Annotated in this window: 116 protein-coding genes, 1 pseudogene and 1 riboswitch (1 of these 118 running past the window's edge); of the genes and pseudogenes, 15 read left to right on the forward strand and 102 right to left on the reverse strand. The window is 51.8% G+C overall.

Going from position 1 to position 115,343, the window contains the following annotated elements; genetic code table 11:
* Positions 1-196 precede the first annotated feature (196 nt).
* The 32 genes and pseudogenes from SBI19_RS04670 to SBI19_RS04825 form a co-directional block, all read right to left on the reverse strand.
* Positions 197-1,666 carry an ATP-binding protein gene (locus tag SBI19_RS04670; RefSeq protein ID WP_317965852.1) on the reverse strand — a complete coding sequence of 490 codons (1,470 nt, stop codon included), beginning with the start codon at positions 1,664-1,666 and terminating at the stop codon, positions 197-199.
* Positions 1,667-1,669: 3 nt separating this feature from the next.
* Positions 1,670-2,386 (reverse strand): response regulator transcription factor, encoded by a 717-nt coding sequence (locus SBI19_RS04675; RefSeq protein WP_191203060.1) that lies wholly within the window; start codon positions 2,384-2,386, stop codon positions 1,670-1,672.
* A gap of 34 nt (positions 2,387-2,420) precedes the next feature.
* On the reverse strand, positions 2,421-3,680 hold the full coding sequence (gene ccsA, locus SBI19_RS04680; protein ID WP_317965448.1) for a cytochrome c biogenesis protein CcsA: 1,260 nt from the start codon (positions 3,678-3,680) through the stop codon (positions 2,421-2,423).
* Positions 3,677-5,305 carry a cytochrome c biogenesis protein ResB gene (resB, locus tag SBI19_RS04685; protein ID WP_317965450.1) on the reverse strand — a complete coding sequence of 543 codons (1,629 nt, stop codon included), beginning with the start codon at positions 5,303-5,305 and terminating at the stop codon, positions 3,677-3,679. The genes ccsA and resB overlap by 4 nt, the downstream gene beginning before the upstream one ends.
* Positions 5,306-5,355: 50 nt before the next feature.
* The gene (locus tag SBI19_RS04690; RefSeq protein ID WP_317965452.1) at positions 5,356-5,883 is read right to left on the reverse strand and encodes a redoxin family protein; all 528 of its coding nucleotides are present in this window, start codon (positions 5,881-5,883) and stop codon (positions 5,356-5,358) included.
* Positions 5,884-6,528: 645 nt separating this feature from the next.
* Positions 6,529-7,230 (reverse strand): annotated as a pseudogene (locus tag SBI19_RS04695) (pseudouridine synthase); the annotation flags it as partial.
* Between the two features lie 158 nt (positions 7,231-7,388).
* Positions 7,389-7,889 (reverse strand): spore maturation protein, encoded by a 501-nt coding sequence (locus tag SBI19_RS04700; RefSeq protein ID WP_483312247.1) that lies wholly within the window; start codon positions 7,887-7,889, stop codon positions 7,389-7,391.
* Between the two features lie 25 nt (positions 7,890-7,914).
* On the reverse strand, positions 7,915-8,571 hold the full coding sequence (locus SBI19_RS04705; protein WP_317965456.1) for a nucleoside recognition domain-containing protein: 657 nt from the start codon (positions 8,569-8,571) through the stop codon (positions 7,915-7,917).
* A gap of 7 nt (positions 8,572-8,578) precedes the next feature.
* Entirely contained in the window at positions 8,579-9,799 is a 1,221-nt protein-coding gene (locus SBI19_RS04710) for a D-alanyl-D-alanine carboxypeptidase family protein (RefSeq protein WP_317965458.1), read from the reverse strand.
* Between the two features lie 186 nt (positions 9,800-9,985).
* Complete coding sequence (locus SBI19_RS04715) at positions 9,986-10,588, reverse strand: response regulator transcription factor (RefSeq protein ID WP_317965460.1); 603 nt, start codon at positions 10,586-10,588, stop codon at positions 9,986-9,988.
* Between the two features lie 12 nt (positions 10,589-10,600).
* Positions 10,601-11,755: a sensor histidine kinase gene (locus SBI19_RS04720; RefSeq protein ID WP_317965462.1), complete on the reverse strand. Its 1,155-nt coding sequence runs from the start codon at positions 11,753-11,755 to the stop codon at positions 10,601-10,603.
* The gene (locus SBI19_RS04725; RefSeq protein WP_317965464.1) at positions 11,756-12,511 is read right to left on the reverse strand and encodes an ABC transporter permease; all 756 of its coding nucleotides are present in this window, start codon (positions 12,509-12,511) and stop codon (positions 11,756-11,758) included. It lies immediately after the preceding gene.
* Between the two features lie 32 nt (positions 12,512-12,543).
* Positions 12,544-13,443, reverse strand: a complete 900-nt coding sequence (locus tag SBI19_RS04730) for an ABC transporter ATP-binding protein (RefSeq protein WP_317965466.1) — start codon at positions 13,441-13,443, stop codon at positions 12,544-12,546.
* A 211-nt stretch (positions 13,444-13,654) separates the two neighbouring features.
* Complete coding sequence (ytfJ, locus tag SBI19_RS04735) at positions 13,655-14,113, reverse strand: GerW family sporulation protein (RefSeq protein WP_317965468.1); 459 nt, start codon at positions 14,111-14,113, stop codon at positions 13,655-13,657.
* Positions 14,114-14,245: 132 nt separating this feature from the next.
* Positions 14,246-16,036 (reverse strand): ABC transporter ATP-binding protein, encoded by a 1,791-nt coding sequence (locus SBI19_RS04740; RefSeq protein ID WP_317965470.1) that lies wholly within the window; start codon positions 16,034-16,036, stop codon positions 14,246-14,248.
* The gene (locus SBI19_RS04745) at positions 16,026-17,174 is read right to left on the reverse strand and encodes a winged helix-turn-helix domain-containing protein (protein ID WP_317965472.1); all 1,149 of its coding nucleotides are present in this window, start codon (positions 17,172-17,174) and stop codon (positions 16,026-16,028) included. The genes SBI19_RS04740 and SBI19_RS04745 overlap by 11 nt, the downstream gene beginning before the upstream one ends.
* Positions 17,175-17,343: 169 nt before the next feature.
* Entirely contained in the window at positions 17,344-18,024 is a 681-nt protein-coding gene (locus SBI19_RS04750) for a DUF2953 domain-containing protein (protein ID WP_317965474.1), read from the reverse strand.
* A gap of 102 nt (positions 18,025-18,126) precedes the next feature.
* Complete coding sequence (gene scpB, locus SBI19_RS04755; protein ID WP_317965476.1) at positions 18,127-18,777, reverse strand: SMC-Scp complex subunit ScpB; 651 nt, start codon at positions 18,775-18,777, stop codon at positions 18,127-18,129.
* Positions 18,746-19,528, reverse strand: coding sequence for a segregation and condensation protein A (locus tag SBI19_RS04760; protein WP_317965478.1), 783 nt, complete (start codon positions 19,526-19,528; stop codon positions 18,746-18,748). The genes scpB and SBI19_RS04760 overlap by 32 nt, the downstream gene beginning before the upstream one ends.
* A gap of 94 nt (positions 19,529-19,622) precedes the next feature.
* Positions 19,623-20,090, reverse strand: a complete 468-nt coding sequence (ribH, locus tag SBI19_RS04765) for a 6,7-dimethyl-8-ribityllumazine synthase (RefSeq protein ID WP_317965480.1) — start codon at positions 20,088-20,090, stop codon at positions 19,623-19,625.
* Between the two features lie 38 nt (positions 20,091-20,128).
* Positions 20,129-21,325, reverse strand: a complete 1,197-nt coding sequence (locus tag SBI19_RS04770; protein ID WP_317965482.1) for a bifunctional 3,4-dihydroxy-2-butanone-4-phosphate synthase/GTP cyclohydrolase II — start codon at positions 21,323-21,325, stop codon at positions 20,129-20,131.
* A 14-nt stretch (positions 21,326-21,339) separates the two neighbouring features.
* A complete protein-coding gene (gene ribE, locus SBI19_RS04775) occupies positions 21,340-22,011 on the reverse strand; it encodes a riboflavin synthase (protein WP_317965484.1) in 672 nt (223 codons plus the stop codon).
* 5 nt (positions 22,012-22,016) lie between these two features.
* On the reverse strand, positions 22,017-23,147 hold the full coding sequence (gene ribD, locus SBI19_RS04780) for a bifunctional diaminohydroxyphosphoribosylaminopyrimidine deaminase/5-amino-6-(5-phosphoribosylamino)uracil reductase RibD (RefSeq protein ID WP_317965486.1): 1,131 nt from the start codon (positions 23,145-23,147) through the stop codon (positions 22,017-22,019).
* A gap of 286 nt (positions 23,148-23,433) precedes the next feature.
* Positions 23,434-23,638: riboswitch (FMN riboswitch) on the reverse strand.
* Positions 23,639-23,853: 215 nt separating this feature from the next.
* Entirely contained in the window at positions 23,854-24,285 is a 432-nt protein-coding gene (locus SBI19_RS04785; protein ID WP_317965488.1) for a peptidylprolyl isomerase, read from the reverse strand.
* 65 nt (positions 24,286-24,350) lie between these two features.
* Positions 24,351-25,676: a diaminopimelate decarboxylase gene (lysA, locus tag SBI19_RS04790; protein WP_317965490.1), complete on the reverse strand. Its 1,326-nt coding sequence runs from the start codon at positions 25,674-25,676 to the stop codon at positions 24,351-24,353.
* Between the two features lie 137 nt (positions 25,677-25,813).
* Positions 25,814-27,844 (reverse strand): spore germination protein, encoded by a 2,031-nt coding sequence (locus SBI19_RS04795; RefSeq protein WP_317965492.1) that lies wholly within the window; start codon positions 27,842-27,844, stop codon positions 25,814-25,816.
* A gap of 24 nt (positions 27,845-27,868) precedes the next feature.
* Positions 27,869-28,297, reverse strand: coding sequence for a stage V sporulation protein AB (locus SBI19_RS04800; RefSeq protein WP_317965854.1), 429 nt, complete (start codon positions 28,295-28,297; stop codon positions 27,869-27,871).
* Entirely contained in the window at positions 28,290-28,952 is a 663-nt protein-coding gene (locus SBI19_RS04805; protein WP_483312243.1) for a stage V sporulation protein AA, read from the reverse strand. The genes SBI19_RS04800 and SBI19_RS04805 overlap by 8 nt, the downstream gene beginning before the upstream one ends.
* A 101-nt stretch (positions 28,953-29,053) precedes the next feature.
* Positions 29,054-29,809, reverse strand: a complete 756-nt coding sequence (sigF, locus tag SBI19_RS04810; RefSeq protein ID WP_110043451.1) for an RNA polymerase sporulation sigma factor SigF — start codon at positions 29,807-29,809, stop codon at positions 29,054-29,056.
* A 20-nt stretch (positions 29,810-29,829) separates the two neighbouring features.
* The gene (gene spoIIAB / locus SBI19_RS04815) at positions 29,830-30,285 is read right to left on the reverse strand and encodes an anti-sigma F factor (protein ID WP_317965498.1); all 456 of its coding nucleotides are present in this window, start codon (positions 30,283-30,285) and stop codon (positions 29,830-29,832) included.
* Positions 30,282-30,635, reverse strand: coding sequence for an anti-sigma F factor antagonist (gene spoIIAA, locus SBI19_RS04820; protein WP_317965500.1), 354 nt, complete (start codon positions 30,633-30,635; stop codon positions 30,282-30,284). Before spoIIAA ends, spoIIAB begins: the two co-directional genes overlap by 4 nt.
* A gap of 116 nt (positions 30,636-30,751) precedes the next feature.
* Positions 30,752-31,900, reverse strand: a complete 1,149-nt coding sequence (locus SBI19_RS04825) for a D-alanyl-D-alanine carboxypeptidase family protein (RefSeq protein WP_317965858.1) — start codon at positions 31,898-31,900, stop codon at positions 30,752-30,754.
* A 278-nt stretch (positions 31,901-32,178) separates the two neighbouring features.
* Between SBI19_RS04825 and SBI19_RS04830 the strand changes: the two genes are divergently transcribed.
* Positions 32,179-34,467, forward strand: a complete 2,289-nt coding sequence (locus SBI19_RS04830; protein ID WP_317965502.1) for a hypothetical protein — start codon at positions 32,179-32,181, stop codon at positions 34,465-34,467.
* A gap of 79 nt (positions 34,468-34,546) precedes the next feature.
* Here SBI19_RS04830 and SBI19_RS04835 read toward each other — a convergent pair whose 3' ends face one another.
* From SBI19_RS04835 to ald, 7 genes are all read right to left on the reverse strand, one after another.
* Entirely contained in the window at positions 34,547-35,848 is a 1,302-nt protein-coding gene (locus tag SBI19_RS04835) for a thymidine phosphorylase (protein ID WP_317965504.1), read from the reverse strand.
* A 167-nt stretch (positions 35,849-36,015) separates the two neighbouring features.
* Positions 36,016-36,207 (reverse strand): aspartyl-phosphate phosphatase Spo0E family protein, encoded by a 192-nt coding sequence (locus SBI19_RS04840; RefSeq protein WP_317965506.1) that lies wholly within the window; start codon positions 36,205-36,207, stop codon positions 36,016-36,018.
* 109 nt (positions 36,208-36,316) lie between these two features.
* Positions 36,317-37,159 carry a purine-nucleoside phosphorylase gene (locus SBI19_RS04845; RefSeq protein WP_317965508.1) on the reverse strand — a complete coding sequence of 281 codons (843 nt, stop codon included), beginning with the start codon at positions 37,157-37,159 and terminating at the stop codon, positions 36,317-36,319.
* Positions 37,160-37,214: 55 nt separating this feature from the next.
* Complete coding sequence (deoB, locus tag SBI19_RS04850; protein ID WP_317965510.1) at positions 37,215-38,393, reverse strand: phosphopentomutase; 1,179 nt, start codon at positions 38,391-38,393, stop codon at positions 37,215-37,217.
* Positions 38,394-38,550: 157 nt separating this feature from the next.
* Positions 38,551-39,441: a tyrosine recombinase gene (locus tag SBI19_RS04855; RefSeq protein WP_317965512.1), complete on the reverse strand. Its 891-nt coding sequence runs from the start codon at positions 39,439-39,441 to the stop codon at positions 38,551-38,553.
* 208 nt (positions 39,442-39,649) lie between these two features.
* Positions 39,650-39,880: a YqzK family protein gene (locus tag SBI19_RS04860; RefSeq protein ID WP_317965514.1), complete on the reverse strand. Its 231-nt coding sequence runs from the start codon at positions 39,878-39,880 to the stop codon at positions 39,650-39,652.
* A 99-nt stretch (positions 39,881-39,979) separates the two neighbouring features.
* Positions 39,980-41,080, reverse strand: a complete 1,101-nt coding sequence (ald, locus tag SBI19_RS04865) for an alanine dehydrogenase (protein ID WP_317965516.1) — start codon at positions 41,078-41,080, stop codon at positions 39,980-39,982.
* Positions 41,081-41,323: 243 nt separating this feature from the next.
* On the opposite strand from ald, the gene SBI19_RS04870 reads away from it, so the two are divergent.
* The gene (locus SBI19_RS04870) at positions 41,324-42,697 is read left to right on the forward strand and encodes a S8 family peptidase (RefSeq protein WP_317965518.1); all 1,374 of its coding nucleotides are present in this window, start codon (positions 41,324-41,326) and stop codon (positions 42,695-42,697) included.
* Between the two features lie 78 nt (positions 42,698-42,775).
* On the opposite strand, the gene fur is transcribed toward SBI19_RS04870, so the two are convergent.
* From fur to SBI19_RS04885, 3 genes are all read right to left on the reverse strand, one after another.
* Positions 42,776-43,261, reverse strand: coding sequence for a ferric iron uptake transcriptional regulator (fur, locus tag SBI19_RS04875; protein ID WP_317965520.1), 486 nt, complete (start codon positions 43,259-43,261; stop codon positions 42,776-42,778).
* 107 nt (positions 43,262-43,368) lie between these two features.
* On the reverse strand, positions 43,369-43,995 hold the full coding sequence (gene spoIIM / locus SBI19_RS04880; protein ID WP_317965522.1) for a stage II sporulation protein M: 627 nt from the start codon (positions 43,993-43,995) through the stop codon (positions 43,369-43,371).
* A 122-nt stretch (positions 43,996-44,117) separates the two neighbouring features.
* Complete coding sequence (locus SBI19_RS04885; protein ID WP_317965524.1) at positions 44,118-44,678, reverse strand: NUDIX domain-containing protein; 561 nt, start codon at positions 44,676-44,678, stop codon at positions 44,118-44,120.
* A gap of 160 nt (positions 44,679-44,838) precedes the next feature.
* Between SBI19_RS04885 and mciZ the strand changes: the two genes are divergently transcribed.
* The gene (mciZ, locus tag SBI19_RS04890; RefSeq protein WP_317965526.1) at positions 44,839-44,994 is read left to right on the forward strand and encodes a Z-ring formation inhibitor MciZ; all 156 of its coding nucleotides are present in this window, start codon (positions 44,839-44,841) and stop codon (positions 44,992-44,994) included.
* Positions 44,995-45,075: 81 nt separating this feature from the next.
* Here the strand turns inward: mciZ and SBI19_RS04895 are convergent, their stop codons facing one another.
* On the reverse strand, positions 45,076-46,206 hold the full coding sequence (locus SBI19_RS04895; protein WP_317965528.1) for a M20/M25/M40 family metallo-hydrolase: 1,131 nt from the start codon (positions 46,204-46,206) through the stop codon (positions 45,076-45,078).
* A 148-nt stretch (positions 46,207-46,354) separates the two neighbouring features.
* Here SBI19_RS04895 and prli42 point away from each other — a divergent pair, with 148 nt between their 5' ends.
* A complete protein-coding gene (gene prli42, locus SBI19_RS04900; RefSeq protein ID WP_317965530.1) occupies positions 46,355-46,453 on the forward strand; it encodes a stressosome-associated protein Prli42 in 99 nt (32 codons plus the stop codon).
* Positions 46,454-46,460: 7 nt separating this feature from the next.
* Here the strand turns inward: prli42 and lipB are convergent, their stop codons facing one another.
* The 5 genes from lipB to lpdA form a co-directional block, all read right to left on the reverse strand.
* Positions 46,461-47,162 (reverse strand): lipoyl(octanoyl) transferase LipB, encoded by a 702-nt coding sequence (gene lipB, locus SBI19_RS04905; protein ID WP_483312244.1) that lies wholly within the window; start codon positions 47,160-47,162, stop codon positions 46,461-46,463.
* A gap of 47 nt (positions 47,163-47,209) precedes the next feature.
* A complete protein-coding gene (locus tag SBI19_RS04910; protein ID WP_317965532.1) occupies positions 47,210-48,526 on the reverse strand; it encodes a dihydrolipoamide acetyltransferase family protein in 1,317 nt (438 codons plus the stop codon).
* A gap of 54 nt (positions 48,527-48,580) precedes the next feature.
* Entirely contained in the window at positions 48,581-49,567 is a 987-nt protein-coding gene (locus SBI19_RS04915; RefSeq protein ID WP_317965534.1) for an alpha-ketoacid dehydrogenase subunit beta, read from the reverse strand.
* Positions 49,568-50,599 carry a thiamine pyrophosphate-dependent dehydrogenase E1 component subunit alpha gene (locus tag SBI19_RS04920; protein ID WP_317965536.1) on the reverse strand — a complete coding sequence of 344 codons (1,032 nt, stop codon included), beginning with the start codon at positions 50,597-50,599 and terminating at the stop codon, positions 49,568-49,570.
* A 194-nt stretch (positions 50,600-50,793) separates the two neighbouring features.
* Positions 50,794-52,224 (reverse strand): dihydrolipoyl dehydrogenase, encoded by a 1,431-nt coding sequence (gene lpdA / locus SBI19_RS04925; protein ID WP_317965538.1) that lies wholly within the window; start codon positions 52,222-52,224, stop codon positions 50,794-50,796.
* A 170-nt stretch (positions 52,225-52,394) separates the two neighbouring features.
* Here lpdA and SBI19_RS04930 point away from each other — a divergent pair, with 170 nt between their 5' ends.
* Positions 52,395-52,712, forward strand: a complete 318-nt coding sequence (locus SBI19_RS04930) for a DUF2627 domain-containing protein (RefSeq protein ID WP_317965540.1) — start codon at positions 52,395-52,397, stop codon at positions 52,710-52,712.
* 45 nt (positions 52,713-52,757) lie between these two features.
* Here SBI19_RS04930 and SBI19_RS04935 read toward each other — a convergent pair whose 3' ends face one another.
* From SBI19_RS04935 to SBI19_RS05065, 27 genes are all read right to left on the reverse strand, one after another.
* Positions 52,758-53,165 (reverse strand): Imm7 family immunity protein, encoded by a 408-nt coding sequence (locus SBI19_RS04935; protein WP_317965542.1) that lies wholly within the window; start codon positions 53,163-53,165, stop codon positions 52,758-52,760.
* Positions 53,166-53,268: 103 nt separating this feature from the next.
* Positions 53,269-54,087 carry a sporulation transcription factor Spo0A gene (gene spo0A, locus SBI19_RS04940; RefSeq protein WP_317965544.1) on the reverse strand — a complete coding sequence of 273 codons (819 nt, stop codon included), beginning with the start codon at positions 54,085-54,087 and terminating at the stop codon, positions 53,269-53,271.
* A gap of 279 nt (positions 54,088-54,366) precedes the next feature.
* Positions 54,367-55,692, reverse strand: coding sequence for a SpoIVB peptidase (gene spoIVB / locus SBI19_RS04945; RefSeq protein WP_317965546.1), 1,326 nt, complete (start codon positions 55,690-55,692; stop codon positions 54,367-54,369).
* A gap of 124 nt (positions 55,693-55,816) precedes the next feature.
* Positions 55,817-57,535 (reverse strand): DNA repair protein RecN, encoded by a 1,719-nt coding sequence (gene recN / locus SBI19_RS04950; protein WP_317965548.1) that lies wholly within the window; start codon positions 57,533-57,535, stop codon positions 55,817-55,819.
* A gap of 42 nt (positions 57,536-57,577) precedes the next feature.
* Entirely contained in the window at positions 57,578-58,042 is a 465-nt protein-coding gene (ahrC, locus tag SBI19_RS04955) for a transcriptional regulator AhrC/ArgR (protein ID WP_317965550.1), read from the reverse strand.
* Between the two features lie 17 nt (positions 58,043-58,059).
* Entirely contained in the window at positions 58,060-58,533 is a 474-nt protein-coding gene (locus SBI19_RS04960; RefSeq protein ID WP_317965552.1) for a hypothetical protein, read from the reverse strand.
* A 247-nt stretch (positions 58,534-58,780) separates the two neighbouring features.
* Positions 58,781-59,626 carry a TlyA family RNA methyltransferase gene (locus SBI19_RS04965; RefSeq protein ID WP_317965554.1) on the reverse strand — a complete coding sequence of 282 codons (846 nt, stop codon included), beginning with the start codon at positions 59,624-59,626 and terminating at the stop codon, positions 58,781-58,783.
* Positions 59,627-59,657: 31 nt separating this feature from the next.
* Positions 59,658-61,553, reverse strand: a complete 1,896-nt coding sequence (gene dxs / locus SBI19_RS04970) for a 1-deoxy-D-xylulose-5-phosphate synthase (RefSeq protein ID WP_317965556.1) — start codon at positions 61,551-61,553, stop codon at positions 59,658-59,660.
* A 78-nt stretch (positions 61,554-61,631) separates the two neighbouring features.
* Positions 61,632-62,546, reverse strand: a complete 915-nt coding sequence (locus SBI19_RS04975) for a polyprenyl synthetase family protein (RefSeq protein WP_317965558.1) — start codon at positions 62,544-62,546, stop codon at positions 61,632-61,634.
* A 3-nt stretch (positions 62,547-62,549) separates the two neighbouring features.
* Positions 62,550-62,798: an exodeoxyribonuclease VII small subunit gene (xseB, locus tag SBI19_RS04980; protein WP_317965560.1), complete on the reverse strand. Its 249-nt coding sequence runs from the start codon at positions 62,796-62,798 to the stop codon at positions 62,550-62,552.
* Positions 62,785-64,152 (reverse strand): exodeoxyribonuclease VII large subunit, encoded by a 1,368-nt coding sequence (xseA, locus tag SBI19_RS04985; protein WP_317965562.1) that lies wholly within the window; start codon positions 64,150-64,152, stop codon positions 62,785-62,787. The genes xseB and xseA overlap by 14 nt, the downstream gene beginning before the upstream one ends.
* A gap of 5 nt (positions 64,153-64,157) precedes the next feature.
* Complete coding sequence (folD, locus tag SBI19_RS04990; RefSeq protein ID WP_317965564.1) at positions 64,158-65,018, reverse strand: bifunctional methylenetetrahydrofolate dehydrogenase/methenyltetrahydrofolate cyclohydrolase FolD; 861 nt, start codon at positions 65,016-65,018, stop codon at positions 64,158-64,160.
* A 31-nt stretch (positions 65,019-65,049) separates the two neighbouring features.
* Positions 65,050-65,511 (reverse strand): transcription antitermination factor NusB, encoded by a 462-nt coding sequence (nusB, locus tag SBI19_RS04995; RefSeq protein ID WP_317965566.1) that lies wholly within the window; start codon positions 65,509-65,511, stop codon positions 65,050-65,052.
* A 401-nt stretch (positions 65,512-65,912) separates the two neighbouring features.
* A complete protein-coding gene (locus SBI19_RS05000) occupies positions 65,913-66,152 on the reverse strand; it encodes a DUF2273 domain-containing protein (RefSeq protein WP_317965568.1) in 240 nt (79 codons plus the stop codon).
* A gap of 16 nt (positions 66,153-66,168) precedes the next feature.
* A complete protein-coding gene (gene amaP, locus SBI19_RS05005) occupies positions 66,169-66,729 on the reverse strand; it encodes an alkaline shock response membrane anchor protein AmaP (protein ID WP_317965570.1) in 561 nt (186 codons plus the stop codon).
* A 210-nt stretch (positions 66,730-66,939) separates the two neighbouring features.
* A complete protein-coding gene (locus SBI19_RS05010; RefSeq protein WP_191203006.1) occupies positions 66,940-67,347 on the reverse strand; it encodes an Asp23/Gls24 family envelope stress response protein in 408 nt (135 codons plus the stop codon).
* A gap of 132 nt (positions 67,348-67,479) precedes the next feature.
* Complete coding sequence (gene accC, locus SBI19_RS05015) at positions 67,480-68,853, reverse strand: acetyl-CoA carboxylase biotin carboxylase subunit (protein WP_317965573.1); 1,374 nt, start codon at positions 68,851-68,853, stop codon at positions 67,480-67,482.
* A 60-nt stretch (positions 68,854-68,913) separates the two neighbouring features.
* The gene (gene accB / locus SBI19_RS05020) at positions 68,914-69,399 is read right to left on the reverse strand and encodes an acetyl-CoA carboxylase biotin carboxyl carrier protein (protein ID WP_317965575.1); all 486 of its coding nucleotides are present in this window, start codon (positions 69,397-69,399) and stop codon (positions 68,914-68,916) included.
* Between the two features lie 398 nt (positions 69,400-69,797).
* Complete coding sequence (locus tag SBI19_RS05025) at positions 69,798-70,472, reverse strand: SpoIIIAH-like family protein (RefSeq protein WP_317965577.1); 675 nt, start codon at positions 70,470-70,472, stop codon at positions 69,798-69,800.
* Positions 70,473-70,510: 38 nt separating this feature from the next.
* Positions 70,511-71,140: a stage III sporulation protein AG gene (gene spoIIIAG / locus SBI19_RS05030; protein ID WP_317965579.1), complete on the reverse strand. Its 630-nt coding sequence runs from the start codon at positions 71,138-71,140 to the stop codon at positions 70,511-70,513.
* A gap of 149 nt (positions 71,141-71,289) precedes the next feature.
* On the reverse strand, positions 71,290-71,988 hold the full coding sequence (gene spoIIIAF, locus SBI19_RS05035; protein ID WP_317965581.1) for a stage III sporulation protein AF: 699 nt from the start codon (positions 71,986-71,988) through the stop codon (positions 71,290-71,292).
* Between the two features lie 77 nt (positions 71,989-72,065).
* Complete coding sequence (gene spoIIIAE, locus SBI19_RS05040) at positions 72,066-73,346, reverse strand: stage III sporulation protein AE (RefSeq protein ID WP_317965583.1); 1,281 nt, start codon at positions 73,344-73,346, stop codon at positions 72,066-72,068.
* Between the two features lie 3 nt (positions 73,347-73,349).
* On the reverse strand, positions 73,350-73,745 hold the full coding sequence (spoIIIAD, locus tag SBI19_RS05045) for a stage III sporulation protein AD (protein ID WP_317965585.1): 396 nt from the start codon (positions 73,743-73,745) through the stop codon (positions 73,350-73,352).
* 60 nt (positions 73,746-73,805) lie between these two features.
* Positions 73,806-74,009: a stage III sporulation protein AC gene (gene spoIIIAC / locus SBI19_RS05050; RefSeq protein ID WP_317965587.1), complete on the reverse strand. Its 204-nt coding sequence runs from the start codon at positions 74,007-74,009 to the stop codon at positions 73,806-73,808.
* A 15-nt stretch (positions 74,010-74,024) separates the two neighbouring features.
* The gene (spoIIIAB, locus tag SBI19_RS05055) at positions 74,025-74,546 is read right to left on the reverse strand and encodes a stage III sporulation protein SpoIIIAB (RefSeq protein ID WP_317965589.1); all 522 of its coding nucleotides are present in this window, start codon (positions 74,544-74,546) and stop codon (positions 74,025-74,027) included.
* Positions 74,536-75,600 (reverse strand): stage III sporulation protein AA, encoded by a 1,065-nt coding sequence (gene spoIIIAA, locus SBI19_RS05060; RefSeq protein ID WP_317965591.1) that lies wholly within the window; start codon positions 75,598-75,600, stop codon positions 74,536-74,538. The genes spoIIIAB and spoIIIAA overlap by 11 nt, the downstream gene beginning before the upstream one ends.
* Before the next feature lie 163 nt (positions 75,601-75,763).
* Positions 75,764-76,030: a YqhV family protein gene (locus SBI19_RS05065; RefSeq protein WP_317965593.1), complete on the reverse strand. Its 267-nt coding sequence runs from the start codon at positions 76,028-76,030 to the stop codon at positions 75,764-75,766.
* Positions 76,031-76,176: 146 nt separating this feature from the next.
* Between SBI19_RS05065 and SBI19_RS05070 the strand changes: the two genes are divergently transcribed.
* A complete protein-coding gene (locus SBI19_RS05070) occupies positions 76,177-76,887 on the forward strand; it encodes a 2-phosphosulfolactate phosphatase (protein WP_317965596.1) in 711 nt (236 codons plus the stop codon).
* Between the two features lie 96 nt (positions 76,888-76,983).
* Here SBI19_RS05070 and SBI19_RS05075 read toward each other — a convergent pair whose 3' ends face one another.
* The gene (locus SBI19_RS05075) at positions 76,984-78,816 is read right to left on the reverse strand and encodes a glycoside hydrolase family 13 protein (RefSeq protein ID WP_317965598.1); all 1,833 of its coding nucleotides are present in this window, start codon (positions 78,814-78,816) and stop codon (positions 76,984-76,986) included.
* 150 nt (positions 78,817-78,966) lie between these two features.
* Between SBI19_RS05075 and SBI19_RS05080 the strand changes: the two genes are divergently transcribed.
* Positions 78,967-80,004 carry a LacI family DNA-binding transcriptional regulator gene (locus SBI19_RS05080; RefSeq protein WP_317965600.1) on the forward strand — a complete coding sequence of 346 codons (1,038 nt, stop codon included), beginning with the start codon at positions 78,967-78,969 and terminating at the stop codon, positions 80,002-80,004.
* An 89-nt stretch (positions 80,005-80,093) separates the two neighbouring features.
* On the opposite strand, the gene SBI19_RS05085 is transcribed toward SBI19_RS05080, so the two are convergent.
* The 7 genes from SBI19_RS05085 to SBI19_RS05115 all read right to left on the reverse strand — a co-directional run bounded on the left by SBI19_RS05085 (position 80,094) and on the right by SBI19_RS05115 (position 91,764).
* On the reverse strand, positions 80,094-83,270 hold the full coding sequence (locus SBI19_RS05085; protein WP_317965602.1) for an alpha-amylase family glycosyl hydrolase: 3,177 nt from the start codon (positions 83,268-83,270) through the stop codon (positions 80,094-80,096).
* Positions 83,271-83,333: 63 nt separating this feature from the next.
* Positions 83,334-87,218 (reverse strand): carbohydrate binding domain-containing protein, encoded by a 3,885-nt coding sequence (locus SBI19_RS05090; RefSeq protein ID WP_483312245.1) that lies wholly within the window; start codon positions 87,216-87,218, stop codon positions 83,334-83,336.
* Between the two features lie 275 nt (positions 87,219-87,493).
* Positions 87,494-88,747: an aspartate kinase gene (locus tag SBI19_RS05095; protein WP_317965606.1), complete on the reverse strand. Its 1,254-nt coding sequence runs from the start codon at positions 88,745-88,747 to the stop codon at positions 87,494-87,496.
* A gap of 130 nt (positions 88,748-88,877) precedes the next feature.
* Positions 88,878-89,435 carry an elongation factor P gene (gene efp / locus SBI19_RS05100; protein WP_317965608.1) on the reverse strand — a complete coding sequence of 186 codons (558 nt, stop codon included), beginning with the start codon at positions 89,433-89,435 and terminating at the stop codon, positions 88,878-88,880.
* 102 nt (positions 89,436-89,537) lie between these two features.
* Positions 89,538-90,614 carry a M24 family metallopeptidase gene (locus tag SBI19_RS05105; RefSeq protein WP_317965610.1) on the reverse strand — a complete coding sequence of 359 codons (1,077 nt, stop codon included), beginning with the start codon at positions 90,612-90,614 and terminating at the stop codon, positions 89,538-89,540.
* A 38-nt stretch (positions 90,615-90,652) separates the two neighbouring features.
* Entirely contained in the window at positions 90,653-91,093 is a 441-nt protein-coding gene (gene aroQ, locus SBI19_RS05110) for a type II 3-dehydroquinate dehydratase (protein WP_317965612.1), read from the reverse strand.
* A gap of 107 nt (positions 91,094-91,200) precedes the next feature.
* Positions 91,201-91,764: a YqhR family membrane protein gene (locus tag SBI19_RS05115; protein ID WP_317965614.1), complete on the reverse strand. Its 564-nt coding sequence runs from the start codon at positions 91,762-91,764 to the stop codon at positions 91,201-91,203.
* A gap of 223 nt (positions 91,765-91,987) precedes the next feature.
* On the opposite strand from SBI19_RS05115, the gene SBI19_RS05120 reads away from it, so the two are divergent.
* Together SBI19_RS05120 and SBI19_RS05125 are read left to right on the forward strand one after the other, a co-directional pair.
* Positions 91,988-92,977 (forward strand): DUF1385 domain-containing protein, encoded by a 990-nt coding sequence (locus SBI19_RS05120; protein ID WP_317965616.1) that lies wholly within the window; start codon positions 91,988-91,990, stop codon positions 92,975-92,977.
* 89 nt (positions 92,978-93,066) lie between these two features.
* Positions 93,067-93,378: a hypothetical protein gene (locus SBI19_RS05125; protein ID WP_317965618.1), complete on the forward strand. Its 312-nt coding sequence runs from the start codon at positions 93,067-93,069 to the stop codon at positions 93,376-93,378.
* 281 nt (positions 93,379-93,659) lie between these two features.
* Here the strand turns inward: SBI19_RS05125 and mntR are convergent, their stop codons facing one another.
* The 11 genes from mntR to SBI19_RS05180 form a co-directional block, all read right to left on the reverse strand.
* Positions 93,660-94,082, reverse strand: coding sequence for a transcriptional regulator MntR (gene mntR / locus SBI19_RS05130; protein ID WP_317965620.1), 423 nt, complete (start codon positions 94,080-94,082; stop codon positions 93,660-93,662).
* 104 nt (positions 94,083-94,186) lie between these two features.
* Complete coding sequence (locus tag SBI19_RS05135; RefSeq protein ID WP_317965622.1) at positions 94,187-94,900, reverse strand: cytochrome c biogenesis CcdA family protein; 714 nt, start codon at positions 94,898-94,900, stop codon at positions 94,187-94,189.
* A 41-nt stretch (positions 94,901-94,941) separates the two neighbouring features.
* Positions 94,942-95,751, reverse strand: coding sequence for a metal ABC transporter permease (locus SBI19_RS05140; RefSeq protein WP_317965624.1), 810 nt, complete (start codon positions 95,749-95,751; stop codon positions 94,942-94,944).
* The gene (locus SBI19_RS05145) at positions 95,739-96,575 is read right to left on the reverse strand and encodes a metal ABC transporter ATP-binding protein (RefSeq protein WP_317965626.1); all 837 of its coding nucleotides are present in this window, start codon (positions 96,573-96,575) and stop codon (positions 95,739-95,741) included. Before SBI19_RS05145 ends, SBI19_RS05140 begins: the two co-directional genes overlap by 13 nt.
* Before the next feature lie 28 nt (positions 96,576-96,603).
* Complete coding sequence (locus SBI19_RS05150) at positions 96,604-97,569, reverse strand: metal ABC transporter solute-binding protein, Zn/Mn family (RefSeq protein WP_317965627.1); 966 nt, start codon at positions 97,567-97,569, stop codon at positions 96,604-96,606.
* A 316-nt stretch (positions 97,570-97,885) separates the two neighbouring features.
* On the reverse strand, positions 97,886-99,865 hold the full coding sequence (gene metG / locus SBI19_RS05155) for a methionine--tRNA ligase (protein ID WP_317965629.1): 1,980 nt from the start codon (positions 99,863-99,865) through the stop codon (positions 97,886-97,888).
* A gap of 435 nt (positions 99,866-100,300) precedes the next feature.
* Entirely contained in the window at positions 100,301-100,555 is a 255-nt protein-coding gene (gene yidD / locus SBI19_RS05160) for a membrane protein insertion efficiency factor YidD (RefSeq protein WP_317965862.1), read from the reverse strand.
* Between the two features lie 55 nt (positions 100,556-100,610).
* Positions 100,611-101,045 carry a Fur family transcriptional regulator gene (locus SBI19_RS05165; protein WP_317965864.1) on the reverse strand — a complete coding sequence of 145 codons (435 nt, stop codon included), beginning with the start codon at positions 101,043-101,045 and terminating at the stop codon, positions 100,611-100,613.
* Positions 101,046-101,234: 189 nt separating this feature from the next.
* Entirely contained in the window at positions 101,235-103,205 is a 1,971-nt protein-coding gene (locus SBI19_RS05170) for a stalk domain-containing protein (RefSeq protein ID WP_317965631.1), read from the reverse strand.
* A 635-nt stretch (positions 103,206-103,840) separates the two neighbouring features.
* Entirely contained in the window at positions 103,841-104,041 is a 201-nt protein-coding gene (locus tag SBI19_RS05175) for a hypothetical protein (RefSeq protein WP_317965633.1), read from the reverse strand.
* A gap of 86 nt (positions 104,042-104,127) precedes the next feature.
* On the reverse strand, positions 104,128-104,547 hold the full coding sequence (locus tag SBI19_RS05180; protein WP_317965635.1) for an Hsp20/alpha crystallin family protein: 420 nt from the start codon (positions 104,545-104,547) through the stop codon (positions 104,128-104,130).
* Between the two features lie 210 nt (positions 104,548-104,757).
* Between SBI19_RS05180 and SBI19_RS05185 the strand changes: the two genes are divergently transcribed.
* From SBI19_RS05185 to SBI19_RS29555, 5 genes are all read left to right on the forward strand, one after another.
* A complete protein-coding gene (locus SBI19_RS05185; RefSeq protein WP_317965637.1) occupies positions 104,758-104,997 on the forward strand; it encodes a spore germination protein in 240 nt (79 codons plus the stop codon).
* Positions 104,994-105,206 carry a spore germination protein GerPB gene (locus SBI19_RS05190; RefSeq protein ID WP_317965639.1) on the forward strand — a complete coding sequence of 71 codons (213 nt, stop codon included), beginning with the start codon at positions 104,994-104,996 and terminating at the stop codon, positions 105,204-105,206. Before SBI19_RS05185 ends, SBI19_RS05190 begins: the two co-directional genes overlap by 4 nt.
* Positions 105,207-105,227: 21 nt before the next feature.
* Positions 105,228-106,040, forward strand: coding sequence for a spore germination protein GerPC (gerPC, locus tag SBI19_RS05195; protein WP_317965641.1), 813 nt, complete (start codon positions 105,228-105,230; stop codon positions 106,038-106,040).
* The gene (locus SBI19_RS05200) at positions 106,037-106,288 is read left to right on the forward strand and encodes a hypothetical protein (RefSeq protein ID WP_317965880.1); all 252 of its coding nucleotides are present in this window, start codon (positions 106,037-106,039) and stop codon (positions 106,286-106,288) included. The genes gerPC and SBI19_RS05200 overlap by 4 nt, the downstream gene beginning before the upstream one ends.
* 134 nt (positions 106,289-106,422) lie before the next feature.
* A complete protein-coding gene (locus tag SBI19_RS29555) occupies positions 106,423-106,764 on the forward strand; it encodes a spore germination protein GerPE (protein ID WP_350340446.1) in 342 nt (113 codons plus the stop codon).
* Here the strand turns inward: SBI19_RS29555 and SBI19_RS05205 are convergent.
* Positions 106,702-106,896: a hypothetical protein gene (locus tag SBI19_RS05205; protein WP_317965643.1), complete on the reverse strand. Its 195-nt coding sequence runs from the start codon at positions 106,894-106,896 to the stop codon at positions 106,702-106,704. The two genes, SBI19_RS29555 and SBI19_RS05205, sit on opposite strands and share 63 nt — an antisense overlap.
* Positions 106,897-107,142: 246 nt before the next feature.
* On the opposite strand from SBI19_RS05205, the gene SBI19_RS05210 reads away from it, so the two are divergent.
* Complete coding sequence (locus SBI19_RS05210; protein WP_317965645.1) at positions 107,143-107,283, forward strand: sporulation protein YjcZ; 141 nt, start codon at positions 107,143-107,145, stop codon at positions 107,281-107,283.
* 129 nt (positions 107,284-107,412) lie between these two features.
* On the opposite strand, the gene SBI19_RS05215 is transcribed toward SBI19_RS05210, so the two are convergent.
* The 7 genes from SBI19_RS05215 to glgB form a co-directional block, all read right to left on the reverse strand.
* Positions 107,413-107,841: an RbsD/FucU family protein gene (locus SBI19_RS05215; protein ID WP_317965647.1), complete on the reverse strand. Its 429-nt coding sequence runs from the start codon at positions 107,839-107,841 to the stop codon at positions 107,413-107,415.
* Between the two features lie 47 nt (positions 107,842-107,888).
* Positions 107,889-108,389 (reverse strand): GNAT family N-acetyltransferase, encoded by a 501-nt coding sequence (locus tag SBI19_RS05220; protein ID WP_317965649.1) that lies wholly within the window; start codon positions 108,387-108,389, stop codon positions 107,889-107,891.
* A gap of 208 nt (positions 108,390-108,597) precedes the next feature.
* The gene (locus SBI19_RS05225; protein ID WP_317965651.1) at positions 108,598-110,565 is read right to left on the reverse strand and encodes a glycoside hydrolase family 15 protein; all 1,968 of its coding nucleotides are present in this window, start codon (positions 110,563-110,565) and stop codon (positions 108,598-108,600) included.
* On the reverse strand, positions 110,547-112,010 hold the full coding sequence (gene glgA, locus SBI19_RS05230) for a glycogen synthase GlgA (protein ID WP_317965653.1): 1,464 nt from the start codon (positions 112,008-112,010) through the stop codon (positions 110,547-110,549). Before glgA ends, SBI19_RS05225 begins: the two co-directional genes overlap by 19 nt.
* A 190-nt stretch (positions 112,011-112,200) precedes the next feature.
* The gene (gene glgD, locus SBI19_RS05235) at positions 112,201-113,316 is read right to left on the reverse strand and encodes a glucose-1-phosphate adenylyltransferase subunit GlgD (RefSeq protein WP_317965866.1); all 1,116 of its coding nucleotides are present in this window, start codon (positions 113,314-113,316) and stop codon (positions 112,201-112,203) included.
* Positions 113,316-114,482 carry a glucose-1-phosphate adenylyltransferase gene (locus tag SBI19_RS05240; RefSeq protein WP_317965655.1) on the reverse strand — a complete coding sequence of 389 codons (1,167 nt, stop codon included), beginning with the start codon at positions 114,480-114,482 and terminating at the stop codon, positions 113,316-113,318. The genes glgD and SBI19_RS05240 overlap by 1 nt, the downstream gene beginning before the upstream one ends.
* A gap of 11 nt (positions 114,483-114,493) precedes the next feature.
* A protein-coding gene (glgB, locus tag SBI19_RS05245; protein ID WP_317965657.1) for a 1,4-alpha-glucan branching protein GlgB crosses the window boundary here: on the reverse strand, positions 114,494-115,343 show its final stretch. Its footprint extends 1,064 nt past the window's final position; only the last 850 of its 1,914 coding nucleotides appear in the window; the start codon falls outside the window, past its right edge; it ends in the stop codon at positions 114,494-114,496.

Genomic DNA, 115,343 nt, shown 5'->3' on the forward strand with positions numbered 1-115,343 from the left:
GAGTCCAGAGGTCACACGACCTTTGGGGCCCTCCCTTGCAGGGAGGGTTTGGGTGGGTAGAAATATCGGTTTAAAAGTTATTATAAAAGTAATTTTGTTTTTTTATTTTAAAAACAATGGGGTATTTAGGGGCTTGCCCCTAAAATGTTTCACGTTGAACAAGATTAACCTCCTTAATCCAACAAAAAAGCGCTCATTATGATGAGCGCTTTGACAACTGATGATTTAAATCGACAGGTAAAAGTATTGTAAATGTCGTACCTTTACCGATTGTACTATCGACTTGTATGCGGCCATGATGGCCGTCTATGATGTTCTTCACGATGGCAAGACCAAGTCCTGTACCGCCGGATGAACCGCGTTTGCGAGACTTATCTGCCTTATAGAAACGTTCGAAGATATACGGCAGGTCATCGGAAGGGATGCCCTCGCCTTCATCGGCGATTCGGAGCACCACGTAGGCAGGTTCCGTCTGCCCTGGCTCCGGTTGTCCCCATTCGCCTGACAAGGTTATGGTCGCGCCGCTAGGCGTATGTCTTAGAGCATTGTCCAACAAATTCGTCAGCACTTGCTCCAGACGATCTTCGTCTGCAGCTTGTACATGCAGCGGAGGCGACTCCGAAAGCTCGCACGAAAGTCGAATATCCCGTTCCTTCGCATACGCCGTAAACTTGCGATGTACACGCCTTGCAAGCGCATCGATGTTGCAAGGCATAAGCTTAAGCTCCGTATGCCCTGCCTCCATCCTTGCTAGATCAAGCAAATCTTTCACAAGTCGGCCCATCCGAACGGATTCGTCGTGAATCACTTGAACGAGCTCATCTCGCTCTTCTGGCGAATCCGCGAAGCCGTCCAGCAATGCCTCGCTGTAACCTTGCATCATCGATAGCGGCGTTCGAATTTCATGCGATACGTTCGCAACGAAATCTCTGCGCAGCTTCTCCAGCTTAAATTCCTCGGTAACATCCCGCACGACCGCAACAGCTCCGCGAACCGAATCATTTGATTTCAACGGCGCCATTACAACCGACCATACGCCATTAAGAAAATGAATCTTGTCGCTGCTGTCCACGCCTTCCGCGATTACATGACCGAACAGGTCGAGTAGCGGCTTCGGTACGCCTGGACATGAATTGTTGTCCTCATCCTCGACCCAATCGAGCGAATTCCAATGCGCCATCAGCTTATCGCCCGGCGGGTTTGACATTGTTACGTTACCTTCTGCATCGAACGTGATAACTGCATCCGACATGCTGCGAAGGATGCTGGCGAGATGGTTCTTCTCGAGGCTCAAATCCTTAATGAGCGAATCGAGGTCATGCGCCATGCGGTTGAACGCATGCGCGAGATCACCAATCTCGTCCGTCGAACGAATCGGAACGCGCGTCTCATAATCGCCCCCGGAAATCGACGCAGCCGCTTTCTTCATCTCGATGAGCGGCTGCGTAATTTTGGACGATAGGAAGAAAGCGAAAAACGTAGATAACAGAAACCCGATAATCCCGGTTACAATGAACAACACTTTAACCTGATGTGAATTTTGAAAGTTGATATCGATATATTGAAGCAGGAACATACCCAGAATGAGCAGTACGACTGCCACAAGCACGATAATCGTCATCCACAGCTTGCCGACTACGCTACGCCACAGCCATCCGAGCTTCATCAATTACTTCGATACCTCGAGCTTGTAGCCGACGCCCCATACTGTTGTAATCATCGAAGCGGCTTCAACGGACACTTTGTTCAGCTTCTCGCGCAGACGCTTCACATGCGTATCAACCGTTCGCAGGTCGCCGAAGAATTCATAGTTCCATACATCCTTCAGCAATTCTTCACGGGAGAACACTTTGTCCGGCGATACGGCCAAATAGTGAAGAAGCTCGTATTCCTTCGGCGTCAGGCTGACCTCTTGCCCGCCTGCCATGACGCGGTGTGCATCATGCTCGATAATGAGATGAGGAAGCACGATATTGTTGCTGGAGTTCGATTCCTTCGTCAAGAAGGCTGTAGCCGAAGAGCGGCGCAAAATCGCTTTCACACGATAAATCACTTCGCGCGGGCTGAACGGCTTCACGACATAATCGTCAGCGCCTGCTTCGAAACCTTGCACGCGGTTCATCTCTTCTCCTTTAGCCGTCAGCATAATGACCGGCGTAGCTTTCACCTGGCGAAGTCTGGAGCATACTTCAACGCCATCAATACCTGGAAGCATGACATCGAGCATGATCAGATCGTAGTCCTTGCCCGCCGCCATTCGAAGCGCAGTTTCTCCGTCCTCTGCTTCTTCGATTTCGTAGCCTTCCTTCTCCAAGTACATTTTGAGCAAGCGGCGAATGCGCTCTTCGTCGTCTACAACTAATATGCGATGCGCGAAATCGGTCATGAAGACACGGCCCCTTTATCGTTTATTAAGTGGTTTATACACCGGCATACGAGTGCAAGCCTGCAATAATGAGGTTAACGCCAATAAGCGTGAACCAGACGATGACGAAGCCGATAACGGCCAGCCATGCGGAACGAAGTCCTTGCCAGCCGCGCGATAAGCGGAAATGCAAGTATACGCTGTAGAACAGCCACGTAATAAGCGCCCATACTTCCTTCGGATCCCATCCCCAGAAGCGGCCCCATGCTTCGTTCGCCCAGATCATCGCGAAGATGAGCGCGCCAAGCGTGAACACCGGGAAGCCGATGGCGATTGCGCGGTAGCTGATCTCATCCAGGTCGCTAGGCTTAACGCCATCCATGAGTGGATGAATAACGGCGCCGAGCGGCTTGCGGAACAAAAGTCGAAGCAGGCCATACAGCAGCGAACCCGCAATGATCGACCAGATCACCGTATTCAACTTGCGGCCGGCATTAATGCCATTCATCCAAGACGGTGTCTCGAACCAAGGCTTGTTCATGCCAAGGAACGAATCAACCGATACGACTTGGCTGTTGTAAGGCTTGAAGATTGGCGGCAGATCGTACTGAACCTGCTCCACCGTCGTTAAGGTCTGCCCTTGTTCATCAACGGTCACATTCTCTTGCGTGAAATGCGCTTCGTAACCCGCGCCGCGGAATGCGAAGACGATGCTGATGAAGCCGATAACGACCACGATAACATACAGCGTGAATTCTACCCAACGCTGCTCCTTGCGAGCCGCAGCGTCCTTACGAGTATAATCGACCACACGAAGCAAATACATAAGTCCAGCTGCAAAACCAACTGCGAAGAATGCCTCGCCCAGCGCTGCTGTCGTCACGTGGATTTTCAGCCAATACGAGTTCAGCGACGGAATGAGCGGCTGCACATCCTTCGGGAATACAGATGCATAGGCAACGATGATGACAGCAAGCGGAGTCGCGAACATCCCGAGAATCGGCTTGCGATAAATCAAGTAAATGATCGTGAACGCAATCATAATCGCCATCGCGAGGAACGACATGAATTCGTACATATTACTCGTCGGAATCTGACCACTGCCATACCAGCGGGTGAAGAAGAAGGTCAAGTGACCCAGAAGGCCCACTGAAGAAGTGATGAATGCAATGCGGCCCCAACGCTCTGTGTGACGCTTGGAATCTCGATTGCTCCAACGTTGACCTGCAATAGCAATGACATAGAACATAAACGCGAAACAGTATAAGGCGAATGCTACTAGATACGCATCTCCGCTAAAATCAACCCAACTCACGAATTATAACCCCCGTTATCGAGCTTATCTCTCTCGACCGTAATGCCCATTTGCTCAAGCGCCCATGCCGTCTCCGAACGCATGCCAAAATGGTTTTTGTTCGTATGCGCGCCAAGCGACAGCGTACCGTCATCAATCCGCAGCCAAATCCGGCGGTGATGCCAGTAAGCGCCCATGAGCAAACCGAGCATACAAATGCCAAGACCAACCCATACGTAAGGCAGCGCACGATCGACTCGGATTAGCAAGTAGCTCGTGTAAGAGCTAAATTTGACGTTCTCCATACCGTCGACTCTGATTTGAACCTTAGATGCGATTGCTTGGTTAATCTGATCCTGACTGAAACGTTCTTTATCTTTCTCCAGCGGGAAATACATGTACGGCTCGCCATTCTCGTCAAGTCCGGGACCTTTCACAATAAAGATGAAAGCAGGCGCCTTCGGATCCCGTGATTTCGTAATGGGGCTTCCTTCCTCATTCAAGGCAAATTCCATGTAATTAGCCTTCAAATCAAGTGTATATGGACCAACCTCGAAGCTTGTCTTCGGATTCTTCATCGGCAGTTCGAATGGCCCGTATACTTTTCCAGTCTTCACATCTTCGATAACCGGGCTGACGGACTGAAGCAGCGGCTCGTCATCGTAACCGATTTGATAGAGCTTCACGCCTTTATAGTTCATCGGATGGTTGACCGTGATGTCGTGCTGCTTCACTTCCTTAAGCTCCGGCTCAACGCCTGGTTCTTCACACGACTTCACGCATTCGTACAGAACAGCGTGCGTCTCATACAGCTTCGGTCGCTGCTGCTGCTTCAGCTTGTCCGGCAGTTCGCTTTCCTTGTAGTACTCGACAATGAATTTCTCGTTCTTCACATAGTAGTCGGTACCTGCAACTTGAACCGTCTCTCCATCGCGTACAGCAATTGTGTTCTCTTCTGTCCAATGCGGGATCGTACGAGCCAGCAGCGCGAGCAGAAGAATGATGAGACCGATATGGTTAATGTAAGGACCCCAGCGGCTAAACCGATTTTTCTCCGCGAGCAAGGCTGTACCATCAATATGTACTTTATACCGCCGGCGCTTCAGGTGGCTGCCGAGCGTCTGCACCCATTGCTCCGCATCCCCTTCGATCGGACCGACATAGGATGTCTTCTGACGTGTAATGAACTGCAGATGTTTGCGAATCTGCTGCTTCTTCAATGCACGATAGAGCGGCAGCACCCGGTCCAAACTGCAAATGACCAGCGAAGTGCCGATCATAACAAGCAGCCCGACGAACCACCAGGAATCGTACATGGAGGAAAGTCCGAGCGAATGATAAAGTTTACCGCTCCAGCCGTATGCTTCCTTATAATATTGCGCATCATTACCTTGCGGATAAATCGTACCGAGCGATGCGCCGACCAGCGTAATGATGATAATAATAACGGCGATGCGAACCGATGAGAAAAAGTTCCATACCCGATCGAGCGGGTTCGGATTACGCTTCTGCGACCGTCTGGCTACGCCGTCATACCGCATCTCTAGCGGCTCATCTGATTCCACGAGCGGCTTGCCGCATGACTCGCAGAGCAGCGTGTCCGGCGGATTCTGGTGACCGCATTCGCACTTCGTATTCTGAAACAAAACGTAAAGCCTCCTTCTGAACTTCACTCATATCGCGGGGCGGCTGAAACTTAAGACTGCAGCAGCTGTTCGACCCGCGAATCGATGTCTTGTTCACTCATTCCGCCGACGAATATATCCATTATCGTGCCGTCCGGCTTGACGAAGAACGTGGTCGGATACTGCGATAATCCATACTTGCGCTCAATTACGCGATTGGCATCCCTTAGAATCGGGTAATTAAGCCCAAGCTGTCCGACGAAGTTGCTGACCGTTAGATCATCCTCGCTTAAATTGATTGCCAACACATCAAACGACTTGTCCTTATACTTGTCATACATACGCTGAAACTCCGGCATCTCCTTGACGCAAGGCGGACAGAACGTTCCCCAGAAATTGACGACGACTGCCTTCCCCTTGTAATCCTCCAATTGATGCGACTGACCGTTCAGATCAAGCAGCGTAAAATTCGGCGCTGCCTCACCGACTGCCGGTCGGCCATCGTCAGATGCAAACAGCGTCTTGCCGATCGCATATCCGCCGAGCAGCAAGACGCCGAGCAAGATGACGATCTGAATCGGCTTCCGATTTTTGCCCAAGCCTTATCACCTCTAGTAGATTGCAACAACCTTATTCATTCAACCTTCAGATTCGAACAAAAATCGACGGCATTCGCGACAATGCCGTCATGGTAACAAACAATCTTCAATCACCCTAAAGCACGCTTACTACCCTTTGCGCGTGCGCGGCGGTCTTGGTCCACCCTTCGAACCAGGACGATTGCTTGGACGTGGTGCTTGTCCCCGGCTATCTTGCGGTCGTCCGCCGCTCCGGCCAGCTTCGGACCGCTGCGATCTACGGCCGCCGCCATCGGAAATTTGCGGGCTTCTTGCAGCATCGCGCGAAGCGCCGGCAGCAGCCGTACGTCCACGTGCCGGTCTAGCTTGACCGCCCGATTGCTGCTGTTGAGCGCCTTGTTTACGGCTGCCTGCACCGCCTGCATTCTTCTCGTAGCTGCCGATAACCTTCTCGATGACAGCTTCAGCATAAGATTTGCGGGAGCGTCCGTTCGCCGGACGCGAGCTTGCCTTCGCCCGTTCAGGCTTGCGGCCTTCTGCCGCCTCTGATACAGAAGCCTCCTTCAGACCTTTCGGCTTCGGCTTCGGTTTCCATTCTGGCTTCTTACCGTTACGATTCGAAGCAATTGGATTCTCTTTGCCTTCTGCCTTCGCAGCCTCCGCACGGAGCTCTGCTACTTCCTTCGGCGTGAGCGGACGCCAGCCGCCGCGCTTCAAATTCTGCAAACCGAGCTCTCCGAATTTGACCCGCTTCAGACGAGTAACGGGGTGACCTACTGCATCGAACATCCGGCGAACCTGGCGATTACGGCCTTCGTAGATCGTAATACGGATCGTAGATTCCTTGTTTTCAGGATGAATGTCCTGGTATTCAACCTCGGCGGGAGCCGTCATTCCATCCTCAAGCTCAACGCCCTTACGAAGCTGATCCAGCTTCTCGCCATGCGGAACGCCATCCACCGACGCCAAGTACGTCTTCGGCACATGGTGCTTCGGATGCGTCAGCAAGTTGGCGAATTCGCCATCATTCGTCAGAAGCAGCAAACCTTCGGTATCATAATCGAGACGTCCGATCGGGTAGACACGCTGTTTAATGCCTGACAAAAAATCCGACACGACCTTGCGGCCTTGCGGATCCGATGCGCTCGTAATAACGCCCTTCGGCTTGTTCAGCATAATATACAGCTTCGCTTCCGTTTCAATCGGCTTCCCGTTTACGGTAATGACATCTTCATTCGGATCGGCCTTAGCGCCGAGCGTCGTAACTTGGACCCCGTTCACTTCCACCTGTCCAGTCAAGATAAGCTCTTCGCATTTGCGCCGAGAGGCAATGCCTGCTTGCGCCAATATTTTCTGTAAACGTTCCAACTTTTTCACCTCACCCTCCATATTAACTTTTAGCACGAAAAAGCACAAGGTCGGTACCGACGGCCATTACGCCATCTCGCCCGGACTTGTGCTTCCGCCTTGCTGTTAGAGGAACTTTCAAATTTGACAATTTGTTGACGCGGCCTTGGAATGGCCATTTAGCTGAACAAAAGCAGGCAAACTGCGATAGAAGCAGCGAATCCAACCAGGTCGGAGAACAATCCGACCTTAAGCGCATACCTTGATTTACGAATGCCTACTGCTCCGAAATACACCGTTATAACGTACAGCGTTGTGTCCGTGCTGCCCTGTATGGTTGAAGCGATTCGACCGATCATGGAGTCAGGTCCAAACGACTTGATTAGGTCCGTTGTATAAGCAAGCGACCCTGCTCCTGTCAGCGGACGAAGCAATCCGAGCGGCAGCACCTCAGCAGGAACCCCAAGCGGAGCGAGGAGCGGCTTGAATGCCGATAACAGCAAATCCATCGCGCCCGATGCACGAAACATGCTGATCGCCACCATCATGCCGACGATATGCGGAATAATGCTGATAGCGGTGCCGAACCCGTCTTTGGCTCCTTCGACAAACGTCTCATAGACCGGAACTTTCTTAAAAGCAGCATATAAAGGAATGAAAACGATAAGTGCGGGGATCATCCAAACAGACAGTGTGGACAGCCATTCAACCAACGGCTTCACCACCCTTTCCCGATTGCGAAGGCGGTGCTGTATAGGTCGGCGTTATCGGCGGACGCTTCGAACGTGATGCGCGGCTGCGATACCAGCGATCCGCCAGTATGGCAGCTGCTGTAGCGACAGCTGTCGCCGCAATCGTAGAGCCTACAATCTCTGCGGCATTCGCGGATTCATATTGAAGCCGAATTGCAATCAATGTGGTGGGTACAAGGGTAATGCTCGACGTATTAAGCGCAAGCAGCGTACACATCGCGGGAGTAGCCGTTTCTTGATCCGGATTCAGCTTCTGCAGCTCCTGCATCGCTTTGATGCCCATTGGAGTTGCCGCGTTCCCTAGACCAAGCAGGTTAGCCGCCATATTACTCATAATGTACCCGAGAGCAGGGTGATTGCGCGGAACATCGGGGAATAAGAAGCGGACAGCAGGTCCGAGCATTCTTGACAGCACACGCAGCAGACCTGCATCCTCCCCAATTCGCATTAAGCCGAGCCAGAAGACGAGAATGCTGATCAGTCCGAAACTGACCGTAACCCCCGTCTTCGCTCCATCGAAAGCCGCTTCTGTAACCGCCTCGAGTTTACCCGTCACCGCAGCGGAGACTACGCTGACGACAATCATGAACAACCAGATCCAGTTGACCATCGGCCGCTCACGCTCCTCCCCCAAATAATGCTCGTACTACGGCATGCAAAGTATCTGAGAACGAGTAGCTGCCGGCTGCTCCTGTACTTGCTGCATGATCCAAAGCTGGAAGCGGCCTTTTCTCTTTCCACTGCAATCGACTGCTGGCTGTATCATAGACCGGAACGGCGCCAATCGTCCTGCCTCCAAGCTCCCATTCGAGTACGCCGCGCTCGCCAAGCGCATATGGCGTGCTAGTCGTACTAATAAGGGAGAGCTTCGAATGCAGCTGCTCGGACTCCCCGTTTGCGAGCGGGTAACGGAATGTACGTCCTGCCGCAAGCGGATATCCGCTGATCGGCTGTCCTTGCTTCGCTACGACCGTAAGCTTGTAGTGGTTAAAACCCCAATCGAGCATATTGCGATGATCTGCCCAATCGTCGCCATCGTTGATTGTCACTGCGGCTAACTGCTGTCCATTGCGAGTTGCAGAGCTTACGAGGCAGCGCAGCGCCAGCTTCGTATAACCGGTTTTGACACCATCCGCCCCTTCGTACATGCCCAGCATCTTGTTCTTGTTCGACCATTGATAATCCCATGATTCATTCGGATTCGGCGCTTTCTTCATCCGCGTCTTGACGATTGCGGCGAAAGTAGGATTATGAAGCGCATATGCCGTCAGCTTCGCGAGATCGTTCGCTGAGGAATAGTGGCCTTCTTCATCAAGCCCGGACGGGTTCATGAAATGGGTGTTATCAAGTCCTATCCATTCCGCCTTGTCGTTCATCATGCGGACAAAACCTTCGACAGACCCGCCGGCATGTTCAGCAATTGCCGTTGCGGCGTCATTGCCTGAGCGAAGCATGAGACCGTACAGCATGTCCTCCAGCTTCATCTCTTCCCCCGCACGCAAATAGATGGAGGACCCTTCCTTGCCTGCAGCGCGGACGCTGACTTTCACTTTATCGGATAGATCGGCATTCTCGATCGCGACGATGGCCGTCATGATTTTGGTCAAACTGGCGATTCGGAGACGCTGCTCTCCATTCTTATTGTACAAAATCCGGCCTGACTCTACGTCGATCAGCGTTGCTGCCTTCGCATGCGTTCCGAGCGGCGGAATGCTCGCAGCCGCATCAGCGGGAGCAGCAGATCCGAACCCGAGCGCAGCAGTCAGCAGCGCGAACGCCAAGGCAGCATACCGCAGCCGCCTAATCGACTGATGACGGTGCAGCAACTTCATGGACATGCGATTGAAACCTCCTGTCAACAACCTTAGGCACAATTGGTATGGCAAATTAGCCGCGCAAAAAGTGCCTGCTTGTACAGCATATGTCCAAGCCGCCTTCTTTATGCTCCTACCTGCCGTTAATGACAACAACGGCATCACCGTATCGGGTGTGCCGTTGTCTTCTTCAAACTCTTGTGCGGTCGACTAATCGAGCCACCCTTTTTTGTTCGCGATCGCGATCGCTTCAATTCTATTCTTCGCATCAAGCTTGCGTATAGCTTCGGACAAATAATTGCGAACCGTCCCTGCAGTCAAGTGCAGCGTGCGGGATATTTCTTGGGCGGACAATCCCTCGCCTGCCAGCTTCAGAACCTCGCGTTCCCGATCGCTGAGCGGATTCCCTGCTTCCCACAGCGAGATCGCAAGCTCTGGACTCACCGCACGCCCGCCTTGATTAACGAGCCTCAGCGCTGCGCTTAATTCGTCGATCGGGGCATCCTTGAGCAGGAAGCCGTGAACGCCAGCGCGCATCGCTCGTTGGAAATAACCCGATCGCGAGAACGTCGTCAATATGACGACCTTACATGAGTGGTGCCCCGCAGCCAGCTGTTCTGCTACATCCAGACCCGTTAAGATCGGCATCTCGATATCCAGGAGACAAATATCCGGCTGCAGATTTTCAATAAGCTCCAGTGCTTTCTCGCCGTTCTCGGCCTGTCCGACTACGTCGATGTCGTCCTCCATATCCAGCAGCGCGCTGAGCGCCCCTCTCAACATCCCTTGATCTTCTGCGATAATGACCCTCATTGCCCTATTCTCCTATCTGCCCATTGAAGAACGATTTACATAAGGAACCGTAATCGTCACCCGCGTACCCTTAGAGCCATGCTTCTCTATTGTCATCTTGCCTTCCACCAGCTTCAACCGCTCACGGATCCCTTTGAGCCCATTGCCTTCGCGTCTGTCCTTATCGGTCGAATGATCATCTATTCCTCGCCCATTATCAGTAACAAGAAGCAGCATACTGTCATGCATGCTGATCCTCTCGATCGTGCAGCATGAGGCACCGCTATGGCGAACGACATTCGTCACCGTCTCGCGTAAGCACATGCCTAATATATTGTTAATTAGCGGCGTGACCGAGCCTTCCCGATATTCCCCTTCCAGGCGAGACTCTATATTGGCTGCTGCAAGAAGCTGCAGTGCATTATGGATTTCCGTCTCCACTGTTGCAGTATTGAGTCCCGACACCAGCTCCCTCACTTGCTGAAGTGCAGCACGCGAAGTAGCCTGTATGTCTCTGACCTCCTGAATGGCACGCTCTGAATTCTTGAGGATCAGCCGCTCCGTCAGCTCGCTCTTGAGCGTAATGAGCGACAAGGAGTGACCGAGCGTATCGTGCAAGTCTCGCGAGATACGCGCACGCTCCTCGTTGGCTGACAGAATCGCGATTTGCTCGTTCGCAAGGTCGAGTTTCTCTCTTAATTCTTTGGAACGGCGTCCGAATCGAATCGCCATCGGCATTACCAGCATAATGAGCATAGCGGGAATAACGCTGATCAAGTCATCGCTAGTAAGCTCGTTACGGTACACGACAAGCACAGATAACACGAATACAAACAAAGATAGCCAGGTGATGATAAACTTGCGCCTTGTCGGCATAATGCCGGTGAGCGGAGTTAAATAAAAGCCCATGAACATAAATCCGGGATCGACCTTCAGCGTAAATACAACAATGATAGCCATCTGGACGTAAAGCAGGACAAACCTGCCCCGCTCATGCAGAATGCTGTAGATATACATGACAGCAAATAATGCGATAACCAGGAGGCCAACTACCATCTCGACTAATGGAAGCATGAAAACGGCATGCAGCGGAAATGCAAGATAAACCAGCCAAATAAACGAAATGAACAAAGGCGGCCTCGAAGGAGACCGCTCGCCGAACAGTGTGTGCAGCAATGATTTGAACAATTAGACCGCTTCCTGTTTTCTCATAATATAGGATGATAGTACCACGAAACCGACTACATATGCACCAAGAACGAGCACGCCGTTCCAGTCAAACGATCCGCCGCCGATCAAATTCCAAGCGCCATGGCCCAGCCAGTACGTTGGCATCGCATGTGCGATTGCACGCATTGTATCCGACATCGTTTCCACGGGGAACCAGAGACCGCCCAACATCGACATGCCCAGATAAACGATCATACCAACCACCTGCACGACGTCGGAGTTCCGAATCGTCCCTACCAATGTGCCAAGCGCCATGAAGGAGAAGCTGCCAAACCAGATCCATAGACCGCTTTCGATCCACTGTGCCGCCGACAGCTCGACACCTTTAACGACAGAAGCAATAATGAACAAAATGATGATCATACACAGATTGATTAACCCTTGCGCGATGACTTTCGAAAGGACGAAAGCCCAAGAAGGAAGAGGCGTTATGCGAAGAAGTCTAGACCAGCCCTGCGACCGTTCTCTGGAAAACTTCTGGCTGAGCGTTGTAATCCCTGAGCCAACAACCCCGTAAGCCGACATCGACATCAAATAGTAAGCCGCCCAGTCAATTCCGTCTACCGTAAGGTTACCATCCATGGAGCTTGTGAAAATAAAGTAAAATGCAATCGGCATAATAATCGTGAAGAAAACAAACCGTTTGTTACGCATCGTGCGAAGCAGCTCAGACTTCAACTGCGCGAGCGCCGCTCTTCTTATACTTGTATCCATGCTCAATCCAACTCCCTTTTCGTCCACATTAATTATTCTTCTTTGGCGCTGCTTACAAGCGATCGGAACGCTTCCTCTAAGCCGCCGCTTTGGATCTCGATATCCTTCATCTCCACGCCGCTGTTAATCAGTTCGACGATGAGCCTGTCGGTGTCGCTGCTATATAATCGGACCCGCCGTCCGTTCCACTCTGCATCCGTTACGCCAGGAATCGCATATAAACGATCATTGGTTACGGAAGACCCCGCCGTGAAGGTGATCGTACGGCCGATCGTCGTCGCTTTAATCTGGCTTGGCGTACCGTCCGCCACCAGCTTCCCGTCGTTAATGACGACGATTCGATCCGCTACCTGGTCAGCTTCCTCTAGGTAGTGCGTCGTAAGCACAATCGTGCGTCCTCGTCCTGCCATCACTTTGACCGTGTCCCAGAACAATTGACGGCTTGTCACATCCATCCCAACGGTCGGCTCATCGAGGAAGAGCACCTCAGGATCGCCGGCAGCGGCCATAGCGAAGCCTAATCGACGCTGCTGCCCTCCGGACAACGCGGAAGCCATTTTGCCGCGTTCGTTCGTAAGACCACTTATCTGAAGAAGCTGCTCGAGCGGGAGCGGCGTCTTATAATAATGGCGGAAGAGATCGATCGTCTCCGCTACCGTTAAATTGTCGATGACGCTGACATCCTGCAGCATGGCGCCGATCCGATCGCGAACGCTGCGATCCTTCGGGTCTCCGCCAAGCAGCTTCACGCTGCCGCTCGTAGGTTGAATCAGACCAAGAATCATCGATACCGTTGTCGTCTTGCCCGCTCCATTCGGACCAAGCAGCGCTACAACGGTGCCCTTCTCTACACTTAACGTTAAGTCGTTGACTGCTTTCTTCCCTTTGTACACCTTTGTAACGCCGCTTAATTGAATTGCCCATTCCTTCATCGTTACCATCCCCTGCCTATCTTCAATGTTCGTTCATCCGGTTCGGTTATCTGACTTCCTTATCTTACCTGATCAGATTTAGAGCTGGTAGATTATTTTAACATCTGTTTCGTATGACAAATGTCATATGTACAACCTATGCTGTCAGCTCTGGAACATGAAAAAGCCCGTATCGGCTTCTATGGCCGATACGGGCTCTTCCATGATTTCATTAAAGAAGCGGAGATTCCGTCATGGTGTCGTGGTTATGGTGGTGCTCATTTTGCTTCAGCATGCCTTGAATGCGATCAAATACATGCGGCGCGGAATCGATCACGCGTTCGATCAGATGCGTGTTATTGTCAAGCGGAACAACCTTCACGCCATGCGTACCAACCACGAGGAAGGCGATTGGCGTAATCGATACACCGCCGCCGCTGCCGCCGCCGAAAGGACCTTGCACATTAGCAGTCTGGCCTTCATGCGGAGTGGTGGACGATTGACCGCCTGAATGGCTCATTCGAATATCGCTGCCGCCGGCAACGAAGCCGAAGCCGACTTTCGAGATCGGCATAATGACGCTGCCGTCAGGCGTTTGAACCGGATCGCCGACGATTGTATTAACGTCGACCATTTCCTTGATATTTTCCATCGCGGTCTGCATGAGACCTTCAATCGGATGATTGGACATTGCTGCTCCTCCTCAGTGCGATATGGATAAGGACTTTCCGTACGCTTTCTGTATTGTGCACGTACAGGCCTTAGATTATGTGCATGAGAAATTTTCAAGGCAATCCCGTCTCGATCGAAGAACTGATATGAATTAGGCTACTTGAATCTCGACATCGCCCGATTGTGCCTCATACATGCGACGGTACAACTCGCATTGCTGAAGCAGCTCATCATGTTTGCCAATTGCTTGGATTCGCCCTTGATTCATGACGATAATCGCATCCGCATCACGAACGGTATACAGCCGATGCGCAATCGTAATTGTTGTCTTCCCTTCCGATAATCGGCGAACGGCTTGCACGATTTCCCGTTCCGATTCAGAGTCGAGCGCCGAAGTTGCTTCATCCATCAGAAGAATAGGCGCATGACGAAGCATGGCCCTAGCAATTGCCAGCCGCTGCCGCTGTCCACCGGACAAACCGCCCCCATGCTCTCCTAACTCCGTATCCAAGCCCTGCGGGAGCTGCATGACGAAGTCACAAGCGTTTGCCGATCGAAGAGCGTCAATCAATTCAGCTTCGCTTGCATCGGCGTTGCCATACAACAGATTATCGCGAATCGTTCCCGTATATAGTCTCGTCTCCTGAGGCACCACAGTGTAATAATGACGAAGAATCGATGGTTCTATGTCTTCTTGATTAATCCCATTCAGCCTTATCGATCCGCTCTGAATTCGGTACAAACCAAGCAGCAGCTTAAACAAGCTTGACTTACCTGATCCGCTCGGTCCGACAATCCCGATTCGTTGACCGTTTCTTATCGTAAGTGTGAGGTCATTCACTGCAGGATCATCCCATACGTTAAGTCCACTATCAAGCACCGATGCATACCCAAATGTTACATGTTCGAGCTCCAGCATTTCAAACTTCATACTACTCGAGGCGCCTTCAACAGCTGCCTTATGAACAATGGTCGAGTGCTCTACATTGCGATCCATCAATTCAAAGATTCGTGCAGCCGCGCCAAGCGACTGCTGCGCAGCCCCCCAGGTTCCTGCAAGATTCGTGAATGGCCAAGTCAAATGATTCAGCAGCTGGATGAATGCGATCAAACCGCCAATCCCCATTTTTCCTTCCGTTACAAAATAAGCCCCGCAGACGAATGCGATGACGAACGAAGATAAGCCGATTCCGCTGCCTGCCCCTGCGATAGAAGCTTGCAGATGCGTTCCCTTCATCTCGGATTCGGTCACATGGCTGCTTAAGCTGCGAAATTTGCGCAACAGCCGGGATTCCAGCCCGAAGGTTTTGAAGACGAGACTTGTGCTTAGCACATCCTGCAGAAAGGTCAGCTGCTTCTCCTGCCGTTGCTGCTGTTTAATTGCATTTCTCATAATTGGCTTGCCGAATACAACACCGATCAGCAGCGTCGTCGGTCCGATGAAGAAACAAATAAGCGCCAGCGGCCAATAGATGTTAAGCAAGAAAGCAAACGCAGCGAGAGCAAGCAGCGGGTTGCGAATGAGCTGCAGCATTGTATTGCCGAATAAGTCGCCAATAGCCCCGTTATCACTCGTCATTCGAGCAGTCAATTCCCCTGAATGAGACCGATCGAATTCCGATTGCGTGAGCCGAAGAACAACATCCATCGTATCATTACGAAGGTCTCTGCGAATTCGTGAGGAGACTGCCCCCTTCAAGAATGCGTCTCCATATTGAAATAGGACGGTTAGCAGCAAAATCGTAAAGCCAGTGATAATCAAATTTACCCAGTGTGATTGATCGCCGGACGCTGCCGCGTTCGTCATGCGGTTTAAGTATTGCGCAACACTTAGCTCAAGCCCAATTCCCACCAGCATGCTGAAGAGTAATCCAATGTATAACAGCCGATATCGCTTCGTATAGCCGATTAAACGTCTAATGAGCAGGCGATTATTTGTCATACGAATGCCCCTCCCGGCTTCTTCCTGCAAGCAATCGAATCGCTTCATTCAACTGTGCAATGACCTGATCGGTATGAATACGATAATAATGCCGATTCTCTGACTTATAGATCTCAATCAAATTAGCTGCAAGCAGAAAACCGGCATGATATGTAACTGCTCCAGGGGTGATCCCGAGTTCTTCTGCAAGCTCCTTACCGAACCGCTGCCGCTGCTTCAAAAGCAGCATGAATTCCAGTCTTTTCTTATCGCTCAGCGCCTTGAACAACTTCTCAAGTTTCTCCGTAACGGCAGCAGCGCCGAAATAAGTATCATTATATATTCCGATAACAGCCCAATCCTCCGGCATGCTCCCTGCGTAGAAAGCACTGCCTACCTGTGAACTGACGCTTACATGGATCTTCACTGGCTTATCGATGCACGACGGATCTAATCGGAGACATTGCGTAATAAAGGCTGACGGATTCTCCTCAAACGCTATTTCATACCGTTCAATAGCTGCATCGGCGATTGACTTCAATAGCAGCTCAATAGGTTGAAAAGCGCGCATATAAAACTGGCGAAATAATGCGAGATATCGCTCCTTCGCTTCCTCAGGATTATCTATACATTCCAACAGGGAGCAGCGAACCTGATCTTGTTCTTCGCTGAATTTCAACGACTCCAAACGACTTCTAAGCTTCTCCTTGTCTGTAAACAAATTCGACCATGAATCACCTTGAAATAATTCTTCTAACTGATTACTGCAAGCACCAAAAACCATCTGTTCTACGATCTCTTGTCCCGGTACCGCTTCGATCCTGCTTACCCAACTGTTAATATCCGTCTGCTCTGTATCTTGTAACACCGTGTGAATAAAACCGTATTCCATTCCGGAATGTACGACAGGACCTTCAAAGAAAAATGCAAGTTCTCGCCGTTGATGCGGCGTAAGCGCTTGGCTTGCTTGTTCCATTAAATGAGTTTCATTCGTATTCATATCAAACGACAGCTGCTCCGCTAGCTCGCAAAGCCGCGGAAGATTTGCAAGTTTGTACATCATATATACGAGCTCCATATTCTCGGCATATGTAATCGTAACGAGTTCTCGAAGCCGATCATCTTGCTCTGATTCTGTTTTATGCTCCATACTGCTCATACCATCACCCCTGAGTTTAATAAATATTAAAACTATAAGCCATGCAATTCAATATCCATTGAACATGATCAATTCTATAGCGATTGTTTAAATATGTCAATATCTTCTAACGGAACAAAAAAAAAGAGCAGCAGCTGCTGCCCTCCCTCTAACTTTACTGCTTCATGGCCTAGGTCTTCGGCAAAACACGCTGCAGACCAGCCGTACCTGCCTTCAACTTACGCATCCCGCTAATTAATCGAATTCCAGCAATACCTGCCTGACCAAGCCGCATCCGTGCGGCTAACTTCCACTCGGATACGAGACATGTGCGGTTATATGCCGGCTGGACATCAATAACCGGCGATGCTACTAGCTGCACGAGCTGTGAGGCAACGCCTATTGCAGTCGTTTTGACTGACCACAACATGCCCGTGCACATGGCTGTCCACATGGCATCGCCGGTCCCTACCTCCGTTATCCACCGCCATTCCTCCACCTTTACCTTTTGCAGTACCTTCGTAATGAGGCTTGCAGCGCCTTCAACCTGCGCAACGATCATTTTGAGCCGATTCGTCATACTCAGCACGCGCGCTGCATCCATCTTCTCTTCCTGTTCGCCGTGGCCCTCCATGTTGTCCTTCTCGGTACGCACCTTAATGCCGCGATTCGTCCATTCTAAGACAGGCATGTGCCACTTCAAACGAACGATACCGTACAACGCCTTAATGTGCACTTCCAAGTCGTCATCCAAGTTGATCTTCTTCATTTGGGTTGTCAATACAATCGGCGAGAACCATATGAGCAATCCGAGCAAAAAAAAGAGACCTGCAGCCGCCCACCATATCCAACCATGTGAAAAAGCCGCCATTTGCGGTTCCTCCATCCTCCAAGCATTTGGCTTGTGTTCCGCTTATCGCTATGACAAGCAGCAGTTGGTTATAGTATGGCCTTGCTGACAGATCTCATGTGCTTAATCTTCTTCGTCTTCCTGCGCAGCTGCGATTTCCTGCGGTGCAGGCGGAATCGGCGGCAGCTCATCGAATGTCATCTGACGTCCGTCGAACCGTTCGAATAACATATTCGAACCATCGTCGAGATCTTCCACCGTTACATTCGCAGGTTCCGGCAGGGCGCTAAGCGCGGAGAGACCGAAATAATCCAAGAACGCCTTCGTTGTCCCGTATAGAATGGGCCGGCCTATCGCTTCCGCACGACCGACCTCTTCAATCAAGTCCTTCGAGACGAGCGAGTGAATGGCGCGGTCGCTCTTGACGCCGCGAATTTCCTCAATGTCGACACGCGTAATCGGCTGTCTGTATGCCACGATCGACAACGTCTCAAGTGCTGCCTGCGAAAGGCTCGCGCGAGCCGGCGAATACGCCATACGCTCGAAATAAACGGCGTGCTCCGGATTTGTCGTCATTCGATAGGCGCCTGCGACCTCCGTGATTTGCACGCCTCTTCCTTCGCGTTTCAAATCGCATTTCAAATCGTAGACAAGCTCCGCCGACGTCTGAACATCGATCTGCAAAATCTCGGCAACCTGCCTGGCATTGAGGCCGTCCTCTCCTGCCATGTACAGCAAGCCTTCAATAATCGATTTGTAGCTCTGAAAGTCCATCCTCCGGCGTTTCCCCTCTCCAATGAATGACGATATCATCGAACGACTGATGTTGATGACAGCGAATATGCTTCATCTTCATCAGCTCCAATATCGCCAGAAACGTCACAACGATCTCGTGACGGTCCATATTTTGCTTGATCAGCTTCGAGAATCGGACAGTCTCGTACTGCTTCAGCACTTCTACGATATCGCGAATACGGTCCTTCACGGAAATTTCGTCACGTTTGACAGTAGCGACGAAATTACGGCGAACGGCTCTTCGCAGAGCCTTCTGGAATGCCCGCACGAGATCATCGATGTGCAGCCCTTCTACCGGATTGGACGGCAGCTCATGCATGAACGGCGTCAAATCTTCAGGTTCCTTCGCAAAAACAAGACTGCGCTCAAACTCCTTATCCCGGAGCTCGGCAGCAATGAGCTTGTACTTGCGGTATTCCAGCAGGCGCTGAATCAGCTCTTCCTGCGGGTCGGGCCCGTCATCCTGCCAATCTTCGAACTCATCGAGCTCGATGATAGGCGGCTTCGGCAGAAGCTGCTTGCTCTTGATTGACAGCAGCGTAGCAGCCATGACAAGGAACTCGCTCGTTACTTCGAGTTCGAGCTCCTGCATAGCTTGCAAATAACTCATATATTGATCGGTAATCTCGCTGATGGATACCTCGTGGATGTCGATCTCGGCTTTGTCAATCAAGTGAAGCAGCAGATCGAGCGGTCCTTCGAACGTTTCCAGCTTATACGTCACCGTCACGGCGTCGTCCTCCCGGGTGATGATCGGCTATCGTTATCCGCAGCAGAGTAGATCCCCCTACGGACATTTTGGCAGCACTGCTGCTGCCAGACGATTAGCCTTGAAGCTGGCGTGTCAGGTTCGCCATTTCGATTGCCGACGTTGCAGATTCCCAGCCTTTGTTGCCCGCTTTCGTACCAGCGCGTTCAACCGCTTGCTCGATCGAGTCCGTCGTCAATACGCCGAAGATCGCAGGAACGCCAGTTTTCAGCGCGATAGCAGCAACGCCTTTAGCCGCTTCGTTGCATACGAAATCGAAGTGTGGCGTTGATCCGCGGATTACCGCACCAAGCGTAATGACAGCGTCATACTTGCCGCTCTCTGCCATTTTCTGCGCTGCGAACGGAATTTCGAATGCGCCTGGCACCCAAGCGATTTCGATCTCGGAATCTTCTGCGCCGTGACGCTTCAACGCGTCAAGTGCACCGGACAGCAGCTTCGTCGTAATAAATTCATTGAAACGTCCAACTACGATACCATATTTCAAGCCTTGCGAGATTAAATGTCCTTCATAATGTTTCATTGTTCATCTTCCTTCCGATTAGATACGATTAAATTAAATTAGATGCAGTAATCGTCATATATTTTGTTCAACGTAACCCGATCAACGACCTCCAGGCCATAGCCTTCCAGTCCTTTAATCTTGCGCGGGTTATTCGTGAGCAGACGCATTTTGCTTACGCCAAGATCCTTCAAAATCTGAGCTCCGATGCCATATTCCCGCAAATCCGGATGAAATCCAACTTTCTTATTCGCCTCGCCTTTGTCGAATCCCTGCTCCTGAAGCTGATAAGATTTTAATTTGCTCAGCAGACCTTCGCTTTTGGTATCCTGCCGCATATAGAGCAGAATGCCATTGCCCGCTTCATTAATCTGACGCATTGCCGCATCAAGATGTTTGCCGCAGCTGCATTTCTTCGAATGGAACACATCGCCTGTTAAGCATTCCGAGTGAACGCGAACGAGCGTCGGACGATCCGGCGAGATCTCGCCTTTGACGAACGCCAGATGGACTTTGTCGTCAAGTTGATTCGAATATCCGATGACCGTAAAGTCGCCATATTCGGTCGCAAGCGGTGTCTCGACTGCGCGTTCCACCAGCCGTTCTTTCCCGTTACGATATTTAATCATCTCTTCAATCGAGATCAGCTTCAGGCCATGCTTCTCTTTAAACTCAATCAGATCGGGCAGCCGCGCCATCGTTCCGTCTTCTTTAATAATTTCGCAAATGACCGAGGATGGCTTCGCTCCGCACATATTCGCAAGATCGATCGCTGCTTCCGTATGGCCAGCGCGACGAAGCACGCCGCCTTCCTTCGCGATAAGCGGGAAGATGTGGCCCGGTCTGCGAAAATGCTCCGGCTTCGCCGTTTCGTCGATAAGCGCCATAACCGTCATCGAACGTTCATGTGCAGATATGCCTGTTGAAGTGGATACATGGTCTACAGAAACCGTAAACGCCGTTCCGTGGTAATCGGTGTTATGATTCACCATCGGAGGCAGATTGAGCGCTTCTGCACGCTCGCTTGTAATCGGTACACAGACAAGACCGCGCGCTTCAGTAATCATGAAGTTGATCGCTTCCGGCGTTGCTTTCTCCGTCAGCACGATGAGGTCGCCTTCGTTCTCCCGATCCTCATCGTCGACGACGATAATCGGCTTGCCCTGTTTCAGATCCTCAATGGCTTCCTCGATCGAATCAAAATATGCAGACGTATCGCCCAGCAGCCGCTCGGCGCTTTGTGTATGCTCTGACATGGTCAATCCCTCCCTTACATAAATCCATTATCCACCAAGAAAGAGGCGGTCAAACCGCTGCGTCCTGTTGGACGCGCACTTCCTTCGCTTCCTCGGTAATGAAGCAGATGATCAATATATTTGCCGAGAATATCCGCTTCGAGATTGACCGTATCGCCCGGCTGCTTATCAAAGAGCGCTGTCTGAGCAAGCGTATGTGGGATGACCGATACGGCGAACGAACCTCCCTCTGCACGAATAACCGTAAGCGAAATGCCATCGATCGTAATCGAGCCTTTAGGAATCACATACTTAGCGAATGGTTCTTTATCATCCGCACGAATGGCGAACACGATCGCATTCGCATCAACTGTGCGCGAGACGATTACGCCTGTGCCATCGATGTGACCCTGTACGATATGGCCGCCGAAGCGTCCACCCGCTGCCATCGCCCGCTCTAGGTTAACCTTCGAGCCAGGCTTCAAGTCTTTCAAGTTCGAATGACGATACGTCTGCGGCATTACATCTGCTTGGAACGTCGAGCGTGTATACGAGGTTACCGTCAGGCAAACGCCATTAACCGAGATGCTATCGCCAATCGCAACTCCTTCAAGAACATGAGAAGCTTCGATCGTCAGCACCATCGCTTCGCCAGAACGAGATGCGCTGCGAAGCTTTCCTACTTCCTCAATCAATCCTGTGAACACGCCGATCAGCTCCTCTCTGCAGCCCTATGCCGATTGGACGGATAACCGACGATTGCCATGTCATCGCCATGCTGCTCATATGTGACGGCTTCCAGCGTGATAGCGTCCGCCATCTTGTCGAAGCCGCTGAACTCGAATGCCGCTGGCGCCGCTGCGCCGCCGCCGATCAACTTCGGTGCGATGAACAAGGCAATCTTGTCTACAAGCCCCGCCTCCAGCATCGAACCATTCAATCGACCGCCGCCTTCCAACAAAATCGAACTAATCTCTCGCTCGCCGAGCGACCGCATCGCTTCGGCAAGATCGACCCCAGGCCCGTCGCCGCAATCAATGACTTCCACGCCTGCCGCTTGCAGCACGTTGCGTTTGTCAGCATCAGCGCTAGCGGTTGTAAGCACGATTGTAGGTGCTTCTCCATCGGTTACGACTCGGGCATCCAGCGGAATCCGAAGCTTCGAATCGACAATGATGCGCGTCGGATGCAGCGCAGGCACTTCAAGCCGCGTCGTTAGCTGCGGATCGTCCGCCAGCAACGTGCCGATTCCAATCATAATGCCTGCATTGCGATGACGCATTGTATGTACAGCTTGTCGTGACACAGCACCCGAGATCCAGCGGCTGTCACCTGTACGAGCAGCGACCTTGCCATCCAACGTCGAGGCAGATTTGAGTGTAACGTACGGCAATCGCGTCAGAATGAACTTATTGTACGCTTCATTCATCGCTAGAGACTGATGCTCAAGCAGACCATGCGACACTTCGATTCCCGCTTCCCGCAGCCTTGTGACGCCGCTGCCTGCCACTTGCGGATTCGGGTCTAACGCTGCAATGATGACGCGTGCCACCTTCGCTTCTATCAATCGATCGCAGCAAGGCGGTGTCATCTTCCGATAATGACTGCATGGCTCGAGCGTCACATAAGCAGTTGCACCCTCTGCTTCCGCTCCGGCCATCCGGAGCGCATTCACCTCGGCATGACCTTCGCCCCGCTTCAGATGCGCGCCAAGTCCAACGACACGCCCTTCCTTCACAATGACACAGCCAACGACGGGATTGATACTCGTCTGACCGCTTGCGCTTTCTGCCATCTGCAGAGCAAGTTTCATATAAAATTCGTCATTCATGATTGCAGACATTAACAAAAACCCCCCGACCGGCAGACTGCCGACGGGGGGATGGGTAACGCATGCGCTTGTGCGCTGGCGTTATGCATGTTGTGAAAAACATTCAAAAAGCCGCATACGCAAGGTGAAACAACTGTCACCGAAATTTAAACGGCACAGTGTGTTTCAGTCCGAAGAAATATAAGCTTACGTATAAGAAAAAAACTTATAAAAGTCTTATATTTCAAGCGAGGGTCACGATACTAACCTTGTGAAAAGGATAGCAAAGAAACCCGTACGAATGGCGTACTTGTTGAATGCTTCCCTTCTCCCATCCAGACTATACTGTCGGTCCCGGAATTGCACCAGGTCCACCGAAGCCTCTTCCACATGAAGACACGTAAGAAATTACGAGACTTCGGGTCACGGACTGACGCCGGAAGCTCGCACCATACGAATGGTAGCATATACAGCTTCCAGCGATCACCGCCGGTTCGGAATTTCACCGTACCCCGAAGGAAAGTCGCCTATTGTATTACATATTCGCCGCATTAGCGCGGCAACGATATAGTTTCGTAAACTATACCATTCAGTTTGTCATTTTGCAAGGTGAAACGACTGCTGCAGTGCTTAGGCAAGCCTCGTTCCCGATATCCGCCTTGGATTTCAAAAAGCCGCGGGACCGTCGACATTCGAATGTCGTGTCCCCGCGGCTTCTAGAGGAAGGGTGTAATCGCGATTATACTTCGACGATTTCAACCTTTTCCATTTTGTCGCGGCCTTTGAAAGCGTCAACTTGATCCATGCCTTCAGCAACTTTGCCGAATACAGTGTGAACGCCATCGAGGTGCGGTTGTGGCTTGTAGCAGATGTAGAACTGGCTACCGCCCGTATTACGGCCAGCATGTGCCATTGCAAGCGTACCACGCTCATGTTTGTTCGGGTTGATTTCACAGTCGATCGTGTAGCCAGGGCCGCCAGTGCCTGTGCCGCTTGGGCAGCCGCCTTGCGCGACGAAACCTGGAATAACGCGGTGGAATACAAGGCCGTTGTAGAAGCCTTCGTTAGCCAGCTTCTCGAAGTTCGCTACCGTATTCGGTGCATCTTTCTCGAACAGATCAATCTTAACGACAGCGCCGTTCGAAAGCGTAATGTGTGCTTGTTTAGCCATTATCGTTCAACTCCTGATTCCTCAAATGATCGCGCGATGCTTCGCTCTGCGATACACGATTTTGCTTATACAGTCGTCTTACGAAGACGCTGTGGAATAACGTCGTTAGCTACGATGTCATTCAGCGATTCGCGTTTAACCGCCAGCGATGCTTCGCCGTCCTTGACGAATACGACAGCCGGACGACGAATCCGGTTGTAGTTGCTCGCCATTGCGTAATTATACGCTCCTGTGCAGAATACGGCAAGCAGGTCGCCAGACTCGGATTTCGGCAGCTCAAGATCCCAAATGAGCATGTCGCCGCTCTCGCAGCATTTGCCGGCTACGGAAACCGTCTCTTCGTTTGCTTCGTTCGCACGGTTCGCCAGAAGCGCGTCGTACTTCGAGCCGTACAGAGCAGGACGCGGGTTATCTGTCATGCCGCCGTCTACTGCGATATATTTGCGCACGCCTGGAATTTCTTTGTTCGTGCCGATCGTGTACAGCGTCGTACCCGCGTCGCCGACCATGCTGCGGCCTGGCTCGATCCAGATCTCTGGCGTTGGGTAGTCGGCAGACGTGAAGTTCGAGATGATCGCATCAGCAATTGCGTTTACATACGTTGCAAGCGGAAGTGGCGTGTCGCCTTCAACATAACGGATGCCGAAGCCGCCGCCTACGTTGATAACAGAGAATGTTTTGCCGAGTTCGTTGCGAACTTGAACAGCGAATTTCGCTACTTTATCAACCGCCATGCCGAAGCCTTCAACTTCGAAAATTTGCGAGCCGATATGCGAGTGAACGCCGAGCAGGTTCAGGTTCGACAGCTTCAGCGTCTCTTCGATCGCGCGGAATGCCGTGCCGTTGCCAAGGTCGAAGCCGAACTTCGAATCTTGTTGGCCTGTCGAAATGTAGTCATGCGTATGAGCTTCTACGCCTGGCGTAATGCGAAGCAGTACGTTAGCCGTCTTGCCTTTGTCTGCTGCAAGAGCGTTGAGCAGGCTCATCTCGATGAAGTTGTCGACAACGAAGCAGCCGATGCCTGCGTCAAGCGCCATGTTGATCTCGTCAGGCGTCTTGTTGTTGCCGTGGAAGTGAATACGTTCAACCGGGAAGCCGGCTTGAAGTGCCGTATACAACTCACCATCGGAAACGACGTCAAGCGACAAGCCTTCTTGCTCTGCGATTGCGCACATAGCCATAACGCTGAATGCTTTGCTTGCGTATGCCACTTGGAATTTCAGTCCCGTAGCTTTGAAAGCTTCGACAAATTCACGTGCACGCTGGCGAACGAGTCCTTCGTCTACGATATAGAGCGGCGTACCGAACTCTTGTGCAAGCACTGTCGTGTCGCATCCGCCGATTTGTAGATGACCTTTATCATTAATTTCACTAGTCCCGTGCAAAAACATGGACAAAATCCCTCCGATAGTAAATGTTGTATAGGAATACCAATTTCATTTGTACCCAATGTCATCAGTATACTCTAAACCATCTATCGGAGAAATGTATTTTTCATCATTTCATTTGCACTAATTTTGGCACGGCCCTACGTACGCGGCATTTTATCCCGTTGTTTCGGGCGCAGCAGATTCGGACGAGTCCGATTATACAACACCGGCGGCCGCACGATAATGTTGATCATCGCCTTCAGATCGAACGGAATGAACGGCCACATGTACGGACGGTTGAAGGAACGTTCCATCGAGAGTACCAGCATGACGATCGTCGTTGCGATAACAAAGCCAGGAACTTTGAATGCCGCAACACACACAATGAGCAAGAGCCGAACGATGCGGTTCGCAAGGCCAAGCTCATAGCTCGGCGTTGCGAACATGCCGACTGCAGCGATTGCCATATACAAGATAACCTCATTAATGAACAACCCTGTCGATACTGCGATATCGCCGATCATCAGGGCTGCGATCAAGGACATTGCAGTAGCAAGCGGCGTTGGTGTATGGACGGCGGCCATGCGCAGCAGATCGACACCAAGTTCTGCCAACAGAAACTGAATGACTATCGGAATCTCGCCCATTTTCGATGGGCCGATGAAATCGAGCGATGCTGGCTTCAAGCTCGGATCAAGCACAAACAAAAACCAAATCGGCAGCAGGAACAGCGACGCCCATATTCCGATGAAGCGCACCCAGCGAAAATAGGTGCCCATGAAAGGCGTCTGGCGGTTTTCCTCGGCATGCTGAATCAGATCGAAGAACGTCGTCGGCAATAACATGACGCTGGGTGATGTATCGACGAATACGGCTACGTTGCCTTCGAGCAAATGGGCGGCTACAACGTCTGGGCGCTCGGAATATCGAACGAGCGGATACGGATTCCATCCCCGCTTCACCGTCGCTTCCTCGAGCTGCTTGTCCGCCAGCGGCAGACCGTCGATCTTCACCTGTTGAATTTTGTCACGAATCGATTCGATCAATTCCGGATCCGTAATATCCTCTACGTAAGCAATACATACGTCAGTCTGCGTCCGCTGACCGACTCGAACGATTTCATATCGAAGCATCGGATCGCGCAGACGACGCCGAACAAGCGACACGTTGACCATGAGCGTCTCGACGAAACCATCCCTTGAACCGCGGACAACACGCTCTAACGAAGGCTCTTCAGGACCGCGCGAAGGGAATGCTTTAGCGTCGATAATGAGTGCTGAGCTTTCTCCATCGATGTAGAAGGCAGAAGCGCCGGACATCACTTCGAGCAGCATATCATCCCACTCGTCAACCGCTTTCACTTGAACGGCAGGCACATAGTAGTGCAGGAAATCATGCAGCGCATTCGTCGAGAGCGTTTCAGTCTGCAAGTAGGTCAGTCGAGTGAGGACGTCTGTCAGCAGCGTATCCTTCACAAGGCCATTGTAGAAAAACAGCGCAGTCCGCTTTTCGCCAAACGTCATCTCACGCACCACAATATCGAAGCTTGTGTGGAAACCCGCATCCTCCAGCTTCTTCAGATACTGTTCAATGCTCGTGGGAATGGGTTCAACCAGAGGTTGTTCCTCACCATGTGCACCGCCATCCTGCGATTTCCCTTGTTTCTTGAACTTGGAATCAGAGTGATCCTGCTGTTCCGAATGAGCTTGCACCTGTTGTTTCTTTCCCTTGTCCTTGCTCGAATCATCGGTATGGTGCTGCTCCGCCGCCTTATCTTTCTTATCGGCTTCACCATGCTGCGCGGACTTACTTCCGCTGTGAGAAGCAGGTTCCTTGGATACGAGCTGCGCAGACAGCAGTTGATGCAGCCGTTCCTTGTCCTTGATGAGCGACAGGAGCTCGATATCTAGATCCTCTTGCGTAAAATGGTCCTTCTCACGCTCCGCATGATCTTTTTCTTCCGCTTCTAGGTTTTCACTTGACCTTGGTTTCGCCTTCTGTGCCTTTGGTTCGCTGATCTCTTCGATAACCGCTGATAGCTCGTCAGACTCGTTATCACTGCTGTGCACAGCCTTCGAAGCGGAAGGGTGGTCCAATGCATCTTCGTCTTCCAGTTCCTCCATCATCGAGATGATTTCCGGTATGATGAACGACTGATCGTCTGGTGTCTGTCTGTCCCGATTTCGCATAATGTCCTCCGTCCTCCTTGTTGCTTACCACTGATAATAGAGCCAATCAAACAGCGAGCCTGCCGTCTTGCCCAGCACCATCGCCCAGACAAGCGCTGCTATATGTCTTGACAGCGACATTCGCTTCGCCAAGATGGGAAGCACGTTCATTACTTCCGTTAGCGCTGCAGCAAGCAAGCCGACGAACAGCCCGTCCAGCACACCTGCAATCGGCATAACAAGCTGGTTAGGCAAATACAGCTTCCAATTCATAAAGTCAGCTACCGTCCAGAATAGCGCTCCCGCCGTAACTGCAGTTTCGAACCATACCGACTTCCGATACGCATTGCCCAGCTGCGCCAGCCGCGGGATCAAGTCCAAAATGATCAGCAGCGAGACCAATCCGGAACCTACGGCAAGACCGCCTCCAAGACCAAGCATCGCGACGAATAAATTACGGCCTAGATCAAGCATGCGGTTCACCCGCCGGACCGCCCGGCCCATTGCCGTTCTGCTTCTTGCGCATCTCTTCCGCTACGACATAGGCATTCACGTTCTCCTGGTACAAATACAGCTCTACCTCAAGCGGATTCGGTTCCTCATTAAACCGCTTCTTGAACAGATGGTTGAAGAACAGCAGCATACCAAGGCCAATGCCCGCCGAATATGGGATTTGGAACCAGAGCGGATGCTCCTCCCGCTTCCCTGTGACGAGCTCTGCGATTCGCATATGAACTTCCTTCATGCTTACGTCTGTATGAAAGTTCATTATGGCTAGCCCCGCGCCGAAAAATAACAGCAGCCATGAAACAAGCAGCACAGGCATTCTTGCACGCTCGGCTTTCTCGCCCACCATAAGGAGTACATGCGGTTCGCCATACGTCTCGATCGTCAGGTTCGGGAACTGCAATCGAATGACGCGTATCATCTGCAGCAGATCGATAACGACGCGGTTGCCGTCAGACGTCCGGTGATGATACAGCACAAGTGTTTCCAACACGTCCGCTATGCTGTCATCCGTTAGCAGCCTCGCGACCATGCCCAATGTCACTGTGTCGCCTTCATGGATATGGACCCGCTTCTTCAGCCGCATATAAAGCACCGTAGGTGCCGATACATTCCCTTCCAAGCGCGTATCACCTCCTGTCCGCAAGCGACAAGCAGCCAATTCATACGTAACGGTTCCTGGATAGTATGGCTGCAATGGCAATAAAAAAACCAAATCGCCGCTTATTGGGCGATTTGGTTTTTGATGAGCTGCAATATTTTTTTCTCTAGCCTGGATACTTGCACTTGAGAGATGCCAAGTCGGCTCGCGACTTCCGACTGCGTCTGGTCGCGGAAGTATCGCAGATAAACGATAAGCCGCTCGCGCTCTGCGAGCCCTTCGATCGCCTCTGCCAATGCCAGCTTGTCGAACCATCTCTCCTGCGTATCGTCTGCAATTTGGTCCATTAGCGTGATCGGATCACCGTCGTTCTCGAATACCGTTTCGTGTATCGAGGTAGGCGGCTTATTCGCCTCTTGTGCGAATACAACGTCCTCGGGCGATATGCCGAGTCCTTCCGCAACCTCGTTAATCGTCGGCAGGCGGCCAAGCGTCTTGGACAATTCATCCTTCATCTTGCGCACCTTGTTCGCTGTTTCCTTGAGCGATCGGCTTACCTTGAGCGTTCCATCGTCACGGAGGAAGCGCTGGATTTCGCCGATAATCATCGGCACCGCATAGGTCGAAAATTTGACGTCGTAAGACAAATCGAATTTGTCGACCGACTTCAGCAGTCCGATACAACCGATCTGGAACAGGTCGTCAGGCTCGTAGCCGCGGTTCATAAACCGCTGCACGACCGACCATACGAGCCGAATGTTGCAGTGGACGAGCGTGTCACGGGACACGCTGTCTCCTGACTGGCTCAGGGCGATTAGACGCTTCACTTCTGCGTCATCCAAATACGGCTGCGCCGTTTGCTTCAAATCGACTTCCATGAGGTCCAACCCCTATGCGCCTAATTGAACAGCGCTTTTTTCGATTCGATTCGCTTCGACATCTCGATCCGCGTACCGCGGCCAGGCTCGCTCGTCACTTCGAACCGATCCATGAAATTTTCCATTATCGTAAAACCCATGCCCGAGCGCTCCAGCTCCGGCTTAGACGTGTAGAGCGGCGAACGTGCCAGCTCCAGATCTTCAATCCCATTGCCTTCGTCACTGACGATCAGATGCAGCGTTTCATCTTCGATCGAGGCTTCGATCGTAATGAATCGAGCCGGATCATTGTCATAGCCGTGAATGATCGAATTCGTTACCGCTTCGGACACGACCGTCTTCAGGTCGTTCAGCTCATCGAGTGTCGGATCTAGATGCGTAATGAAGGCGGCGACAGTAATGCGGGCGAACGCTTCATTCTCACTGCGGGCGGAGAACGTTACGCGCATCGTATTGACAGCTCTCGTCTCGTTCATGATACGACCTCCAGACTGGTGAGCGCGGCGCGCTCATTATCGTGAACAGCCAAAATTTTGAACAAGCCTGACAGCTCGAGCAACCGGTATACACTTTTATTCACGTCACAGACAGCCATTACGCCGCCCTTCGCCTTCAGTTGCTTGTATCGGCCCAGGATGACACCGAGACCGGAGCTGTCCATGAAGATCAAATCCTTCAGGCTGAGAACAACATGCTCAACCGTGCTCTTCAGGATTGCTTCTTCCATCCGGATTCGAACAATGTCCGCCGTATGATGGTCAAGCTCTCCTCTCAGGCGGACGATCAACACATTGCGTTGATGCTCCAACTCTACTTGAAGACTCATATCCTGTTCACTCCTCCCCGTGATGAACAAGCATTTCTCCGCAGGGCAGCCCCATTCCTGCCTAGCGACAAAACTAGAACCGCGACGCTATTAGCCGACAAATTGTGCTTCTAACTTTAGCTGAACAGACCCGAGCATGTCCGTTTCATGAGCGTCCACCAGCTTGCTTTCTCGACCGTAACCGGCGATTGCACCTCGAACTCCGAGAGCTGTTGATTGCCTTGATACACAACGATCCGGCCGATGCGATCCCCGATCTTGATCGGTGCTTTGATCGTCTTATCGAGCTGAAGCTCATGACGAATATCGCCGGTCGATGCGCCTTTACGCATCAGTACGCTGTAAGGATGGGTCGCCGTCAGCTCCAGCTGTGCGACTTGCCCCTTCTCTACCGGCACCTTGCCAATCGGATCCCCTTGCTTGAAGATCGAGTAATTCGTATATTGCGCGAACGAATAATCGAGCATCGACGCAACTTCCGCGTTGCGCGTCTTCGTATTCGGTTCACCCATTACAACCGCAATAACACGAAGACCGTCGCGGCGCGCCGTTGCCGACAGGCAGAACTTCGCTTCATTCGTGAAGCCGGTTTTCAAACCGTCAGCTCCCGTATAGAAGCGCACGAGCTTATTCGTATTGACGAGCCAGAATGGCTTCTCCGACGATTTGCGCAGATAGTCTTGATACATGCCCGTATACTTCGTGATCTCGGTATGCTTCAGCAGCTCGCGCGACATGACCGCAATATCATGGGCTGACGTGTAATGATCGGCAACCGGCAGACCGTTACAGTTGGCAAAATGCGTATCGTTCATGCCAAGCTGCTTCGCCTTCTCGTTCATCATGTTGACGAACTGTGCCTCCGAACCTGCAAGCTTCTCCGCCATCGCGACAGATGCATCATTGCCTGATGCAAGCGCAATGCCTCTAATCATCTCGTCAACCGTCATTTCTTCGCCTGGTTCAAGGAAAATCTGCGAACCGCCCATCGATGCGGCATATTCGCTCGTCGACACTTTGTCGGTCAACTTCAGTCGGCCATCATCAAGAGCTTCCATGATGAGCAGCATGGTCATAATCTTCGTAATGCTGGCTGGCGGCAGCTTGTCATGGCTGTTCTTATCGAAAATAACCGTTCCGCTGTCAGCATCCATCAGTACGGCAGAACGTGCAGACGGTGCCAGATTAGCCGCTGGAGAAGCAGCTTGCGCTTGAGGTGCGACAGGCTCTTCAGCATAGGCAGACAACGCCGGCAGCAGCAGCATGAGCGCTAAGACGCTAACGAATAGTTTGGTACAGACAGACTTGAACAAGAACGATCCCTCCTGAGCATGTTGCGGCCTTAGCTCCATCCGCGCTGAACAGACAGCGAATAGGTCTGGAACGCACTGCGGCCATCTTTTTCCTTTCCATTATGGACAGCATAAGAGCAATTTATTCCAGTTTATTGCATATTAAAAAGCCGCGACTCATCACCAATTGCCGGTCGCGTCATAGATTAATAGAAGATGGAAATTCGTTTCGATAGGAGGTGGGATGATAGATGGCGAGCTCAGAGCAAGAACAAATACTAGTGATGCAGCGCAGAATGTTCGGGCTGCGAAATATAGACGGTCAAATTTATGATAGTTTCGATAAACCGGATACCGTGTTGAACGGAACGAAGACGCTGAGCGGTCACAATTGGGCAGTATCGGGCAACGGGATTATGACAGCCAAAATAAAGAACGGCGAGCTGATTGCGGACGGTTTGAACTTTTACGCCAGCGTCGATTATGGAAAGCCCATTCCATATATGCAAGCTGCATTTAGTTTTACCAAAGTTGATGGACAAACTTCCGGGATAAGCGACAATATTGTGATGATTTTGCAGGGCGGCGCTCTGAATCTCGGTACGATGATTCATATGTTGATCGGGAAGACCAGTTTTACACTCATGAAGAGGGTGAATGACGGAAACTTTATTGTCGTGCCTGTGACGAAAATGTCTGAAGGCATAAACAACTTCCGCAAGGATGGTTTCCCCTACAGCATGGAACTGCAATTAGAGGGCAATGTACTGACGATTACGAATGGCACGGATATCTATAAGGCGACAGACGACAGCTTTGTCACCATTAACCCTTCAAGAGCAACCATTCAAATTGCACCGCAACCGAACGCACAGTTCATAGGCAAGTTTCACAGCATTGCTGTCGGCGAGAAAGCATCCGACAATGATCTCGTAAGCAAAAATGGTCTCATAAAGTCCGAGCTAATTCCGATTGTCGACGATGTCCTCGAGAATGCGCCTCAGATAATCGCATTTAACGATTACGCTGCCAATATTCCAAACTGGATCAACATTACTCATCCTCCTTACAACGCGGCCCCTAACTCAGACATTGCAACCGTACTTCAGAGTGTCATCAACAGTTTATCGCGCGGCACGATCTTCATACCCGACGGCGATTACCTCATCAGTCAGACGATCAAATTAAAGCCTAAAGTAAGTTTCATTTGCGGCAGCAACACTGTGTTCAAACCTTCGACAGCAGCTGACAATTTCAATATGTTCGAGTTTCCCAAATATCAAGTGCGCAATGATAAAACGACATTCACGGGCTTGCGCATCAATGGGCTGAACAAAAATGTAACCGGACTCAAAGTGTTCAACGCCATTAACCTATACTTCTACGACTGCACGATTGAGAATTGTCAGGATACAGGGCTTGAGCTCAATCAATCGCAATTCAACCAATTTTATAATCTGGTTCTATTCAACAATAAGATCGGACTCCATATAAACGCAGGTACAGGCAGTCAGACCTACACCGGCGGCAACTCGAATACGTTCTACAGTCTAACGTTAGCCAGCAATATCGTCGGCGCTCTGGTGCATCATGTGTCGGGCAACTACTTCTACTCCACGATTCCGCTGGCGAATCGGGTCAGCTGTTTCGCCTTTTTCGACTGCCTGACCAACTACATCCATGGCGGGTGTCCCGAAACAACCGGCGTCGATGCGCCGAATACCGTTTCCATCGATTTGAAAGGCAAAACCGTCAAAAAGTCCACCATCTACTGCAGCAATTCCATCCTCAGTGTCGACAGCCTGCAGAACAATGATGCGTCCGTCCGGCCTTCGATTCTTCTCGAGAATGAAAGCCTGCTGGATTACATCAACCCAAGAGGATATGGCCAGCCTTACTACTCCCATGTTGCCTGCGATAGCACAAGCAGCGTGTCTCTTGTCGGCAAGTTTGATGCGGTAGGCAATTTTGAGAACGTTACCGCGATTCCATCGGGTCTCATCATTCGTACTCGGAACGGTTTCTTGATGAAGGATAACACCAAATACGATAAATATATGACAAACTCATCCGTCAGCCCATTGGCACCGCCAATCGTGAAGCTCGGAACCGGCGGGGTCGTATCGGTATCATCCAAGAATGACGTTGAGCTCGGCTCCGTCAAAGCTGTGAAATTCAGTAATTCCGTCACTGTCGGAACGGATAAGGCGGTTATCTACGCAGCTAATATTTTTCCGAACGGAATCGGCAAGAAATATTCAGGCATGGCGGTCAATCTGAAGGCGGATGCGGACACTTCGATTAAAGTGGAGCTTGGAGAACCGAACGGAGCGGCGATGGATGTGCGATTGAAGGCAGGAGAATGGAGACGCGTTTGTTTACTATGTACTGCGCTGCCTAACTATAACGTGTTCTTCTGTCCGCTGGACAATGCCGGGGCTGAATTGCTCGTGACGAGGCTCTGCTCCATAAATACAAACAATGAGCAAACGGTACGCAAGCTGCTCGACGGTTACTTTAACGACAACAGCAGTTCCTAATCATGCATACTAAAAAAGACCGAATCGAGATTCACTCGATATCGGTCTTTTGCTATTTCACTAGATTGACGCTTCTTCATTACTCCATGTAAGCATAGATATGGCTGTGCTGTGCAGGGGCATTCGTCTCAATATGGACAGCGCGCTGCAGCTCGTTCAATATTGCCGGCGCAATTGCCTTGTTCGTATATACATAAGCTACTACTTCGCCTTCTTGCACCTCATCACCGTGTTGCTTGATCAATTGAATGCCGGCATGATGATCGATCGAATCCTCTTTCTTCTCTCGTCCCGCTCCAGCGATCATGGCTGCTCGGCCTACCGTCTCAGCGTCAACATGGTGAATGAAGCCGCTGCTCAGCGCTTTAATCTCGTGTTTATCCGAAGCGCTGAATACCCAACTCTCGTCTTCGAATACGTCCAAGCTTCCGCCGAATGCGTGCACGTAATCCGCAAACTTGTTGTATGCAGATCCATCGTCTATTACTTGATTGATCTTCTCCATTGCCTCATCCAGATCGGCGTATTGTTCGGATAGACGCAGCAAGTATGCGACGGTTTCCACGCAAATTCGACGCAGCTGCGGATTGCCTCTGCCCTTCAATATTTCCACACTCTCGTATACTTCGAACGCATTGCCCACCATCGAGCCTAATGGCTGGTTCATATCCGTAATGAGCGCCGCGAACCTTTTGTTGAAGCGCCCGCCGATGCCGATCATACTGGCTGCGAGCTCTTTGGCCGATTCAGCATCTTTCATAAAAGCGCCTTGACCGAATTTCACATCGAGCAAAATAATGTCGTTTCCTGCCGCAATTTTCTTGCTCACGATCGAGCTTGCAATAAGCGGAATCGAATCCACGGTCCCGGTAACGTCCCGGAGGGCATACAACTTCTTATCCGCCGGAACCAAATTTCCCGTCTGACCAATTAAAGCAAATCCGACAGACTTCACCGTGTCGATGAAGGTGTCGACGGGCTGTTCGACGTTAATGTTCGGAATCGATTCCAGCTTGTCGATCGTACCGCCGGTCAAACCGAGACCCCGGCCCGACATTTTGGCCATCGCAAGATCAAAGCATGCAATAATCGGTGCGATGATAAGCGAGACTTTATCGCCAACGCCGCCGGTTGAATGCTTGTCCACTTTCGACTTCGATATCGCCGTCAAATCCAGTTGATCGCCGGATTCGATCATCGCCTTCGTCAGATAATAAGCTTCCTCTTCGCTCATGCCGTTGAAGAAGACGGCCATCAACCACGCGGACACTTGATAATCGGGAATCGTCCCCTCCACGTAGCCATTAATTATGTATTGAATCTCATCGTATGAAAGTTCGGAATCATATTTCTTCTTATCGATCAAATCAGACATTCTCATTGTGCCATTCTCCTATTGAAGAGATAAAATATAGCTGCTGCCTAGGCCGACATCTGATGAACAGGTATAGTGCCTTGGCAACAGCCATAAATTAAGAAATCGATTTCGTAATCAGCCGGCAGACACTGCCGACTTATGTTCCATAATTCTGCAGCCCGCATAAGACATTAGTCCTCCTCGGGTACAGGTTTATTGTGGCACCGCGAACGATGCTGCTCCGTCTGGGCTTGTACGATCAACGTATCAAGCTGTTGACTTAAGTGCAGCACGTCGCGGTCCTGCAAGGTGTTCCTTAACAGGGCGGTATCAACCATTCGGCCACGTAGTTCTTCTAAGGTTACATATAGGGAATTGTTCATCTCTCGCTCCACTCCACATCTATAATCACGAACATTGTACTGTAATTCGCGTACAATGTATGTCATATTGAGTCGGCGAAGCAAATTTTTTAACCGACAAATAACGACGCTACAGCTTCGGTACGACGTCGGAAACAAGCTGAAGGAAGCGGTTTTTCACCCGTTCCGTCGTTTCCATAACCTCTTCATGCGACAACGGCTGGTCCAATATACCCGAGGCCATATTGCTAATGCATGAGATGCCAAGCACCTCGACAAGGCAATGCCGCGCTGCGACGACTTCCGCGATCGTCGACATGCCGACAGCATCGGCGCCAAGCGTGCGCATCATTCGGATTTCGGCAGGCGTTTCATAGGATGGACCAAGCACGCCGATATAAACACCCTCCCGAAGCGTGAAGCCAGCAGCCTGCGCTGTCTCTTGAGCCAGAGCACGAAGCCGGCGGCTGTATGCCTCGGACATATCCGGGAAGCGCACGCCGAACCGATCCTCATTGGGACCAATCAGCGGGTTGCGGCCCGTTAAGTTGATGTGGTCTGTAATAAGCATCAGATCGCCTGGCTCATAATCCGTATTGATGCCGCCGGCTGCATTCGTCACGACGAGTTTCGTAATACCGAGCTCCCTCATCACACGCACCGGGAAGCTTGTCAGCTCCGATCCGTAACCTTCGTACATATGGAAGCGGCCTTTCATCAGAATAACCGGTCTGCCGTTCAACCGGCCGATCAGCAGCTCCCCTGCGTGACCTTCAACCGTCGATACTGGAAAATGCGGGATATCGCTGTAAGCAATCGTCGTCGCATCCGTTATGTAATCGGCAAGCACTCCTAATCCTGAGCCTAGAATTAGTCCAACCTCTGGCTGTAGGCTTGTTTGTTGACGTATATAGTCTGCTGCCTCGACATAGGCTTGGCCTGTCAATCTGCTGGCACTGTTCTCGTTAGCCATCGCATTCCTCTCCTTCTCCCAATCGAAATCATCTATTCCAGAGCTTGCTCATGGATTAACTGAGCCGGTCTAATAAGCTTTCGCCATTCGGCGGCATCGCTACGCAGAAGTTCTCCGCCACTGTAGCCGCGATATCCGCGAAAGTTGGGCGTACCCCAATGGAGCCTGGGGTAACGAAAGCCGGGCTGTAAAGCAGCAGCGGTACAAATTCCCGCGTATGATCGGTGCCTGCATGCGTTGGATCGTTGCCGTGATCCGCTGTTACAATGAGCAGATCGCGTGGTCCAAGCCTTTTCTCCAGTTCAGGTACCGCTCGATCGAACACTTCAAGCGCCTTCGCATAACCAGCCGGATCTCGACGATGACCGTACAAGGAGTCGAAATCAACAAGGTTCGTAAACAACAGCCCTTCGAAGCTTGTCTCCAGCCTTTCGAGCGTCTTCTTGATCCCGTCCTCGTTGCTCTTCGTCGGCATCGACTCGGTAATGCCTTCTCCGTCGAATATGTCGTTAATCTTGCCGACTGCAATGACGTCATAACCGCTGTCCTTCAACGAATTAAGCACCGTAGGGCCAGGCGGTTTTAAAGCGTAGTCATGTCGATTCGGCGTGCGAACGAAAGCACCTGGCGAACCGATGTATGGTCTTGCGATGACACGGCCAACCGCGTACCGTGGATCAAGCGTCAACTCGCGGGCGATCTCGCACGCGCGATACAGCTCTTCCAGCGGAATGACCTCTTCATGCGCAGCAATCTGGAACACACTGTCCGCAGACGTGTATACGATCCACGCGCCCGTTCGCATTTGCTCCTCGCCAAGCTCAACGAGAATATCGGTGCCGCTTGCAGGCTTGTTGCCGATGACGCGGCGGCCTGTCCGTTCCTCGAAGGTATGAATCAGTTCTTCAGGAAACCCTTCCGGAAACGTCTGGAACGGAATGGTCACCTTTAATCCTGCAATTTCCCAATGACCTGTCATTGTGTCTTTACCGACGGAAGCCTCTGACATTTTGCCGTAATAGGCAGCAGGCTGCTCCTTGCACGGCGTCCAGCCCGGCAGCTCAGCGATCCGGTCAAGCCCCCAGCGGCGCAGCCTCGACATCTGCAAATCCGGAACCTCGCGAATAATGTGTCCTAACGTGTGTGCTCCGGTATCTCCGAACCGCGCAGCATCCGGCATTTCTCCGATACCTACGCTGTCTAGCACAATCAACGCAATGCGTTGAAACCGCATACGGCAGTCCCTCCTGACATCAGGATCTTTGAGCGGAGCTCAAAGTCACTCCGCTTTACATCAGGATCTTTGAGCGGAGCAAAGTCACTCCGCTTTACATCAGGATCTTTGAGCGGAGCTCAAAGTCACTCAGCTTTGATCCATCAGGCACGAACGTTTATTTCGCTCTCGGATGCGAGCGTTCATATACTTCTTTCATTCGCGACTTTGTTAATTGAACATATTTTTGCGTTGCAGCAAGGCCGGCGTGACCGAGCATTTCTTGGACGGCTCTCACATCCGCTCCGTTCTCAAGCAAATGCGCAGCGAATGAATGCCGCAGAGAGTGCGGCGTAAGTTCACCTTCGATGCCTGCTGCGAGCGCATATTTTTTTACAATTTTCCACAGACCCTGCCGCGTCATCCGCTCGCCTCTGCGATTAAGGAATAACGCCTGTTCTAGTGTCTCGCCGCGTGACAATACCGTTCGTACGGAATGAAGATACGTTTCAATGGCAGCACCTGCGGATCGACCGATAGGCACGATGCGTTCCTTGCTACCGGCTGCACAACGAATGAAGCCGAGGCTGATGTGGACATCTGTCACCTCGAGAGCGATCAATTCGGATACACGAATACCCGTCGCATATAACGTTTCGAGGATGGCCGTATCCCGAATCCCGATCGGCTCCGTACGTTCCGGCGCAGCAAGCAGCCGCTCCACCTGCTCTGCCGAGATAATGAGCGGCGGCGGGCTGTCCGGCTTAGGAGCATCCATTTCCGATGTTGGATCGGCATCAACGAGATGCTTATCCATCAAATAGCGAAAGAACGCGCGAAGAGATACCCGATAACGGGACAATGACGCATTCTTGCGTCCTTCCTGCCTCAGTACAAGCCAATAACGCGCCATATGATGCTTCTTTACATCACGAGCCGTAAAGATGCCCGACTCCGCTGCATAGCGGATAAAATGCCTCACGTCTCGTTCATAAGATGCAAGCGTATTGTCAGACAGCGACCGTTCGTAAGACGCATCCTGAATAAACGATTGCAGCTCCGTCTCCATGATTCAGCTATCCTTTCTGCAGTCGAATGACGTGCATCTAACCATTTCCACAACATGCCTCCAAATTCCTGCATGCATTGGCGATTGTCGTCAGAAGGTCACTCAATTGCACGAATAGACAACCCGAAACAGGCTGCAGCCAATTACAGCTTGATTGCCGCGTTAAGCCTGTTAAGCGCAGCAGAAAGGGCTATTCGCGGTTATTCGGTTATTCGCCATACCAATAAAACCAACGAAGCCGCTCACTCATCGATCCATCGTCAGGAGATTCGAGCGTACCGGACACCTTTAAGGCCCGACCTTGGGGCTCACGGTACGGGTCAACAGGCGCCACAACGTCAATGAGCCATCTATAACCGCCGAAAGCGACAATCGTCAGCAGCGTAAACAACGACACAAACAACAATCTCCCGAGCCATTGGCGAATGGATACGACCAATTGCAACCGCCTCCCGCGTATCGTATTGGTTCACCATATGCAGGTTGCAGCTTGTTCATTCAGCCAAGCTTACTTTAATGGCATGATTCTAGAGGTTGTTCAAAAAGGCGTATAAGGCAATCCAACCGCTTGCGCTACCGCCTCATTCGTTACCGCGCCATTGTGGGTATTGACCCCTTTGCGAAGCGCAGGGTCCTTCATCGCTGCAGCCATCCCTTTGTCAGCCAGCGCACGTGCATATGGCAGTGTCACATTCGTCAGCGCAAGCGTAGAAGTGCGCGGTACGGCACCTGGGATATTGGCGACCGCATAGTGAATCACATCGTGTTTGATATAGATCGGACGCTCATGCGTCGTCGGACGGTCTACGGTTGCAATCGAGCCGCCTTGATCAACAGCAACATCGACGATGACCGAGCCTTTCTTCATCGTCTTCACCATCTCTTCTGTGACGAGATGAGGAGCCCTTGCGCCTGGAATGAGCACAGCGCCAATTAGCAGATCCGCCTTACGGACAGCAGAGGCGATGTTCGGCGGATTCGATGCCAATGTGCGAAGACGGCCGCCGAATGTATCATCCAGATAGCGCATCCGTTCCGCGCTTTTCTCCAGTACAACAACGCTCGCCCCCATGCCGAGCGCAATCTTAGCAGCGTTCGTCCCTACGATGCCGCCGCCGATAATGACGACATCCGCAGGAGGCACACCCGGCACACCTCCTAGAAGGACGCCTCGGCCGCCGTAGAACGATTCCAAATACTGCGCCCCTAGCTGAACGGCCATCCGCCCTGCGACCTCGCTCATCGGCGTTAGAAGCGGCAATCCGCCGTTCGCAAGCTGTATCGTCTCATAAGCGATTGCGCTGACCCCTTTGTCTGCAAGTGCCTTCGCCAGTTCTTTAGCCGCCGCAAGATGCAGGTAGGTGAACAGCATAAGCCCTTTGCGGAAGAAGACATACTCCTCCGGAAGCGGTTCCTTCACTTTCATTATCATATCGGAATTGCTCCACACATCCCCTGCTTGATTCGCTAGCTCGGCTCCAGCTTCTGCATATTCATTATCGGTGAACCCGCTGCCAATGCCCGCTCCTCGCTCGATAAGCACCCGATGGCCGCCAGCCTTGAGCTGCATCGCTCCCGCAGGCGTTAAGGCGACACGGTATTCGTTGTTCTTAATTTCTTTCGGCACGCCGATTCGCATGCTCTCGTCCCCCTCTGTCGTGCTTCAGACCAGCCGAGCTATACCAATTTTGAACGACCTCTTAAATTGTATTATGACAGCTGCGCCTCTGACAGTCCTACAACATACGATTCTCCCGTCACAGCAAAAATATGTGCGACAGCGGCCATACGCCGTGTCTGTGCACGTAGGTCTCCATACTATGACTGTAGCCGCAAACGAATGGAGTCCTATCCTGCACGGATCGAAGGAGAGACGATAACTTTGGCCCAACTGCATCTAGAAAAGCTATTCGGGCAATGTGTCCGAACATCCGCAGCAAAACATACGTCAAGGCATCTCATCGGCTTCCGAGGCAAAAGCTCCTATAACCAACTGATTCAATATCTGGAGCGCAAAGGGATCAAACCGATCAAAACGATCAAGTCGAGCCGTGTGATTTGCTGTTATATGAATACGCGAAGTTTATCGAACAAAGCTCGCATAAACGCATTACCTCCCAGCATTAAGTTTATCGAGAAAGATGCACGCGTCCGAACGCATGCGCTTCACGGAAGCCAGCGCAGCATTGTCCGCAAACGCGACTCTGCCTCCGGCGGCATCTGCCCGGACAACGCGACATGGAATATTTGCCGCGTGCAAGCGCCAGACGCATGGACGAAGACAGAGGGAGACGATGTCCGTGTAGCCGTCATTGACACCGGCATCGCCAAACATTCGAACTTAGTTATCGCCGGCGGCGTCAACACGACGAATATCAAATCGGCCTCGTCCTATTACGACGATAATGGACATGGGACACACGTCGCAGGGATCATCGCTGCTACTGGCAAAGACGGCATGCAGCCGGGCGTCGCCCCGAAAGTCAGTTTATACGCCATCAAGGCACTGGACCATGAGGGCCTTGGTTACATTTCCGACATCATTCAAGGGATCAACTGGTGCATCAACAACAAGATCCAAGTCATCAATATGAGCTTTGGCCTGCTCCCAGGCGAGCAAAGCGCTGCTCTGCAAGAAGCGATTCAGAAAGCGTACAACAACGGCATTGTGCTCGTTGCCTCCGCCGGCAATAGCGGAACGAGCAACGGCCGAATCGATGAACCAGCCAGTTTCTCGGAAACGATCGCGGTAGCCGCATCGAACCGGAACGACGAGATCGCTTCGTACAGCAGCAGAGGGCAAGGCATCGACATTACGGCTCCCGGCACCAATATACGCTCTCTGCAGCCTAACAGCGGCTACGTCGAGATGAGCGGCACCTCCATGTCCTGCCCTCACGTCGCCGGCGGCGCTGCGCTCGTTCTCGCTGCCGACAGTTCTCTCACGCCCGATCAAGTATCCGAGAAGCTCAAATCATGGGCGAAAAGTCTGAACGGCTACAACCAACAAGCGCAGGGCAATGGCATCATGCAGCTCGCAGCTGTTGCTGCTGAATCGGCAGCACAGCCATCCGAGCCGCTCGTCAATCGGCGCAAGAAACGGATCTATCGTCCGTCTTCTCCGTCTCGGAAGCAACGCAATAAGACTGCACCTCTAATGAAACGTACGCCACTTGCATCGGCAGCCCGTTCAATACGGACTTCTCCGCAGAAAGCTGCATCTGCAGCCAGAAGAATCGTGAAAAAAGTAAAATAATCCATGAAACGAAAAACTTCCGCACAGCATTGTGCGGAAGTCGTTGCCCATGGACATTAATAAATAGTAGTAGTTAACTTACAGCGTGCGAGTCGTTGGCACTGCTTCAAGACCGGCTGCCTCATTCTTCTCTTGGCATCGGCGGCACACCCCTTGGAAATCAAGGCGATGGTCAACAACGACAAAACCGAATTCCTGCTCCAGCCGCTCTTCCAGCGGACCGAGCCAGTCATCCATAATTTCATCCATCGTTCCGCACTGTACGCAGATGAGATGATGATGGTGATGTTGATTACTGTCCGTACGCAGATCATAACGCGCCACGCCGTCGCCGAAATTCATTTTCTCCACGACGTGCATTTCGCTCAGCAGTTCAAGCGTCCGATAAACCGTAGCAAGTCCGATCTCCGGCGCTTTCTCCTTAACGAGCATGAATACATCTTCCGCACTTAAGTGATCTTCTTCGTTCTCCAGCAGCACGCGAACGGTCGCCTCGCGCTGCGGGGTTAACTTGTAGCCCTGCGATTGCAGCTGCTGTTTGATTTTCTCGATCCGGGCTTCCATGGTTTTCCCCCTCGCACACGTATTGCGCCCATTTCCGGAACATTTGCTTTCATTATATGAGCTTTGCGCGAATAAAGTCAAACCATTTAAACCGCAGATCGACATGACTAGCCTAGCATAGGCGCTGCCCAGCGCATGAGAGCAGGCGAAACATATGCCTCGACAAGCGCTGCTGCCGTTACAGCAAGCAGCATGAGACCCAGCATCGAGCACAGCGACGCAAATGCGGGAAGCAGTCTTCCTTTGCTCTGCAGCAGTCGATAGCGAATGACATGCATGGCGAATGAAATCGATGCCGCACTCGCGATGACGATCGCTGGCACAACAATTATATTCGGCGGTGCAACGGAAGCAAGCGAGAAAACAATCCCTTTCCAACCATGTTCACTGACGACGGTGCCGATCGCGAAGCCGACCAGCGAGCCTTTCAAGAAGTCGAGCGCCAGCACGAACGGCAGTCCAACGACCGTCATGCCAAGCACGCCGATTAGGCCGATCCATTTGGCATAGAAGAAAAACCGGTCCCAAAACGCCTCTCCCTCATCGGGAAACATACCTGCTTCCATCATCTTGACGAATCGATCTAGATCGCCCGACAAATTCTGCTGCTGCTCCAGCGTCAGCGAATGCACAGCCAATGCACCGAACACGACACCGACGGCGAACAACACCCCGATGAAGACGTATAACGTAATGGAGTCAGCTGCACGGCGTTTGAAAATCGTCGAATTCACGAGGGCCACCCCTTGTCCAAATGCGTTTCATAGCTACTCTATGTTTGGACAAGCCCGGATATAACCCGCGCAAGGATTGAAAGAGAGACGTTGACGTTGTACCGAGTCCGCTAGGGCAGCCTCTATACTTCACCCGTCAGTTTGTAGAGACGCCATGCGTAAACAGCCAGGATCGTCTTCGCATCGCTAATACGCCCTTCTTCGATATAACGCAGCGCCTCCTCCAGCGTAATGGCTTCTACGCGCAAATACTCGTCCTCGTCCAAATTCATCGCGCCCCGCTCCAGCCCTTCAGCAAGATACAGATACAGCTTCTCGTCTGCAAAACCTGGCGAGGTATAGAAAGCGCTGATCGGCTTAAGCGTCGCTGCGCGGTAGCCTGTCTCTTCCTCTAACTCGCGTCCTGCGCACACGATCGGATCTTCATTGGGATCCAGCTTGCCTGCCGGAATTTCAATCTGAAACTTCTCCATCGGCTTCCGGTATTGTTCAACGACAAGCATCCGATCTTCATGCAATGCAAGCACGGCTGCAGCGCCTGGATGGCGAACGATCTCCCGGGTAGCGGTTTTGCCATCCGGAAGTTCAATCGTGTCAACCTGCAGCGAAATAATTTTCCCTTGGAAAATAGGTTCGGTATGTAATGTTTTCTCCTGCCAGCCTTCTAATCTCTCTTGTGTCATAAATTCATTTCTCCCTTCTTGATGAGGGCTTGTCATACGACAGACCCGCTAAGCATATGCTTCATTATACCAAATCGGCCCAGCCGAAAGCAGAGTGACTTTGATTAAGCAGAGCGACTTTGAACTCCGTTCAAAGATCCTGATGTAAGGAGCGGTATTCATGAAAGCCTATTATGCGCAAGAAACTCTCAGATTGGTCGGCAAAGGTTGGGAGATTCGCCGTCAACTCAAAGAAATGTCCGCACGCAGCCGTGAATCCGTCAACGCTCCTTCGATGCTAGCCGATTATTTGTATCGCCGCAGTCCGAAACGGTAACGCTTGGGTATTAATTCCTTCAACAATAAAGGGCAGCTGGTACGGTGGAAACCGTCCTGGCTGCCCTTCAATAGTTGGATATTACGCGTGAGCCGAAGACTGACGTATAATCTCTACGACCAGCTCCGCTACTTTCGCGAGATCGTCTGCTTTAATCTGCTCCTTGGTCGTATGAATGTGCTCATAGCCGACTGCAAGGTTGACCGTTGGAACGCCTAGTCCGTTGAAAATGTTCGCGTCACTGCCGCCGCCAGAATGGAACGTGCGCGCCGTAAGGCCAAGCGACTGGATAGCCGCTTTCGCGAGCTCCACTACTTCATCTCCGTCGCCGTACATGAAAGCCGGATAGATGATCTCGCTCTCGAACTCTGCTCGCGCACCGAACTCTGCCGCGGCCGATTCAACCGCTTCGCGCATTGCATCCACTTGCTTATCCAGCTTGTGTTGAACGATGCTGCGCGCTTCGGCATCAAGCTTCACGTAGTCGCACACAATGTTCGTCGCGCCGCCGCCCTCGAAACGTCCGATGTTCGCTGTCGTCTCCTTGTCGATCCGGCCGAGCGGCATACGCGAAACGGCCTTCGAAGCGACTTGAATCGCGCTGATGCCATCTTCAGGATTAACGCCGGCATGCGCCGATTTGCCATGAAGCTTGATCGTGACTCTCGCCTGCGTCGGAGCTGCAACGGCAATGTCGCCGATCTCGCCGTTGGAATCAAGTGCGAAGCCGAGCTTAGCGCGCAGCTTGGAACCGTCCATCGCGCGAGCGCCCAGCAGACCGGATTCCTCGCCGACCGTAATGACGAACTGGATCTCGCCATGCGGAATTTGCTGTTCCTTCAGTACACGAATCGCTTCGAACATCGCTGCAAGCCCTGCTTTGTCGTCTGCGCCGAGAATGGTCGTGCCGTCGGAACGAATATAGCCGTCATCGTCCAGACGCGGTTTAATGCCGTTGCCTGGCGTTACCGTATCCATATGGGAGGTGAACAGCAATATCGGTGCATTCGAATCACCGGAAGCAGCCAATGTAGCGAACAGATTATTCGCCCCATGCCCTGTTTTGGCTGCCGCATCATCCTCTTCGAGCGACAAGCCAAGCGCTGCGAACTTGTCCTTCAATACGACGCTAATCTGTCCTTCGTTTCTCGTCTCGCTGTCCACTTGGACAAGCTCCATAAACTCCTGAATGATCCGCTCACGATTAATCATCCCAATCCCTCCGCTTCTTCGTATCCATATTGTTCATTTATCGTGTAATTCTCTTGCTGTGAAGACGTGAATTTGTCCTGCTATCTATGATAGGATATAGAGACAAGAGGTTCAACCTTGAGCCATGCATGGGAAGGAGAGTGCCCGGATGTTCAGCAGCCGCGTTGTCAAAATCGTAGTCTGGATCATGCTCGCCGCGATGCTCCTGTCGGTCGTCGTCTCTGGCATCAGTTTCTTGCTCGTCTAACTTTCGTTCAGAGCGCTCCCTCTGGGAGCTTGAAGCCGAATTGGCGGCAGAAGTGCGGCAGAAGCTCCGCCGCCGCCCGTTCAGGCGTCATCGCCTCGCCTGTCAAATCCTCGAACGATGTCACCCCGTACTGCGAGATTCCACAAGGGACGATCCCTTGGAACCCTTCTGCACCGATTCCCGCCTTCAGATTCAATGCAAAACCATGACTTGTCACGAATCCCCGCCGTGAACGAGCGCGATTGAATTTGACGCCGATTGCCGCAATCTTCGAATCGCCTACCCACACGCCGGTATATTCCGATTTGCGCCCGCCTATGATCCCATATCCTGCAAGCCATTCAATAATTGCCTGCTCTAAGCTGCGCAAATAGCCGTGCAGATCCAAATTGTCCGCCTCTAGATAAATAAGCGGATAGCCGACCAGCTGTCCGGGCCCATGATACGTAATGTCCCCGCCGCGATCAATTTCAAACACGGTAATTCCGCGTTCTTTCAATTCCGCCTCATCAAGCAGCAGATGCTCAGGATGCAGATCCGTCCCAAGCGTATACGTGGGCGGATGTTGAAGAAGGAGCAGCGTCTCGCGCCGCTCCTCCTTGTCGATCTCTCTCACGTAAGCTTTCTGCAGCTCCCATGCTTCCGCATAACCGATGAGCGGGATGTAGCGCGCATCCAATACGCGCTCTGGCTGTTCGTTCATCCCCATCGTGGTTGCCTCTTTTCTGTCTTTGACCGGAAGATCCAGGTCCGGAATTAATAAAGCTTCGTATCGAGCGAGAAGCTCTCCAAGTTTTCTTTGACCCGCTGCAAGAATCGTCCGCAAATGACGCCATCGAGAATCCGATGGTCGAGCGACAAGCACATATTCGCCATCGAACGAACGCCTATCATATCGTTGATGACGACCGGACGCTTGACGATCGATTCGAACGTCAGATTGACCGCTTGCGGATATACGATCGTCGGATATGATAGAATCGAACCGAACGAGCCTGTGTTATTGACCGTCAGCGTACCGCCGCTCATATCGTTAAGCGTCAGCTTGCCTTCGCGTCCACGGCGTGCCAGATCATCGATCTCGTGCGCGATGCCGGCTATATTTTTCTGATCGGCATTCTTAATGACCGGTGTTGCCACCGAATCTTCCGTACCGACAGCAAGCGAAATGTTGATGTCGCGCTTCACGATAATTTTGTCCGTCGCCCATGTCGAGTTGATGATTGGGTAGTCCTTCACCGCATTGACGACAGCCTTCAGCACGAATGCCAGATACGTCAGGTTTACGCCTTCGCGCTTCTTGAACTCGTCCTTCAGCTTGTTACGGAGATTGACGAGGTTCGTTACGTCGACCTCGATCATCATCCAAGCGTGCGGAATTTCCGTTACGCTCTGCTTCACATTGCGAGCGATGGCGTTGCGAATCGGCGTAATATCAATGAAATACTCGCCGCGGCCCGGAATCTCGGATTCCACTTCGATTTGGGGAATGCGAGGCGTCTCGGATAAGTGAAGCCCCGTTGTGCGAACCGGCGCTTTCTCTGTCTTGGCTGTTGCATCCTTGACCGCTTCCGCGGCTACTGTCGCCTTCGGCTGACCGGAAGCAGCGAATGCAAGCACGTCCTTGCGCGTAACGCGCCCGCCAAGTCCTGTACCGCGCACGAGCTGCAAGTCTACCCCTTGCTCCGCAGCGATTCGCTGTACCGCCGGCGAGTAACGTCCGCGCATATCGCCCTCGACTGGAATATCCGACTCGTCGGATGCGTGTGATGGCTGTGCCGTCACAGCAGTTGGTGCAGAAGCAGGTACAGACGCGCCTGCCGATTCTTCGATCGCCTCGATCACGCAGATCGGAGCGCCTACTGGTACATCTTCGCCATCCTTAGCTAAGATCGATACCAGTCTGCCTTCTACGGTAGAAGGAATTTCCGCGTTTACTTTATTCGTAATGACTTCACAGATCGGTTCGTACATGCTGATCGTATCGCCCGGCTGCTTGAGCCACCGATCAATAGTCGCCGATACTAGCGATTCCGCCAGCTTCGGCATGACGATCTCCGTCAACGTCTTCATGCCAATTCGTCTCCCATCGGGCTCGCTGCCCATAGATTACCGCGTAGGGTTTTCTTAATATAAGGCTAACTGCCGCATGGCATCTTTTACTTTAGTCTTGTTCAGCATAAAGAACTTCTCGCCTGGCGGGTTGATCGGCATTGCCGGCACGTCCGGTCCGCATACACGCATAATCGGAGCATCAAGCTCGTACAAGAGCTCTTCGGCAATAATCGCCGCTACTTCAGCACCGATACCGCCCGTCTTATTGTCTTCGTGCAAAATCATGACTTTGCCGGTACGGCGAACCGCTTCAACGATTGCTTCCTTGTCGAGCGGCTGCAGCGTACGAAGGTCCAGAATATGTGCGCTGATGCCTTCTTCCTCTTGCAGCTCTTGCGCTGCCTCCAATGCAAAATGCAGCGGCAGGCTGTAAGAGATAACCGTTATATCATCGCCCTCGCGCAGCACATTCGCTTTGCCGATTTCAACGGTATAGTCGGTATCCGGCACATCGCCTGTGATGAGCGTGTAGCATTTTTTATTTTCAAAGAAAAGAACGGGATCCGGATCTCGAACAGCAGCCTTGAGCAAGCCCTTCGCATCATACGGCGTGAAAGGTGCAACGATCTTAAGACCTGGCGTACCAAAGAAGACCGACTCTGGACATTGCGAGTGATACAAGCCGCCGAAGATGCCGCCGCCGATTGGCGCGCGAATGACGACAGGACAGCTCCAGTCGTTGTTCGAACGGTAACGAATCTTCGCTGCCTCACTGATGATCTGATTCGCTGCCGGGAACATGAAATCCGAATATTGCATCTCCGCAATCGGCTTCATGCCGTACATAGCCGCGCCGATGGCAACGCCTGCAATCGCAGACTCTGACAATGGCGTATCAATGACGCGTTGTTCGCCGAATTGCTGCTGCAATCCCTTGGTTGTCGTGAAAACGCCGCCCTTCAGGCCAACGTCTTCACCAAGCACGAATACGTTCTCATCCCGCTCCATCTCTTCACGCATGGCAAGACGAAGCGCTTCGATATACTCCATAACTGCCATCTATTCGCGCCCCCCTTCCGAATCTCCGTGGTATACGTGCAGCAAGGTGCTTTCCGGCGTCGGGAACGGCGCCTTATCTCCATAGTTTGTCGCATCATCAATGATGGCGCGGAGTTCGACATTCAATTGCGCATCCTGCTCTTCCGACCAGATGCCTGCATCGATCAGATACTGCTTATATTTAGGAATACCGTCCTTCGCACGATTCTCATCCACTTCTTCTTTCGTTCGATAAGCAAGGTCATTATCTGAAGTGGAGTGCGGCGAGAGACGATACATCATCGCTTCGATCAATGTCGGGCCTTCGCCTCTGAGGGCGCGTTCGCGCGCTTCCTTCACGACTTGGTATACTTCAAGCGGATCATTGCCATCGACCCGGAAGCCCGGGAAGCCGTATCCAGCAGCGCGGTCGACAATGCGGCCGCCAATCTGCTTATGAATCGGAACAGAGATCGCATATTGGTTATTCTCACACATAATGATGACGGGCAGTTTATGTACGCCTGCAAAATTGCAGCCCTCATGGAAATCGCCTTGGTTGCTGGAGCCTTCGCCGAACGTTACAAAGCTGACGAGCTGCTCGCCTTTCATCTTCGCTGCCATCGCAATGCCGACTGCATGCGGCACCTGTGTTGTTACGGGGCTGGAGCCCGTGACAATGCGAAGCTTCTTATGTCCGAAGTGGCCTGGCATTTGCCGTCCACCGCTATTCGGATCCTCCGCCTTCGCGAATACCGACAGCATAAGCTCACGCACCGTCATGCCGACGCTGAGCACGAGACCGTAGTCACGGTAATAAGGCAGGAAATAATCTACCGTACGGTCAAGCGCGAAGCCTGCCGCAACTTGTGCTGCCTCTTGGCCGATACCGGAGACGTGGAAGTTGATCTTCCCTGCGCGCTGCAAGAGCAGTACGCGTTCGTCGAATCTGCGTGCAAGCAGCATCATACGATACATATCAATCGCTTGGTCATCTGTCAGGCCTACTTCATGATGGCGCGACATACGAGGTTTGGATTCCATCTCGTTCATGCAGCTACCCCTCCCTAGCGCTCTTACCGAACGCGTTGCATCTGTTCACTATTATTCTTATATAACCTTGTGTGCAAGTATTAAAACCAGGTACTAATACTAGATCATATACATTATAACCGTTCTTCTGCAAAAAGGGAAACGGCTTGCATCACATGCACGGCCGATTCCCTAGTCATTATTCGGTATCCATTCTAGAACGCTGTCGACAATCCATCCAGCGCCAGCATCGCTTCTCCGAGCGCCTCCGACAGCGTCGGGTGCGGGTGAATCGATTGGCCGATCTCCCATGGTGTCGCATCGAGAAGCTGCGCCAATGTCGCTTCTGCGATAAGATCCGTTGCATGCAGACCGATGATATGAACCCCAACGATATCGTTCGTGTCCGCATCTGCAATGACCTTCACGAATCCTTCCGTCTCGCCTGCAACAATCGCCTTGCCGATCGCGCCGAATGGCAGCTTCGCCGTTTTGGTCGAGATGCCTTTCTCCTTCGCTTGACGCTCCGTGTAACCAACAGAAGCGATCTCTGGACGCGAGTAGACGCAGCGAGGAATCCGATGCGCTGCAGTGATCTCCGGTTTGCCGCCGTTCAGATGATCGACGGCTGCAAGTCCTTCATGGGCAGCCGCATGCGCAAGCTGAACGCCGCCGATAACGTCGCCAATCGCATAAATATGCCGTTCATTCGTCTGGTATTGTGCGTTTATCGTAATAAAGCCATTGTTATCGGTACGAATATCGGTATTCTCGAGTCCAAGCCCTTCCGTGTTCGGAACTCGACCAACGCTTACAAGCATGCAAGAAGCGGTCAGTTGAACGTCCCCTTCTGCGCCTCCTGCGGTAATGCTGATGCTTTCGCCAGCACCTGTATACGTATCTGGACGAACAGAAGCGCCTGTCACTATCCGAATGCCGCGCTTTCGGAACAAACGCGTCATTTCGCGTGAGATATCTTCATCTTCTGTCGGGAGAATGCGATCCGCCGCTTCGACGATCGTCACTTCAACGCCAAAGTCGTTCAACAACGACGCCCATTCAACGCCAATAACGCCGCCGCCCACGATCAGAATCGAAGCCGGCAGCTGTTCCATTACTAGCGCATCGTCGCTTGTAAGAATAAGCTTCCCGTCAGCTTCCAGCCCTGGTATCTGACGCGGACGCGAGCCCGTCGCAATAATAAGATGCTTCGAAACGACGGATTCCATCTCGCCATCCGCCAGTTCGACTGCAACCGTGCCTGCACGCGGCGAGAAGATCGAAGGCCCGATGATTCGTCCTTTGCCCTTCACAATCGTAATGCCATGCTTCGCCATTAGTGACTGCAATCCGCCGTGCAGCTGCTCAACCGTCTGTTCTTTTCTATCTTGAACACGATCAAATTTAACGCTGACAGCATCCTGTTGTACTTCAATGCCATATGTACTTGCTTTCAGCAGCGTCGCATATACTTCTGCGCTGCGAAGCAGTGATTTGCTAGGTATACAGCCCTTATGAAGGCAGGTGCCCCCAAGCTTGTCCATTTCGATAATGGCCGTCCGTTTGCCCAGCTGAGCAGCGCGAATCGCAGCCGTATAACCGCCTGGTCCGCCGCCGAGTACGGCTACATCTACTTCAATTGCCATCTACCTTAACACCCTCTCCTGATCGCCCGGTCTGCCGGTCTATGCATCTATTGTACAATTTTTCTGCAAAGATTACATGCCTCAATCCCAAAATAGACAGTAGAAACGTGTTCATGTATGATTAATATTGGACTATGCAACATCTTCATAATGAGAGGACAAGTAACGATATGAAACCACAACCCGGAGTCATCGCAGCACGCTTCATCGCGATTCTGCTGCTCGTCATTCCTGGCCTGACGGCAACTTATGGCTTCCTGCGCATGAAGGATGCCTTGTACGACTATTTCGTTTCCTATGGCGATGATGTCAATCAACCTTCGTTCGCCTGGCTTACATTCATTGTTGGCCTTGTTTTATTTGCGATCGGAGTCGGCTTCATCGGCGGATGGATCTTCTTCCGTGACCGTAAGCACAACTACGTCGCACCTCGCTTCCGTCCGAAGCGTCCACGTCCGCCGAGACCTACGACTCGTCCAGGCTCATAATTGTGTTTAGGACAAGCCCAACCAGGAGATGCTGGTTGGGCTTGTTTACTGTTCGAAGGAGGAACATCCATCCGCTACGACAGGAATGATAGGCGAAAGGAACGGGTCCTCCCTTTCCTTCACAGATCCTCTTGCAAGGACGAACACACTGAAAGCATTGATACGATGTTCGTTCTCATCATTATAAACATAGAGCAATCCATAAGAACCTGGCGCCATCACACCAAGCGTCTGTAAAATTTCTACAGGATCGTATTTCGAAGTTGGAGCACCACCGCTCAGACCAGACAACCACAGATGATATTGCCCGTTTATAATCTTTAACTCGAACACATCTGCATTCGGCTTCAGCAGTTCCACATACTGCGTCACACGAGCATAGATCGATGATGCGCTGCTCCCCTCTTCACCCGTGCTGTCTAAGATCACTGCCCATCCGTGATATTCGTACATGGACCGCACCTCCTTTCCATCCTTTTAAGGTATCTCCAATAAGGGGATAAAATAAAAAGAAGAACGGATTTTATCCCGTTCTTCTTGATTGGTACCACTATAACTAGCTGACTTTATGCTCAATGCGCAGCTTATCCGCTACCATCGCAATGAATTCGGAGTTCGTTGGTTTCGACTTGCTAATATTGATTGTGTAACCAAACAGATGGCTGATGCTATCGATATTGCCGCGTGTCCAAGCGACTTCGATCGCGTGGCGGATGGCACGTTCTACACGGGAAGGCGTTGTTTTGAATTTCTCGGCGATTGCCGGATAGAGCGTTTTTGTAATTGCGCCTAGAATCTCGATATTGTTATAGACCATCGTTATCGCTTCACGCAAATATTGATAACCCTTAATATGGGCAGGAACGCCAATTTCATGGATGATGCTCGTAATATTCGCATCCAAGTTTTTGCCTTTGGCAATTGGAACTACATTCGACTTGGACGAGATTGTAGACGAACTGTTATAAGAAGACGTTGGTGAAACAACATTATTGTTAACGACAAGCTGACGGATACGGTTTGCAAGAATCTCCATATCGAAAGGCTTGAGAATATAATAAGAAGCACCAAGCTGTACTGCTTTTTGCGTAATATTTTCTTGGCCGAAAGCAGTCAACATAATAATCTTCGGCATAGGAGAAGGATTGATCTCTCTCAAACGCTCCAACACGCCCAAACCGTCAAGATGAGGCATAATGATATCTAGAATGAGTACATCAGGCATTCTTCTTGCATCTTCGAGCAATTGGATAACTTCTTCACCGTTATAAGCAATGCCTGTTACCACCATATCATTTTGTTCACCAATGTATTCAGACAATAAATTCGTAAATTCCCGATTATCATCGGCTAACAATACTTCAATCTTACTCACAATATAGCCTCCCTTGACATTAAATCCATTTTTGATTTTGGGGTTTTATTGAAATTAAGTTCGGACTGTCTTTTGGTGTATCTATAGTTTTCGACAAACCTATTTGAATTCCTTCTGTCGAAAATTATTTTTCTTTATTTTTTGATCCTCTTCATTTATAATGAATAATTTAATACAAAAAGAACAATGTTTCGTTCTCTTTCGACAAAAGAATGTGCCCGATTGCTTGGCTATCTAATAATAAATAGAAATAAAACGACAAAAAAAATCTCGAAGCCATTAAACGGCTTCGAGATTTTGTTTAGCTGATTTGATGAGCACTCCGGCATCTTGCAGCATCCATTCAATGAAACATCCGTATCCGCTCGTTGGATCGTTCACGAATACATGTGTAACAGCGCCGACTAACTTGCCATTCTGTAAGATTGGACTGCCGGACATCCCCTGCACAATACCACCTGTACGCTCCAACAATCGGCGATCCGTAATGCGAATGACCATGCCCTTCGTTGCTGGAACCGATTGTTTGGTAACATGTACGATTTCAATCTGGAACCGCTCAACCTTCTGCCCATCAATAACAGTCCATATTTCAGCCGGCCCTTCCTTCACTTCCTCAGCGAAAGCAACAGGGACACGTCGATTATCATAGCCATGATCCGGTTGATCCGTCATGCCACCGAATATGCCGAATGGCGTATTTCGTTTAATGTTTCCTAAAATCTTGCTCTGCTTCACAAACTCCGCACGTTTCTCACCGGGCTCACCGTTCTGGCTCTTATTGATCGAACGTACGTTAGACTGCAGAATTTGACCTTCACCCACTTCAATCGGAAGCTGTGTGTCCATATCGGTTATGACATGGCCAAGTGCACCATAAACCCCTTGATCAGGAGCATAGAACGTTAACGTGCCTACTCCCGCTGCAGAATCTCGAATATAGAGCCCAAGCCGCCATGATTTGTCCTCGACGTCGAAGGCAGGCATAAGCTGCCGCTCAATCATCTTCCCTGAACGCTTAATGGAAAGCTGCAGTGCACGTTTCGCAACACCAGAATGCTCAATAACCGAAGCCAGCTTATGAACATCATTCATGGGAACTCCATCGACTTTCGTAATCAAGTCGCCAAGATGGATATCTGCTGTTTCGCCTGGAGAGATCTTCTTGCCATCTTCACCTTTCACGAGATGATGACCGACGACCATAATTCCGGCTGCCTTTACTTTCACACCGATCGTCTGCCCGCCTGGTATAACATGCAGGTCAGGGACGACATTCACTTTCACGGTTTTAAACGGAATTTTACCGAATAATTTCAGGGACATTTCCGTCATACCGGCTTTACTCGATTGCAGCGACAAAGGTTTGTTCAGATTGACGGAGGTCGAACGGGTAGTCGATCCATTCACTTGCAGCATCGCTGGGTCGACTGTGATCTTTGCATGAACCGGTACACCATAATCCAGACGTTTCGGCTGACCAGAGAACAATCTCAGTTCATCAGGGAAGGCGGCCAGATGCTGAATAGGGGTAGATGTCCCGATTATGCAAACGAAGAAAACGAGGACAAGTCCAAACCATCGCTTCCGTTGGATGGAGTTCAATGATTTCACGCTCCCTGTTGTTCCATCGCTTGTCGTGATGAAGGCTGATCGCCAATGGCGTACCTATAAGGTAACCTTGCCCCGTTTCTTTTATGTCCCGCAAATCCTTCCCTGTCTGGTTTGATTACGCGCCCTTGCGTTGTACCGCCAAGTCAAGCATTTCCTGCGCATGATGACGCGTCTTCTCGGTCACTTCTACCCCGCCAAGCATACGAGCAAGCTCCTCGATACGGCCTGTGAGCGAGAGCTCCGTAACGGACGTACGCGTACGGCTTTCGATCACAGACTTTCGGATTTCATAATGATGATCCGCCATGCATGCGACCTGCGGCAAGTGCGTAATCGAGAACACTTGGCAGCCGCTCGACAGATGCGACATCTTCTCCGCGATCGACTGTGCAGCTCGGCCGCTGACGCCGGTATCAACCTCGTCGAAGATCAGTACAGGGATCTGATCAATTGCCGCGAATATGCTCTTAAGTGCCAGCATAATACGCGACATCTCACCGCCAGAAGCAATCTTCGCCAGCGGCTTCAATGGCTCGCCTGGGTTCGGTGCAAGCAGGAACGCAGCCTCATCCATCCCGTTAATGGTGAGCTTCGGCTCCGTGTTTTCTTGTTCAGCATGTTCGCCGCCGATTGGACCGATTGCAACACGGAACAATGTACCGCCCATCTGCAGCTGCTGAAGCTCACTCTCCACCGCTGAGGATAGTCGGCTGGAAGCATGCTTGCGCAGAGCTGTTAGTTCGTAAGCAAGCACCAGTGCTTCTTGATACAAGCGCTGTTCCTCTTCGCGAAGCTGCTGCAGCCGCTCGTCTCGATTCTCCAGCCAGTCGCATTCCGTCTTAATCTTATTGTAATAAACGAGAATCTCTTCGATGGATTCTCCGTACTTACGCTTCAAGTGATGGATCGTGTTCAATCGATCATCAATCCAAGCCAGACGTTCCGGATCGGACTCAATGTTGTCACGATAATCCCGGAGCGAGAACGCAGCATCCTCGGCTTGGTAGAACGCGGATTGAAGCTGTTCCAACATTGGGCCAATCGCACCTTTATCGAAGGAGCAGATGTCCTCCAACCGCGAGACTGCCTTACCGATTGCATCCAACCCTTGCGGGCCGTACAGCAAATCATATGCTTCAGCGGCATTGCCACGCAGACGTTCCGCATAAGTCAATTTCCGCTTTTCTTCCGCTAACGACTCATCCTCGCCCGTCTGCAGCTGTGCAGCAGCAATTTCCTCCAGCTGGAAGCGATACAGATCAAGCATCTGAAGCTGGCGTTTAGACGTCTCCTCGAGTTCACGCAGTGCAGACTTCGCGGACTCATATTGCTTGTATAATGAAGCATAAGCTTTCTTCCGCTCGCCGAGCGGCTCTCCTGCGTAAGCATCCAGCCAATCGAGGTGCTTGTCCGCTCGAAGAAGCGACTGATGCTCATGTTGTCCATGAATGTTAACGAGACATTCTCCTGCTTCGCGGAGCATCGACAGATTAACAGTCTGACCGTTAATTCGACTGACGCTCTTGCCTTGCGCATTCAACTCGCGGCGAATAACGAGCAGCTCTTCCGGCGAAGCCGTCAAACCGTTCCGAGCGAGCACTTCCCATACCGGATGATTGAACGGCATATCGAATACCGCCTCAATCTCGCTTCGGTCACAGCCATGGCGAACCAATTCCGCCTGACCACGTCCTCCGACAACGAGGCTGAGCGCATCGATTAGAATCGATTTGCCCGCGCCTGTCTCACCCGTTAATACATGAAATCCATCATGGAAAGAAACCGTTACGTCTTCAATTACCGCCAGATTACGAATCGACAATTCGCGAAGCACGAGAATTCCTCCTTAGCATTCACTCTATTATGATCTATATCCTCAACTCTGCGTACCTTCTAATAAACTGAGAAGCCGTTCGGTTAACTCCCCGCTCTGCTCCTTCGTCCTGCAGATAATGAGGATCGTATCGTCTCCGCAGATGGTGCCCATTACTTCTGTCCACTCCATGTTGTCTATAAGCGAACCAAGTGTGTTCGCTGTGCCGGGAGAGCACTTCATCACAACAAGATTGTCCGTGTAATCAATATGCGTGAAGTGATCAATGAGCGACCGCTTGAGCTTATGTATCGGGTTGCTCTGACGATTGTCTCCAGGCAACGAGTACTGATATCGCCCATCACCTGTCGGCACCTTGATTAACTGCAGTTCCTTCATATCGCGAGACACTGTCGCTTGTGTCACCTGCAACCCCGCTGCACGAAGTGCTTCAACCAGCTCGTCCTGCGTCTCGATGATTTGTTTCGAAATAATATCTCTGATCCTGAAATGTCGTAATCCCTTCATGATCCCTGTCCTCCTGCTTATCCCTCTCGGTCGTATACGCCGACCTCGAACGTCATCTGATGAACCGTTCCGTCGGTCGTATCTACATACAGTATTCCGCTGCTCTCTGGCAGTAATAAAGCGTAAATCATTAACCGATCCCGTATGCCGCTGCCCGTCCAATCCATTGGTTGACGATCTCGTGAACACTTGACTATATACATCTTGCCATCCCGCTCCGCGATGTAGTCAATGTACAGCCGAGAATACAGTCGGTTCCCATTCCAACCGATCGAAATTGGAACACGATGCTTCCCGGATGTGACGACATAGCCGCTTGCTTCGAGAACCTGCACACCAGATTCATCCGCCGACCATTCGCCACCCTTCCCCAGCCTCAACCGTTTCATGCCTGGAGGCGCATGCAGCCAATTGTACAAAGCGCGATATATCCATAAGAGCAATAACGACCCTGTCAACAACATTACAAACCAGTCGATGAATTGTTCCAATGGCGCTTCCCCGCTTTCGTCTCGGTTCAAAGCCTAAGCTTATGCGAATTGTTCTCCAACAATCCCCAGTCTACCCGACTAACACATTCGAGGCGAACAACGTTGAATCCTGCTCTCAAGAATACGAACGCTTGTTTGGTAAACCTAGTGTATCAAATGAAGTATGCCCTGTAAAGGCGAACAGGCACAAAAAAAGGCATTTTTCGTAAAGGCCTTGAGCCGATTCGAAAAATGCCTCTTCTCCCGCTTACGATTTCCCTGCGCGGAACGTCTGGCTTGCTTCTGCAACAAGCGCTTTAATCCGATTATCGTCCGGCAAAGCGGCAGCCGAAGCAGCCGATCCTTGCTCGCCAGTCCACACCCAGTGGACGAGAAACTCGATATTGCCTTCTCCGCCCGTAATGGGCGAGAATGTAATGTCCTTCGCCTCAAAGCCAAGCTCAGACGCAAAGCCGAGCACCATGCGGAGCACTTCCTCATGTACGCTCGAATCACGAACAACGCCTGACTTGCCCACCTTCTCACGGCCAGCTTCGAACTGCGGTTTAATGAGTGCGGCTACATCTCCGCCTTGAGCCAACAGTCCAGTCAACGCAGGAAGAATCAACTTCAAGGAAATGAAGGAAACGTCGATGGATGCGAATGTAGGTACCGGACCATCGAGATCGCCAGGCTGCATATGCCTGAAATTCGTGCGCTCCATGACGCGTACGCGTTCATCCGAACGAAGCGAATAATCAAGCTGATTGTATCCGACATCAATTGCGTAGACGAGAGAAGCGCCGTTCTGCAGCGCGCAATCGGTAAACCCGCCAGTGGAAGCGCCGATATCGAGCATAACGCGTCCTTCCATCTGGATGCCGAAATGCCGCAGCGCTTTCTCGAGCTTCAAACCACCTCGGCTTACATACGGATGCGGAGCCCCTTTGACCGTAATCGATGCAGTCCGCGGTACTTTCATACCGCTCTTCTCCATCCGGTCGCCGTCGATCAGCACGAGACCAGCCATTACAGCTGCCTTCGCCTTCTCTCTGCTTTCATAAAACCCCTGCTCCACGAGCAGTACATCAATTCGTTCTTTCGTATTCGTCATGATTCTCCTTCGAATCCCATCATACCGTTCGTTATTGTCCAGTTGCCATTCGAGTCCGGCGCGGCATCATAGCTTTCACATCCGCTGCTACGCGTTCAGCTGTAAGCCCTGTTTCTGCACGCTGCTCCTTCACCGAACCATGCTCAACGAACACGTCAGGTACGCCGATAATGCGAACGTTCACGCCATAAATCTGCTGCTGCGAGTAGAATTCCATTACTGCGCTGCCGAGACCACCCAGCTCAGAACCTTCCTCGAGCACGACAATCTGCATACCGTCTTCCGCTAGGGAACGCAGCATCTCTTCATCAAGAGGCTTTACGAAACGAGCGTTAATAATGCGCGGATTAATGCCCTCGCGCTTCAATAAATCAGCAGCTTCTTCTGCGACACTGATCATCGGACCGATCGCGATGATCGCTGCCTGCTCGCCGCCGCGAAGCACTTCCCAAGAGCCGATCGGAATCGTCGTCATCTCCGGATCGATCGGGACGCCAAGTCCGTTCGTACGCGGATAACGCACTGCGATCGGGCCATCGTTATATTCAATAGCCGTCTTCATCATATTGCGAAGTTCATTCTCGTCCTTCGGCATCATAAGCACCAAATTCGGTACATGTCGCAGGAACGGAATATCGTAAACGCCATGATGCGTCTCACCATCTGCGCCGACGAAGCCGGCACGGTCAATCGCGAACACTACGTTTAAGTTTTGCCGGCAAATATCGTGAACCACTTGGTCATATGCACGCTGCAGGAAAGTCGAATAAACCGCATAAACCGGCTTCATGCCTTCCATAGCAAGCGCAGCAGACATCGTAGCGGCATGCTGCTCCGCAATGCCGACGTCGATCATTCGGTTCGGATAACGGCCTGCGAATTTCATTAGGCCAGAGCCGCCTGGCATGGCAGGCGTAATCGCAACGATGCGTTCATCCTTCTCAGCCAATTCCATAAGCGCATCTGCGAATACGTCCGTGTACATTGGCGGGCCTACCGCTTTGAGCATCTGTCCCGATTCGATCTTGTATGGCGTAGCACCATGCCACTTGAACGAATCCGCTTCTGCCGGTGAGTACCCTTTGCCTTTGACCGTTACGACGTGAACAAGTACTGGCCCCTCCACCTGCGAAGCCTGCTTAATCACTTCCGTCAGCGCTTCAATATCATGTCCATCGACCGGACCGAAGTAAGTAAGGCCGAATTGTTCGAAGAGAATGCCGCTTACGAGCAAATATTTCAGACTGTCTTTAAACCGTTCAGCCGTCTTGGCGATCTTGCCGCCGATTGCCGGAATTTTGTTCAGGAAGCTGTTCAGCTCTTCTTTGGCTTTCTGATAATGGCGGTCGGTACGGATTTTGCCGAGATAGTGATGCAGTGCACCTACGTTAGGCGCGATCGACATCTCGTTGTCGTTCAGAATAACCATCAGGTTCTTCTTCTCGTGTCCGATATGATTCAGCGCTTCAAGCGCCATACCGCCCGTCAACGCTCCGTCTCCGATGATCGCGACGACTTTGTTCGTCTCGCCCTTCAGATCGCGCGCAAGCGCCATCCCCATTGCCGCAGACAACGAAGTGCTGCTGTGGCCGGCTTCCCATACGTCATGCTCGCTCTCGGAACGCTTGACGAAGCCGCACAGCCCTTTGTACTTGCGCAGTGTATCGAACCGATCGCGTCTTCCTGTCAATATTTTGTGCACATAGGATTGATGACCCACGTCAAAAATAAACTTATCAGTTGGACTGTCAAACAAATAATGAAGCACCAAGGTCAACTCAACTACACCCAAATTCGGCGCGAGATGCCCTCCCGTCGAAGCAAGCTTCTCAATCAAAAACTGTCGAATTTCGCCAGCTAATGTTTCGAGCTCCGATACGGATAGCTTCTTCAAGTCCTTAGGATCGTTAATATTGTCGAGCAGCACGGCGCTTTCCTCACTTTCGCTACTAACCACTAGATTTGTCGAACTATCGACTTTTACCCGTTTTTAAACCATTATAAATCAATGATCGCGCTTCATCAAATAATCGGCAATGCCGAATAGTCGAGCAGGCGCTTCGAGTTCAGCCTGGTTAAGTGCTTGTTTCGCAACATCGGTCAGCCGCTCAACCTCCAACTGGCTTTCCTCGAGACCGATGAGGAATGGATAGGTCACCTTCTGCTGCTCCACATCGCTGTTCGTTTTCTTCCCGAGTTTCGCCTCGTCGCCGATCAGATCCAGAATGTCATCTTGAATCTGGAAAGCCAGACCAAGCGCAGTTCCGAACTCTGTCACGCGCTCCAACTGCTCTGCCGTTGCACCTCCGATCAATGCGCCGGCACGCAAGGAGAAGACAATCAAGTCACTTGTCTTATGCTGATGGATATACTTCAACTGTTCGATGGAAGTAACACCCTGCTCCCCGAGCATATCCGCCGCTTGACCGCCCACCATACCGGAAGCGCCTGCGAGAACAGACAACTCTTCGACGATCTGCAGCGCGATTTCAGCCGGAACACCATTCAAACGTGCAGACTGCACAATGCTGTAGAAAGCATGTGTCAACAGCGCATCACCAGCTAGGATGGCCATTGCCTCGCCGAATACCTTATGATTCGTCAGTTTGCCGCGACGGTAGTCATCATCGTCCATCGCCGGGAGATCATCATGAATCAGTGAATACGTATGAATCATTTCGATTGCGCACGCCACCGGCAGTGCAGCCTTGGCTGCAGCAGGGTCGCGACGGATCGCTTCTGCGGCGGCCAAAACCAACACAGGCCGCAGACGTTTGCCGCCTGCATCAACCGAATAATTCATCGACTCGCGAAGCTGAGCTGGAACATCCCACTTCGCTGGTAAGACTGATCGCAAAGCCGCTTCGACTTCGGCCGCAGTCTGACTGATATATTGTTGTGTTGTTAACGGCTCACTCAAAGCTTATTCCCCTCTATCCTCGTTTGGATGAACAAACGGCTTTCGCTGCACACCTTGTTCCGTTTCTACGAGAAGCTCAATCTTGCGTTCGACCAGCTCCAGCTTGCTGCCGCACAGCTGCGACAGCCGCATCCCTTCTTGGAACAGCTCGATCGCCGTCTCCAGTGGAACATCGCCATTCTCCAGCTTCATTACGATTGTCTCCAGCTTCTCCATTGCTTCCTCGAACGACAGCTGATCATTCGCTTCCATCGTTCTGATCACCTCGCATTGACCAAATATGGCAGTCTAATAGTCCGTCCGTAAGTTTCACTCGTATAACATCGCCCAGTTGTACTTCTTCTACCGAACGAATTAGCTTCTTCTGGCTCTCGTCATAGACAAGACTATAACCGCGCGCCATAACTTTCAGAGGGCTCAGCGCATCCAGCTGACGGATCGAAGCTGATAATGCCAACTTGCTTTCTTTCAACCGTACAGCTAATGCGGCCTCCAAACGTCTGCGCATCACGATTCGTTTCTCCGACGCGATCTGTACCGCGTTTCCTGGATGCTGAGATGCAAGCACTGTACGCAATCGTTCCAGCCGTTCGCGGCCGCGTTCAGCCTTGCGAACAGTCAGATGAGTCAATCGCTCCTGCAGTCGATCCAACCGCTGCGCCTGATCAAGCAAATACCGTCTTGGATGTACGAAAAATGGCGATCGTCTCACACGCTCCAGCTGATCTCTCGACACTTTCACATACTGCCTGCCGGCCTGCACGAGCCGTTGATTGAGCCGCTCAATCTGACGGTGAAGCTCGCCGATGTGCGGAACCGCCAACTCTGCAGCTGCCGTCGGCGTTGCTGCGCGAAGGTCGGCAACGAAATCAGCTATTGTAAAGTCTGTCTCATGACCAACAGCCGATATAACAGGAATGGAGGATGCCGCGATTGCTCTTGCTACTGCTTCTTCATTAAATGCCCACAGCTCTTCCAGCGACCCGCCGCCACGCCCAACAATTAATACGTCGGTTTCGGCGATTCGGTTCATAAATTCAATCGCCCGAACAATGGATGGTCCTGCACCTGTCCCTTGGACGAGCACAGGGCAGACGATAATCGGAATAGACGGATGGCGCCGCTGCAGCGTAATGATTACGTCGCGCACAGCCGCGCCAGTCGGAGATGTAATAACACCAATCGCCCGCGGGAGCGACGGGATCGGCCGTTTGCGCGATGCGTCAAACAAACCCTCGTTCTCCAGCTTTCGCTTCAGCTGTTCATAGGCCAGATATAGGCTGCCAATTCCGTCCGGCTGCATCGCCGTCGCGTAGAATTGGTAGTTCCCGTCACGCTCATATACCGATATGTTTCCTTGCGCAATGACTTTGGCGCCTTCCTTCGGAATGAACGGAAGGCTGCGATTGTGCGAGGCGAACATAATGCACTTGATTCGGCTGTCGCTGTCCTTCAGTGTGAAGTACATATGACCGCTCGAATGATGGGTGAAGTTCGAAATTTCGCCACGAAGCCACACATCACCGAGCAGATTGTCCGCTTCCAGCTTCATCTTGATGTATCGATTCAGTTCCTTGATCGAGTAGATGCGAGGCTCTTTCGCCATTCACATCACACTCCGATTCCGTGTGCTTTCTTAGCTGCCTTCAGCGTATTGCTCATGAGCATCGTAATCGTCATCGGACCAACGCCGCCTGGTACAGGCGTAATTGCACCCGAAACTTCAAGGCAATCCTCATAGTCAACGTCGCCAGCGAGCTTGCCATCTGGCAGACGGTTGATACCAACGTCAATGACAACCGCACCTGGCTTCACATAGGAACGATCAATTGCTTTCGCACGACCGATCGCTGCAACGAGAATGTCAGCTTGCGAAGCAATTTCTTTCAAGTTCGCCGTACGCGAGTGGCAGATGGTAACCGTTGCATTCTCACGAAGAAGCAGCATCGCTACTGGTTTGCCTACGATGTTACTGCGGCCAATGACAACCGCATGTTTGCCTGCAATGTCCGTACCCGCACGTTTGATAAGCTCAATTACACCTGCAGGTGTACAAGGGAGCAAGCTGTCGTCGCCAATAACCAAGTTGCCGACGCTCTCTGGGTGGAAGCCGTCAACGTCTTTATCGACGCTGATCGCATCGATTACGGCCTTCTCATTAATGTGTTTAGGCAGCGGAAGCTGCACGAGAATACCGTTGATCGAAGATTGTTCATTCAGCTTGTGAATAAGCGCAAGCAGATCCTCTTCGCTCGTATCCGCGCTTAGGCGGTGAACTTCAGAATAGAATCCGAGTTGGATGCACGCCTTCTCTTTGCTGCCGACATACACTTTGGATGCTGGATCTTCACCTACGAGTACAACTGCGAGGCCCGGTACAACGCCTTGTTGGCGAAGCTTGTCCGTTTCTGCTTTAACCTCTTCGCGAATCATATCCGAAATTGCTTTACCATTAATGATTTGTGCCGTCATGACTAACCGTCCTCCACCTTGTTTGATCGATTTATTGTTGTTCTTGATCTTGTTTGGAACTGTTAATGGCGCCAATCAGCTTGCCGAGTACGCCGTTAACGAACTTGCCTGACTCATCGGTGCCAAAATGCTTCGCAAGCTCAATCGCTTCGTTAATTGCAGCCTTCGGCGGCACATCGTCGCGAAACACCATCTCGTAGCAAGCCAGACGCAGCACTTGGCGGTCAACGCGCGAAAGTCGGTCCACCTGCCAGCCGGTCAGATGCTGCTGCAGCATTTCGTCAATCGCTTTCTTGCGCTCAACGACACCCATTACAAGCTCGCGTGTATACTCGTTTACTTTGGCCGCTTCCGCTGGCTGTGCACCGAGCTCGTTGTCATGCTCACGCGCTTCCTCCATCACCATATCAACGGCTTCATTCGTTGTTACTTCATTCATTTCCATCTGGTACAAGCTCTGTACCGCAATTTCCCGAGCCAATCTTCGTTTCATGGGGCCTCCTCAAACTTCCGTCGTAAATCGGTCCATCGCCCGTTTACCTCTAACGTTAACTATCATACGCATATATGAACATGAGAAAACCTCTGTCGAGGTCATTCGATTGAATCGAACACGACCGCGTACAGAGGCAAATGTATGAAAAAGCCTCTAAACAAGCCAATACGAGAAGAACGACCGCCTAGAGGTTGGTTTATCGCCCATAAGATTTCACCCTTTCGATAAATCGAAAGCGAATCCATTCTTATGCGGAGAGCAAACCCGGTAGCTTATAAAAAATCAAGCTGGAGTCAAAGAGCATGTCGCCATCGCGACTTCAAACCTATGATCTCCTCCCTGCTCCGAACAGCGGCTTCGAAAGCGCCTGCTTCCGGAGTACGGAGGAGACCACAGAATTACCGAAATGGACGCTGACGACTGAGCAAGCGATCTACCCAATCAACCACCTTGCTCCATGGGAGCAGCGGACCTTCGTCCTTGTCAATCCGTTTGCCGATAACATATCCGACAGTAATCAGAAAAGCAAATACGAGCATGTCCCAAAAACCGACGATCAAATAAACGACGCCCAATAGTAATCCGGCGGCCGCTCCGGCAATTCTGCCTGGATACTCGTTCAGCCATTGCTTCCACATCGGGCTATCCCCACCTCTATTCTACGCGGCTTTTGAATGCAGGAGCTTGTACCACATTCGCAACATATACCGATACGCCTGCAACCGGGATCCCTGTAATTTCTTCAACATGGCCTTTGACCGATCGTTGAATTTCTTCCGTAAGGGCTGGAATCGAAGAGTCGCCGTCTACCACTGTACGAATGACGATATCGAGACCCGCTTCCGAAATTCGGATGCGTGCACGCAAATCTTTCAATCCGCGATGCTTCGATGCCGCTTTCAATGCCAGATTCTCAACCGTCTCCATCGAAATCCGGATGTCGCCGAATTCATTGCGTTGATCGATAGATTGCGAGGTGCCGCCGCTGCGCTTCACCGAAATGTAGAACAAACGCAGACTAATCAAGAACAAGACGACGCCAACAACCGCTCCGACTACCTGAATCCATTGCACATCATCATAGAATTGCGATACTGCGTCAGCAGCCGTCTGCTCTGGAATCCACTGCAGGCTGATGCAGAACAAGGCGATCGAAGCCGCACCAATGACAATGCTGTAAACGAACAGCAATAGCTTGTCTATCACTCTGACCAACGTATAGCCTCCTCTGGCATAACGGAATGAAAACCCCCTTGCGAAGAGCAGTCGCCCAACCACGAGGGGGTTTTTACAAATCCAGAGCGTATAAATTTCACTTTATACAACTGCTAGGATTTCTCCGGAGTGTAACGCACTGCGCCGTCTATAGGCGCCAGCCGTTCACTTTGGTTCTTGCCAAACCGCGCAGCCGCGCGATTCGAGCAACTATTTCACCCGCTGGTATGCGTCTTCTTCATCCGTTTTCTCTACAGTCTTGAAATGCACGTCATGAATATGAACGTTCACCTCAACGACATGCAGCCCAGTCATCGACTCGATCGAGCGCTTGACGCTGCGCTGAATATCTGACGCGACATCGGGTATGCGGTTGCCGAATTCGACAATGATCGATACGTCCACAGCTGCTTCGCGCTGGCCGACCTCGACCTTCACACCTTTGGACAAGTTCTTCCGTCCTAGCAATTCTGCGATTCCGCCAACGAAGCCGCCGCTCATGCCGGCAACGCCTTGCACTTCCACAGTCGCCAATCCGGCGATGACCTCGATTACTTCAGGCGCGATTTGAATACTACCAATATCCGTCCGTTCGTAATCTGCAGCAATCGTACTCATGATCATCTGCACCTCCCTTAAATTCGAGCGCATCTACGAGCCTCGTAAGCTGGAGGCTTATCCGCTTCTAATCTCTATACTATAACATCAGGCCAGATTTATGACAAACCTAGCACTGAATACTGCCAAGCTTTATACTTCTTCTGGTCCTGCCTCCGGATTGTTCACATCATACTCTTCCAAGAATTTGATATCGAACGTTCCTTTGACGAATTTCGGATGATTGAGCAGCTTCATATGGAACGGAATCGTCGTCTTGATGCCCTCGATCTCAAACTCGACCAATGCGCGCTTCATACGAGCAATCGCTTCGTCACGCGTTGCGCCCCATACGATCAGCTTCGCGATCATCGAATCATAGTGAGGCGAGATCGTGTAGCCAGGGTATGCTGCAGAGTCAACACGAACGCCTAGACCGCCTGGCGGCAAGTAGAATTGAATTTGTCCAGGGGACGGCATGAAGTTGCGCTCCGAGTCCTCCGCATTAATACGGCATTCAATTGCCCAGCCGTTCGGCTTAATGTCCTCTTGACGGAACGAGAGCGGATTGCCTTCTGCAACAGAGATCATCTCTGCGATCAGGTCAATATTCGTAATCAATTCCGTAACCGGATGCTCTACCTGAATGCGCGTATTCATCTCCATGAAGTAGAACTTGCCATCAGGACCGAGCAGGAACTCGAGTGTGCCTGCGCCGGAATATTCGACGGCGAGCGCAGCACGAACGGCTGCTTGACCCATCTGCTCACGCAATGTTGGCGACAGCACTGGGCACGGCGCTTCTTCTACGAGCTTCTGACGGCGGCGTTGCACGGAGCAGTCGCGTTCGAACAGATGCACGGCGTTGCCATGCTTGTCGGCCATAATTTGAATTTCAACGTGCTTCATGCCCGTCAAATATTTCTCCAAATATACGCCCGCATTGCCGAATGCCTTCTGCGCTTCCTGCTGTGCCGTCGTAATCTGGCTAATCAGCGAGTCTTCGTCTTCAGCGATCCGGATGCCTTTGCCGCCTCCGCCTGCCGTTGCTTTGATGATGACTGGGTACCCGATTTCGCGAGCAACGCGAATCGCTTCGTCCATATCTTCGACAAGACCGTCAGAGCCAGGAATAACAGGTACGTTCGCATCCTTCATCGTTTGCTTCGCAACCGCCTTATCGCCCATCTTGGAGATGGCGTTAGGGGAAGGTCCGATGAACGTAACGTTGCAAGATTCGCAGATTTCCGCAAAATCAGCGTTCTCCGCAAGGAAGCCGTAACCTGGATGAATCGCGTCGCAGCCTGTCAACGTTGCGACGCTCATAATGTTAGTTAAGTTCAAGTAGCTGTCCTTCGACAGCGTTGGTCCAATACAATACGCTTCGTCAGCAAGCCGAACGTGCAAGGAATCACGGTCAGCCTCGGAATATACCGCTACCGTCGAGATCCCTTTCTCACGGCATGCGCGAATGATGCGAACAGCAATCTCACCGCGGTTAGCGATCAAAATTTTATCGAATTTCAATTGGAAACCCCTTTCAGAAGAAGACTGGACAGCAAGTCGTCAGCCGACGACTCGATTCCCTTATTCCGGTTTGACGAGGAAGAGCGGTTGGCCGAACTCGACCAATTGACCGTTCTCGACAAGCACTTCCACGATTTCGCCGCGCACTTCTGCTTCGATCTCGTTCATCAGCTTCATCGCTTCCAAAATACAAACAACCGACTTGTCCGATACGCGCGAGCCCTTCTGTACATATGGGCCAGCTTCCGGTGAAGGCGCCGAGTAGAACGTGCCTACCATCGGCGATACGATCTTGTGCAGGTTGTCTTGTGCAGCCGGAGCTGGCGTTGCGGCAGGCGCAACTGGTGCCGGCACGGCGCTGATCGCAGCAACTGGAGCCGCTTGAACGGCTTGTACAACTGGCGCAGCGGCTTGAACCGTTACAACCTCTGTCTTGCCAGGCTTGCGGATCAACAGACGAGTACCTTCGTTCTCAATCTCTACCTCTTGAACCGTCGACTGGTCGATCAGCTTGATTAGTTCTTTTATTTCGTTCAGTTTAAACATTCGTAAGTTTCACTCCTTCATTATGTGAGAAAACCTTTTATCGATGCCGCTCGAGGTCGAGCGACCTACATCGAGGCCATTCGAGATGAGTGACCTACAGCTTTGTGAAGCAAAGCAGCTTCGTAAGCATAGGGTAGGTTTTATCGCCAATTCGGAACAAAGCATGTCAGCTTCGATCCGCGGTAATGATACCTCACATGGTAGAATGGCAATTGTTACCCATAACGAATGTATTATAACATAAACAATAAGGAACAAACATAGTTTTTCTGCCAGCGCTTCTTGACAACCGCATCTAATGGAATGATATGGAAAAGAAAAAGAAGCTCCGCGCGCGGATTGATCCGCTAACGGAGCTTCTCTTCATGAGGACACTGATGTATTAATTCATGCCTTCATTAAGGCACGTATTGTACAACGACTTGGGATGGCGAAACTTCCAGCGTCTTCGTCACCAGATCAATGATATCCGCTGCTTGACCGCGTTCCAGCTTCTCGCTTTGCACCACGACTTTATAGAGGCTGTCTTGGTCATCTACGGCAGCGATCGGATACAGCTTGCTGAGCTCCTCTTCCAGTGCGGTGATGCGATCCATCTTATCTTGCAGCTCCCCAAGCTGCGTCATTGCTTCGCCTGCCTCCTTAGTGCTTGCGCCTGTCGTATTCGCAATGACCGCCATCAATTTGTCGGACTCCTTCTGGAATTGTTCATTCCGCTCGTATTGGAGCGAATCGAACACGCTGTTCGTCGATGCCGTTGCACCCTGCGTTTCCAGCTGATCGAGCGTCTTCTGATCCGCCTCGCTGATGCCATCCGCGTCTGCCGTCGCTTGATCGTCCGTCGTCGTTTGCGAGGAACCATTCACTTCGTTGACGACGATTGCATCGTCCTTGCTGCCTGTCGAAGCTTCGGTAGCCCCTTGCACGCCTGTCGTCTGTTCCGTCGTCGTTCCGTTGTTCGCGACCTTGTTCGCGTTCGGATCCAGGTCTTCCGTGAACAGATAGTAAGCCGATAAAATGACCATCAAGCTGAGCATCGATACGAGCCAAATCGTTTGTCTTTTCGTGTTCATAGATGAACACCCTCCCATTCATTCTTTTGATATGTGAATTATTGCTGCTTCCTTGGAACAATCGAGATCCGGTTTATCGGGACGTTGATGCCCTTCTCCACCGCATCGAGGATAAGCCTCTTCACCGTCGGATTCTCGGCCCCTTTGGCTACGATGAGAATACCGCTGATGCGCGGCTTAATTTTCTTCGTAATGATCGGTTTCTGGTCGCCTGACTGCTCATACAGCACGATCGTTCCGTTGTCCGTTACACTCGTCATATGACGTCTGCCGCCATTCTTATCTGTCTCTTCCGTTGTTTGCTGCGACTTCTGTTCATTGACGCTGAAGACCGTTTCTTCGGTCGATTCCACACTGACTAGCACGTCGACTGTGCCAACCCCTACGATTTTCTCCAAAATATCTTTCAGCCGGTTTTCAAGCGGCTGCTCGATCGATGCGAATGGCGAGTCGCTGCTGGAGGCGGACATGGCCGGCACATCGCTTAAAGGCGGCTCGGAAGAGTTCGTTGTCGGAGCGACCCGGTCGAACGACATATAGGCGTTAATGATCATGATCGCTACTCCTATGGCGCCGATCAGCAGCAGCCACCGCATCGCTCGTATCCGCGTCGGACCGCCGGCTCCTCCGCCGATAGCCTTCTCTAAGCCGTCGAGCCATTTTGCCACCTAGACCACTCCTTACATCAGGACCTTTGAACGGAGTTCAAAGTCACACCGCTTGACATCAGGACTTTGAACGGAGTTCAAAGTCACTCCGCTTTACATCAGGACCTTGAACAGAGATCCTAGTCACTCCGCTCAGCGTTCTGCACTTCCTACTTCGTTCTAATTTGTATCTGCTTCGGTGCTATGCCCCATCCTTGGCGAAGAGCCTGTTCAATCACGGTGCGCTGCTCGGCTGTTACAGCTTCCGGTTCCTCGTCCTTCGCCTCGGTGTCGCTGCCGCTGCTTGCTGTAGAGGTCACTTCGTCGACGGTCACGCTGACCGCGATATCAACCGGCTGAATCGCATTGGTGCTTGGTTCTTCAGGCTGCGCTTGCTCCCCCGAAGCCTGATCCTCAGAAGCTGCCGCTATCGTGACGAGCACTGAAGCAATCGACTTGCCGTCTTCGCTCAGCTTCACACTTGCGACAGTTCCCTGTGATCCAAGTCTGCTGTCGATCTCCTGCTCCATTGCATTCGCCAATTCCCGCTCCGCAAGCGATGCCGCCTGCCGCTGCCGCTCCATGCTCAGCCGCTGCGCTTCCTTCGAGATCTGCTCGAGCGTTGGCATCTGGACCGTGCTGCTTGCCCCAGCCCGCTCCCAAGCGTTCATGCTGTTCTCGACGCGGTCGTTGAAGTTGCCTGAGAACAATCGAATCAGCGGTGATAATATCGTCAGGAGCACGATCAGACCGACGACAAGCCGTGCATAGCGCTGCATCGCTTTGTTCGGGAGCAGCAAGTCGACAATTGCAGCTAGCAGGATGACGGTTATAATGCTTCGAAGCCATCCGCTCAGCCAGTCCAACATGATTTCTCACCCCGCAGCATCGTTATAGAGGCAGTTCAAAAGGATCGATCTTTTTGAACACCCACTTATAGCGCCCGTCATCGCATCATCATCGCGGCATTGCCAGCGGTTAGAATGACGGTCACGGCCAGGAAGAACATCAGTGCGACGGCTGCCAATGCGGCGAACACGTAGATCATCGTCTTGCCGATCGTGTGCAGGCATGCAGCAATCGGGCTGTCGCCGAGCGGCTGCATGACGGCGGCTGTCACGTTGTAGATGAGCGCAAGCGTCAATATTTTGAGCGCTGGGAAGGCACATAAGAAGAGCAGTATGACCACGCCTGCGATACCAACCGCGTTCTTCACTAGCAGCGATGCGGAGATGACCGTATCGGATGCATCCGAGAACATTTTGCCAACGACAGGAACGAAATTGCCAGCTACGAACTTCGCTGTTCGAAGGGTTACCCCGTCGGTTATCGCGCCTGTTGCGCCTTGAATCGAGATGACGCCGAGAAACAGACTGACCAGTACGCCGAGTGTGCCGATTCCGATGTTGCGCAGCAGATTCGCAAGCTGAGTTACCTTGAACTTGTCGGTCAGCGCGCTTGCGATATGGAGCACCGCCGAGAAGAACAGCAGCGGGAACACGATCGTGTAGATGAGCGTTCCTACCGTATGAATCATGAAGATGATAATCGGGTGCAGAATCGTCACCGTCGAGATGTTGCCGACGGAAGCAAGCAGGGTAAGCAACAGCGGCACCATCGCCATCATGAACTGAATCATGCTGCCGATTGCATCCTTCGCATACCCGATCGCTACGTTGAAGCTGTTAGCTGCGATGATGATTAGCACCATATACGAGATCGAATAGGCGACTTTGCTCACGGCGTTTCGTTCGAAGGCGTTCTGCAGCGTCTCGAGAATGGAGCTGAACACGGACAGCAATACGATGGTGACAAGCAGCTTGCCGTTGTACAGCACCTCATGCAGCAGAAACTTCAGCAGCCCGCTGACGACCGTCGTCAGCTTCAACCCTTCGCCGCCAGGCATGATCATCTCCATCAAGCTCGGCAGCTCCTGATCAGGGAAGTAAGCACCGTAATTGGTCGTTAAGTTCGTCCAATACTTCTCGATCGGGTCCATGTCGAGCGCTCCAGCCTGCTCCTTCGCGAGCTCGTCGGACAATCCATTATCAACCGAAGTCGGTATGGAAGCGTTCGATGCTCCAGGAGGCGGAACGCCTGTCTGCGCTTCGTTCGTGCCTGCCATATCGTCAGGAAGAACAGCTGCGTGAATGATAGGTCCTGTCGACAAGGTCAGAACAATGAGTACAAACAGCGTACGGAACAATCGCATCGCAGTATGCTTCATCTCTCACCCTCCCGGCGGCATTAATCCGAGCACCGTCTCTACAATGACGTTAATGATCGGAACAGCCATGACGAGGATGAGCACTTTGCCGGCGAACTCGATTTTGGAAGCGACGCCTTCCTGTCCGGCATCCCGTACGATCTGTGCGCCGAATTCGGCGATGTAGGCGATACCGATAATTTTCAATATCGTCTTCAAGTAGATCGAAGGAATGCCTGTCTGATCTGCAAGCTGCTCGAGCATCGAGATGACCGCATCGATCCGGCCGATAATGTATAAGAAGATGAACAAGCCCGTGAAGGCTGCCAGCAGAAAAGCAAAAATCGGCTTTTGCTCGCGAACGACGAGAATGAGCACAGTGGCGATGAGTCCAAGACCGACAATTTGTATGATTTCCATTACGATATACTCACCTCGTTGTCCGAGCGCTTACCGAATGCCTTCACTCGTATGCTGCTTTCATTGAAAGAGGAAGATCGTCTTAATTTCTTGGAACAATTCATTCAACAGCCGAACGACCATGAACAAGACGACAACAAAGCCGATTACAGTTACCCAATGCGCCACTTCTTCCTTGCCCATCTGCTTCAATAACGTATGAATCATTGCAATGATGATGCCGATGCCGGCGATCTGGAAAATGGCGCTTACGTCGATATCCATGTGTGCGGCACCCCACTAAACCATCAGTATGATGACGAGCGCGGCAAGCAGGAGGCCAAGGCTTCTGCTCATCTTCTCGTACTTGGCTTGGTCATCCCTTGCTGCATCCTCTTCTGCTTTCAGCTGCACGGCCGCCAGACGCAAATGCTTCAGCTGATCATCCTTGTCGCTCTTGCCGAGAATCGAGCCGAGCCTAAGCGTGACAGTCTGCTCGGGCAGCCGCATCGATGTGGTCGGCCATGTACGGCGCATAGCATGATCCCAGCATTCCTGAAACGATCGACCGTCACCGGCTGCCAGCTCGTCTGCCGCGGCTTGGAACAAACGGCCGACTGGCTGCCCCGCATTCGCTGCTGTATGCAGGAGCGCGTCCGGCAGCGGCGTTTGGCCGAATACAATCTCTGTCTCAAGCCGCTGCAGTGCGCCGGCAAGCTGTCGAATTTGCTTCGGACGATCGGCGAACCGCGCTGCTTGCAAGAAGCCGATCAGCGTACCGGCAAACAGGATGAGCGAGGCACCGATTAGCTTAAGGAGCATGCCGATCACCTGCTCTAGCGTTTGCCGTCGGTTCTCGAGGGGATGCGGTAGAATGGCCGGCTGCCCGCGCTGCCGAGCCCGTCACGCTCGCGGCTGCAGTTGCTGCAGCCGGCAGTTCGACGACCTTGACCGACAACCCGGTTACCGTTCTTCGCAGCACAACGCCGCGGGCGAACGAACCTTCCTGCAGCAGCCGCTTGAGCGCTGGACGGGACGCTGCTTCCTCCCATTCTCCTGCATGGGCAGTTGCAACGACGGACACCCCTGCTCTCACAGCTTCTCGGATCGCCTCCACGTCCTCATCCCTTCCGATCTCATCGACGATGAGCACCTCCGGCGACATGGATCGGATCATCATCATCATCCCTTCCGCCTTCGGGCAAGCGTCCATCACGTCTGTACGCGGTCCAACATCAAACGTTGGAACCCCTCGTACGCAAGCGGCAATCTCTGACCGTTCATCGACAATGCCTACTTTACGGCCGGACCAACCAAGCGCCTGGGGCGACTGCCATCGTCCATAACTGATTGCTCTTGCTAGATCGCGGATATAGGTTGTCTTGCCTTGTCTCGGCGCACCGACAATGAGCGTAGACGCGATCGTACGATTGGCGCGATCAAGCAGCTGCGGAAGGGTCTGACCTGCTACTCCCATGACGTCCCGCGCGATCCTAACGTTAAATCCGCCAATATCCCGAATTCCTCTTACTCGACCCTCTTCCAGTACAGTTCTGCCAGCTAGTCCAATCCGATGACCGCCCTCGACCGTGATATAGCCTCGACGCAGCTCTTCCTCCATGGCATAAACCGAGTGGTTCGTCATTCGCTCCAGAAGCTTGCGGCATACCTCGAACGATGGCTTGTACGCACCTTCCGGGTTGTCGCTCAATGATCCGCTGCTTGATACGAATGTAGAAACACCAAGCGTCCACACTTCGAGCGGCCGATTGTCTCGAATGCGTATTTCCTCCAGTCCTTCCTGCGCCTTAGCGGGCATTCGGGCGAGAACGGCAGTCAGCTCAGACGGCAGCAAATGCGCAACACGTTCCAGCATACGGCTACACCTCTTACGAATGTTTGTCCTTATCTCTGATGTTTCAAGTGTATGTACTAGCCCGAATAATAGAACGCGAATATCGCGTCCTACATACGTTTTTATCTATTAAATGCGTGTTTCGAAAGTTTGGTTTTCAGCAGGACATGACGTTCGTAGAGTGCTATTTTTTGAGAATCCCTATCATCAAACAGCATATGCCCGCTGAAATCCACAGCATTTTGCTGTATGAAATTTTATCTGCAAGCCCAACGAGACCTATCGCTGTCGTCGAGATCAGAATAAGCGGTCCTACGAAAGCCAGCGACGAGTTAATCAGCAGCGCTTTGTTCACCTCGTTGAACCGCAGCATGAGCAATGCTGCGCACAGCTCAAGCGACCCCGAGATGATGCGAAGCGTCGCCATGCTTAACACGATTTTATCCATCATCCTCTCCTCCTCCCTATTGATGCGTGTTCAGGTTTAAACCTCTATTGGTACAGCCTATGCGCGCCTGTCCGAATTTAGGCCGGGGCACCAGCCTAGGGCATGCTGCATATATTACCTCCATGACCTTGGAAAGGCGGATTCACGGCATGCAAGTAGGGGTTATCGCAAGCGTCAATGAAGCGCGGACGGATCAATTCTCACATCGGACAGCGATCGTCATCGATGTCCTTCGTGCAACGAGTACGATGGTCGCCGCGATGAAAGCAGGCGCAACGAGCATCGTACCCGCTGAGACCGTCATGGAGGCGCGCGCTCTCTTCAGGCCTGGCGACGTGCTTGGCGGCGAGCGTTTCAATCGCAAAATAACAGGCTTCGAGTTAGGCAATTCTCCACTCGAATATCGCAAAGAGACAGTCGATGGCAAGCGTCTCGTCCTGACGACAACGAACGGAACGCGAGCCATTATGAAAGCAATGCGGGCAGAGAATATATTGACTGGCGCCATCGTCAACGCAAGCGCCTGCGCGAGAGCGGCAATGGAGCTGCGCCGGGATATCGTCCTGTTGTGCGCAGGAAATAACGACGAGTTTGCAATCGAGGATGGATTGTGTGCGGGGCTGCTGTTGGATCGGCTGGAGAACCAGTGCCAGCAATCCGTCGAGACCGATGATTTCGGTACGGCAATGCTTGCTCTGTACCGCAATCGATCAGCGAATCTGCTGGAGACCATCAGTCAAGGCGCGGCTGGACGGCGACTGATCAAGCTTGGATTCGGCCGCGATGTTGAATGGTGCTCCACGCCCGATTCCGACGATATCGTTCCACGATTGAACGGGGACGCTTTGACCAAATGTTAATCAAGCGCGAATAGCAAAGAGGCCTTCAGCATCTCACATGAACGTGGATGTCGAAGGCCTTCTTTTCATTTTATTAAGTATGGCTTGATAGCCGCTCTATTCTTGTATTTCGCTGCTAGTCTGACTGGCAATGAGTACCATGCAGCCGAAAGGAGCAGCGGTTGGCAGCTGTTCGTCTGCTCCAGACCACTGTCCATGGGATGTTAACGCATACCGTTCTTCAGTCAATCCGTTCACCATCGTACAGCCGCTCAAGCGGCCTGCCAGCGGCGATGCAGGTACGGGATAAGGATGGGTACCATTATTGATGATGACATACGCAGTCTCGCTGTCGGTCTGCCGAAGGAAGCCGAACGTGTTATTCGCTTCATCGGCGAACACGATCCGCATCGTACCGCTCGTCAAAGAGGTGTACTTCTTCCGCAGGGCGATCATGGATCGGAAGATTTCATAGGTTTCCTTATCACGCTTATCCTCTTCCCATATCATGGGGCGCCTGCAATCCGGATCGGTCCGACCTTCCATGCCAATTTCATCACCGTAATATACGACCGGCATGCCAGGTATCGTCATCTGCAAGCATACAGCAAGACGCATTCGCGCCAATGCTGTTCCTTGGGGGTTCCACCCTCTTCCTCCATTCAGACAAGCTGTTAGAAAACGTTCCGTGTCGTGACTGCCGAGAAGCTGCATCATTGCGCTGTACGCTTGATCGGTAACGCGCATTTGCAGACTGGTCAACATCTCCGTGAACGTCCCGGCCCCGATGTTCTGCCGCGCGAAGAAGTCGAGCGCCGCTTCTCGGAACAAGTAGTTCATCACACCGTCGAACTGGTCACCGCGCAGCCAAGGCGATGCATCGTGCATGAACTCGCCGACGAGCAGCTGCTCCGAATCGATGCCTTTGACCCGTTCACGCAGCAGCTGCCAGAAACGCCGATCGACTTCGTTCGCAACGTCGAGCCGCCAGCCGTCAATTCCTGTTTCCCGTATCCAATATTCCGCAACATCAAGCAAATACTGCGTGACTTCCGGTGTTGTCGTGTTCAACTTCGGCATCGTCGCAATTCCATTGCCGAACGTTTCATAATTCGGAACCGGCTCCTGTATAACAGGATATGAATCCGTATAATACCAATCGCGGTATGCTGATTCTTCCCCTTTGTCCAACAGGTCTTGGAAAGCAAATAATCGATCGCCGCTATGATTGAACACCGCATCCAGCACGACGCGTATGCCACGATCATGAGCCTGCTTCACAAGCCGTTTGAACGTATCCAGGTCACCGAACGCAGCATCGATCTTATAGTAATCGGTTGTATCATACTTATGGTTTGAAGGCGATTCGAAGATCGGATTCAAGTAAACCGCATTAACGCCAAGCTCTACGAGATAATCAAGCCGATCGATAATCCCTTGCAGATCACCGCCATAACGAGAGAGAGGCGTTGGTTTATCCGTGCTGTCCCAAGACTGAACACCTTCTGGATTGATAGACGGATCCCCATTGCAGAACCGATCGGGGAAGATTTGATAGAAAACAGCTTGCTTCGCCCAGTTAGGTACACGTGGAATCTCATCGCGGCACAGATAAGGAAACTGAAAGCTCCCGGCCAGCTCGCGCTGCTCGAACGTGCCGCGTTCCCCTACCCAATAGCTGTCGCCACTGTTCATCTGAACGAGAAACAGGTAACGCGCCTTCCGTTTCAATGCCGGCAGCACGGCCTCATAATAATCGCTGTGTCGATCGGAGCCGACTTTCTCCATGAGAATCGGAAGCTCCGTGCCCGGCGAATCGTATCGGTCCGCGTACAACGCCTGACAAGCAGACGCGCTGCCCCTTCTTACTTTCAATCGAATGTTGAGCCGATACTCGTCAAGCGGATACGCAAACGGCGGCTCGCATACATGATAGATGGAACTAGGCATATCGTTTCGAACTCCTTCGCTTTGTAGTAAAATGAAAGAATGAATCGTACATATCGCATCTTCATCGTTAGGAAACCGGTTTCCTAACCTAAGAATAACACACTCCCTCATTTTGTTCAAAATAAATCAGGAAAGGGTTCGTTATCGGTCATGAGCAAAATTACGATTAACGATATCGCGAAGGCGGCTGGCGTCGCCAAATCGACGGTATCCAAAGTATTAAATGATGCCGCCTCGATCTCGGACGAGACGAAGCGCAAAGTTCGAGACATAATGAAAGAAATGAACTACACGCCGAGCAGCATCGCTACCCAGCTCGCGCGGAAGAGCAGCTTCAACGTTGGCCTATTAATCGATCTTAGCCGCAAGGACGATTTTCTCAACCACTTCTTCTATGCCATTATCGGCGGTATCGAGAGCGTCATCGGTAAGCACCAATATGAGCTGACAATTTGTAATGCAAATATAGAACCAAGCATTGAGAACGATTCGCCCTCTTTCATGAATCGGCTCGTTCGCAACGGCAAAGTGGACGGCCTCATTATGGACAGCTCGATCTGGTCGACCGAGACGCAGCGGCTGCTCTCCGAGCTGCAGTTCCCTTATGTCCTCATTGGCGAAGCGCCAGCGGAAGTGAGCTGCAGTGCTGTTGACATAGATAACGAGAATGGCGGATACTTGCTTGCTCAACACCTCATCGAGAACGGATATAAAAGGATTGCTTTCATCGGCGGCGAAGGGAAAGGCGAGCCGTTATTCGATCGACGTGTGAATGGCTGCGCGAACGCGTTACGCAAGAATGGCCTGGCACTTGATCCACGCCTCGTACTGGCGGGTACTGCGAATGAAGCGAATGGCCGCTTATTCATGGAACAGCTGCTTGCACTCCCAGCCGAAGACCGGCCGGACGCCGTTATTTGTATGAATAACTACACAGCGTTCGGAGCCCTCGAAGCTGCACGCGCAGCGGGTCTATCGACCCCTTCGCAGCTTGGCATTGCGACGTTCGACGACTACCCGCTTGCTGCCTATACGAATCCGCCGCTCACCTGCTTGAAGATGGATACTTTCGAACTCGGCGTGCAAGCTGCCCACATGCTCATGACGCGAATCAGCGATTCAACTACCGCAGTTGAGCAGCGGCTCATTCCGGCAGCGCTAATTACCCGTGCATCTACTAAGCAATAAGCATGGTATAGCAGCACAAATAAAGCCGTTCCAGAAGTCAGCGTCTACCGACTTCTGAAACGGCTTTTCAATTACGCTAAGACGTTAACTTATAGATCTTTCCACTTCGCAACAGTAAGGTTGAGAGTCTGCTGCCCACCGGATGTTGTGAACGTGCGGTTCGCAATATCGCTGCCATTGCTGTTCACTTCTACCGTCTCCCATGTTCCTCTAGTGAACTTGAACTGCAATGCCGTGCCGGATGCAACGGAAAGCGTAATCGAGTAAGTGCCGTTCGCATTGCGCGTCAGCTTGTAATCAGCCGAGCTTGCGTTCCATGCATTGATCGTACCCGACAAGTACACATTCGCCGTTGCAGGCGTATTCGATGGTACCGTCAATACAATCGTCAGGCTATCCGCTTGCGGAACGCCGGCTGTAATGACACCATTCACGAGCGTAAATACGCCTGTGCCAAACGAGTAGTTCAACGAGTTGTTGTTGTCCCACGTGCCAGTGCCGTTATTGAACGCCGCTTTCAGTCCGTTCGCCGTACCGAGATCAATCGTTGCAACACTGTAGCCGGAATAAGAAGATGCCGTCATGGCCAGGCCAGGTGACGTCGTCCAAGTCGTCGTTCCGTTCAAGCTGTAATGGATGTACCGATTCGTGAAGTTCGCATTCTTGTAGTAGATCGTTACGGAGTTGCTGCTGACTTGCGGCGTCGTTACCGACAACGCTGTGCTGGCATCGGATTTATTGCCCGCCGCATCATACGCCTTGACCGTGTACGAATAGGTTGTATTCGCAGCCGCCGTCTGGTCCGCATAGCTGGTCGAGGCGCTTGTTCCCTTCAGCACGCCGTCGCGGTATACTTCGTAGCCTGTTACGCCTACGTTGTCCGTAGATGCCGTCCATGTGAGCGGCACCGTAGTCGCCGTAACGGTACCTGCTGCAAGTGCAGAAGGAGCCGTCGGCGCTTGCGTGTCAACAATTCCGCCGCTTGGCGCACCAGCCGTAATGGCACCTGCGTTGAATGTCCATGTGCCGACATTGAATTTGTAATTCAGCCCGCCATTGTTATCCCATGTTCCGCTGCCGTTATTGAATACGGCTTCAAGCTGCACCGCTTCACCGATATTGACCGTGTATTTGTTGTATCCCGCGACTTCAGCTGCCGGCATAGCGACGCCAGGCGCCGTCGTCCATGTGCCGCCCGCTGGACGGTAGTGAATATATGGCGTCGTGTAACCTTGCTTATAGTAGACGGTAACGCTGTTATTCGCAGCCGCCGGCGTCGTCAGCAGGAGCGCCGCGCTAAGCGTCGATTTGTTGCCTGCCGCATCGTATGCCTTAACCGTATAGGAGTAAGATGTCAGAGGCTGTACAGTCGTATCCGTATAAGAAGTCGTTGCGGATGTGCCTTTCAACACGCCGTCGCGATAGATTTCATAGCCCGTTACACCCGTGTTATCGGTGGACGCCGTCCATGTAATCATCGCGGAGGAACCCGTTACCGCGCCTGCCGTCACATTCGTTGGCGCCGTTGGAGCCGCCACATCTGGTTGTTGAATTTGCGGCGCATAGATTTTGGATGCGTTCGCACCAATCGATACTGTAATTTGTTTGCCCGTTGCGCCACCCGATTGAATCGTTACGGTGTCAGACGCGTTCAACTGGTTCGTCAGTACCGTGCCGACCGCGAGCGTGCTCTCCGTACGAAGCGGAATCGTAACCGTTTGCGTACCGGAAGCTGCGTTACTGAATACACTGATGACTTCTTGACCGAGATTCGTGCCCGAATCGATGCGGCGCGAGAAGGCGTACAGATTTTGAGCCGACCACATCTCACGTTGTTTGCCTGTGCGCAGTGCCGCATAATTCTTGCGGATCGTATTCAACTTCGCAACGAATTGATACGTGTTCGTGTTCTCGTTGAAATAGTTCTCGATTACGTTGCCGTTGCTGTCCCGCTTCACCATCGACCAGCGGTTCCATGTATCAGCAATGCCTCCGCCCATGATCTGTCCGTTGCCATTCCCTTTATTCTGCTCTGTTCCTTGGAAGACGACTGGCAGGCCGCGAACCGTGAAGATGAACGCAAGCGCATTTTGCAGCTTCTCAACGCTGCCGCCTGCTTCGGTCAAGAAGCGGTTGCGGTCATGGTTGTCAATGAACGTAACCATGTGGTTCTCTGAACCGTTGTAGCGGTAATCTTGCGCGAGAGTGCCCTTGATATTCGAATCGAACGACTGTCCATATGCGAACGAGTTGAGAATGGAGAAGAACATCGGGAAGTCCAGCATGCCCCACTCTGCGTTGCTGCCTACCCAACGGGAGACAAACTCAGCGTTGCCGTCGAAGTTTTCGCCGAACGTATTGACGCCGATGTAATTTTGCAGCTCATGCAGCACGGAAGGATGAACCAACTTCGCCGCATCGACGCGGGCGCCGTCCGCACCCGTATAGTCGAACCAACCTTTGATCGAATCGAAAACCGCTTGCTTCGCTTGCGCATTGTCGAAGTCGATATCATCGAGTCCGCCTAGGTCATGATTCTCGAGATAGTCCTGTGCCCACGTCGTATAGTTGCCGTCAGTAAGCGACCAATTGATGTCACCGTTATGATGGTACCAAGAAGGATTATTAAACGGTGCCGCCGGCTGTAAGCTTGGGATATCATAGGATGCATTCGTGCCCAACATGTAGTCGCCCACATGGTTAGGAACGACGTCGATGACGACTTTAATGCCCAAGCTGTGCGCCGTATCAACAAGCTCTTTCAGCTTCTCTTTCGTTCCGAAGTAAGGATTCGCTTTGTTCGGGTCCTTCATGTTATAGCCGTGGTAAGCTGTGTTCTTGCCTGTGCCGTTATTCTCGCGATTCGTCATTTGCGGCTCGGCTACCGGCGAAATCCATATCGCGGTATAGCCCATGTTCTTAATATAAGATAGCTTATCGATAATACCCTGCCAGTCGCCGCCTTTCATATAGCGGAAATCTTCCTCCGACGTCTCGCCATAACGGATTGCAGCGCCGGTCGCATTGTTCGAAGGGTCGCCGTCATTGAAGCGGTCAACCATAATTTGATAGATCGTATCGTTCTCGTCGAGTCCGTTACCCAGCTTCGCCGCTTCCGCTTTCAGTGCCGACAGCGTCAATAATCCTGAGTTGTCACCGGGAACTGCTACTGGTTGAATGACACCTGTCAGGAGCATGGCTGCGAATAGGAAGCAGAAGGCGATCTTTCTCGTCAGGCTGCGCTTATTCAAAATCACTCTATGCATCGTTGGTTAATCCTCCCATTGTGTATATGATAGTTTAATAAGTTGCTTAGTGCTTGTGTACGATCAAATGTCTTTCCATTTCTGCACGGTTAATGCGACGTTCGTACTGCCGGACGGTACCGTGTACGATCGGTTAGCAATATCCGAACCGTTAGAAGCGGTTTCCACATTGGTCCACGCGCCACGCGTGAATTTGTACGTCATAGCTGTACCGGCCGCAAGCGGCAGCGTAATTGAATATTTGCCGTCGCTCCCTCGCGTAAGCTTATAGGCCGGATCTGCGGCATTCCAGCTATTCAGGCTGCTGGATAGATATACATCGGCAGTCTGCGACGTAGTCGATGGAACGGTCACCGTGAAGGTAACCTGCTGAGTGACAGCTGTCGGTACGCCAGCCGCAGTGTTTCCGCCGCTGAACGTCCAGGTCCCGATTCCGAAGTTATAGTTGCTGCCGCCGTTGTTATCCCAGGTACCCGATCCATTGTTGAACACAGCCTCCAGGCCGGCTGCCGTGCCGACATCCACCGTAATTTTGAAATAACCAGCCACTTCAGAAGCAGTCATTGCGACCCCAGGCGCAGTCGTCCATGTTCCGCCTGTCGGACGATAGTGAATATAAGGGGCGCTATATCCTGGCTTATAGTAGACCGTAACTTTGTTCGTCGCTGGAATCGGCGTCGTCACACTGACTGATGGACTCGGCGCTGATTTGTTACCCGCTGCATCATAAGCACGCACAGAGTAGACGTATGTCGCACCTGGTGTTCTGCTGCTGTCGGTATAAGTAAGCTGAGGCGAGGTTCCAATTGCAGTTCCATCACGGAAAATCTCATAGCCGGTAACGCCGACATTATCCGTCGATGCTGTCCAGCTTAATGCAACAGAAGTACCATTCGCATTCGGCACAGCCGATAGACCTGTAGGGGTCGACGGCGCTACGGTCTCCGGCGTTGGCGGCAGCGAAGGCGCGCCGGAAGTAATCGTTCCGCCATTGAAGGTCCATACGCCTAGCGCGAAGTTATAGTTCTTGCCGCCATTATTATCCCAAGTGCCTGAGCCGTTATTGAACACCGCTTCAAGACCGCTCGCTGTACCGACATCGACCGATTTCTTGAAGTAACCCGGCACCTCTGCTGCTGTCATCGCGACGCCAGGCGCGGACGTCCATGTTCCGGCTGTTGGGCGGTAATGAATATATGGCGCTGCATACCCCGGCTTGTAATAAACGGTTACTTCATTGCTCGAATTGTTCGTCGCGAACGTGACAGGAGCGCTCTTCTCCGAACTATTGCCCGCTGCATCTACCGCTCTAATCTGATAGCCGTACGAGGTAAGCGCAGTCAAACCCGAATCGGTATACGATGTCGTCGCGCTTGTGCCTATCGAGACGCCGTCACGGAAAATCTCATAGTTCTTCACAGCCTTGTTATCCGTTGATGGCGACCAGTTCAGCGTTATCGTTGTGCGTGTTTGGGTTGGCGATGTGATGTTCGTTGGTACCGTAGGCGCTTGAGTATCAGGCACGATCGGCTTATCCGTCAAGAACGGGTAGGTGCCTTGAATCGTTCCATTCACATCCTCAACCAACTTGCCGCCCTCATTCTTATAAGTGCCTGCACCGACGTAGACCGACTGAATGTCGCTCTTCGTCACGTTGCCCTTCGCATCTACCGCTTCGATATAATAATCAACCAGTTGATTGCGATAGTTGCCCAAGTACGTATAATACAAGTCACCTGTTTCCTGTGCCTTCAGCTTCTGCATCGTTGCCGTCGAAGAAGCCTGCCAAGCGACGCCGTTCATATCAGGCTTCAAATCGCGTTTATTCATGCTGTAGCTGGTCCAGTCGCTCACTTTGGCTGGATCGATATTCGGAACGCCAGCCGCTGCGAGCTGCACCGGATTGTAGACACGGAACGTGTTGTCTGCCGCATCAGCGGTCGCATCGCGATGCGTGCGCACTTTAACCTTGATGTCGGCAATGCCGCTGACGTCATATGCGTAGGTGTAGATCGCGAAGTTGTTGTCAAAATATTGCGCTGTCCAGCCTTCCGACTTATCCTTGTTCACGCTGCCTGGATTGTATGGCCAGCGCTGCGGCCACCAGACCGAAGGACCCGTCGCGTCCTTCGCAAGCTGCTGGGATACGAATGGCTTCGAGAAATACAGCGACTGATTGAACGAAAGCGTGGGCTTGACGGAGTCATCCACATTCTCGTCATAATAGCCGAACCCTGAATCCATCGCAGGGATGAGGAAGTACCACGCAAGCTCCGCCGGATTCGCGCCGCCTTTATAATCGTTGGAAGCATCGCCCTTGACCGGGAACGACATCATCCAAGGGTTCAGCTGGTTGCCAGCCGGCGCCACTTGGCGGTCGAGCGTCGTCGTAGGCTGCCAATAGTTCGGATGATCATTAAGCCAGATCTGCTCTGCCGTCTGCGCATAGTTAAGCGCCGCTTGCAGCAGGGCGAAGTTGCGTTCGAGATAGTGATAGCCGTATTCGAAGCTGACGGTCATCCCTTCCGTCTCGCCATTAATGTTCTTCTTCGGCTCGTAGTTCGTGCCGTTCGCCGCATTGAAATCAGCGAATTGCCCTTTCCATATCCCGAACGGCAGCTTCCAGTGATGCCACTGCGGATCGGACGACGAGTCGCGCGTATCGATCCACGAACCGTCTTGTACGTGGACGACATCGCTTGCTGCAGGCGTATTGTTGACCAAATACGCATCGATGCCCATTGCGCTGACGCCGGTATCGCGATAGGTGACGTTGCCAGCGTTCCGCCACGTCTCTTCAGATCCCGCACGGCCGCTGGAGTTGTCGCCGTCATGCGCGACGACGAAGAACTGCTTCTGGGAGGTGAGTCCTTCGAACGGCTTCAAGTCCTTCGCTGTTACTTGACCTTGGTAGCCTTCCTCCCACGACTCTGCCTGGGCAACCGGCACACCGACGATTTTGGACTCTGCGCCTGTCGTTGGATTCACATACTTCACCCAGTGAGGCGTCGAGGCGAATGGGAACTTATTGCGTACAACCTGCTGCTCGTTGAACATCGGCTGTGATACCCAAGAACCAACATTGCTCGTATTCTGCAGGTCCGCACGGTTCGGCGGCGACACCATTGTGTCCACGCCCGGATCGTTCAAGTAAGGATAATCCTTCAGCGTACGGGAGAAATGGTTATTGCCGATGACGGACCACTGAATGCCCAGCTTCTCCAGCACTGGAATGATTCGTTCCGAGAAACCTAGCTCCGTCGGGAAATAGCCTTTGGACGACTGGAACGAGCTGCCCAGGAAATTCGGCTGAGCTAAGGTCACGTTCTGATAGATCAGATCCTTCAGCATGTAATCATTGCCGACTAATGGTCCCATTGAATGATGTCCGCTAAAATGGATCAAATCCAGCGTCCGCTTATTGCTGACCGTACGAAGCGTGTCGTAAGCAGATTTCCATGGCGTCGCCCAGGAAGGATTCGAGTAGGCTGCAATGCCGCCATGCGTAACGAGATCATTGATGTTGTTCACAAGCGCTCCCGACATCGTGACCTGCATCTGTCCTTGCGGGAAGTTCTGCTGGAGCGATTGAGATACACTCCATGGCCACGTTAAGTAAGCGCCTGTCTTCGCATAATGCGAATAATAGCTGACAAGATCATCATGCGGCATCACATTGCCATTCGGGAGATAGTAAGGGTAATTGGCCGGCGGGCTCTGCTTGAGCTCAATGACCTGACCATCATACATGTACCGGATTGGCGACCCCACTGCCGCAGAGCTGTAGCCAGTCGTATCGTAGTACGGCCAGAAGTTCGGCATATGGTTGTGATACACATGCGTTGCTGCGATTTCTGCGCTAACTGTTGAGGCAAAGCCTTGTGCAAACGATTGCACAAGGAGCAATAAAAAAAGCCCGATCGTAATGTTCGTTCTTCTTGGAACCAACCTGCTCGACTTGGACTTCATGCGCGAAGTAATTATGCTCACCCCACATTCGTTAATTTAAACGCTTTCAAACTTATGAAAAACGATGAACCACCAGGGCTATACAACTCCCTCCTCCTTCATTCGAAATTGTGCTGCAAACATTGGGAAACCGGTTTCACATGAAGAGATTAGCATGCCTTTCCCGCTTCCGTCAATAGCCCTCAAGGGCAAATTAATAAAAAAAGAAACAGTCCCGCCGTTATGCAGGACTGTTTCCTATGAAAGCACTCGCATTAACGGCGATCTTGTGGGCCGCCGACGAATACTTGCTCTGCCGTATCCAAGCCATATGCCGTATGCAGTGCGCGAACAACGTCGTTCAGCGGCTCTGCTGCGATCACGCACGAGCATTTGATTTCGGACGTGCTTACCATCTTGATGCTGACGCCCAGCTTCGAGATGGCTTCGAACATCTTAGCAGCTACGCCAGGGTTGCTGACCATACCTGCGCCAACGATCGACACTTTCACGAGGTTCGTCTCGGAAGTCGTCTCGCGGAATGGCACCTCGCCGCGGATTCCTTCGATGACTCCAATAGCACGATCAGCATCGCTGCTGGATAGCGTGAACGAGAAGTCTGCTTTGCCTTCTTGCACACCACTTTGTACAATAATGTCAACATCGATACCGTTGTCAGCGAGTGCTCCGAACACTTTCGCCAACACGCCCGGTACGTCTTCTACGCCGAGAATGCTGATTCTCGCTACGTTCTTATCAAAGGCAATGCCGCTTACGACTACGCCTTGCTCCATGACTGCTTCCTCCTTCACCGTCGTTCCTTCATTCTCGGTAAAGCTGGAACGTACGACCAGCTTCACATTGTTATGCTTTGCATACTCAACCGCGCGCGGGTGAAGCACCGCAGCACCGAGGTGAGCAAGCTCGAGCATTTCATCATACGAAATCGAATCCAGCTTGCGTGCGCACTTAACGACACGTGGGTCCGTCGAGTATACGCCGTCAACGTCTGTGAAAATTTCGCATACATCCGCATTGATCGCAGCCGCCAATGCAACAGCAGTCGTATCCGAACCGCCGCGGCCAAGCGTCGTGATCTCGCCTTCTTCAGTCATCCCTTGGAAGCCCGCAACGATAACGATGTTGCCTTCATCCAATGAGTTGAAAATCCGGGTAGGTTTAATGTCAGAAATGCGCGCCTTCGCGTGCACGGCTTCCGTCACAATGCCCGCTTGCCAGCCCGTGTACGAGACTGCCTGAGACCCAAGCTGATGTATCGTCATCGACAAGAGTGCGACTGAGATCTGCTCTCCCGTCGTCAGAAGCATATCCATTTCACGTGCAGGCGGATTCGGGTTCAGTTGTTTGGATTGATCGATCAGATCATCCGTCGTGTCACCCATAGCAGAGACAACGACAACAACACGGTTACCCGCTTCCTTCGTTTTAATAATCCGCTTAGCTACTCTTTGCATTCGTTCCGTTGATCCGACGGAGCTACCGCCGAACTTCATAACAATCAACGACAAAGCTGTTCACTCCCAACCTTGGCATTAGCATACAAGTCAATATTATATCACAAACTTTGTCGATTCGGGTACTGGTACCTACAAAAAAAGCGGCCCGGGCTTATCCGGACCGCCTCCACTTGATTAAATCTTAAGCGCGGGAAATGTATTTGCCGTCGCGCGTGTCGATCAGCAGTACATCGCCTTCGTTGATGAACATAGGAACTTGAACGCTGTGGCCCGTTTCAACTTTCGCAGCTTTCGTTGCGTTCGTTGCCGTGTTGCCTTTCACGCCTGGCTCCGTCTCGATAACTTTGAGCTCAACGCTCGTCGGCATCGTAATGCCGATGATTTCTTCTTGGTAGCTCGCGATGTTAACGTTCATGTTCTCTTTGAGGAAGTTGATTTCCCACTCGAGTTGTTTCTTATCGAGGTTGAATTGATCATACGTTTGGTTGTCCATGAACGTATATTCCGTACCGGAGTTGTACAGGTATTGTACTTCGCGGTTCTCGATTTGCGCACGGCCGATCGTCTCGCCTGCACGGAACGTTCTTTCGACCGTGTTGCCGTTGCGAAGGTTCTTGAGCTTGGAGCGTACGAATGCCGCACCTTTACCTGGTTTAACGTGTTGGAATTCGAGAACCGTGAAGATATCGCCTTCTACTTCTACAGTAAGGCCTGTTTTGAAATCGTTAACTGAGATCACAGCTTATGTCCCTCCTAATAATGTACGAAGCATGAAGCCTATATCGGCGACCGCTTGCATCGTATAAAGCTCTCTGTCTTCGTAAGAATCAAGTCCGCCGCGCTAAGCGCGAAGCTCGATCAGTTCCTTCGTCGACGAGGTTAATATTTTAATCCCGGTGTCCGTGATGACGATGTCGTCCTCTATCCGCACACCCCCGAAACCGGGGATGTAGATGCCGGGCTCGACCGTAACGATCATGCCGGGGGTTAAAATCGAATCGCTAAGCTTCGACAGGCGCGGCATTTCGTGAATCTCCAGCCCGATTCCATGACCGAGGCTGTGGCCGAAGTTATCGCCGTAGCCGTATCTTGCAATAATATCACGCGATAGCGCATCCGCTTCACGTCCGCTCATGCCTGGCCGAATGTTCGCCAGCGCATGCAGCTGTGCCTCAAGCACAATGTTGTAAATCTCGCGATGACGCTCAGATGCCGTTCCAACAACAACCGTACGGGTAATGTCGGAGCAATAGCCCTTGTAATAAGCGCCAAAATCAAGTTTAACAAACTCATTCGTGCCGACAATCCGTTCGCTCGCAACGCCATGCGGCAGTGCCGAACGTTCGCCTGAAGCGACGATCGTCTCGAACGACGGTCCCGAAGCCCCGCCCTTGCGCATGAAAGTTTCCATCTCAAGTGCGATCGCCAGTTCCGATAGACCCGGACGAATAAGGCCAAGCGCGAATTGGAATGTCTTGTCCGCCAGTTCGGCAGCTTCCTGTACGATAGCAATCTCTGCGTCATCCTTGATCAGGCGCAAGCCTTCTACAATGCCAGAGACCGGCTGCAGCTCAATGGAACCCAACTGCTCCGTCCAAGCTGCAAACTCAGCGTATGTAACATGATCTTGTTCGAACGCCAGCTTCGTAATTTTCTTCGATTCGAGCAAATCACGTACCGTTGCAATCGGCTTCGCGGCATGCTCGATCAATTCGAATCCCGGTGCTTGCTCTGCCGCTTGCGTCATATAACGGAAGTCAGTCAGCAGCCAGCTGTCTTGCGCTGTTACCAGCAGCATGCCGGACGATCCAGTAAAGCCGCTTACATACTTGCGATTGTGCGAATAGGTAATCAAGAGAGCCTCATGGCCGAGCTGCGACAGCTTGTCGCGTAATCGATCTAGTCTTGCATTGGTCATCGATTATTCCTCCTTCGCACCTTGCTTGATCTCTGGTCTTATCCGCGTTCCAAATGCGCCGCGAGCGCTCTCAGTCCGAGCAAATAGCTGTCAGCACCAAATCCTGCGATTTGACCTACGGCAATCGGCGCGATGACCGAATGATGCCGGAATGCTTCCCGCTTATGAATGTTCGACAAATGCACTTCGACGACCGGCAGCGCCACCGTGCTGAGCGCATCGCGCAGCGCATAGCTGTAATGCGTCCATGCACCTGGATTAATGAGAATGCCGTCGGCACGGCCGAACGCCTCATGTATCCGATCGATTACTGCGCCTTCATGATTGGATTGAAAAAATTCAATCGCAAGGCCGAGCTCTTCGCCCAGTTGACGAACGCGTTCTTCGATTGCGGCAAGCGTGTCCGAGCCGTAAATGCCTGGTTCTCGAATGCCCAGCATGTTCAGGTTCGGGCCGTTAAGTACGATAATAGTGCGCATGCTGATCCCCCTTGCGGCGACTGCCGCTCTCTCTCGAGCAAAAGTCCAATAGCCATTTTACCACAAGCCTCAGCCGTTTGAGAAGAGTTTCCTACATGCGCAGGAGATCAGCTAGGTTTCGGCATCTTGAAAGCGAACGGCTCCCGCGACGCCTCATCCGTAAATTCGAATGCAATCGTGTAGCCGATAAACAGACCCCACAGCAGAAAAATGCAAAGCTCGGTGAGAAGCGTGTTCCATCCGATCATCGTCAACTTCTCGGTAAAACCTAGGCTTGGACCTAGCAGGCCGAAGATGCCGACCCACCATAGAAAGCCGTATACGACTCCCATATGCGGTCCGCGGATTCGGCCGAACAAGGCGAAATAAAGCAGCGCAGCAATGATACTAAATACGATAAACACGCCGATGCCGACCGCATATCCCCAGCCCGTCTTCAAGAAAGACATTTGAAAGAAGGGGTCAGCGAGCACGCCGGGCGTAAGCTTCGTGAACTTAAGCCAATAGGCGAAACCGCGGAGCGTCCCCCAGATCAGTCCAGCAAAGAAACCGAGTGAGAGGCAGAACGTAAGCGGGTTCGTATGTCCTTCCGAATCGTTATGGGACGCGCCGCTGTTATTCCCGTTCGCACGAGTGTCCCTTGTACTCCACACTTTCGCATGCTTATTCATTGATGTACGTCCTCCCTAACGTCTGTACCGGGCTCCCTTGATTGGTTCACGATGTACAGAATATACAGATTGTGCAGCTTATCGTATCTAGTATGGCAAGAACCGACCATCGATAACCACATACATCAGGTGGCAAACGTCTATTTAATCAAGTACAATAGAAATATAGGCGCAAAACCGCTCTCATGCGTCATGCGCATCTCATAAGGAAGGTGAATCCCTCTTGCCGCAATCGAACAGCATATATGGCGGGCAAGCCGTTATTGAAGGCGTTATGTTCGCGGGCAAACATGTGAATGTAACTGCCGTCCGCCGTAAAAATGAAGAAATCATTTTTTATGAGGTCCCTCGAACGACCAAAAGATGGATTCAGCCACTGAAAAAAATACCGCTTGTACGCGGTGTTGTCGGCATTTTGGAATCGAGCGCCAAGGGATCCCAGCATTTGAACTTTTCAGTTGAGGCCTACGCCGAAGACGAACTGGCTGACGACAAGTCAGATAAAGAAGTGACCTCGGCCAGCATCGCTGCCAAAGCCGAAGAGCCCAAGAAGTCCGGCCTTAGCCTGACCGCTATATTCGGCGTTGCGATCGCAGGCATCATCTCGTTCGTAGTTGGTAAAGCCGTTTTCACTCTTGTGCCAGCTTTAGTTGAACAAATGCTATTTGGACAATCATTCAAGAATATAATATTACACAACCTGATTGAAGGCCTTATTAAGATCATCTTCCTGCTTGTTTATCTGTACGCCATCTCCCTGACGCCAATCGTCAAACGGTTGTTCCAGTATCATGGCGCAGAGCACAAAGTCATCAGCGCTTACGAGGCAGGTGTTGAGTTGACCGTTAAGAACGTCCAACGCTTCACTAGGCTGCATTACCGCTGCGGAAGCAGCTTTATCGTATTCTCCGTTCTTGTCGGCGTTATCGTCTACTCCTTCTTCACTTGGGATACGCTGTGGGAACGCATCTACTTGCGTCTGCTGCTGCTGCCGCTCGTACTGGGAGCTTCTTATGAAGTGCTTCGCTTCACGAACGCGCTTCGTGAAATTCCAGTTCTGCGATTCTTAGGCTATCCCGGCCTGTGGCTTCAGAAGCTCACGACCAAAGAGCCGAATGACGATCAAGTAGCCGTATCCATCGCTTCGTTCAATCGGATGCGTGAGATCGACCGTCAGATGGAACAAGGAAATAAGACCGTCGCCGTCTCTTAAGGCGCAGCTCGTTTCATTGCGGTGAAGTACTTCCAATGAATGCCTCGTAATTACGTATAGGTACGGAATAATCGGCAGAGAGGGTGGGTATGATGCGGCGTAACAAGGTTTCAATATGGGGCATTGTCGTGGCGGCTTTGGTCTTGCTTGGACTCGCTGAGATTATGAAGTCGGGGGTTTGGACGTCGTTTATCCTGCCGGCGGTCATCTTGGGCGGAATATTGTTGCTGTATTTGTACCCTCCTGGTCGAGCCCGCGGTTATCGAGCAAGCAGCAGTCCGAAGCCGAAGGCTTCTTCACGGACATCGCGCAACTCGGCTAAACCACGCTCGCGGAAGCCCGCTCCGTTCAAAGTGATTGAAGGCGGCAAGGACGACGATCAGTATCCGCGTTATCACTGAGAGATGTTGGGGCTCCGCCCCTACCACCCCGTATTAAAACTCCCGTCCCCGGGACCCCGGAAGGTGTCGTGGGATAGACAGCGGCGTGGATAAGAAACTGCGTGCTGGGGGTCGCGCGCCCTGTGGGCACAGCTTTCGTTCGATCGTGATTTCGTTCGAGCGAGATTGTTTGGGAAAAGCGTTGCTGAGGCGACGCTTTTTATTTTGTTTATTTTAAAACAAAATTAAAAAGGCTGCTCCTTGGCGTTGATGCGCTTCGGAGCAGCCTTTCGTGTTATTACTTACTCATTGTCCAATTGGCTGCGGATTGCACGGAGCTCTTCGAGTCTTGTGCCATCGTGTTTGAAATATTCGACGAGCGTCTCGATGCAAGTGATCGAATCCCAGCTTAGGTGATGCTCGATCCCTTCAACGTCGCGATATATGTTCTCTTCCTGAACACCAATTAATTCTAGGAATGATTCCAACAGCTGATGCCTGTCCACAAGCCGTTTGCCCATCTTCTTGCCCTTGTTGGTTAAGATGAGTCCGCGGTACTTCTCATAAATCAAATAGTTGTCCTTATCAAGCTTCTGGATCATCTTCGTCACCGAGGACGGATGAACCTCGAGACCTTCGGCAATATCGGAAACTCTCGCATAGCCTTTCTCATCGATCAGCTTGTAAATCCGCTCCAAGTAGTCTTCCATGCTCGGTGTCGGCACTGGAGAACCCCCTAACTCCCAATGTGCACCTTGTCTTTCGGCGCTGCTCCTAGTATCATACAACGTTCGTCACGCGACTGCAACCGATGGAGGTCCCTAGACGGTTAGAACTTCAGCCACTCTGGCGTCAGCATATTGAGCCAAATCGTAATTTTGGTCATTCGATCGGTAAACAACAGAATGCCCATCAGCAGCATGATAGCGCCGCCGATTTTCATCAGCTTATCCGAATATCGGAGTATCCATCGCGTCGACCCGATGAAGAAGGCCAGCGCGAAGAATGGTATGGCGAAGCCTAGCGCATACGCGGTCGTCATCTGGAACCACGTTCCCGGCGATGAAGCCGCAAGCGCCAGTATGGCCGTCAACACAGGTCCCATACACGGGGACCAGCCAGCTGCAAAGCCAAATCCGAACACGAAGGCGCCGAGATAGCTCGGCTTCTTCATGCGGAGATGCATTTTGCGATCTTTCATCAGCGCCTGCGGCTGGAATATGCCCAGAAGGAACAATCCCATCAAGATAATCAAGATCGCGGACAACTGACGAATTAAAGACGAATATTCGCTGAAGAAATCAGCGAATCGGTTTGTGCCGTATCCAAGTGTATAATAAACAACCGAGAAGCCAATCACGAAGAACAGCGTATGCGTCATCGTCCGCCATCTGACGTTAGCGGGCTTCTCGCTTGCTTTCAATTCCGTTACCGACACGCCTGTTATGTAAGACAAATAAGACGGATATAAAGGCAGGCAGCATGGCGAAATGAATGATGCAATCCCGCCGATAAACGCAATTCCGATGTTAACGTCCGTCAACTAGAAACCACTCCTGTCTATGTATGCTCTATCGACGCCCGTCATCCGCTAATGCGGAAACGAACGCGGCCGACGAGCAAAAGCAGCAAAATTACGATGAGCAGCAGCACGATCGTCGCACCTGGCGCCAAGTTCCACACCCCGGCAATGAGCAAGCCTGCGATGACCGCAACCTCTGATATGATAACAACGGTGAATACCGATTGTCTGAAACTGCGAGCCGCCACCAGGCTGCAAGCAGCTGGAATCGTTAGAAGCGCAGACACGAGCAGTGCGCCTAAGATCTTGATCGAAGCGCTAATAACGAGCGCTGTCAGCACACTCATCATCAAATTGTAGTAACGAACAGGCAGACCATTTACTGCAGCAGCCTCCTCGTCGAAGGTCAGCAGAAACAGCTCCTTCATATGCATAAACAGCAGCACGAGTACGACGGCTGTTACGACGCCGATTACGATTAGGTCCGTATTATTCAACGTATATATGCTGCCGAACATGTAGTCCGTCACCGTCATATTAAAGCTTTTGCCTAATGTAAACAGCAAGGAAGCCAGCGCAACGCCTCCAGACATAATAATCGCTATCGATAGCTCCGCATAGGTCTTGTAAGCTTTGCGAAGCTTCTCAATCGCGAAAGACGCAGCCAGCGCGAAGACGAGGCCTACCGCAATCGGATAGACGCCAATCAGGAAGCCAAGCGCAACGCCAGCGATGGAGACGTGCGAGAGCGTATCACCGATCATGGACAGTCTGCGAAGCACGAGAAACAGCCCCAGCAGCGGCGCAGTCACGCCAATCAGTATTCCGCCGATCAATGCACGCTGAAAAAATTCTAACGTTAAGATTTCCAAGGTGTCACGCCTTCCTTCTCTCTCTCCAGCACTTGTCGCAAGCCGTTCAAGCTGTGCGAGATGTTCGTTTCGCCACAGTCTTCCGTATCATGCGAATGCCGAACATAAAACTTCAGCTTGCCGCATTCGCGCGCCGGCTTGTCCCCCAGATAACCGCGAATCATATCCATGTCATGCGACACCATAAGGAACGTCATACGGTGATGCTGATGCATATGTTTGATCAAATGAAAGAAGCCCGCCTGGGTCTCGGTATCAATACCGACCGTCGGCTCATCGAGAATGAGCAGTTCCGGATTATTAATAAGCGCTCTCGCCAGAAACACGCGCTGCTGCTGACCGCCGGACAGCTGACCGATCTTCTTCCATGCAAGATCCTCGATATTCATCGCGTGCATCGCTTCATCTGCCTTGATATGGTCCGCCTTCGTCAGCCGCTTGAACAGCTTATTGCGTCCATAAAGGCCTGACAGAACGACTTCCCGCACTGTCGCTGGGAACAGCGGGTTGAATGAGTTCTTCTGCGGAACATAGCCGATGCGGTGCCAGTCCTTGAACTGCGTCGCCGGCGTGCCGAACAGCGAGATGGAACCCGACACAGGCTTGAGCAAACCGACGATCATCCGAAGCAGCGTCGTCTTGCCTGCACCGTTGCTCCCGATCAAGCCAACGAAGTCACGCTGCTGAACAGAGAAGGACAACTTGTCGATCACTTGCTGCGATTGATAGGAGAATGCAACATCTTTAAGCGTAATAATATCAGCATGGCAGGTACCGGCACTCGGCTGTGTCGCCTGGTTTTCAATCACGTAAGGTTCGGGCATCGTTACCCTCCTTCCATCTTCCTTCTAGTTATTGTAATGCCTTGAGCAGGTTTTGCAAATTCGATTCCATAATGGTAACATAATTGTCACCATTCTTCTGCTGTTCGTTCGTCAGTCCCTCGACTGGATTCAGCACAAGCGTCTCCACATCCGCTTCATTAGCAAGCGTTTCTGCTAACGTACTCGATACAAGCTCCTCGAAGAAAATATATTTCACATTATTCTCTTTCACGAACTTAGTCAGCTTAAGCAAATCCTGCGCACGCGGCTCTGCGTCTGGCGACAGCCCCATGATCGATTGCTCGTGCAGCCCATAGTCTCGTGCCAAATAGCTGAATGCTTGGTGGGAAACGACGATTTCGTGGTTCTGCAGCGCTCCCAGCTCACGCGTATACTGCTCATCAAGCGTCTTCAGCTGTTCGGCAACTTTCTCGTAATTTGCTCTAAACTGTTCCTCATGCGCCGCGTCAGCCTTAATCAGCATTTGCTTCACATTGTCAGCCATTACGAGCATTGACTTGGGGCTTACCCATGTATGAGGATCGACATCCAGATCGCCATGATCATGATCATCGTGCTCTTCGTGCTCTTCGCTGTCCGCATCCAGCAATGTGATGCCTTCGCTCATTGCGCCCGTCATCAACTTCGAATTTGTCGGCAGTCCCTCTAGGAAGTCGTCAATCCAACCTTCCAGGCCTGCGCCGTTATACAACAGCAGCTGCGCTTTCGCAGCTGTATCCAGATCTCGGCTCTTCGGACTCCAATCGTGCGGTTCCACGCCAGTCGGAATAAGATTGATGACATTCGCGTAATCTCCGCCAATCTCGCTAGCCAAATAATAGATTGGATAAAAGCTTGTTACTACATTCGTCTTATCATCCGATAGCTTCGAAGATGTCGAGCTTCCGCAGCCGGATAGCATTAATGCAATTGCTGCAATCATAATAAGTGCGTATCGAGGTTTCTTCCAATCTCGTTTGAGTCGTGCATTCATATTCTATCGATCTCCATTTCGTCACCCGGTTGCGAGCTTAATCGTAATCGTAACGATAACTATTACGAGAGTCATTATACGGGAGCCTAGAACAGCGTGTCAATGCCTAATCGTAGCGATTACGAAAAAGAGCTTCTTACGATAAATGACACAAAATCTCGCAATGCACGCAATGAATGATGTATTACCACTATTGGAACATTAAGCTTAATCTATTCAACACGGACAAATTAACAGCACCGATTTCTATATTTCAAAAAAGCAGCCTCGAAAGTCCTAACTTGGACTTTCGAGGCTGCCTGTGTTTCACAGACCGCTACTTCACTTTCGCACCGTTCGGCATGCTGTCCGGCACGGTTGCCAGCGTCAGCTGGTCGCCTTCGGATGCTGCCAGAATCATGCCCTGCGACAGCTCGCCGCGCAGCTTGACCGGCTTCAGGTTCGTCACGCAGATCACTTTACGTCCAACCAATTGCTCAGGCGTATAGAACTTCGCAATGCCCGATACGACTTGGCGCTGCTCGAAGCCAAGGTCCAGCTGCAGCTTCAGCAGCTTATCCGCCTTCGGAACCGGCTCTGCAGCAATTACTTGCGCAACCCGCAGTTCAACCTTCGCGAAGTCTTCGATACCGATCTCTTCGGCCATCTCTGGCTTCTCCGTTACGCTGCCTTCAGCTGGTGCCGCCGATTGTGCAGCGGGCTCTGCCGGAGCGGTTCCACCGCTCATCGACGAGATGATGAAAGCAATCTCTTCCGTTGCATCGAGACGCGGGAAGATCGGTTCGCCTTTGCCGACGCGCGTACCGCCAGGCAGCGTGCCGAACTGTTTAGCGCTCTCCCATGCCGTGAGCTCGCCCGGCTCGATGCCGAGCTGCGTCCACATCGACTGCGGCGTAGTCGTCAGGAACGGCTGCAGAACGATCGATACAATACGGAGCGACTCAGCCAGATGATACATCGATGAAGCAAGCTCAGCGCGCTTCGCTTCATCCTTCGCGAGCACCCACGGCTGGGTCTCGTCGATATATTTGTTCGTGCGGCTGACGAGCTGCCAGAGCGCTGTCAGCGCAACGGAGAACTCCATTTTCTCCATAGCGGCTTCCAATGTCGCAATGGATTCGGCAGCTTGTTCGCGAAGCGGCGAATCGAATGCTGTAACATCGCCTGCGTATGCAGGGACAACGCCGTCGAAATATTTGCCGATCATCGCGACTGTACGGTTCAGCAGGTTGCCGAGGTCATTCGCCAGATCGAAGTTCGTCCGTTCAACGAAGCTCTCCGGCGTGAACGTGCCGTCCGAACCGAATGGCACTTCGCGAAGCAGGAAGTAGCGCAACACGTCGAGGCCGTAACGGTCGATCAGTTTAACAGGGTCAATAACCGTGCCTTTCGACTTCGACATTTTGCCTTCCTTCGTCAGCCACCAGCCGTGAGCGAACACTTTCTTCGGCAGCGGCAGATCAAGCGCCATCAACATAATCGGCCAGTAGATCGTATGGAAACGAACAATCTCTTTGCCGACCAGATGAACGTCCGCTGGCCAGAACTTGCGATACAATTCATCGTCTGGCGTATCGTAGCCCAGTGCCGTGATGTAGTTCGACAATGCATCGATCCATACATACACGACGTGCTTAGGGTCATTCGGTACTTTAATCCCCCAGTCGAACGTCGTACGGGACACTGCGAGATCTTCCAAACCTGGCTTAATGAAGTTGTTGATCATTTCATTCTTGCGCGATTCCGGCTGAATGAATTCAGGGTTGTCGTTGTAGAATTGCAGCAAACGATCTGCATATTTGCTCATGCGGAAGAAGTAGCTCTCTTCCTTCACCAGCTCAACTGGACGTCCGCAGTCCGGGCAGTTGCCGTCAACGAGCTGACGCTCCAGGAAGAACGATTCACAAGGCGTACAATACCAACCTTCATAAGCGCCTTTGTAAATGTCATCTTGCTCGACCAGCTTAGCGAAAATCCGTTCAACGACGCGCTTGTGTCGGTCTTCTGTCGTACGGATGAAGTCGTCATTCGAAATATCAAGCTTCTTCCACAGCTCCTTGATGCCGACAACGATGTCGTCGACGAACTGCTGAGGCGTCTTGCCCTTTTCCTGCGCCTTGCGCTCAATCTTCTGACCGTGCTCATCGGTACCGGTCAAATAACGAACCTCGTAGCCGCGAAGACGCTTATAACGCGCCATAGCATCGCCTGCAACCGTCGTATACGCATGTCCGATATGCAGCTTATCGCTCGGATAATAGATTGGCGTAGTAATGTAGAATGTCTTATTACTCATCTGATTTAAGCTCCTTCATCAACAATTTGTTTATGGACGACAAAAAACCCCCGTCCAACATGGGACGAGAGTCCTCACTCGCGCGGTACCACCCAATTTCCTTCCCATGACCACGAAGCGCTATGGCCTCTGCTTTTGTCGTTGGAAAGCTTCATTCGCCGTCCGTGCTGACGGCACATTCCTTAACGCGGAACGACACGCCGCATCTTGCCGCGCAGCATTCTTCAAGTGCATCTCGCACTCCATGCTTCGCATTGCTCGATAGCGGTGCCTCCCGGACCATCTTCCACAACGCGCCTCATACCGGTTCCCAGCTCCCCCGGCTCTCTGCAATGACCGCTTGCGTGTACTTATCCGTTCATCGGACTCTTCTATTAGAGTTTGAACTTGCATTATAACGTATATCCAAAATATATCGAACCGCGCTATGCGATGTCAAGGACTCCCGCCCTGCTCCATTCGCTTCACCTTCGGTTTAGGCTCAGGCACCGGATCATAACCGCCGGGATGGAACGGATGACAGCGGCATATCCGCTTGACCGCAAGCCACGAACCACGCGCTGCGCCATGCTGTTCTAGTGCAGTCAAAGCGTATTGCGAGCATGTCGGATAGTAGCGGCAAGTCGGCGGCTTAAGCGGCGATATAACGCGGCGATAAAAATGGACCGGCAGCTGCAGCACTTTATTCATCATGACGGCGATCCCTCCTATCCTGCGAAACCTGCGGAACCGATACCTTCATTTCTTATTCCGAAGGCCGTTCTGCTTCATCCTGTCGACAGTCTTTGCAGTAACCGAACACTTCAAACTTATGCTTCACGACCTGGAAGTTATCCGGTACATCCGTCGCATCCATCGGGCAATGCTTAATCGGATACGTCTTGCTGCACTGCAGACAGATCAGATGGTGATGATGGTCGTGTTCGCGACAATGCAGCTTGAAACGCACGCCTTCCTCGAACATAACCTGCTCGAGTACACCGAGCTCCTCCATAATGCGAAGGTTCCGATATACGGTATCAAAGCTAAGCCCTGAATAAATGCGTCCCATATATTCATATACATCCTTAGGCGTCCTATAGCCAGGTGAATCGGCGAACAGCCCTGCCAGCGTCTTGCGCTGATCGGTTATGCGCAATCCTTGCGCAGCCATTCTCCGAACGATCTCTTCGGTCGTCATCGTCAGCAAAGCAAACCCTCCGAATCAAGGTGAGACTGGTTTTCAAGTAATCTTCTACTGTTCATAATGCCGTAAAATAGAGACAGCGTCAATGTAATGCCCTCTCGCGCTTGTTGAATTGCTAATGAAAAAGCTGCAGCCGGCGTACGTTATCGTACACCTCTGCAGCTTTCATTCTATAAATTCATGTTACCACTTAAGTGCCGGCAGTGGCGTAAACAACATCTGGAGCGGAAGATTGCCGCCAGGTGCAATCATAAATTGAATTTCAACCGTTTCTTCCGTCAGACCTGTGCGGTACAATACGCCCGCCTCGCTCGAGCCTGTGATCGTCGGCGTGGAAGTTGGAAGCGTGACGAGCTTGCCATTCACGAGGAAGGCACCCATATAGTAGCCGCCGCGCGGGTTTAGCGTAATGAGCGTACGCGGTGCGACATGCGCCAGCTTCATTTTGTACAACACACCGTAGTTGCCCCTATTGACCTCTAAGTTGCCCGTTAGGCCATCATAACCGGTCAAGTAAGGATCGAGCTTGCCGTCGCCGATCGTAATCCGCTGCGGCGAATTGCCAAGCGTTTCATTGATCTCGATCGAACGGTTCGTACCGTCAAACGAGCCGCGAACGTGAGTATCTCGCTCCAAGTAAGTCAAATTCGGAAGCTCCGTCACAGGGTTCTTGCCTTCCTTCACAGCAACAATATGGAATTCCAGCCTTTGGTCGGTTACGAGGTCGGCGAATGCCGACAGCACTTCACCTTGTTTAAGCGCACGCTGCGAGATGAGCGGCAGCACTTCCTTCGTCTCACCAGGCTTGACTGTCTGCCAAGTCGTTGCAGGGTTGGATGCGAGCGCCGTCAGATAGCGGGCCGTCGACATTTTGCCTGTAGCCGATACCTGCACATTCGGTCCTCCCATGCCCGTAGCGCCAATACCTACGTTAGCCGTTACATTGCCATAGTTCGTTGCAAGCAAATAGATCTTTACCGGTTCGCCTGTACTGTTCATATTGTGGAACATGAAGCGAATTTCACCCAGAAGCTGATCCTCATAGGAAATCCCTTCGCGCGTCAACGTCTCCGGGCTATTGCTGCGCACCATCTGGGCCGGCTCTGCAACCGGTGTGAAAGGCACAACTGCAGCATTCAGCACGGATGAAGCATTAATAGGGAATTTCTCGCCTACCGGCGTGAACAAGCTGTCGTAATCTTCTCGCGTATACAACACTTCCGTCGATACCGTTATATTCTTCGTCACTTGCGAGGTCAGTCCATGACGGTCCGTAACCTCCAGCGTTACCGGATATTCGCCAGCCGCAAAGAATACTTTCTCATTGCCCGACCATTTGGCAGAAACGATCGAATTCTCATCGTCCGTGCTCCAGTCGGTGTACAAGACGTTCTCGCCGATTCGGTAGACCGTCTTATCCGTAGTGAAGTCTGCAACTGGCGCTTGGTTCGGAGGCTTGACCTCGATCGTTACCGAATAGGGGTCACTCCAAATTCCATTGCCGTCTTGTATTTGACGCGTAATCGTGTACATGCCCGCTTCTGGGAAAATGTCTTGACGACCGTCCCATACCTCGTTCAACAATCCTGTTCCGCTAGGTATAACGGACTTGTCCGTATACTGCACAACCGTCTGCTGCGCATAAATCTCCGTTGGCGTTACTTCGAACGCCGCTGTCGGCGCTTTCGGCGCAGTCGACCAGGAGAGCGTCATTGTCGTCCCAACAAGCGTAAGCTGCGCACCTGTAAGGATCGACCATGATTTGACCGGAATCATGAACGAGCCCTTCTGGTTAATCGCCGGACCAGTCAACGCTGTTGCGACACCGTCCTTCGTCACCGTAGCCGAATTCGGCTTGAAGCGAAGCTCTACCCCGTCGGCAGACTTAGCAATCGACTCCTTCGTCGGTGCATTGTATGTGACCTTGTAGCCAAATTCTACAGCAATCGCCTTAAGCGGAATGTAGGATACTCCGTTAATGAACGTTAGCGGCTGCGCCGCAGTTGTCTTGACGCCATTGTGTACGATTGTTGTGCTGTTCTTCACCATGGTGAGCGTATCCGTAACCGGATCTGCCGCATAAAGGGAAGGTACATCTACTGCCATTTGCAACCATAACAACGATAAGAGCAACAACCATTTGATCTTTTTCAACACAACGACTCCTTTATCTCTACTTCATCCTATCCGTCCTCTTGGACGTTACCGAGCAGACAAAGGTTGCGTTAAATTAATAGTTTGCCACAATTTAGACACAATCATTAAACAGTTTCTTAATAATTACATTTACCCATTGACTTTCATGTTGATGATGAAACTAAGTGCCATAGCAGCAAATAAGACGATGCTTACGATGCCTAAAGTTCTACGAATTCGGATAGACTTACCCAATCGAACAGCACCTACTTCCATTCTTCTGCCTTCCGTTACAGAGCGATGAGCGAACAGAAAAGCAACGATGCTAGTGACAAATAAGATATTCGTAAAAAACCATATCCCCGTCCACATATGTATGACCTTCCTCCTAATAAATGCGCTGTAAGAAAACCTCTATTGCAGCCTTTCGAAGATGAGCGACCGCGTTTAGAGGTGGGTTTTATCGCCAATAAGAACTTGTTTTTTCGAGTGACTCGAAAGCTTATACATTCTTATGTGGTAAAAAAAGAGAAAACCTCTATCGAAGCCTCTCGGTGATGAGCGGCTTCGCGTAGAGGCGGTAAACCATCAGCCAGCAGGAGCCAGTCATTCGCAGGCATCCTGACAGCGGATTCATTCGTTCGGTTCGCCCGTCAGACGAACCAGGTGTTGAGAATAACGCCGAACACGGCTGCACTTACGACTGCGCCTGCGAACGAGAACCAGCCCGAGCGGTAGCGCAATTGAAACATCTTGAGAATGCCCAAGCTCAACAAAGAAAAGATGAGCATAATGAAGACCGCTCCGATTACGAATAATGCAGGTGACACGCTGCTGACGTCGACTAGAGTCATTGACAATCCTCCATCATCACTATATCTCGCTACATTATAGCGGAACGGCCGAACCGTTTCCAGTGGCGCTGGTGAAGAATTGATGACTAATATCGAATCGGCGTTTCATAGTAGCGGCGGTCGACTGGTTTTTTGCGCAGCTTGATTTGCAGAACGCCATCTTGGCATAGAGCTTTGCATACGCGAGGATTAACTTGTTTGGGAAGGTCGATCGTTTCTCGCTGCTGCTGCGGCAGACCCTCGATACGAATGCGATCCTCTCGAACGAACAGGCGCAGGTCAGACGGACGCACGCCGCGAGGAAGATTCCATTTGATAACGATAAAATGATGCGTTTCGAACGTTTCCGCATTACTATGGCCGGGCATCGCGGGCTTCTCCGGCATCGCATTCGCCATCATTGATTTCACATAGCGCTCGACCCAACCGGTATCCTTCAGCGCATCAAACCCGCGAGGAAGCTGCTGCTTCTGCATCCACTGCTCCATCTCATCCCACTTCACCATGAGCGATCCCCTCCTGCCCCCGGCCGATGATTCTTCTGTACCCTATATTATTATGCGAGAATGGGCACATGCGGAACCAATGGGCGAATGCCGCATACGATAACTTATATTGCGTGTTCAAAAAGTTCGGTTTTCAGCTTTCGCGATCAAAAGCGGGCTTTTTGAACAACTTCTTATATGGAATCGCTAGACAAGGAGGTGGAATGCCGTATGCCAGCAGTCGTAGGCTTCGTCAATATTACGAGTATCGGCTCCAGCGGAATCGTCCAATTCGGTGATGCCGTGCAAGTATCGCCGTCCAGCGCATCCAAGACATATGCAGGTGCCGGATCATTCTTAACAGGCAGCCTGGCGAACTCGAACAATGCATTAAGCGCAACCAATACGATCGACCCTGACGTGCAGGATAATACGCAGAATAACGTCGCCAGCGGAGTTAATGCGGTATGAGCAATTGGACGATTTATCAACAAATTACGATTCAGCAGCTTCGCGTGCAGAGCGTATCCAATAGCTCCGTTCTTCAGGTAGGCAGCGCCGGATCGATCCGATCGCTGTCTCAATTGTACAATTCCGGCGGTTTCTCCGGTCCCGCCCCACAGCTCGGCGAAGAATCCGAGAATCCGCTCTCTTTCGTTCCTCTGCCGAATCCCAATTAATGTGATGCGAGGTGCATGGGCATGGCTGTTACGAACAACAACGATATTCCTTACGGCCAGCCCGCCGCTTCTGCGGCGGAGCGGTCGGCATCTACTGGCTGGCCAGGTTGGCCAGCGTGGATTTCGCGGGTTGAACAGACGCTGCGCCATCAACACGAGCAGATCGCGATGCTTCAGAAGCGGATCGATATGCTGATGGCCCAAGTGCAAGCTGCAGAAGCAAAGCCGACGTATCATATCGATAAAATCGAGTATCAGTTCGATCAATTGAAAATAGAGAAATTGGACGGGACGCTCAACATCGGAATCCAACCTTCGGGCGATGGCAGCGAGAGCGATATTGACCAGTTCATCGTGCAGCAGGCGAAGAAAGGCGCTGCCGGACCGAACGGAGTTACAGGCGCTGGTGGGAATGGCAACGGTGAAAGCGGCGCTCCAGGAGCATTGAACAGTAAACCGAATGTGTTCCCTTCGGCTGGACCAGCCTCCATGCAGATGCCCCCGCCGTTCGGGGACGTCCAGACACGGGTGAACTCCTATTTGGACAATAACGCGCCTACAGCGTTAGTTTCATTCGAGCAGGAGCTTAACGTTCCGCTTGATCCGTATCATCGCCGCATCATTATCGAGGACATTCGTCGCCAGGCTCCTACTCGCATTCAATTCTATATGCAGCAAGCCGCTCAATCGGCAGACATTGCAGACGCAAATTCCGCGCAGCTCGAGGATCAAGTGACAGCCAAAACGATTCGTGATGTCGATATGGCGATGCGGCAGTACTTAACGAAGCTTTCAAGCGGCGGGGAAACAGCAGGAGGAGTGATTACGGTATGATTTTCTATGTGGTCAATCAAGGTCTTCAAGTCGGCTCTATCGAAGTGCTTGGCGTATCCAGTTCGTCGCTGCTGCAGGTCGGCGACAATGACACAGTCTCCCTATTCTCCATGTTTGACACACCGCCGGAATCCGTAGTCGTCGGTCAACTCGTATCGCTTCAGCTGCCTGAAAACGCGGATGAAGCGGAAGGCGAGCGGTTGCCGCCGAACGCTGGCGGGGGACCGGTCAACATATCGCTGCGCTGATGTTTCCACGAATAACGTTCACCATTCCCGGCGCCAACCTGCCGCCGCCGGTTTTCCTTGATTTGAATTACGATAATTCTCGCGTCTCGGATGTACAAGGCATACGTCTTCTCAACATATCCCAAGCTGGCGTGATGCAACTAGGAGACCGATCGGAATCGAACTCGACGCTGCGAGCAATCGCTCTCCAGCGCCAAGAAGATCATCCTTATGCTGGCGATGTATTTTTCGAATCGTATGTGATTTTCTCCAGACCCATTCCTGAGATCGTTGACGCAGATGATGATGACAGTATCGTACAAACGTATCGGCTCAACCAGAATCCATCTATTAGTGTCGGATGCATATCGATTACGAGCGCCGGGGCAGCATCTCAAATTGTGATCGGACGCGGGCAGACCCATCGATCAGAGTCAAGGATCAAGCACATCAGGCAATACGCCGGTCATCAGCCGCTCCCGCCGATATGCCCTTGATCCGCCCCGTCCTTCCGTTAAACTATTCTTCGGAGCAAGCTCCCCTGGCGCTTTGATCAATCCAAGCGTATTGCCAATGAACAGGATGAAACCGTGCAAAGCTTGCGTAGGAAATCGAGTGACAACAGCCATATACTCGATCACACCTCAATTCATAACGATCTCTTTATGAAGATATGAGGTCGTGAATACTTCGATGCGCCTTAGGAATATGTACCTGGAGGCATTGTGACCGACTCGTGATGCGGTTCTTCGGACTGTACACACGCCCAATTCGCATAAAAGCGGGATAAACGTCCATAACATTCCTCCGCATCCGACATACATTAGCATTGTGAGTTAAACCTTCACACAGAACCAATTAGGAGGTCATGAACTATGGGATATCCTGTTGCAGGCGCAGCTACTGGTCACGGTTACGGCGGCTTCGGCGGCGTAGGTACAATTTGCACTAGCATCGGCGTTATTCTCGTTCTCTATATCCTGCTCGTTATCGTACTTCGCGCTGGCTGGTTCTGATCCGAACGGATCTCTTTCCAATGCACCAAGGGCGTACGGCCGCATTCATGCGGTTGTACGCCCTTTTGGTTGTTATCCCTATTCCTTGCTCATTTGATAATCGTCTAGGTACATATCGGATGATGACGTTTAGAGAACGCAGCCTTTCTTCACGATAATGTTCGCGTATTGAGCCCGCTCGCTTGTCGCCACGATCGCATAGGCCTGCTTCGCCCGCTCATAGAAAGCAAACCGCTCCATCTCCTCGACCTCGACTTTCTTGCCCTCGTGCTTCTGCGTCAGCGCAGCGTACTGCTCCCAGATTACCGGTTCCACTGGATCACCAGGAACGACGCCCATCACAGCTGCCGGCTTCTCTACATATTGATCGAGCGGAAGAAGGCTGAGAACGGCGTCGAGCACTTCCGGCACGCCGTGTCCATCAAGACGCACGAGCCTCTGCGCGTGGCTTGCTGCAGGGAAATTGCCGTCCGCGATGACGAGCTCATCGCCATGCCCCATCTCCATCAATAATTTAAGTAAATCAGGCGACACAATCGGTGGTATAGACTTCAACATAAAGTGCGTTTCCCCCTGAATTATGAATTCTTTATGTAAGCAGACCGTTATACCTTCCTGCCCATAATGACAACATCCCGCTCCACGCCATCCATCTCGCATACACCTGGGAGCATTCCCCACTGTTCGAAGCCGAATTTGCCAAGAAGCCCTAGACTCGGCTTGTTATGCCCGAATACAAAGCCAAGCATTGTCTTTATCCCGAGCGCTTCACTGTTGCTAATGGCACGATCGAGCAAAACGCTGCCGACTCCAGCGCCTCTGCTCTGCTCCGCGATATAGATGCTGAACTCGACCGTCGCTTGATAAGCTGGACGTCCGTAGTACGTTTGAAAACTAATCCAGCCGACGATCGTCTCTCCGCTGCGCGCAACCCAGATCGGACGCTTTTCCCAGTCCCTGTTATGAAACCAAGGCATACGGCTTTCTACCGTAACCGGTTCCAGATCGGCTGTCACCATACGGCTTGCAACCGTTGAGTTATAAATCTCGACGATCGCAGGAAGGTCACTCTCTTCTGCTCGCGTGATGTTAATCTCGATTCCCACTGCTAATCGCCTCCTCGTAATGAATACAGCATGTACTACATTATTATCGCATAGTTATTTCGATTGCTCCACTAGGACAGGCACAGGTACGTGGTTATGCGAAACAAAAAAAAGAGCTAAACAGTTACATCGAACTGTTCAGCCCTTTATCCACTCCGTTCGCACCGAAGCACGTTGGCTCATCCTCCTGCATGATCGTATCTTGCGATCAGCTTTCCCGCTTCAATTCGCGGTACTTCTTCACATATTTCGTTACGCTCTGCACGAACGTCGCATGCGACCACGTGAGCGGCGCAACCGACAGCGGACTGCCGTCGTACGGATTAAGCTGCTCTGGCAGTACACCGCTTTCCATTGCGTGGTCCACTACCCACTGCAGCGTCCTCTTCGGCCCTTCCAAGTCGCTAAGCGACGTAGCAGATTCAATCTCGTAATTCGCAACCCATAGCGTACAGATGACCCAAGGATTGCCAGGCACTTTCTCGATATCGCCTGACTGTTGGAAATAGTAGTCATTCGTGTAACGCGCCACACCGCCGACGCCGGTTCGGACACTCAACCCATCCTTGATAGCGCCCATCGTACGAACGACACGTTCATCGTCAACAGGCAGAACACCGAATTCCCAGATCGCGAACAAGCTGCTCTCCAGCGTCATATCTTTAATCCAGCGATTGTCTTTCTGGACCAGCCCACGTGCGAAGCGGCCAGTATCTTCATCCCAAAGATGAGTAAGGATACCATGCTTCACGGCCTGTGCCGTATTGCGATAATGATCGCTTCGCTCGTAGTCCCCGAACAATTCTGTGAAGAAAGCAGCCGACATCAATCCGCCGTATACCGATGCCGCCGTATACGTCCAGATGCCATAACGCTCTTCCCACAGATCATAGCTCGGTTTAGGAAGCGATAGCGAATGCTCCATATACTGCGTCAAGAAATGAGCCGCTTTCCGAATCAGATTCGAGTACAGCGATTGCGGGAGCTCAATGACCTGATGACGATTGTAATCCTGCCATAACGCAAACAGGACGAGTGCGGTCTCGTCTTCTTGAATGGGCAGTCTTCGGCTACCTTGCACGATGTACGGATGCCAGCTCGAGCCTACAGTACCGTCTGGATTATATTTGTGATACAAGTACCCTTCCGGTGCTAACGCTTGCGCACAGAAATGAAAAAAGGGTGCGATGACGCTGTGAAAGCCCGCCCCCGACATCGATTCTGCGATTAAAGCGCCGTCCCTTGGCCACATATAGCTGTAATGATCTCGATTGTATTGCAAAATATCGGTGTCATTCGCGGCGACAATAGCTCCACGCTCATCGGTCTGGGTTCGAACGATCAGCAAGCTCTGCTTGAATGTCTTGACGACTGGCGCAGGCAGATCGCCCATATCCTTCTCCGCCCGGCGCAGCCAATGCTTCCAGTAGATGACGATCCGGCTCAGCAGCTTCTCCGGGTGGTTGTCTTGCACATATTGGTTAAGCTCTTTGACCTCTTCCAAACTCTTGCCGATCGACATCCAGTAGTAGATCGTTTTCTCTCCGCTCGGCGGTACAATCGTTCGAAAACTGATCGTGCTGTCTACCGATCCTTGCGCAATCGTGTTGCCCATCAAGACGCCATCCTCCGCATCGCGCCAAGTTCCTTCGGCCGAATGGAACCGTTTGATACCGGTGGAATACTGCATGATGCCGCCTTCATCTGAGAATCCATTGAACATGAAGTAGGAAGAACGTTTGTAGTGGAACAGCGTATGATTTTCCGGAAAATAAGCCGCCGTATCCCCAACCTCCGAGCCGTCGATCATCAAATCCTGATGAAAGAATAGTCGGAATTCACGTGGTTCGCCCGCAAGATTGCGGACGACCACGCGTTTAATATAAATGCATTCTCGCTGATGAATGCCATCGTTCAAGTGCAGCTGAACGCCGAGCGACTCATTCGTCGCTCGAACATTCGTCACCAGCGTGCCTTCAATGTAATCAAGCTCGAACTTCCAGCTCGGATCGTCGAGCCATGCGAACCGTCCAGCAACCCAAATGCCGAATCGGCAGGTCTGTCCGCCGACGTGATTGAGCTGTCCGACGTATGGATAATAAATATCGCGGATGAAGCAGTGATTATCAAGATTGAGAAGCATCTTGCCGTTACCAATTACGAGATGACGGGCCATCTATCTGTCTCCTTTCGAAGAGGCAGCAGTTCACTATAGAGGGACATGTACGACCTGGCAGAACGGCTCCAGCTATAGTCTTCTTTGGCACCATTGGCGACAATCGTCTTCCAATCTTCTTCATTCCGGTAAAATTCAAGCGCTCTGCGAACCGTATGAAGCATATCATGTGCATTATAACTAGCGAAGGTGAAGCCGTTACCTGTTCCAGTATATTCGTTGTACGATTGTACCGTGTCTCTGAGTCCACCGGTCTCCCGAACGATCGGCACCGTCCGATATCGGAGCGCGATCAGCTGGCTCAAGCCGCAAGGCTCAAACCAGGAAGGCATCAAGAACATATCTGAGCCTGCGTAAATCCGGCGCGCCAGCCCTTCATCATAGCCAAGCATCAGTGCAATTTGCTCCGGACGCCACTTCGCAGCGCCTCGCAGCATTTCCTCATAACGGTAATCGCCTGCCCCAAGAATAACCAGCTGAATGCCTTCATCGAGCAAATCACCAAGCACGCGGTCGATCAGATCAATGCCCTTCTGTTCCACAAGACGAGTCACGATGCCGACAACGGGGACCGACTCCGATACCGGCAGGCCAAGCTCTCGCTGCAGCGCGGTTTTGTTTTTGCGCTTGCGGCTGATTGATCCTCGGTAAGGGGTGTCGAGCGCTGGATCGTTCATCGGGTCGTAGCTGTCGGTGTCGATTCCGTTCAGGATACCCTGCAGCTCTGATGCACGCCAGCGGATAACCCCATCCAGATTCTCGCCCCAATACTCCGTCTGAATTTCTTGAGCATACGTCTCGCTCACGGTCGTCAGCCGATCCGCATATTGCAACCCTGCCTTCATGCAGTTCGCAGCGCCATGGAATTCCAAGCCGCTCGTCCAAAACCAGAAATCATCCATTCCGATAAGATCTTGAAACAGCTTCTGGCCGAAGACGCCTTGATATCTCAAATTGTGAATCGTAAATACCGTACGGACCGAGCGGCAAAGCGGATCGAACGCATAACGCGTCTTGAGCAGGAAAGGCAGCAGCGCTGTCTGCCAGTCATGACAATGGATAATATCAGGCACGAAATCCATATAAGGCAAGCATTCCGCGATTGCAAAATTGAAGAAGACGAACCGCTCCGGATCGTCTTCGTAGCCGTACAGTCCATCGCGTTTGAAATATTGCTCATTATCAATTAAATAAAAGGTGACGCCACCAACAACACCGCGGAGCAATCCGCAGTATTGATGGCGCCAGCTAAAGTTGAATGAGAAGGTATGGATCGTCTCGAAATGCTCCAAGAAAGACGCAGGAATGTCGGCATACTTGGGAAGCACGACTCGCACTTCCGCCCCCCGTTCGTTCAACGCTTTAGGCAGAGCCCCCGTCACATCTCCCAGTCCACCGGATTTGGCCAACGGCACAGCCTCCGAAGCGGCAAACAATACTTTCACGACGCTTTCACTCCTTACATCAGGATCTTTGAACGGAGTTCAAAGTCACTCCGCTTTACATCAGGATCTTTGAACGGAGTTCAAAGTCATTCCGCTGCTACATCAGGATCTTTGAGCTTTGCTCAAAGTATTCCGATTTTGAAATTTGCTTTCTACTTCGATAATGCCACTTGCAAGCCTATGGCTTTTATTAAATAATTTTACGTTTTCCAGCGACGAACGGCGAACCGGCAGCACCTCGAATGTCTCTGCCTTGCTCGATCATGACGTCCTTATCCAAGATCGCATAATCCAGCATGCTGTTCTCGCCTACTACCCCGTTCTGCATAATGATGCTGTTGCGGATAATTGCGCCTTTGCGCACATGCACACCGCGGAACAGTACACTGTTAATGACGGTGCCTTCAATGACGCAGCCATTCGCTACGACGGAACCAGACACCTTCGCCCCTTCCAGATAGCGGGCAGGAGGCTCATCCTTCACCTTCGTATAAATCGGTCCTGGACGGAAGAACAGATCCTTCCACACATCGGAACGAAGCAATTGCATATTGTTGTAATAGTAGCTCTCCAGCGTATTTACCAGCCCCAGATAACCATCGAACTGATAGCCATACACCTTCAATTGATCGAGCCGCGTCATAATCGCATGCCGTACCAGATGCTCCTGCCCTTGTGCCAGCGACGATTCCACCAGCTCAAGCAGCAATTCCCGGCCAATGACATAAATTTCGGACGACACGAGATCCGTATTCAAACGTCCATAATGGTCCTGCATCTCCAGGACTCGCCCAGTAACAGCATCCAACAATACCTTCCGGCTCTTGCCCGGCGCGCTGGACGACTGCCGCTTGCACACGACTGTAATGTCTGCCTGCTGCTTCTCATGGAACGCAACAACAGATTCCAGATCGACGTTGCAGATAACGTGGCTGCGGGCAAGGACAACATATTCATGATGGCTGCGCATCAAATAATCGCGGTTTTGAAACATATGATAAAGGTCACCGCGGCGCAAATCTTGGGCGTCATCAGAAGTCGGCGGCAGAATGAATAGTCCGCTCTGACGATTGTGAAGATCCCAATGCTTGCCGGAGCCCAGGTGATCCATTAAAGAGCGATACTTCGTATGTGCGAGCACGGCAACGCGGGAAATGCCGCTGTTCACCATGTTCGACAGGACGAAATCAATGAGTCGGTAACGGCCGCCGAAAGGCACCGTTGCCGGGCACCGGCTCGCTGTAAGACCTTCCAGCTCATCCGGCTCATGTACAAGATTGATAAGACCCATTACTTTATTTTTCATCACGATGGCTCGACCTCCAGCAGTGTTTTGTAGCTGTCAATAAACTCATCACTGCCAACAACCGTCACGCCGCCATGCTCAGGATGACCGATTGTAACACCATCCGCGATAACAGCGCCATCGCCGACGATCGTGCGATACAGCCGAACGCCACGGCCGATACGCGCATTCGGCATCACAACGGATTCACGGACGATACTGTCTATGGCCGTTTGTACACCGTAGAACAGTACCGATCGGTGTACATCGCCTTCAATTAAGCAGCCTTCGTTCACGATCGAGGAGACGATACGTGAGCTAGGCGCAATATATTGCGCTGGACGGTTCGGACTAACCGAATAAATCCGCCATTCTGGATCGGTCAGATCAAGCGCAGGATGATCGTCGAGCAGGTCCATATTCGCTTCCCACAAGCTCTCGATCGTACCGACGTCTTTCCAATAGCCTTTGAAAGGATAGACGAACATGTTCAGACCATCCTTCAGCATCGTCGGGAGGATGTCTTTGCCAAAGTCGTTCGAGGAATGGCGGTTCGCTTCATCGCGAATCAAGTAACGCTGCAGGACATGCCACGAGAAAATGTAGATCCCCATCGATGCCGTATTGCTCGTCGGCACCTTCGGCTTCTCTTCGAATGCCGTGATCCGATCCTCATCGTCGCAATGCATAATGCCGAAGCGGCTCGCTTCCTTCCAAGGAACTTCGATGCCGGCAATCGTCACTTCCGCTCCCGTCTTCTTGTGGTGATCAAGCATTTTCTCATAGTCCATCTTGTAGATGTGGTCGCCTGAAATGATAAGCACATATTCCGGGTCATAACGGTCGATAAAGCCCATATTCTGATAAATCGCATTCGCTGTGCCTTTGTACCAAACGCCGCCCTTCTGTTTCACATAAGGTGGCAGAATTGCCATACCGCCATCACGACGGTCCAGCCCCCAAGGGCTGCCAATGCCCAAATATCTGTTCAGGTCAAGCGGCTGATACTGCGTGAGAACGCCAACCGTGTCGATGCCTGAATGAGCGCAGTTGCTTAGCGTGAAATCGATAATTCGATATTTCCCGCCAAAGTAAACAGCCGGCTTCGCCAAATCTTTCGTCAATACTCCAAGTCTTTTGCCTTCTCCTCCGGCGAGTAACATCGCGACCATTTCTTTACGCCCCATAGCATCAACTCCTAAATGTATTCAATTATGTTGTTGCTTGTATAGTGAAGCATCAGACAGGAGAAGGGCTTTAGCGTAATCTCCACGCTATAACCGCGTCCATGATAAGGGATATCTTCGCTCGTAATTGGAGCAAATAGACCCTGCTGGGACACTTCCTCGCCGCTGTGCATCAACAGCTCGTAGCTGCCCGGCATCGGTACGCCGACCCGGTAATTGCCATAATCATTGCGTGAGAAATTACAGACGACAACGACGATTTCATCCGCATCCACGCCGCGACGTTCGAAGGAAATCACGCTTTGTTCTGAATTATGTACATCAATCCAGCGGAAGCCATCGTAATCCCGATCGCGCTCCCAGAGCGCTGGTGTCGTGCGGTATACGTGATGCAGCCGCTGCACGTACTTCTGCATATCAAGGTGAAGCGGATAATCAAGAAGCATCCAATCAAGCTGATCGAGATCTTTCCACTCGTCGAATTGACCCCAATCACTGCCCATGAACAGCAGCTTTTTTCCCGGATGTGTAATCCAATAACCGTATAGCAGTTTGAGTTGTGCGAATTTTTCTTCGTAGGAGCCTGACATTTTGTGCAGGAGTGATCGTTTGCCGTGTACCACTTCGTCATGCGAGAAGGGCAGCACGTAATTTTCGGAGAAAGCATAGAGAAGCGAGAACGTGATGAGATTGTGGTGATGCTTGCGGTCAGCTGGGTCGAGCTGCATGTAGCGCAGCATATCGTTCATCCAGCCCATGTTCCATTTGTAGTTGAATCCGAGCCCGCCGAGGTAGGTTGGTGATGTGACTGCTGGTTGTGCGGATGAATCTTCGGCAATCATGAGCGTCTCGGGATAGTAT

Origin of the sequence: Paenibacillus sp. CCS19, from assembly GCF_033239625.1 — a bacterium.
GTDB lineage: Bacteria > Bacillota > Bacilli > Paenibacillales > Paenibacillaceae > Paenibacillus_T.

What these genes read in the sequence shown, in the direction of transcription:
- SBI19_RS04670 (WP_317965852.1), bottom strand. Translation starts at nt 1,666, where the DNA reads ATGAAGCTCGGATGGCTGTGGCGTAGCGTAGTCGGCAAGCTGTGGATG.
- SBI19_RS04675 (WP_191203060.1), bottom strand. Translation starts at nt 2,386, where the DNA reads ATGACCGATTTCGCGCATCGCATATTAGTTGTAGACGACGAAGAGCGC.
- SBI19_RS04700 (WP_483312247.1), bottom strand. Translation starts at nt 7,889, where the DNA reads ATGATCCCCGCACTTATCGTTTTCATTCCTTTATATGCTGCTTTTAAG.
- SBI19_RS04705 (WP_317965456.1), bottom strand. Translation starts at nt 8,571, where the DNA reads ATGGTCAACTGGATCTGGTTGTTCATGATTGTCGTCAGCGTAGTCTCC.
- SBI19_RS04710 (WP_317965458.1), bottom strand. Translation starts at nt 9,799, where the DNA reads ATGTCCATGAAGTTGCTGCACCGTCATCAGTCGATTAGGCGGCTGCGG.
- SBI19_RS04715 (WP_317965460.1), bottom strand. Translation starts at nt 10,588, where the DNA reads ATGAGGGTCATTATCGCAGAAGATCAAGGGATGTTGAGAGGGGCGCTC.
- SBI19_RS04725 (WP_317965464.1), bottom strand. Translation starts at nt 12,511, where the DNA reads ATGGATACAAGTATAAGAAGAGCGGCGCTCGCGCAGTTGAAGTCTGAG.
- SBI19_RS04730 (WP_317965466.1), bottom strand. Translation starts at nt 13,443, where the DNA reads ATGAAGGAATGGGCAATTCAATTAAGCGGCGTTACAAAGGTGTACAAA.
- ytfJ (WP_317965468.1), bottom strand. Translation starts at nt 14,113, where the DNA reads ATGTCCAATCATCCGATTGAAGGTCTCATGCAGACCGCGATGGAAAAT.
- SBI19_RS04740 (WP_317965470.1), bottom strand. Translation starts at nt 16,036, where the DNA reads ATGACAAATAATCGCCTGCTCATTAGACGTTTAATCGGCTATACGAAG.
- SBI19_RS04745 (WP_317965472.1), bottom strand. Translation starts at nt 17,174, where the DNA reads ATGAGCAGTATGGAGCATAAAACAGAATCAGAGCAAGATGATCGGCTT.
- SBI19_RS04750 (WP_317965474.1), bottom strand. Translation starts at nt 18,024, where the DNA reads ATGGCGGCTTTTTCACATGGTTGGATATGGTGGGCGGCTGCAGGTCTC.
- scpB (WP_317965476.1), bottom strand. Translation starts at nt 18,777, where the DNA reads ATGGACTTTCAGAGCTACAAATCGATTATTGAAGGCTTGCTGTACATG.
- ribH (WP_317965480.1), bottom strand. Translation starts at nt 20,090, where the DNA reads ATGAAACATTATGAAGGACATTTAATCTCGCAAGGCTTGAAATATGGT.
- SBI19_RS04770 (WP_317965482.1), bottom strand. Translation starts at nt 21,325, where the DNA reads ATGTCAGAGCATACACAAAGCGCCGAGCGGCTGCTGGGCGATACGTCT.
- ribD (WP_317965486.1), bottom strand. Translation starts at nt 23,147, where the DNA reads ATGTCTGCAATCATGAATGACGAATTTTATATGAAACTTGCTCTGCAG.
- SBI19_RS04785 (WP_317965488.1), bottom strand. Translation starts at nt 24,285, where the DNA reads ATGGCTAAACAAGCACACATTACGCTTTCGAACGGCGCTGTCGTTAAG.
- lysA (WP_317965490.1), bottom strand. Translation starts at nt 25,676, where the DNA reads ATGTTTTTGCACGGGACTAGTGAAATTAATGATAAAGGTCATCTACAA.
- SBI19_RS04795 (WP_317965492.1), bottom strand. Translation starts at nt 27,844, where the DNA reads ATGCGAAATCGGGACAGACAGACACCAGACGATCAGTCGTTCATCATA.
- SBI19_RS04800 (WP_317965854.1), bottom strand. Translation starts at nt 28,297, where the DNA reads ATGCTTGATCTAGGCCGTAATTTATTCGTCGCGATGCTTGGTCTTGGA.
- sigF (WP_110043451.1), bottom strand. Translation starts at nt 29,809, where the DNA reads ATGGAAGTCGATTTGAAGCAAACGGCGCAGCCGTATTTGGATGACGCA.
- spoIIAB (WP_317965498.1), bottom strand. Translation starts at nt 30,285, where the DNA reads ATGAACGAGACGAGAGCTGTCAATACGATGCGCGTAACGTTCTCCGCC.
- spoIIAA (WP_317965500.1), bottom strand. Translation starts at nt 30,635, where the DNA reads ATGAGTCTTCAAGTAGAGTTGGAGCATCAACGCAATGTGTTGATCGTC.
- SBI19_RS04825 (WP_317965858.1), bottom strand. Translation starts at nt 31,900, where the DNA reads ATGCTGCTGCTGCCGGCGTTGTCTGCCTATGCTGAAGAGCCTGTCGCA.
- SBI19_RS04830 (WP_317965502.1), top strand. Translation starts at nt 32,179, where the DNA reads ATGGCGAGCTCAGAGCAAGAACAAATACTAGTGATGCAGCGCAGAATG.
- SBI19_RS04835 (WP_317965504.1), bottom strand. Translation starts at nt 35,848, where the DNA reads ATGAGAATGTCTGATTTGATCGATAAGAAGAAATATGATTCCGAACTT.
- SBI19_RS04840 (WP_317965506.1), bottom strand. Translation starts at nt 36,207, where the DNA reads ATGAACAATTCCCTATATGTAACCTTAGAAGAACTACGTGGCCGAATG.
- SBI19_RS04845 (WP_317965508.1), bottom strand. Translation starts at nt 37,159, where the DNA reads ATGGCTAACGAGAACAGTGCCAGCAGATTGACAGGCCAAGCCTATGTC.
- deoB (WP_317965510.1), bottom strand. Translation starts at nt 38,393, where the DNA reads ATGCGGTTTCAACGCATTGCGTTGATTGTGCTAGACAGCGTAGGTATC.
- SBI19_RS04855 (WP_317965512.1), bottom strand. Translation starts at nt 39,441, where the DNA reads ATGGAGACGGAGCTGCAATCGTTTATTCAGGATGCGTCTTACGAACGG.
- ald (WP_317965516.1), bottom strand. Translation starts at nt 41,080, where the DNA reads ATGCGAATCGGCGTGCCGAAAGAAATTAAGAACAACGAATACCGTGTC.
- fur (WP_317965520.1), bottom strand. Translation starts at nt 43,261, where the DNA reads ATGGAAGCCCGGATCGAGAAAATCAAACAGCAGCTGCAATCGCAGGGC.
- SBI19_RS04885 (WP_317965524.1), bottom strand. Translation starts at nt 44,678, where the DNA reads ATGACACAAGAGAGATTAGAAGGCTGGCAGGAGAAAACATTACATACC.
- mciZ (WP_317965526.1), top strand. Translation starts at nt 44,839, where the DNA reads ATGAAAGCCTATTATGCGCAAGAAACTCTCAGATTGGTCGGCAAAGGT.
- SBI19_RS04895 (WP_317965528.1), bottom strand. Translation starts at nt 46,206, where the DNA reads ATGATTAATCGTGAGCGGATCATTCAGGAGTTTATGGAGCTTGTCCAA.
- prli42 (WP_317965530.1), top strand. Translation starts at nt 46,355, where the DNA reads ATGTTCAGCAGCCGCGTTGTCAAAATCGTAGTCTGGATCATGCTCGCC.
- lipB (WP_483312244.1), bottom strand. Translation starts at nt 47,162, where the DNA reads ATGGGGATGAACGAACAGCCAGAGCGCGTATTGGATGCGCGCTACATC.
- SBI19_RS04910 (WP_317965532.1), bottom strand. Translation starts at nt 48,526, where the DNA reads ATGAAGACGTTGACGGAGATCGTCATGCCGAAGCTGGCGGAATCGCTA.
- SBI19_RS04915 (WP_317965534.1), bottom strand. Translation starts at nt 49,567, where the DNA reads ATGGCAGTTATGGAGTATATCGAAGCGCTTCGTCTTGCCATGCGTGAA.
- SBI19_RS04920 (WP_317965536.1), bottom strand. Translation starts at nt 50,599, where the DNA reads ATGAACGAGATGGAATCCAAACCTCGTATGTCGCGCCATCATGAAGTA.
- lpdA (WP_317965538.1), bottom strand. Translation starts at nt 52,224, where the DNA reads ATGGCAATTGAAGTAGATGTAGCCGTACTCGGCGGCGGACCAGGCGGT.
- SBI19_RS04930 (WP_317965540.1), top strand. Translation starts at nt 52,395, where the DNA reads ATGAAACCACAACCCGGAGTCATCGCAGCACGCTTCATCGCGATTCTG.
- SBI19_RS04935 (WP_317965542.1), bottom strand. Translation starts at nt 53,165, where the DNA reads ATGTACGAATATCACGGATGGGCAGTGATCTTAGACAGCACGGGTGAA.
- ahrC (WP_317965550.1), bottom strand. Translation starts at nt 58,042, where the DNA reads ATGAAGGGATTACGACATTTCAGGATCAGAGATATTATTTCGAAACAA.
- SBI19_RS04965 (WP_317965554.1), bottom strand. Translation starts at nt 59,626, where the DNA reads ATGACGAATACGAAAGAACGAATTGATGTACTGCTCGTGGAGCAGGGG.
- xseB (WP_317965560.1), bottom strand. Translation starts at nt 62,798, where the DNA reads ATGGAAGCGAATGATCAGCTGTCGTTCGAGGAAGCAATGGAGAAGCTG.
- xseA (WP_317965562.1), bottom strand. Translation starts at nt 64,152, where the DNA reads ATGGCGAAAGAGCCTCGCATCTACTCGATCAAGGAACTGAATCGATAC.
- folD (WP_317965564.1), bottom strand. Translation starts at nt 65,018, where the DNA reads ATGACGGCACAAATCATTAATGGTAAAGCAATTTCGGATATGATTCGC.
- nusB (WP_317965566.1), bottom strand. Translation starts at nt 65,511, where the DNA reads ATGAAACGAAGATTGGCTCGGGAAATTGCGGTACAGAGCTTGTACCAG.
- SBI19_RS05000 (WP_317965568.1), bottom strand. Translation starts at nt 66,152, where the DNA reads ATGTGGAAGCAATGGCTGAACGAGTATCCAGGCAGAATTGCCGGAGCG.
- SBI19_RS05010 (WP_191203006.1), bottom strand. Translation starts at nt 67,347, where the DNA reads ATGAGTACGATTGCTGCAGATTACGAACGGACGGATATTGGTAGTATT.
- accB (WP_317965575.1), bottom strand. Translation starts at nt 69,399, where the DNA reads ATGTTTAAACTGAACGAAATAAAAGAACTAATCAAGCTGATCGACCAG.
- SBI19_RS05025 (WP_317965577.1), bottom strand. Translation starts at nt 70,472, where the DNA reads ATGAACACGAAAAGACAAACGATTTGGCTCGTATCGATGCTCAGCTTG.
- spoIIIAF (WP_317965581.1), bottom strand. Translation starts at nt 71,988, where the DNA reads ATGTTGGACTGGCTGAGCGGATGGCTTCGAAGCATTATAACCGTCATC.
- spoIIIAE (WP_317965583.1), bottom strand. Translation starts at nt 73,346, where the DNA reads ATGAAGCATACTGCGATGCGATTGTTCCGTACGCTGTTTGTACTCATT.
- spoIIIAD (WP_317965585.1), bottom strand. Translation starts at nt 73,745, where the DNA reads ATGGAAATCATACAAATTGTCGGTCTTGGACTCATCGCCACTGTGCTC.
- spoIIIAC (WP_317965587.1), bottom strand. Translation starts at nt 74,009, where the DNA reads ATGGATATCGACGTAAGCGCCATTTTCCAGATCGCCGGCATCGGCATC.
- spoIIIAB (WP_317965589.1), bottom strand. Translation starts at nt 74,546, where the DNA reads ATGCTCCTTAAGCTAATCGGTGCCTCGCTCATCCTGTTTGCCGGTACG.
- spoIIIAA (WP_317965591.1), bottom strand. Translation starts at nt 75,600, where the DNA reads ATGCTGGAACGTGTTGCGCATTTGCTGCCGTCTGAGCTGACTGCCGTT.
- SBI19_RS05065 (WP_317965593.1), bottom strand. Translation starts at nt 76,030, where the DNA reads ATGATGGATAAAATCGTGTTAAGCATGGCGACGCTTCGCATCATCTCG.
- SBI19_RS05070 (WP_317965596.1), top strand. Translation starts at nt 76,177, where the DNA reads ATGCAAGTAGGGGTTATCGCAAGCGTCAATGAAGCGCGGACGGATCAA.
- SBI19_RS05075 (WP_317965598.1), bottom strand. Translation starts at nt 78,816, where the DNA reads ATGCCTAGTTCCATCTATCATGTATGCGAGCCGCCGTTTGCGTATCCG.
- SBI19_RS05080 (WP_317965600.1), top strand. Translation starts at nt 78,967, where the DNA reads ATGAGCAAAATTACGATTAACGATATCGCGAAGGCGGCTGGCGTCGCC.
- SBI19_RS05085 (WP_317965602.1), bottom strand. Translation starts at nt 83,270, where the DNA reads ATGCATAGAGTGATTTTGAATAAGCGCAGCCTGACGAGAAAGATCGCC.
- SBI19_RS05105 (WP_317965610.1), bottom strand. Translation starts at nt 90,614, where the DNA reads ATGACCAATGCAAGACTAGATCGATTACGCGACAAGCTGTCGCAGCTC.
- aroQ (WP_317965612.1), bottom strand. Translation starts at nt 91,093, where the DNA reads ATGCGCACTATTATCGTACTTAACGGCCCGAACCTGAACATGCTGGGC.
- SBI19_RS05115 (WP_317965614.1), bottom strand. Translation starts at nt 91,764, where the DNA reads ATGAATAAGCATGCGAAAGTGTGGAGTACAAGGGACACTCGTGCGAAC.
- SBI19_RS05125 (WP_317965618.1), top strand. Translation starts at nt 93,067, where the DNA reads ATGATGCGGCGTAACAAGGTTTCAATATGGGGCATTGTCGTGGCGGCT.
- SBI19_RS05145 (WP_317965626.1), bottom strand. Translation starts at nt 96,575, where the DNA reads ATGCCCGAACCTTACGTGATTGAAAACCAGGCGACACAGCCGAGTGCC.
- SBI19_RS05150 (WP_317965627.1), bottom strand. Translation starts at nt 97,569, where the DNA reads ATGAATGCACGACTCAAACGAGATTGGAAGAAACCTCGATACGCACTT.
- metG (WP_317965629.1), bottom strand. Translation starts at nt 99,865, where the DNA reads ATGAGTAATAAGACATTCTACATTACTACGCCAATCTATTATCCGAGC.
- yidD (WP_317965862.1), bottom strand. Translation starts at nt 100,555, where the DNA reads ATGAATAAAGTGCTGCAGCTGCCGGTCCATTTTTATCGCCGCGTTATA.
- SBI19_RS05165 (WP_317965864.1), bottom strand. Translation starts at nt 101,045, where the DNA reads ATGACGACCGAAGAGATCGTTCGGAGAATGGCTGCGCAAGGATTGCGC.
- SBI19_RS05175 (WP_317965633.1), bottom strand. Translation starts at nt 104,041, where the DNA reads ATGACTCTAGTCGACGTCAGCAGCGTGTCACCTGCATTATTCGTAATC.
- SBI19_RS05180 (WP_317965635.1), bottom strand. Translation starts at nt 104,547, where the DNA reads ATGGTGAAGTGGGATGAGATGGAGCAGTGGATGCAGAAGCAGCAGCTT.
- SBI19_RS05185 (WP_317965637.1), top strand. Translation starts at nt 104,758, where the DNA reads ATGCCAGCAGTCGTAGGCTTCGTCAATATTACGAGTATCGGCTCCAGC.
- SBI19_RS05190 (WP_317965639.1), top strand. Translation starts at nt 104,994, where the DNA reads ATGAGCAATTGGACGATTTATCAACAAATTACGATTCAGCAGCTTCGC.
- gerPC (WP_317965641.1), top strand. Translation starts at nt 105,228, where the DNA reads ATGGCTGTTACGAACAACAACGATATTCCTTACGGCCAGCCCGCCGCT.
- SBI19_RS05200 (WP_317965880.1), top strand. Translation starts at nt 106,037, where the DNA reads ATGATTTTCTATGTGGTCAATCAAGGTCTTCAAGTCGGCTCTATCGAA.
- SBI19_RS29555 (WP_350340446.1), top strand. Translation starts at nt 106,423, where the DNA reads ATGCAACTAGGAGACCGATCGGAATCGAACTCGACGCTGCGAGCAATC.
- SBI19_RS05205 (WP_317965643.1), bottom strand. Translation starts at nt 106,896, where the DNA reads ATGGCTGTTGTCACTCGATTTCCTACGCAAGCTTTGCACGGTTTCATC.
- SBI19_RS05210 (WP_317965645.1), top strand. Translation starts at nt 107,143, where the DNA reads ATGGGATATCCTGTTGCAGGCGCAGCTACTGGTCACGGTTACGGCGGC.
- SBI19_RS05215 (WP_317965647.1), bottom strand. Translation starts at nt 107,841, where the DNA reads ATGTTGAAGTCTATACCACCGATTGTGTCGCCTGATTTACTTAAATTA.
- SBI19_RS05225 (WP_317965651.1), bottom strand. Translation starts at nt 110,565, where the DNA reads ATGGCCCGTCATCTCGTAATTGGTAACGGCAAGATGCTTCTCAATCTT.
- glgD (WP_317965866.1), bottom strand. Translation starts at nt 113,316, where the DNA reads ATGAAAAATAAAGTAATGGGTCTTATCAATCTTGTACATGAGCCGGAT.
- SBI19_RS05240 (WP_317965655.1), bottom strand. Translation starts at nt 114,482, where the DNA reads ATGGGGCGTAAAGAAATGGTCGCGATGTTACTCGCCGGAGGAGAAGGC.